The organism is Streptomyces sp. NPDC026500 (genome assembly GCF_055567635.1).
In genome coordinates, this window is record NZ_JBVHQB010000003.1 from 379302 (window position 1) to 494644 (window position 115343).

A 115343-nucleotide genomic window follows, 5' to 3' on the forward strand; every position below is an offset into this window, starting at 1 on the left:
TTTTTTATTTGCTAGCCCCCCCTCATGGTTTTTAATTCTGTGCCCCGCCCCCCCTTAATATCCCGTGGGGGGCTCGCGGGGGCGCGGGGGGGGCCCCCCCCCCCCCGCCCCCCCCCCCCCGCACACTCATGTCATGAACGGCCCCCCAACAGTCCTGCCGCGCGTGCCCAGCGGTACTTCGCGCCGAGGACGGCCACCGGCATCTCGGTCGCGTACGGGTAGGCCACGACCCCCCGCTCGTACAGGTACTGGCAGGCCTCCTCGACCTCGACGTCGCCCGCGAGGGACGCCACCACGGGCTTCTCGATGCCGCGTTCGCGGAATTCGGCCACCACGCGCGCGGTGAGCTCGGCGAAGACCGGGGGAATGGTCACGACGGTGTGCCATTGACGTCCTCCCCCGGCTGAAGGCGGGGGATTTCCTCCCTGGCGTCCGTCAGGGACGGCTCGCCTTGAGTCGGGTTCCTGTTTCATCGGGTGACGCCCTTCGCTCGCGCGGAGGGTCTTACTTACCCTCCGCAGGCGTTTTGGGTCTCCACACGTCCTGCGGCGACCTTGGATCCTTCGGTACGGATGTTGCGGGCGGCGTTCACATCGCGGTCGTGGATGGTGCTGCAGCCAGTGCAGGTCCATTCCCGGACCGCGAGGGGCTTGGGGCCGTCCTTGAAGCCGCAGGCGGAGCACAGTTGTGAGGACGGGAAGAACCGGTCCACGCGGGTGAAGGTGCGCCCATGGCGGGTGGCCTTGTACTCCAGCATGGTCACGAACGTCGACCAGCCGGCGTCGTGCACGGACTTGGCCAGGCTCGTACGGGCGAGGCCTTTCACCGCGAGGTCCTCGACGTGTACCGCTTGGTTCTCGCGGACGACCGTCGTGGACAGTTTGTGGGGAAATCCCTGCGCGCGTCGGCGACCTTGGCGTGAGCCCGCGCGACCTTCACGACGGCCTTGTTGCGGTTGCTGCTCCCCTTCGCCTTACGGCTCAGGTCCTGCTGCGCTTTGCGGAGTTTCTTCTCCGCACGGCGGAAGAACTTCGGGGAGGCGATCTTCCGGCCGTCGGAGAGGACCGCGAAGTGGGTGAGGCCGAGGTCGATGCCTACCTCGCCGGTGGTCCCCGGCAGGACCTCGGAGCCGTCGGTCTCCACCACGAATGACGCGAAGTACCGGCCGGCCGCGTCCTTGACCACGGTCACCGTGGAGGGCGTCGAGGGAAGGGTGCGGGACCACTTGACCTTGACGTCGCCGATCTTCGGCAGGCACAGCTTTCCGCCCGGCGTGAGTGACCGGCGGGCGTTCGCGGTGAAGCGGACGGCCTGCCGGTTGTCCCGCCTGGACTTGAAGCGGGGTGCGCCCATGAGGGGACGCTTGCCCTTCAGGCTGTCGAAGAAGTTCTTGTACGCGGTGTCCAGGTCCCGCAGGGACTGCTGGAGAACTACCGCAGAAACCTCGCTCAGCCAGGCCCGTTCGGGCTTGTGCTTCGCGTCGGTGATGAGCAGTTTCGACAGGTCCCCCGTCTTCGGGAACGGCAGGCCGTGCCTGCGGGCTGTCTCCCGGGCCCGTAGCGCGTCGTTGTAGACCACCCGGGCACACCCGAACGCGCGGCCCAGCGCCATGCGCTGACCGGGGCCCGGCTCGATGCGGAAGGTGTACCGAAGCTGCACACCGGTCACGATACAAAATCGATTTATCGTTACCTATGGGAACATTTGTACAGGTCGCCACCGTGTCTTCCGGCCCCGCGCCCACTCGCTCTTCGCCACCAGGCACCGACCCTTCGTCCTCGCCGACCGGCATCCGACGCGGCGCGATGCGGGGGTTCGTGGGGCCGAGCCGGATCGTCGCCTCGTACGTCGACGGCGGCTCGCCACCCGTGATGTCCACCGGGTTGCCCGCGGCCCAGAAGGGCGGGATGGACTTCCTGAAGGGCGTGTCGAGGTCCGGCGGGATCTTCATCACCACCGGGCCGCCGAAGCGTTCCGCGTGGGCCACCGCCTCGTCCTGGTCACGGGCGATCTCCTCGCCGGGTACGGCGATCCCGTAGGCGTCGGCGACCGGTTTGGCCTCGGGCGCCGTCAGTGCGCTGCGCCCCTCGCGTCGTACGCCGTCGAGCAGCGCCCGCACCCTCGCCACCCGGTCCTGACCCGCCATCTCAGATCACCCCGCCCGACTTGAGCAGCCCCAATTCTTCGTCGCCGAGGCCGAGTTCGCCGATGTAGATCTCCTCGTTGTGCTCACCGAGCAGCGGGGACGCGGTGATGTCGACGGGGGAGTCGGAGAGTTTGAGCGGACTGCCGACCGTGACGTACGAGCCGCGCTCGGGGTGTTCGACCTCGACGACCATGTCGTTGGCGGCGAGCGACGCGTCCTCGATGATCTCCTTGGTGGACAGGATCGGTCCGCACGGGATGCTCTGGGCGTTGAGTTCCTCCAGCACCTGCCATTTGGGCAGCGTGCTGGTCCATTCCTCGATGAGTTGGAACATCTTGGCGAGCTTGGGCAGCCGGGCCTGCGGGGTGGCCCACTCGGCGTCGTCGGCGAGTTCGGGGCGGCCGATCAGCCGCGTGATCGGTTTCCAGCCGGTGGGCTGGACGATGACGTAGACGTAGTCGTTGGGGCCGCCGGGCGCGCACTTGACCGCCCAGCCGGGCTGGCCGCCGCCTGAGGCGTTGCCGGAGCGGGGCACCTCGTCGCCGAAGTCCTCGTTGGGATATTCGGCCAGCGGCCCGTGCGCGAGGCGCTGCTGGTCGCGCAGCTTCACCCGGCAGAGGTTGAGGACGGCGTGCTGCATGGCGACGTTGACGCGCTGACCGCGTCCGGTGCGGGTGCGCTGGAGGAGCGCGGCGAGGATGGCGGCGACGGCGTGGACGCCGGTGCCGGAGTCACCGATCTGGGCGCCGGTGGCCATCGGCGGGCCGTCCTCGAATCCGGTGGTGGCCATGGAGCCGCCCATGGCCTGCGCGACCACCTCGTACGCCTTGAAGTCGGTGTAAGGGCCGTCCCCGAAGCCCTTGATGGACGCGTAGACGATCCGCGGGTTGATCTCGCGGACGCGGTCCCAGGTGAAGCCCATGCGGTCGATCGCGCCGGGGCCGAAGTTCTCCACCATGACGTCGGAGCGGCGGATCAGCTCGGTCAGGAGCTGTTTGCCGCGCTCGGTCTTGGTGTTGAGGGTGATGCTGCGCTTGTTGCTGTTGAGCATGGTGAAGTAGAGGGAGTCGGCGTCCGGGATGTCCCGCAGCTGGGTGCGGGTGATGTCACCGGACGGCGCCTCCAGCTTGACCACGTCGGCGCCGAGCCATGCCATCAACTGGGTCGCCGAGGGACCGGACTGAACGTGCGTCATGTCCAGGACGCGGATGCCTTCGAGAGCCTTGGTCGTCACAGGTCACCTCACTTGTCCGTTGCCTTGAGCCGCCCCGATGCCGCCGGCGGTGGGCCAGGTTCGGCATATTGCATACAGTCGACGAATACTGTATGAAGATTGTTATCCCGCATCCGATGGGTGATGTCCAGGGGTCGTGCACCACTTTCAGGACAGGAGCCGAATCGTGGACCTGTACGAGCACCAGGCGCGGCAACTCTTCGAGGAGCACGGCATCCCGGTGCCGCGCGCCGAGGTCACGGACTCGCCCCGGGAGGCACGCGCGATCGCCCGCGGGCTCGGCGGCCGGGTCGTCGTCAAGGCCCAGGTGAGAACCGGCGGGCGCGGCAAGGCGGGCGGGGTGCGGCTCGCCGAGGACCCCACCGCCGCCGAGCGGACGGCACGCCGGATCCTCGGCATGGACATCAAGGGCCACCCGGTCCGCACGGTGATGCTGGCCCAACCCGTCGACATCGAGAGCGAGTTCTACGTTTCGTACGTCCTCGACCGGGCTGCCGGACGCTTCCTCGCGATCGCCTCCGCCGAGGGCGGCACGGAGATCGAGGAAGTGGCCGCGAGCAGGCCGGAGTCGGTGGCGCGCGTCCCCGTGGATCCGGCGGAGGGCGTCACCTCGGCGAAGGCGGCCGAGATCGCACGGGCGGCCGGACTGCCCCCGCGGAGCGCCGACATCCTGATGCGGCTCTGGCAGGTACTGACGCGCGAGGACGCCCTCCTCGTCGAGGTGAACCCTCTCGTCCGGACCCCCCAGGGACAGATCATGGCCCTCGACGGCAAGGTGACCCTCGACGACAACGCCCGCTTCCGCCAGGCGCGTTGGGGTGAGCAGGAGGCTCCGCACACCGACTCGCTGGAGGCGGCGGCCGCGGCCAAGGGCCTCAACTACGTGAAGCTGGACGGCGAGGTCGGCGTGATCGGCAACGGCGCCGGCCTCGTCATGTCGACCCTCGACGTGGTCGCCGGCTGCGGCGCCCGCCCGGCCAACTTCCTCGACATCGGCGGCGGAGCCTCCGCCCGGATCATGTCCGACGGCCTGTCCGTCGTCCTCTCCGACCCCGACGTCAGGTCCGTCCTCGTCAACGTCTTCGGCGGGATCACCGCCTGCGACACGGTCGCCGACGGGATCGTGCGGGCCCTGGACACCGTACGGCCGACCAAGCCGCTGGTGGTCCGGCTCGACGGCAACAACGCGGCACGGGGCCGCGCCGTCCTCGGCGACCGCGCGCACCCCCTGGTACGGCAGGCCACCACCATGGACGCCGCCGCGGGCCTCGCCGCCCGACTGGCCAACACCACCTGAAGGAGCGGGACATGGCCATCTTTCTCGCCAAGGATTCCAAGGTCCTCGTCCAGGGCATGACCGGCGCCGAGGGCATGAAACACACCCGTCGCATGCTCGCGTCCGGCACGAACGTCGTCGGCGGCGTCAACCCGCGCAAGGCGGGCCGGACCGTCGCGTTCGACGTCCCCCAGCACCCGGAGGGCCTGGGAAGCGCCCCCGGAAGCGTCCCCGTCTTCGGGTCGGTGCGCGAGGGAATCGAGGCGACCGGCGCGGACGTGAGCGTCGTGTTCGTGCCACCCGCATTCGCCCGTACGGCCGTGCTGGAGGCGGTCGACGCCGGGATCGGACTCGCCGTCGTCATCACCGAGGGCATCCCCGTCCACGACTCCGTCGCCTTCTGCGCGCATGCCGCCATACGGGGCACCCGCGTCATCGGACCCAACTGTCCCGGCCTCATCACCCCCGGACAGTCCAACGCGGGCATCATCCCCGCCGACATCACCAAGCCCGGACGCATCGGCCTGGTCTCCAAGTCCGGCACCCTCACCTACCAGCTCATGCACGAACTGCGGGACGTCGGCTTCTCGACCTGTGTGGGCATCGGCGGGGACCCCGTCGTCGGCACCTCCCACATCGACTGCCTGGCGGCTTTCCAGGACGACCCCGACACCGAGCTGATCGTTCTCATCGGGGAGATCGGCGGCGACGCCGAGGAACGGGCCGCCGCGTACATCCGCGATCACATCACCAAGCCGGTCGTCGGATACGTCGCCGGATTCACCGCCCCCGAGGGCCGCACCATGGGACACGCCGGCGCCATCGTCTCCGGCTCCTCGGGTACCGCCCAGGCCAAGAAGAAGGCCCTGGAGGCGACCGGGGTGCAGGTGGGCGGCACCCCGACCGAGACGGCACGGCTGGTCCTGGCCCGGCTGGCGGAGCGGGCGACCCGGAGTGATGTCACTCATAGTTGACGTGAGGTGACTGCCGGAAGCCGTACGACCTCACTACGTTCCCCTTACGTACGCGACGACTGTTCGCGCGGGCCCGTACGACCTGCCGTTCGGCAGAAGCCGGGCCCCCCGCCCCCGACTGTGCACCGAGAGCGGAGACACGCATGACAACCCTCGACACCAACCCTCGGGAACGCGATTCCCTCGATCCCACCCCCCTTGTCCTCAAGTCCGGGACGTCCTGGACCGACGCCTGGCGGCGGTGCCTCGCCGTCGCCCCCGAGGCGTTCCGCGACGACCGGGTCCTCAACCTGTGGAACTCCGGCTGGCAGGCGGACGGCCGGGCACTGCCCGCCACCAGCCCCGTCGACGCCGGTCCCATCGCGGGTCCGCCCCGGCTCGACGGCGCCACCGCCCGGCAGGCCGTCCGCGCCTCGCTCGACCAGCACCGGGCCTGGCGCCATGTGCCCCTGGCGGAACGCCGGGCCCGCGTGGCGGCGACCCTCGACGCCCTCACCGAACACCGCGAACTGCTCGCCCTCCTGCTGGTCTGGGAGATCGGCAAGCCCTGGCGGCTGGCCCAGGCCGACGTGGACCGGGCGATCGACGGCGTGCGCTGGTACGTCGACGGCATCGAGCCCATGGTGGAGGGCCGGGCCCCGCTCGACGGACCCGTCTCCAACATCGCCAGCTGGAACTACCCCATGAGCGTGCTCGTCCACGCGATGCTGGTCCAGGCCCTGGCGGGCAACGCCGTCATCGCCAAGACCCCGACCGACGGCGGCGTCGCGTGCCTCACCCTGGCCTGCGCGCTCGCCGTGCGTGAAGGCATCCCCGTCACCCTCGTCAGCGGCAGCGGGGGCGAACTGTCGGAGGCGCTCGTGCGCGCGCCCGAGATCGGCTGTGTCTCCTTCGTCGGCGGCCGGGACACCGGCGCCGCGGTGGCCACCGCCGTCGCCGACCTCGGCAAGCGGCATGTCCTCGAACAGGAGGGCCTCAACACCTGGGGCATCTGGAACTACACCGACTGGGACGCGCTGACGGCGGTCGTCCCCAAGCTCTTCGACTACGGCAAGCAGCGCTGCACGGCCTACCCGCGCTTCGTCGTCCAGCGCGCCCTGTTCGACGACTTCCTCACCGCGTACCTGCCCGCCGTCCGCACCCTGCGGACCGGCCACCCCCTCGCCGTCGAGCACCCCGACGACCCGTACCCCTCGCTGGACTTCGGCCCGGTCATCAACGCGGCCAAGGCCAAGGAACTGCACGACCAGGTCGCCGAGGCCATCGACCGGGGCGCCGTCCCGCTGCACCGCGGCAGGCTGTCCGACAGCCGCTTCCTGCCCGGCCAGGACACGGCGGCGTACGTCCAGCCCGTCACGCTCCTCAACCCGCCCCCCTCCTCACCGCTGCACCACGCGGAACCCTTCGGCCCGGTCGACACCATCGTCCTGGTCGACACCGAGGCCGAACTGCTCGCCGCGATGAACGCGTCGAACGGCGCACTGGTCGCCACCCTGTCCACCGACGACGAAGCGACGTACACCCGACTGGCCCCGCAGATCCGCGCGTTCAAGGTCGGCCACGGAAAGCCCCGCTCCCGGGGCGACCGCGACGAACTCTTCGGCGGCTTCGGCGCGTCGTGGCGCGGCGCGTTCGTGGGCGGAGAACTGCTGGTACGCGCGGTGACCCAGGGCCTGGCGGGGGAGCGGTTGCCGGGGAACTTCCCGGACTATCACTTGATGCCGTGAGCCTGGCTGGGTGATCCCGGTGATCCCGGTGATCCCGGTGAGCTTCGTGAGGTGAGAGTGGGCGGCGTCCGTCAGTGATCGGGCGCCGCCTGCCGGGCGGGGTATCGCGTCGGCCAGGGTGTCGCGTCGGCCAGTGGCGTCGCGTCGGCTACCCGATTCCCTGCCGGTCCGGCCGCAGTGCGAAGGCGCGGTCCGATGCCTCGGGGACGGTGCGCTCGACGGCCTCGACGAGCAGCGCGCGATGCCGGTGCAGTGGCTCACGCCGGTCGGCGGGAGCGATGGCGGCCAGATCGTCGAGCCCGGCGATGATGCGCCGGGTGACCTGCGGACTGCCCACCGCGCACCCCCGGATCTCGGCGAACCCGAGATCGACCAGCTCCGTCCAGCCCGGTACGGGCTGCACGAGCCGGACGTTCCCGCGCCGGTCGCGATGGAGCGCCGCGTCGAGGGGCCGGCCGGCGACGGCGGCCAGGAACTGCACGATGCGGTCGATCGCCTGCACGGCCGTGGTCGGGTCGTTCACCGCGGCCGACAGCGCCCGCAGCCCGATGTCGGAGAGCTGGCGCAGCCCGAAGGCGAAGTCCTGGTGGAAGGTGCGCTCCACCCCGACGGAGACGGTGTAGCTCAGCGACCGCCCCGCGGGGGCGGGACCTCCGTGCACGGCGAGCAGAGGGGTGCCCGGTACGACGAAGTCCCCCATTCGCGGGATCAGCCGCAGGACGACATCCTGCTGCCGGGCGGCCTTCACCAGCCGGGCGATGTTCACGTCCCGCAGGACCCCGGCCCGCCCATGGTGGACGACCTGGGCGGTCTCGGGCCCGAGCGCGTTCTCCTCGCCGGACGAGCGGGCCACGGGCATGCGCGCGACGACCTTGAACGCCTCGCGGGTGATGCGGTCGATGACATGGCTGATGCGCATGAGACGCAGGGTCTGGTTCACGTACAGCACGAAGAGCAGGAGGCTGAGCCCCAGCATCAGGAGCGTCAGAACCGACTGGACCAGGGGGACCGAGGTCACGTTCCGCGCTTCGGCCTGCCCCTCGTACGAGGTGAGCACCAGCAGCGACAGCAGGAAGGTCGCGAGGAAGACGGCGAACGTGGCCTTGGTGATCCGGCTCCGTACGAAGATCCGCACCACCCGCGGACTGAACTGCCCGCTCGCCATCTGGACGGCGACCAGCGAGATGCTGAAGACCACACCGATGAAGGTCATCATCGCCGAGCTGACCACGGTCACCACGGCCTTCGCGTCGTCGGCCAGACGCAGCAGATCGTCGAGGGTGTCGTAGTCGTGTGCCTTCTGCAGCGATTCGACGATCGCGGTGTCGAGCGCGTTCGCCGCCGCCCACACCACGAAGACCAGCACCATGGCCGCCGTGGGCGCGAACCAGAACGTGTCCCGCAGATGCTCCCGCAACGGCGACAGCGCCCTCGGCCGCCGCCCTTCCCGCAAACCCCCGGTAGTCATCCAGTCACCCATGGTGCGACTGTAAGCGCACCCCCACGCCGCCCCGCGGACCCGCTCCGGAGGCCCGGATATGCAGGTGAAAGGCACTCCGAAACCTTGGTATTGTTGTCCATGTCGCCGCGGGGAACACCCTCGGCCAGGCGGCAGACACCTGGTCCGGGTGGCGGAATGGCAGACGCGCTAGCTTGAGGTGCTAGTGCCCTTTATCGGGCGTGGGGGTTCAAGTCCCCCCTCGGACACTCTTAACACTCGCTGTAGCGATACGCAGATGAGGGCCTCGACCAAATGGTCGCGGCCCTCATCTGCGTATTCGTGACCGATCGTGATCCCGAGAGCTTCGGGGAGCGGGCTCTCCTTCCACGCGCGGTGGCGCTATGTGTACGACCCACTCGGCCGCCGCACAGCCAAGCAGCGCCTCACAGCTGATGGAACCGTGGCCGAGGAAACCCGTTTCACCTGGGACGGCAGCACCCTTACGGAGCAGATCACCCACGTCGTCGGGGCGACCGAGCTCATCACGCTCACCTGGGATCACGACGGGCTGGCACCGCTCGCACAGACGGAGACCAGATCGCCGGCCTCAGCCCCGCAGGAGGTCATCGACCAGCGGTTCTTCGCCATCGTCACCGACCAGATCGGCACCCCTACCGAACTCCTCGATGAGGACGGCAACACAGCCTGGCGCACCCGTGCCACGCTGTGGGGCGCCACCACCTGGAACCGGGATGCCGCCGCGTACACGCCATTGCGTTTCCCTGGCCGTACTACGACCCCGAAACAGGCCTGCACCACAACTACTTCCGCTACTACGACCCGGAAACCGCCCGTTTCCTCACCCTGGACCCTCTCGGCCTCGACTCCGCCCCGAACCCCGTCGCCTACGTCGACAACCCGCATACCCTGTGCGACCCCCTGGGTCTCGCGCCCTGCGACGAGGCCGACGTCACCTGGGGAGGACGAGTCCAGTACGGCGCGCTCGGTCCCCACGACCGTGCCACGAGCATGTATGCCACGATCGTCCGGGACATGCTCGGCGGAAAGACCAAAGCCCTGGTGGACCCGGCCGGATGGGAAGCCGGTAAGGGATACAACCGGGCGCACCTGCTCGCAGCGATGATCGGCGGCTCCGACAAGGACGCTCGGAATTTCGTGACCATGCACAGTTACGCCAACTCACCTGTCATGCGCCAGATCGAGCTGCAGGTGCGCAACGCCGTCCGTGACACCGGCGAAACGATCCAGTACAGCGTGAAACCGATCTACGCGGACGAGCATGCCAAGATTCCCCTTGGGGTGACCATTGAGGCCCATGGCAACAAGGGATTCCAGATGTACCCGCACGGAAGCACCGGGGGCGGAACCAACGTATTCACGATCTGGAACCGCAAGCGCTGAGCAGAAGGCAACGAGAAGGGGAAAGCCGAATGAGTCCGGAACTGAGTCAGCTCGCCGAGCTCCTGCGCGGGCCCGCGGCGCTGGAGCGCTCCTGGGACTGGGAGGTCGTCGAAGCCGAGCTGCGCACAGCGCTCCCCACGGACTACCGGGAGCTCGTCGAAGCCTACGGCGGCGGACTCCTGGACGAGTACCTGCTCCTGCTGGAGCCAGGCTGTCCCAATGACGTCTACGACCTGGTCAAGATCAGCGCCGAACGCGAAGAAGCGAACGATTCCCTGTGGCAGTTCGAGGACAGGCCGGCGGAAATGGAATCCGGGGGCAACCGCCTGATCTGCTGGGCGACCACGGACAACGGCGAGTACCTGTACTGGCTCGTCCAGGCGGCCGACAACCTCGACTCTCGGCCTACCTTGATCAACAGCGAGTCGGGAGAGGACTGGGAGCGCTACGACATGACCGTGACCCAGTTCCTCACCGCAGTGCTCACCGGTGAGATCCGGTCGGAGATTCTGTGGGACCGGTTTCCGCTGCCCGCGCATGAATTCCGCCCTGCGCGGGAGATGTGACGAGCTCCGGCCACGTACGTGCCTGTTCACCTGCACGCTGGGTCGCTCGCGGTCCGACTGCCGGTGGACAGCCACGCCAGAGCACAGATTCGAGGAACCACCATCAAGATCCCGCGCACTCTGCACACCGCCTCCCACCAGCCCGGATGAGGTTTTCGGCAAGGGCAGCGTCAGCCTGAGAATGAAGGAAGTCGGCCCATCTGGTGGCGCCACGATCGGACGCGGGGTCGATCCCCTCGGCTTTGAGGATCTCCCAGACGGTGGAAGCGGCAACTTTGATGCCGAGAGTGGCAAGTTCCCTGTGCACTCTGCGGTAGCCCCACGATGGGTTCTCCCGGACCAGGATCAGGATGCGGATCGAGCGGACGGTGGGCGGCCGCCAGGGCCGCTTGGGCCGGCAGGAGCGGGCATGGCGCCGCTTGATCAGGTCGCGGTGCCATCGCAGCACGGTGTCCGGCTGGACCAACAGTCGCAGTCGGCGCAAGACCTCCCGAGGCAGCGGCGCCAGCAGAGCGGCGAGGAAAACGCGGTCCATCGGGCCGAACTTCACCTTGTTCGCACCGAGTTGCCGCTCGGGGACCATGACTTGGTGGCGCAGAACGAGAATCTCCGCATCCTTGTCCCGGTCGCTCATCGGCAGCAGCCGCACGGCAGCGAAAGCGTTGGTGACAGCCAAGTACGCGAGACGAAGTAACACGAGCGATCATCCTGCCGCACCGTCACACAAGCGCCCTGGCCCGCACGGATGACGTTCTCGGCAGGCGCAGAGCCATTCGAAGCAGCACGGTTGATCATCATGCCGCGGCGACCTCCAGCTGCGCGAGAGCGCCGACTCGAGCAACCGAGGTCGACATAGGCAAACCGGGCACACCCGCTCCCACCAGGGCGGACGAGATATTCGGCAAGCACACCGTCAGATCGCCTGCGCCGATCAGGGCGTTGTAGGTCAGCGAGGTGCGGCGGCGGTGCGGGCCGCGACGAGAGCGGCGACGGGGTCGGCTGTGGCCGGGGCGCAGGGCCACCATGCGGCGGTGCGGCCTTCGCGGGTGTAGGGATGCCATCGGTTGTCGGGGCCGAGGCGGATCTGGATGCCTTCGTCGTCGTCGGTGAGGCGGTTGCGCCAGGCGCGCAGCCGTACGGTGCGGGCGGTGTCATCCGTGCTGTCCGCGTTGTCGGGGTCGGCGAGGGCGGTGCGGGCCGCGGCCATGGCGGCGGGATCGGGGATGAAGGGTGCGCGGGCGACGGCGACGCCGGCGCTTCCGCCGTGGCGCAGGGCGCGGACCAGGAGGGCGAAGTCGAGCGGAGGCAGACCGGCGGCGCGTACGAGCTGGTGGAACCACTCCTCGCCGATGCCGCTCGCGGCGAGGCGTACGGCGTCCTCCAGCGGTGTGCAGGTGAGAGAGGCGGTGTGTCCGGCGGCGAGGTGGCGGGCGCGCTGAGTGGTGTCGCGGGTGAGCGCTTCGAGGTCGTCGAGGGTGAAGGGGACGCCGGGCGGGGGCGCGGTGGTGAGGCGCGAGGGGGCTGTCTCTGGTTCGCCGGGTGCGTTTTCGGCCGGCTCGGGAGCTGGTGCGGTGAAGACGCCGCTGAAGGAGGCGAACGCGTCGCGGGCGGGCACGCTCCGGCCGCGGGGCGCGTCGCCGGTTTCGGGCGCGGCGCCCGTGCGGGCCTGGCGCCGGGTGCGCAGCGCGGTGAGGACGGCGTCCTTGGTACGGCCGCGGAGGGTGAGGAGCCAGAAGGGGTCGTCGTCGAGATGGGCGGCGGTGGCGTAGCACAGGGCGGCGGCGTGCTTGCAGGGGTAGCCCCAGTCGGGGCAGGAGCACTCCGGGTCGAGTTCGGCCGGCTCGGGCAGCAGGGGGATTCCGGCGGCGCGGGCGTCGTCGGCGAGGTCGGCGGGCATCTCGCCGTCGAGGAGGGCCGCGGTGCGGCCGGCCTGGGCGGCGATGGCGTCGAGGAGGGCGTCCCACTGGGCGTCGGTGAGGACGCGCAGGCGTACCGCGGCGTCGTACGGCCAGGGGGCGCTGCCCTCGACCTCGGCGCGCAGCATTCCGGGGGTGGCGGTGACCGGGCCGACCATGCCCTTGCGCGCGTAGGTACGGCCGCGGGAGAGACGGCCGGCGTCGAGGGTGGAGGCCTCAAGGGCGTCCACCCAGGCCCGGCCCCACCAGGTGGCTGCGAAGGCGCGATTGCCGGTGCGGGGTGCCTTGCGGGAGGGGGTCATGCGTCGGCTCCGTTGGACAGTGCGACGAGTTCGGCGAGGTCGGCGTCGGTCAGTTCGGTCAGGGCGGCCTCGCCGGAGGCGATGATCTGGTCCGCGAGGGCGCGCTTGGCGCCGAGCAGGCGGGCGACCTTGTCCTCGACGGTGCCCTGCGTGGTGAGCCGGTGGACCTGGACGGGGCGGTCCTGGCCGATGCGGTAGGCGCGGTCGGTGGCCTGGTCCTCGACGGCGGGGTTCCACCACCGGTCGTAGTGGATGACATGGGTGGCGCGGGTGAGGTTGAGGCCGGTGCCCGCGGCCTTCAGGGAGAGCAGGAAGACGGGGAACTCGCCCTGCTGGAAGGCGGCGACCATCTCCTCGCGCCGGGGGACGGGGGTGGCGCCGTGCAGGTAGCGAGCGCGGATGCCGCGTTCCGTGAAGTGCCGCTCCAGGAGCCGGCCCATCTGCGTGTACTGGGTGAAGACCAGGGCGCCCTCGTCCTCGGCGACCACCGTGTCGAGCAGTTCGTCGAGGAGGTCCAGCTTGCCCGAGCGGCTGGGCAGAGGGCCCGTCTCGCGCAGATAGTGGGCGGGGTGGTTGCAGATCTGCTTGAGCGCGGTGAGAAGTTTGAGCACCAGGCCGCGGCGGGCGATGCCGTCCGCCTTCTCGATGAGAGCCATGGTCTCGCGGACCTGCGCCTCGTACAGGGCGGCCTGCTCGCGCGTGAGGGTGACCGGGTGGTCGGTCTCCGTCTTGGCCGGCAGCTCGGGGGCGATGCCGGGATCGGACTTGCGGCGGCGCAGCAGGAACGGGCGGGTGAGCCGGGTGAGCTGTTCAGCGGCCCGCCTGGCCTGTTCGGTGGTCTCCTCGTCGCCGTCCGCGCCCAGCGCGCCGCGCTCGATGGCCTTCGCGAAGCGGTCGCGGAAGGCGGACAGCGGGCCGAGCAGACCGGGAGTGGTCCAGTCGAGCAGCGCCCACAGCTCCGAGAGGTTGTTCTCCACCGGGGTGCCGGTGAGCGCGACGCGGGCACGGGCGGGCAGGGCGCGCAGCTCGCGGGCGGTGGCGGCGTACGGGTTCTTGACGTGCTGGGCTTCGTCGGCGGCGACCAGCGACCACTTGACGGCGGCCAGCCGCTCCCGGTCCCGGCGCAGCACTCCGTAGGTGACCAGGACGAGTTCGTCTCCGGCGAGGTGGTCGAGGGTGCGCTCGCCGCCGTGGTAGCGGCGCACCGGGAGGGCGGGGGCGAAGCGGGCCGCCTCGCGCTGCCAGTTGCCGAGCAGCGAGGCCGGGCAGGCCACGAGGGCGGGGCCCGCGGTGTCGGGCTGCTCCTGGCGGTGCAGGTGGAGGGCGAGCAGGGTGACGGTCTTGCCGAGGCCCATGTCGTCGGCGAGGATCCCGCCGAGCGTCAGGCGGGTCATGTCCGCCAGCCAGGCCAGCCCGCGCTTCTGGTAGTCGCGCAGGGTGGCCGTCAGTCCCTCCGGTACGCGGACGGGGGCGCGGCCCTCGCCGGCCCGCAGCCGGTCGACCAGCTCGCCGAAGGCGCCAGCCGTCTCCACCGCGACGCGCTCGCCGTCCCATTCCACCTCCCCGGTCAGCGCCGCCTGGAGTGCCTCCAGTGGGGCGAGTTCGCGGCTGCGCTGTCGCTTGAGGCGGGCCACCAGCTTCGGGTCGGCGACCACCCACTGGTCGCGCAGCTTGACCAGCGGGCGGCGGGCCTCGGCGAGCAGGTCGAGTTCGGCCTCGGTGAGCTGCTCGCCGCCGAGCGCGACCTGCCAGGAGAAGTCGAGCAGGGCGTCTCTGCCCAGCAGGGTGTCCACGGTCGTGCCGGGCGCGGTGGCCGCCCCGATCTCCGCCCGCAGGTCGAGGGACTTGACGAGCTCGCGCGGCCAGTGCACGCGGACGCCCGCCGTACGCAGCGCGTCGGTGGCGTCCCCCAGCAGCTCCATGGCCTCCTCGTCGTCGAGCCTCAGCGCGCTGGGCGCGGCTTCGGCGAGCAGACGGGTCAGGGGCTGCCAGGCGCGTGCGGCACGGCGCAGCGCCAGCAGCGCCTCGGCCTCGGCGTGCGGGCCGAGCAGACGCTGCGCGCGGTGCGGGTCGGCCCACAGCTCGGTGGCGTCCAGGACCAGGGACGGGTCGGCCGCGGTCCGCAGCTGCAGCACCGCCTGGAAGACGCGGCGCCGTCCGGCCGGGGGCTCGACCCGCAGCTCCACGCTGACCTGCGCGGCCCGCTCGGCCGCGGCCTCGGCCGCCCATGGGGCCAGGCGCGGGTGCAGGGCGGTTGTGCGGTCGGCGTACGGGTTGCCGGGCACGGCCCAGCCTGCAGCCGGGGTGCGCGGCAGGGTGTCCGCGAGCGCGTCGCAGAACTCCCATACGAGGGCTGCCGGTTCGGCGATCCGTACGGCCCTGTCGTCCGCCGGTGGCGCGGGGAGATTGTGGGCGTACGGGGGCAGAGCGGCGGCCAGCGCGTCCAGGTCCCGCTTGCCCCGTGCGCCGGGTGGCCCGAAACGCCAGGTGGTGTGCGTGTCGGAGGTCAGCGCCGGATACAGTCGCCCCTCGCCCAGCAGCTGAAGGGCGCGGCGGGCGACGGCCGCCCACGCGGCGAGCGACGGATGAACGGCGTCCTCGGGCAGGTCGGGCAGGTCGGGCAGGTCGAGCAGGAGGGCGAGCGCGTCGCCGGGGCCGAGCGCCAGCCCCTCGACGTCGCGGGTGCGCACCCCGGCGCCGTGCGGCAGGACCAGCTCAAGGCGGACCCGCTCCACCGTCTCGGGTACGGCGGCCGAGGCGGGCACGCGGCGGGCGTCGGCGGAGGGCCGATAGTGCACCAGGCGGCCGAGTCGGGCCGGCCGCCCCGACTCGGCCGGCACGAACACCGCAGCCCAACCGCCCGCGGCGAGGTGTTCGCTCGCCCAGGCAGTGGCAGCAGGGTCGGCGAGCGGCGCGGCCTCGGCGGTGATCTCCCGCAAAACTCGACTCACTTGGCGCTCCCCGACTTGAACGCGGCCTTCCGCAGCCGCTTGGCCAGGGCCTTGTCGAGGGGTTTGACGGCGTCGGCAAGCGAGCCGAGCACCTCGCCGGCGTGCGGGTGGCAGGCACGCCACAGGTCGTCGGCACGCTCGACCAGCTGATCGAGCGGACGCTTCCCGTCCCCGGGACCCGCCAGCAGCCTCTCGCGCAGCGCCTGTTCGCCCGCCGCGGCGAACGGCAGCGCGCCGTCCACCAGCATCCACTCCAGGCCCCACGCGGCCTCCCCTTCGGTGGGTTCGTCGATCCGGCGCAGCATGGAAGGCGCCGCGTGCGCGCGGCCGGTGACCTGGGAGACGGCGGCCTTGCGCAGCACCGCCTTCGCCCGCCCGGTGCGGTCCGCCTCCAGCACGGCGGCCAGTACGCGCGGGGCCTCCAGGCGGCGCAGCGCGTCGTCCGGCTCCGTACCGTCGCAGGCGTCCACCACCTGCACCGCCGCGTCCGCAGCGGGTGCCGCCAGCCAGCCCGCCACCTCCGCAGCCGCATCCGCCTCGGAGGAGTACGAGGGGAGCGCGGACAGCAGTTCGCGAGCGTCCGCCCGGTCGAGCGAGCCGATCACCGGCGCCGGGACGCCTGCCGCCACCAGCAGCGCGCGCAGGCCGAAGCGACCCAGCGCCGTGAGCCGGAAGCGGCCGGTGGGCAGCATGCCCTGCCCGTCGCCGTCGAACAGCAGGGTGAGGACAGCATCGTCCGCAGGAGGCTCGTGGCCGTCGTGCTCGGCGGCGCCGAACAGCTCCAACGTCCCGGCGGTGTCGTGGTATTGGTCGGCGAGGAGCGCCGACACCAGCTGCCGGGCCGGGCTCTCGGGCAGTCCTGACAGGCCCTCAGTGAAGAACTCGGCGACGTCCAGCCGCTCCCCGTCGGGCAGCCCGTACGCCGCGAGCAGCATCAGGAACACCAGCGGCGGAGCCGCCTCGGTCAGCTCCCGCAGCGGCGCCGGCTCACCCAACGGCCCGTCCAACGCGGGGAAGGCGAGGGTGAGTTCGGTCGCCGCGCTCGCCACCGCCCCCTGCCAGGTGGCCAGCAGCGCCGCGTCGTCCTCCTCGTCCGGCAGCTCGTCGCCGGCGTGCGCGCGCTTGCCCGTCACCTCGACGAAGCCGCAGTTCAGCGCCCATTCCCAGGGCAGGTCCACCAGCTCCATGTCGGCTGCGCTGCGGATCTTCGCCAGCAACGCGGCCCGCCCCTCGGGATCGCCCCACTCCTCGGGGGCGATGCGCCACAGCTCGGCCTCCTCCACGGCCTGCCGGGCGAGCTTCGGCCGCAGCAGCGCCTTCGGCGTCAGCTCCCGCCCGCCGCCACACCAATGCCCGAGCTGCACCGCCGCCATGAAGGCGGGCACTTCGCGCACCGCGCGGGCCAGCTCCGCCTCGCCGGGCAGCCGCACGGCCGGGAGCCGGACGTCCGCGGCATCGAAGAGGCCGGTCGACGACTCCTCCTCGCCCTCCCCCACGCTCGAATTCGCTCGCGCGGGGGGACCCCCATCGTCGCCGTCGGCGAGCGGGCCCGCGCCGCCGGGGAGAGGGTGAAGCTCGCCACACTCGCACCAGTACAACCCCGGCGGGGCCTGGCGCTCGCCACGCTTGCCCGTCGCGCGTCGCAGTGCCACCTGCGCGAGACCGCGGGTGAGTTCGGCAGGGTCGAAGTCAGCCGGGTCGAAGCCATCCTCGTACCGGCCCGCAAACACCTCGTCGTGCAGGCTCTCGTACTCCACCCACTTCTCACCGCCGTGCCGGACGACAGCGGGGCTTGGGCGCTCCCCGTCCGCGTACCGCTCCTGCAGCTCGGCCAGTCCCCACACGCCGCCGAGGTCCTCGGCGGGCGGCATGGCCCGCCGCCCGCCCGTGCACACCGCGCGCTCCCTCTCGCCCTCTTCGGCGGGGCGTACTCCCTCCACCGTGATCCGGTGCAGCCAGTCGTCGCCGAAGTCGTAGGTGTAGTCCATACGGTCGCCGGTGCGCGGCAGGACGTCCGCGAGGACGGCCTCCTCCTCGTCGAAGACCGGGACGTCGAGATCCTCCGGCGGGGTGTACCGCCCGCCAAGGCGGTCCTCGAAGGCGTGCGGGTGCATGTCCTGCCAGCCGAACGCCTCCTGGATCACGTCGTGCAGCGATCCCAGCGTGATGTCCGGGGGCACCACCAGCCGCCGCCACACCGGCGGTTTCGTCCCCTCGAGACCGACCTTCAGCTGGTGGACGGAAAGCTGGCGCTCGGCGGAGCTGCGCTGGGCGGTCATGGCCTCAGGGCTTCCCACTGGTCGGAGGCATACGCGTCGGGGCACGCCGCGAGCCCGTCGCCGTACGCCGAACGGCTGACCCACCATTCTTGCAGCCAGGAGCCGCCGGCCCGGCCGATCGGCTCAATCCCAGCCGAACTCGGCATCGTCCCGGGTGCGGTCGGCACCACCGACATCCACGACACGGGCGGCCGGGCAAAGCACGAGCTCGACGTCGTTGCCCTCGCCCCCGGCGAGAAACCCCGTACAGCCGGTACCGCTGGGACGCCCGCCCCACCGCCCGCCGCCTCAAATGATCCATTTGCCGGTCGATCTTAGGTGACACAGTTTTCGGCACCCACAGGGTGCTGGACCGCCGCGCCGGGGACGCTCCGGGGCGGCCGCGTGCGAGTCCGGCAGCGCCGGTCAGCTGCGACGGCGCGCCGACTCCTCGAGCCGCTCGACCAGTTCGGCAGCCATGGCCTTGATGGTTTCCAGCCCCTTACGCCCCCACGGCTGCGGGTCCTGGTCGACCACGCAGATCGTGCCCAGCACCACGCCGGTGCTGTCTATCAGCGGTGCGCCCAGGTAGGAGTGGACGCCGATCGCGTCGACTACCGGGTTACCGGCGAACCGCGGGAAGTCCCGGATGTCCTCCAGCACCAGCGCCCGGCGGCGCTTGACCACGTGCGGGCAGATGCCCATGTCGATGTCGCGGGGCATGACGCGGCCGGGCACCGGTTCCTCCAGCAACGGCGGTCCCACGTGGACCGTGGTGTCCTGCGCGGCGCTGTACAACCCTGCGAAGTACTGGCGGTCGGCGTCGAGGAAGAAGTTGACCCCGGCGTAGCAGCCGCCGGTACGGTTTGCCAGCTCCCGTGCGAAGGCGTCGAGTTTCGCATCCGGACGGGCATCGATACCCAGCTCGCGCAGCCGCTCGGAGCGGGCACGCACCTGTGGGTCCTCCGGGGGGAGGAGCAGATGGCGCAGGGCGATCCCGGACTCAGGCCCGGAGGAGGGGTTGGGCGGTGTCGCTGCCATGGGAACTCCTTGTCGTGATCAGATGCTGAATCAGTTCGAGCAGCACGCGGATGCCCGAGCTCTGGACGCGGGCGTCGCACAGCACCACCGGCACCTCCTGCCTGAGGTCGAGCGCGGTTCGCACCTCCTCCGCGCGGTAGCGGTGGGCCCTGTCGAACTCGTTGACGGCGACGACGAAGGGGACGCCGCGCCGCTCGAAGAAGTCCACCGCCGCGAAGGAGTGCTCCAGCCTGCGGGTGTCGGCGAGGACCACCGCCCCGAGCGCTCCCTCGGAGAGTTCGTCCCACATGAACCAGAAGCGCTCCTGTCCGGGCGTGCCGAACAAGTACAGGACATGGGAAGGACTGAGCGTGATCCGGCCGAAGTCCAGGGCCACCGTGGTGGTGGCCTTGTTCTCCACTCCGTCCAGCCGGTCCGTGGCCGCGCTGACGGCGGTCAACATCTCCTCGGTGCTCAGCGGCTCGATCTCGCTGAGCGCGTTGACGAAGGTGGTCTTTCCCACGCCAAACCCGCCGGCGATCAGCACCTTGATTCCCACCGGCAGGACTTCGGCGGGCAGCGGGTCACAGTCGTTTGAGGAGGCCATCGCGTACCGCTTCCAGGAAGTCTCGATCATGTCGTGCGTGGTGGCCCGGGGGCGCCGGGGGCGCGTCACCTGTGACCACCGCGCCTCCTTCGGCCAGATCGGACAGCAGCACCTTGACCACGGCGGCGGGCACCTGCATCCGGGCCGCGACCTCGGCGACGCTCACAGGCCGCTCGCACAGCGCCAGCACCTGCGCATGCTCCAGGCCGAAGGAGCCCTGCGTCTGGGCGCCGGTGGCCCGCACCATGGTCACCAGCGTGAAGTGGGACGTGGCCCTGGTCCGGCCGTCGCTCACGGTGTAGGGACGGACCAGCCGCCCGGCCGCTTCGTCGATCAGCGGTCCGTCTGGGAGGACCCGCGTCATCGGTTACCCCACCGGGTGCCGGGGCGGCGTGGCCAGGTGCGGGCGCACGCCCTTCACCATCATCCCCATCTCGTAGCCCAGCACCGCCGCGTCCGCCTCGCGTCCGGCCAGCACCGCCAGCACCGCGCCGTGCCCGGCGGCCGAGACAAACAGCAGCGAGGTGCTGAGCTCCGTCACTATCTGTCGCACGTCACCGCCGTCGTCGAAGTGCCGGCCCGCGCTGCGCGCCAATGAGTACAGCCCACTGGCGAGCGCGGCCAACTGGTCCGCGGCGTCCTTGTCGAGCCCCTCCGCTGCCTTCACCAGCCCGTCCGAGGACAGCAACAAGGCGCTTCGGGTGTGCGGCACCCGGTTCACCAGCCCGGTCAACAGCCAGGAAAGGTCTTCGCTCGCCACGATCGTGTACTCCTCTTCGACAGAAGGAAACGGCTTGCTGGACGGGGCCCCGGGCCTTCAGGGCGGCCTCGGCTATCTGGGCGTCTCCGCTTCCTCGGCCCTGCGTAGTCCGGTCTGGAACGCGGCCATCAGGCCCGGGTCGTGTGCGATGTCCTCGGAAGCACCGGCGCTGCGGACCGGGTGCGGCCGTTCGGCGGCGTGATCCCGGCGGCGGCGCTGAGGCAACTGCGGACGGTCGCCCTCGCCGTCGGAGGGCACCGGGGCGGGCTGGGGTTCGGAATCGGACACGCGCGAATCCGCAACGACGGTCATCACTGTCGTCCGGGGGTCCGCCGCCTCGGGCTCCACTGGGTCTTGCGGCACCGCGTCAGGGGTCGGGACGGTGTGGCGCGCGGGAGCTGCCGACTGCGGGCCGAGCAGTGCCCTGGGCAGCACCATGACGGCCTGAGTACCGCCGTAGACGTTGCTCTGCAACTGCACGGCGATGTCGTGCCGCTGGGCCAGGACGGAGACCACGTACAGGCCAATCCGGCCGTCCTGCAGCAGCTCGCCGAGCGCGACCTTGTCGGGTGCACCCAAAACGGTGTTCATCTGGTTGCGCTCGGCCGGGGACATGCCCAGGCCCCGGTCCTCGACCTCGATCGCCACCCCCGAGGTGACGGGCTCCACCCGCACGTGCACGGTGGTCTGGGGCGCTGAGAAGACCGTCGCGTTCTCCAGCAGCTCGGCCAGCAAATGGACGACGTCGACCACGGCGTGGCCGCTGACCGTTCCATCGATGGGCGGGACCAGCTTGACCCGGGCGTACTGGTCGATCTCGGCGACGGCGGAACGCAGCACGTCGGTCAGGCCGACAGGGCGGGTCCACTGGCGGTGGGTGTTCGCGCCGCCAAGCACGGCCAAGTTCTCGGCGTAGCGGCGGATCCGGGTGGACAGGTGGTCCACCCGGAACAGCCCCTTGAGCAGGTCGGGGTCCTCGACCTCGTTCTCCAGGCTGTCCAGCAGGCCGATCTCGCGGTGCACCAGGGACTCCAGCCGGCGCGCCAGGTTGGCGAACACCTCGAACTGCTCCAGCCGGAAACCGTGTTCCGCACCGACCGCACAGGCGGCGGTCTCCAGCAGGGCTGCCTCCGCCTCGTGCCGGGCCGCAGCGATCTCGAATCCGAGGCGGGAGAATTCGTCCGGGCCGGTCTGCGGCGGCAGTTCTGGCCGGCGCCGCACAGGGGGCTCCCCGGCCCGCAACCGACGGCACAGCGACTCCAGTTCGGCCCTGCCCTCGGCTGTGGTACGGGTCAGCTCGGCCAACTCGGCACGGTTTCGGTCAGCCGCACGGGACAGCTCCGCCCAGTGCTTGGTGACTGCTCGTGCCTCGGCCGAAGTCCGTATACCCGCGATCCCGGCCGCCATGGTGCCGATGAGGACCACGCCGCCGAACACCGCGCTTTGGTCCGCCCGGTCCAGGTGGCCATCGCGGACCAGCACGGCGGCCACCGCACCGGCCACGGCGACCGCGCCCGCCGGCAACACGGACCACAGCACCAGACGCCGCCTCAAGGACGCGGCTCGCGACTCGGCCGTCACACGGGAGGGCACAGGCGACGCCAGCCGGTCGTCCGGTGGCATGGAAGGATCACGCATAACAGTCCCCGGACAGTGCGAAGATCGGGCCGAGCGCGCACGCTACCGCGCATCAGGACCCCGGCGTCAGCCCCTGGCGCGCACAGAAATCGAACCGTTGTCCTTAACTTCGCCTCGAAACACCCGTCCCAGGCGTGCGAGTGGGGGCAGGGCCACCAGCACTGGGGACAGCATCATGCCTGCGGCCGTCCCCAGAAGGATGTCCTCCGGTGGCCCGGGGCCTGGGGTGGTGTCACCGTCAGGTTAATCGTCGATCACGATGACCCCGCCGTCGTGCGGAGCCGTCGCCGACTCCTCACGCAGCAGCTCAAGCCGCCGGTCGTTGACCTGCTCGACCTCCCAAGGAGACTCGGACAGAAAGAACTGCAACCGCTGCACCCCCGGCATCCCCGCACCCGCCACCGGCTCCGCCCCTGCCAGGCAGGTGATCGTCTTGTTCCGCTCCCGCGGCGCCAGCAACCCGGTCAGATACTCGCGAAAACCCCGCCGCTGGGCCAGGCTGAAAAAGAGATCGTCGAACCGGGCCGCGTACTCTTCCAACGGCCCCGGCCCCGGCCCCGGCCCCGGCCCCGGCCCCGGCCCCGGCGCAGGCGGACACGGACGGCGAGCGGCCATCTTCAGCCCCCAGCAAGGCAGTTGACTCCTACCACCGGCCTACGACCAACCCGACCTGCCGTCAACTCACGCCACCGCCGGATTTAACGAACTACCGGTAGGTGGCGCATCGGCCAGCTACCGGCATTGCGGGTGCCGATTAACCATCCGCCCTGCTCACGCGGCATGTTGGTACTCGTGGAGGGTTTCGCCGAGTCGGTCTCGTCGGCGGATTTCAAGGTGGTTGATCTGCTCTGTCAGGCTGATGGAGTGGCGCGGCGTGGCCCAGGGTTCGGTGCGGGCGATGACGTTGTCGAAGGTCTCGAACTCGCTGAGCGCGCGGGATCCGGTGACTCTGGTTTCAGATCAAAGTGCCTCCAGGGGTCACGCCCGCAGGTATGTATCCAGCGCTCCATGGTGGAGTTCATCCGAGGTACCTGGATGGCGGTGGTTGCGAGCTTCGGGCCGGTGTCGGCCAGGGCGTCGAAGGCGGCCGTGAACCTTCGAGTTGCGATCCCGAATCAGGAATCTGGCCCTGTTGTCTGCATGCTCAAGATCCGTGTGAGGGTGGTGAACCTGGGTTTGGTCTCCTGGCGCTGCGGGATCGGCTGATCTTGCAGCTCGGGCCGTCCTTGTGCGATCACGGCCGTATCGTCAGCGGTCAACTCGCCCCTCGGACACTCTTTGTAGCGATACACGAACGAGGACCTCGACCTGACGGTCGGGGTCCTTTGCGTTTTCGTGGCTGAAGGACTCCCCGGGGCGAGGGCCGTCCGAGCGTCCCTGGCGCCCGTCAGGCGGCGGCCGGCGGTGTGTCGGCCGCCGCCTGACGGAAGGGATTCAGGTTCACATGGGTGAGCGGCGTGGCGTCAGTTGGATGCGCTGCCGGAGACCCACTCGCTCCACGGCATGTTCCAGTCGCTGAGGCCGTTGTCCGGGGCCACCGTGCTCTTGTCCATGGAATTCTTGACGATCACGACGTCACCGATCATCGAGTTGTCGAAGAACCACGCGGCGGGCTGCTTGCCGTTGCCGGCGTTCCTGACGTCCTTCAGGCCCACGCAGCCGTGGCTGGTGTTGACCTTGCCGAAGACCGAGTCGGCACCCCAGTAGTTGCCGTGGATGAACGTGCCCGAGGCGGTCAGGCGCATGGCATGCGGTACGGCCTTGATGTCGTACGAGGGCTTGCCGTCCTTCTCCGTGAGACCGACGGTCGCGGCGTTCATGTGGATGTGCCGGTACTTCTCGGAGATGACCATCCGACCGTTGTACGTCGGGTGCTCGGGGCTGCCGGACGAGATCGGGATGGTCTTGATCGTCTTGCCGTCCCGTACGACGGACATCTGCTTCGTCGCGGCGTCGACGGTGCTGATCTGGCTCCGGCCGATCTTGAACGTGACCGTCTTCTGGACGCCGTCGAGGCTCATCGTGACGGTGACGGTGGAGCCGGGCTTCCAGTAGTGCTCGGGGCGGAAGTCCAGGCGGCTGCTGTTGAGCCAGTGACCGACGACCTGCTCGCCGCTGCTGGAGCTGACCTGGATCTTCGACTCCACGGCGGCCCTGTCGGCGATCGCCTTGTTGAAGTTGAAGGTCACCGGCATGCCCACACCGACGGTCGAGCCGTTCTCGGGGGAGAGGTGCCCGAGGAAGTCGTTGGCCGGGGAGACCGTGGAGATCGCGGCGTTCTCCGTGGCGGAGCGGCCCTTCGCGTCCTCGGCCTCCGCGGCGACCTGATATCGGGTGGCCTGCTTCAGTGGGCCGTTCGGCTTCCAGGACGTTCCGTCCGCGGACAATGTGCCCGGAACCTCGGTGCCGGTCGCGACGGCGGTCATGGTCACCTTGGTGAGCCTGCCGTCGCTGACGGTGACGTTCACGGGGTCGTTGATCCCGACGCCGTGAACCTGCCCGGGCGTGATCCTTATTCGGGCGTCGGAAGCGTCTTGGGTGCTCGCCTGAGATGGCTGCGCCTGTGCCTGTGCCTGCGTTTCCGGGTGAGCCCCGGTGTCGTTGGTGGCCGCGTAGCTGGTACCGCCCAGCGCCGTGAGTGCGAGCGCGCCGGCCGTAGCCATCAGCCCGGTGCGTCGCTTGCGTGCGGTGATCAAACGCTTCTCCCATGCCGCTGGTCGTTGAATCCCCCGAGCTGGTTTCCGAGGGGGCAATCAGCTCCAAAGAAGCATTTTTACGCATTGGTCCGCTTTGATGGGGTGGATTGTGGCGGGTTTCACGCCTTGCGCGTGGGTCGCCGAGGCTCCGCTCGACGGCCGGATGGTGCGTGACCGATCCGCTCTCGCCGATCGGTGCGGGCCCTGCGGCGATACGGAGGCGAGGGGTCCGGCGTGACCGGCGCCCGCCCCGCTGCCCGGCCGCCTCGACGTCGGAGCGGACCCGAACCGAGGTCGTGGCGCAGGCTTCGGGCCCGGCTGGTGGTGATCTCTGCCTTTTCGCCGCAGCCGGCCGTGGCCTCACCTGTCGGAGATCTCGGAGAGCCATGCCGTGTCCTCCGGGCCGGGCGCTTCGGGGCCCGGTGCGGGGAGCCGGCGGACCTCGCCCGTGCTCAGGGCGATCGTGGCGCGTGGCTGCATCGGCCCGTGACCCCTGCGTGAGAGCAGGACGAGTTCCCAGACTGTCGCCGTCATGGCGTCGAGCCGGGTGGCGCAGTCGGCGCTGACGCGCCGCGGATCCCGGGTCCGGCCCAGGGATAGATGCGGAGTGAAGTTCTTGGCCCGCCCACGGCAGAGTGGAAACCGCTGCTGCAACACGTGGTGCAGGTCCTCCCACGGTGCCTTGCCGGCTGCCGCCGGATCGAGCCACACGGTGGCGTATGCCCTGTGCCGGAAGGTCCGCACCCCGTCCAGCAGGGCGGCGAAGGCCGGCGTCTCGGCCGTCGCCGCGGCGAGCAGTGAGGCGGCCCGCTCGAAGTCGGACTCGGGCACGAAGGGGAAGAGCAGATTGACGTGCGGCGGCCAGCGGTGGATCTGCGGATCGTAGTCCCGGCGGATGTCCTGGATCGGCGGCCACAGCTCTGCGGGCGGGATCCACGCCACCGCCGTGCGGGCCGTGGGGGGCGGGCCGAGGATGCCGACGCCTTCTCCCCGGCCGAAGTCCGGGTCCGCTCGCGGGTTCCGCATCCGGCCGGCGGGCGATGTGTCGATGTGGTCCACCCCTGCCGCCCGGTCCCGCGGGTCCCGGCCGCCCGGGTGACCGATCTCGTCGCTGGTTCGCATCACGCGTCCTCTCCCGCCGTCACACCTCCTCCTCCAGGGTGCCGTTGGTCCTGTCCTTGACGGTTGTCCCTCACGCACCGCGATGGTTCAGATGTTTTGCGTGACGGATCTGCCGGCTCGCCGGGGGGTGGGCGATTGTGTCGACTCACGACAGCCGTACCCGAACGAGGGCCACGACGGTGCGGTCGCGGTGCTCGTTTCGCCTAGCGCCTCTCCCTCGACCCGGCGTCCGTGCGTGTTTCCGTGACGTTAAACGTGATGTTGAATACGGAAACAGTCTTGACATGAACACTTCCGTCAAGTGGTTGTCCGCTGTACCAAATGAGGGCCAGCTTTTCCCGCTCAGGGAGGTCCTGTGAGACGCGTCAAATTGCGATCCACCGTTGTCGCCTTCGGGCTCGCGATGATGTTCGGCCTGGTGCTGACAGGTCCGGCGCACGCCGCCGGACCGGCCTATGTCGCGCTGGGAGACTCGTACTCGGCCGGCAACGGCGCAGGGAACTACGACAGTTCGAGCGGAAGCTGCCACCGCAGCCTCAGCGCCTACCCCTACCTGTGGAAAAACGCCCACGCACCGTCCTCGTTCGCCGACACTTCCTGCTCCGGCGCGATCACCACGGACGTGACGAACAGTCAGCTCGCCCCGCTGAACTCCTCCACCGGCCTCGTCTCTCTCACCATCGGCGGCAACGACGCCGGCTTCGCGGACGTCATGACCACCTGCGCGACCGGCTCGGACACCGACTGTGTCAACCGGGTGAACACGGCCGAGAGCTACGCTCAGAACACCCTCCCCGCCCGCCTGGACGCCACCTACAACGCCATCCGCGCCAAGGCGCCCAACGCCAAGGTGGTCGTTCTGGGCTACCCGCACATGTATACGCTCAACGTCTTCTGCGTCGGCCTCAGCGCCACCAAGCACAGCAAGATCGACGAGGCTTCGGACGTCATCGACAGCGTCATCGCCGGCCGTTCCGCCGCCCACGGCTTCGTCTTCGGGGACGTCCGCACCACGTTCGGCGGCCATGAGCTGTGCTCCAGCGACGGCTGGCTGCACTCCCTGGTGGTCTCGCCGAGCTGGGAGTCGTACCACCCCACCGCCACCGGCCACGCCAGTGGCTACTACCCCGTCCTCAACGCCAACAGCTGACCTCCCCGTGGGGCGAGTCGGCCTGGCTCGCCCCCTCGGGCCTCCGCCGTCGAACGGCGGGCCGGACCCGGTCGGCCGTTTCGGCGGTCGGCCTCCGCGGAAGAGGCACGAATCGGCACTCGGACGAGTGCAGGCGGGGCGCGATCGAGATCGTACGGTCGTCGGGCCCGGACGGTGACGACGCCGCCCGGGAACCCGGGATCAACCCCGTCCTGAGCCGCGCCCGCCGGGCCGGTCACTGATACTGGGAAAATGGGCAAACTCGGGCGATTCGTCCCAGCGAGCCGACGGGGCGACCGCGTGCCACCGAAGGCCGGGCCGCCGGAAGCCGGCCCGAAGGCCCGTCACCATTCGGCCGGCCGACGTGTGCTGTGGTTGCGGAAACCGCGCAGCGTCGCCGGTCAGGTCTTCCTGCTGCAACTGGTGGTCGTCCTGCTGCTCATCGCCACGGCCGTGGCGGTGCTCGTGATCCAGGACCGCAACCGCGCGATCCAGGAAGCCGGCGACCGGTCACTGGTGGCGGCCGAGTCGTTCGCGAACGCCCCGGGCACCGCGGAGGCGATGAAGAGCGACGACCCGACGGCGGCGCTCCAGCCACATGCCGAGGCGGTGCGCAAGAAGACCGGCGTCGACTACGTCGTGGCGCTGAGTCCCTACGGCTTCCGGTGGACCCACCCCGACCCGGACCAGATCGGGAAGCACGTCTCCACCTCCTACGGCCAGGCGCTCCAGGGCGAGCCCCACCAGACCACGTTCGACAGCAGCCTGGGGAAGGCGGTCGACTCGACGGTGGCCGTCTTCGACGAGAAGGGGACCGCGGTCGGCCTCGTCACCGTGGGGGTCACGGTGGACAAGGTGAGCAGTGTGGTGCAGCGCCAACTGCCGGTGATCTTCGCCTCCGGCGGTGTCGCACTGCTGCTGGCCGCGGGTGGGTCGGCACTGGTCAGCGGGCGTTTGCGGCGCCAGACCGGGGGCCTGGGGCCGGTGGAGATGACCCGCATGTACGAGCACCACGACGCGGTGCTGCACGCGGTCCGCGAAGGCGTGATCATTCTGGACGGCGACGGAAGGTTGCTGCTGGCCAACGACGAGGCCCGCCGGCTGCTCGCACTGCCACCGGATGCCGAGGGCAGCCCGGTCACCGGACTCGGGCTGAGCCCGGCCCTGGCCGGACTACTGGGATCGGGCCGGGCGGCCACGGACAAGGTCTTCCTGGCTGGAGACATCCTGCTCGCGGTCAGCGTGCGGCCGGTGGGCCTGCAGGGGGGCAGCGTGGCCACCCTGCGGGACACCACGGAGCTGCGCGCCCTCGCGGGCCGGGCGGACGTGGCGGGCGGGCGCCTGCAACTGCTCTACGAGGCCAGCATGCGGATCGGTACCACCCTCGACATGACGCGCACCGCCGAGGAACTGACCGAGGTGGCGGTCCCGCGCTTCGCCGACTTCGCCACCGTCGAGCTGTTGGAGCCCGTGCTGCAAGGGGGTGAACCGACCGGGGCGAGTATGGAAATGCGCCGTATCGCAGCCGGGGGCATCCGGGACGACGCGCCCCTTCACCCTGTCGGGACGCTCAAGCGCTACGTGCCCGGCAACCCCGTGGCCATCGGTTTGACCACCGGCCGGCCGGTCCTGGTGGCGCAGCTCGCCGTGGCCGACGGATGGCGGGCCCAGGACCCGGAGCGGGCCCAGAAGGTCATCGAATTCGGTGTCCACTCCATGATCTCGGTGCCGCTCCGGGCCCGAGGCCAATTGCTGGGGGTCGTGGAGTTCTGGCGTTCGGAGCAGGACCCCTTCGAGCCGGACGACCTTTCTCCCGCCGAGGAACTCGCCGCCCGGGCGGCCGTGTGCATCGACAACGCGCGCCGATACACCCGCGAGCACACCACAGCCGTCACCCTCCAGCGCAGCCTGCTGCCCGGCGTATTCCCCGAGCTGTCCGCACTGGAGGTCGGGCACCGGTACCTGCCCGCCCAGGCGGGGGTGGGCGGCGACTGGTACGACGTCATCCCGCTGCCGGGGGCCCGGGTGGCCCTGGTGGTCGGCGACGTCGTCGGGCACGGTCTGCACGCCGCCGCGACGATGGGTCGCCTGAGGACCGCGGTGCACAACTTCGCCGCCCTGGACCTGCCTCCGGACGAGCTTCTCGCGCACCTGGACGACCTGATCACCCGGATCGACCAGGACGCGGCAGCCGAGGGCAACACCGACGGCGTCACCGGTGCCACCTGCCTGTACGCGGTCTACGATCCGGTCTCCGGGCGGTGTGTCCTCGCCCGGGCCGGTCATCCCGGTCCGGCGCTGGTCTCGCCCGACGGCTCCGTGACCTTCCCCGACATCCCCGTCGCCCCGCCACTCGGCGTGGGAGGAGGTCTGCCGGTCGAGACGGCCGTACTCCGGCTGGCCGCCGACAGCCGGCTGGTCCTCTACACCGACGGCCTGGTCGAGGCCCGCGGCCGTGACATCGACATCGGGCTCGGCATGCTGAAGGAGGCGCTCGCCCATACGAACGGCGCAACCCCGGACGACACCTGCCGGGCGGTGCTCGACGCGATGCTGCGTACCAGGTCGAGTGACGATGTCGCCCTGCTCGTCGCACGCACCCGGCTGCTCGACCCGGAGCAGGTCGCGGAGTGGGAGGTGCCCGACGACCCCGCGGCCGTCCCCCGGGTCCGCGCCGAGGCCACCCGCAGGCTGGAATCCTGGGGGGTCGGCGAGGCCGCCTTCACGACCGAGCTGATCCTCAGCGAACTCGTGACGAACGCCATCCGGTACGGAGGCAGCCCCATCAGTCTGCGGCTGCTGCGCGACCGCGACAGCCTGATCTGCGAGGTCGCCGACGGCACCAGCACCTCCCCGCACCTGCGCCGCGCAACCCTCACCGACGAGGGGGGCCGTGGGCTGTTCCTCGTCGCGCAAATGTCCCGCCGCTGGGGGACCCGTTACACCGACCGAGGCAAGATCATCTGGGCTGAGCAGTCGCTCGACGCCGGAGCCACCGGGGACCTGAGCGGTCTCCTGATGGCGGACCTGTGAAGCGGGACGGAAACCGGACCGCAGCCCCGGCGGGTGCGCACGCCGAGTGCGTTCAGGAGGCGTTGTCGACCGTGAGGTACGGGATCTTGGCCGGGTCCTGGCCGAAAGCGGCCCCGAGATAGACGGCCGACAGTTTGGTGAGCGTTCCGTCGTCGATCAGCTGCCTGATGACCCGGTCCAGCTCGTTCCTGTTCCGTGACCCCTTCGGGTACAGGGCGCCGTAACCCTGGTCGGTCCTGTACTGGCCCACGAGGCGCACCCTGCCCTCCCGCTTCTGGGGATACGCCAGCAGAATCGTCGTGTCGTGGACGACCGCGTCGATCCGTCCCTCCTCCAGGGCCGTGACCATGTCCGGGTCGTTGGGGAAGGCCGTGACGGGCTTGGTCGGCTTGAGGCGCTTCTTGACGAACTCCTCGCCCGTGGTGCCCTCGGCCACTCCGATGCGGACGTCACGGATGTTGTCTCCGTTGATCTTCTCACCGTCCCTGATCAGCACTCCCAGGGTCGAGGAGAGGTAGGGCGGGGAGAACTCGGCGACCTTGCTCCGCTCCGGGGTGATCGTGATCTGCGCCAGGGCCAGGTCGAAGTCCGTGGTCCGGCCGGACACGACCTCCGGGAAGGGGGCGTTCTCCACCTTCACCCGGTCGAGTCCGGACCGGTAGGCGATGTTGGCGGCCATGCAGTACTCGTAGCCGCTCGTGATGGAGGCCGGCGTGTTGCCGCCGTTCCACCAGCCGGGCGCGGGCAGGGTCGTCTTGACCGTGAGGGCGCCCGCTGTCCGGGGCGACAGATGAAACTCACCGTGATGTCCCGAGAGCGGGCATTCGCCGTAGTGGGCTTTCGACGACTCCGACCCGCCCTGGCCACAAGCCGATGTCGCGACGATGAGCGCCACGCTGACAGCCAGAGAGGCGATCGCTGCCGCGGCGCGCATCATTGCACCTCCGGTAGGGGCATACTCCTTGAGTCACCATAAATCACCCCGAACCTTACGACTGCCGGAGCCACGTGGGAGGACCCCGGGGCGCGGGTCGGGTCACCCGTCTTCCGGCGGTGCCGCAGCGGCGGGTCGGAGGCGCGTGCCGTGTCCCGGTCGTGACGTGTCCCGGTCTTGCGGTTTTCCGGCCTTTCCGTGTCCCGGCCTTGCCGGACCTCGGTCGTGCGGGACCCCCGTGTGATCAGCCGGGCAGCTGTCGGAAGAGGTCACGCGGGTGCCCACGGAACGTGACTCCTCGGCGCTCCCGCAACGCGGTCGCCGCAGACGCCCTGCGCGCGCACCCTTCGAGGACGGGCGCCGACCGCGCTCCCTGTGCGCGGGGCCGCAGCGGCGCACGGCGCACGGTGTGCGCCGTCGGATCCGGTGCCGGTGGCGGCACCGGTCCCGGACCCAGCGGATCGCCGCTGAGGTGCCGGGCGGTCTCTCGGAGTTGACCGAGAAGTTCAACGTCCTTCCGATGTTCGCAGAAGGTGCGACGGAAGCCCAGGCGAGGAGGCTGCGGAGCCGCCGACGGAGCAGAGCGTGGAGGACCGGACCTGGCCGACGCGGTCGGACTGACCACAGAACCCACGTGGACGACGACGATCGGGCGGAGTCGCGCGGCGCCTCGTGAACCGCTCGGCTGATCGATCAGGGTGACAGCTCTCCGAGGTCGTCTCACCGACCTCGAGAATGCCTGTGTCTCTGGCCGCGAGGGGGTGGATGCCCGTGGGTTCTGTCCATGGATTCATCGACATGACGATTTGGTTGCCGGGACACGCCTCAGGTGAGGGTGAGGCGCCGCCACCCGGGGCGATCTGAGATCCATTGCAAAGTGGTCGGTGGGTGAAGGGAGTTCACGGCCGGCCATCGAGCGGGAGACCGCATGCTCGCACGTGTGCCCGAGTCCGGCCCAACTCGCGCCGTCGGCTGATAACTTCGTGCAATCGGTCGGACACGTTCTGGCGCGGGATGTCGCCGGGACCGGATGGACAGGCTCAACGACGGTGCAGATTTCGCAGGTCCTGGACAAGGTGGACGCGGGAGACATCGCGCTTCCCGAGTTCCAGCGTGGCTACGTCTGGACGCGCGACCAGGTGCGCGGGTTCTTCCAGTCCCTCTACCGCGGATACCCCATCGGCGGTTTTCTGACCTGGAGCACCAAGGCTGAAGGTGTTCAGACGCGGGGCGGGGGCTCGGGCCGGGACGGCTCGATCCATCTGCTGCTCGACGGTCAGCAGCGCGTCACCACTCTCTACGGAATCACCCGCGGCAGAGCTCCGGGCTTCTTCGAGGGCAACGCCTCGGCGCTGACAGGACTGCACTTCAACCTCCAGACGGAGGTCTTCGAGTTCTACGCCCCGGCGAAGATGAAGGACAATCCGCTCTGGGTGGATGTCACCGCGCTCTTCCGGAGCGGACTGGCCAGCCAGCTCCTCGCCGTGAACCAGTTGGCGAACGGGGACGCCGACCTGCAGGTCGTCTACATCGAGCGCCTGAACCGCATCACCCAGATAAAGGATCGCAGTGTCCACATCGACGAGGTGACCGGCGAGGACAAGACCATCGACGTGGTCGTGGAGATCTTCAACCGTGTGAACTCGGGCGGTACCAAACTCTCCAAAGGCGACCTCGCCCTGGCTGCCATCTGCGCGGCCTGGCCGGCTGCCCGGCCGACCATGAACCAGGCTCTACAGGAATGGTCGACCGCAGGTTTCGGGTTCAAGCTCGACTGGCTGCTGCGCAACGTCAATGCCGTCATCACCGGTGAGGCGCAGTTCTCCAAGCTTGCCGACGTGGATGTTCCGGCGTTCCGGTCGGGACTCGCCGAGACCATCGACTCCGTGTCGTATCTGCTCAACTCGCTCGGCGGACGGCTGGGGCTCGACCACGGTGCAGTCCTGAGCGGCCGCGGTGCCTTTCCGGTGATGAGCCGACTGCTGCACCGCTACGGAGGCGCGTTCCCCGATGCCATGACGCGCGACCGCCTCTTCTACTGGTATGTGCACAGTTTCCTCTGGGGCCGTCACACGGGAGCCACCGAGACCGTCCTCAACCAGGATCTGCAGGCGCTCGATGACGGCGGGGTCGACCAGTTGATCAGCGTGCTGCGGCGCAGCCGCGGCGGCCACCTCGGGATCGGTTCGGACGACTTCGTCGGTTCCAGTATGGGTTCGCGGTTCTACCCGCTGCTCTACATGCTGACGCGGGTGTACGGCGCCCAGGACTTCGTCAGCGGAGTCCCGCTGCGGGACGGGATGTTGGGACGGCTCAGCTCACTCCAGGTACACCACATTTTCCCCAAGGCGCTGCTCTACAAGCACGATTACGGCCGGGGAGAGGTGAACGCGGTCGCCAACTTCTGCCTCCTCACCCAGGACACGAACCTGAAGATCGGGGCGAGGGAGCCTGCTGAATACCTGGAGGAGATCGAGGCACGTATGCCAGGGGCGCTGGCGACCCAGTGGATCCCGATGGACCGCGACCTCTGGAAGGTGTCCAACTACCCCGACTTCCTGGCCGCCCGGCGCGTTCTCCTTGCCCATGCCGCGAACGAGTTCCTCCAGGGTCTGCACGACGGCCCGTCTCCGGTGGCGCTGGAGGACGTACGGGCGTCGCTGGCTACGACCTCGCTCGCGGACCCGTCCGGCATGGCCAAGACCGACCCGGCCGACGAAGTTCCTGGCCTCCGCATACTGCTGGCCGAACTGCACGAAGCCGACCTGGCCGTACCGGAACTGGACAGTGAGGTCAGCGACGTGCACACCGGCGCCGCAATCACCGTGGCAGCAGCCTTCTGGCCGCAGGGGTTGCGGGCGGAGGGCGGTGTGCCCGTCGTTCTGGTCCCGGACACGACCGAGGAGGAGCAGGCGGCACTCGAAGCCGGCGACTACCGCATCTTCCACAGCACGGAGGCGCTGCGCGCGTACGTTCGGAATCTATGCGCCGAGCAGTGAGTTCAGGGCCGACAAGCTGAGAGTGGGCAGGCGTGGGCCGGCGGCTGACAGCCCGTCGGCCGGAAGTTCTTCAGTTCCATGCGGCAGAGTCGAACGAGGGTGGCACCCGCGACGAGGGTGCCACCCTCGTTCGACTTGCCATGTGGTCGTGCGGTCCGGCAGAACTCCAGCTCCGCGTCCGCGCCGGCGCCTACGAGCAGCGCGTCCGGCACGCCCTCGACGGACCCGTCCACCTCCGCGGACCCGAGCTCGTCGGCCACGGACGCGCCGACGCCCACGGACGCGCCGACGGGCACCCCGCCGTCCGGCGGTCCCGGTGGCCCCGGCGGTGGAGGTGGCGCGTTCGGCTACGGCAGCGGTGTCGACTTCATGGCGTTCCTGGGCACCCCCTCGGCGGACGGCGCCTGGCAGCTGTACTTCGGCGGCCACCACCTCGCCGTGAACCTCACCTACCGGGACGGCAAGCCGGTGAGCGGCAGCCCGTTCTTCATCGGGGTCGAACCGAGCACGTGGACGGCGGACGACGGCACCACGTACACGCCGCTGGCGAAGCAGCGAAACGGCCTGCTCGCGGTGACCGGCAGCCTGAAAACGGAGCAGTTGACGAAGGCCAAGCTGTCCGAGTCCTTCAGCGACGTGCACCTCGGTCCGGGCAAGGACGGCCAGTTCCCGGAGACCAAGGAAGGCATCCCGGTCAGCTCGCTCACACCCAAGCAGAAGCAGCTGGTCCTGCGGGCGATCCACCCCTGGGTCGCCAACGTGGACGACGCCACCGCGAAGCGGCTCATGAAGACGTACGAGCATGAGCTGAACCAGACCTATGTCGGCTACTCCGGCGGCACCGGCCTGGACACCCAGGGCGACTACGTGCGCATCGACGGCCCCGGCGTGTGGATCGAGTTCGTCTGCCAGGGCGGCGTCGTCTTCCGGGGCCAGATCCACTACCACACCGTGTACCGGGACCATACCCGTGACTACGGAAGCGAGTTCACCTTCTCATGACCCGATCGCGGAACTGGCTGACCACAGCACTACGCCTGGTGGCCGGCGGCGCTCCTGCTCGGGGCGTCGCCGGCCGCCGCGCACCCGATGCCGCACTCGGTGGTCCAGCTCGACGTGTACAAGGCATCGGTCACCGCGCGGCTGGAACTGCCGGTCGACGACTTCTTCCGGGCGAGCGGGATCGATCTGAACAGCATCGGACCGGCCGCCCTGCCCGCCAGGGCGGCGGCCATCCGCAGCTACCTCGGCCGCCACATCCGTCCGACCACCCTCCAGGGGAAGGCATGGCAGGTCGGCATCGGCGCGCTGAGCCTCAGCCGCATCGAGCGGACCTCCACCGGCCCCTACCGTGAGCTGGTCGCCAAGGTTGTGTTCACCCGTCGGTACGATCCGCCTCGACATCCGGCACATGAAGGTGCCGCCCCTGACCGTCGACCTCGGCAACGGCAGTACCTGGCGCGGCTTCCTCGCCATGACCGAACTCGGCGGCGAGCACATCCTCACCGGTACCGACCACCTGTTGTTCCTGCTCATCCTGCTCCTGCCCGCACCGCTGCGGGCCACCGGGCGACGCTGGCACGGCCTGGTCGGCGCCCGCGCCGCGCTCGGGCGCATCGGCCGCATCACGATCGCCTTCACCGCCGGCCACTCCGTCGCCCTGGCCGCCACCGCCCTCGGCCGCCTGGAGATCCCCGGCCGGCCGGTCGAGGCCTTCATCGCCGCCAGCATCCTCGTCGGCGCCGTACACGCGATCCGCCCCCTGTTCCCAGCGGTGGTCGCGGGCGTCTTCGGCCTCGGCCACGGCATGGCCTTCTCCTTCGTGCTCGCCGAGATGCATCTGTCCACCGGACAGCTCGTGTTCAGCCTCTTCGGCTTCAACCTGGGCATCGAACTGGTCCAGCTCCTGCTGGTCTGCCTGGCCCTGCCGGTGCTGCTGGTGATGGCACGGCTGCGGGTGCAGCCCGCGCTACGGGTGGCCGGCGCGCTGCTCACCGCCACGGCGGCCGTCGGCTGGCTGGCCGACCGGCTCGGCATGCCCAACCCGGTCGCCCGGACGGCCGACAGCGCCGGATCCCACACCACCCTGATATTGGCCGCCCTCGCGCTGTCGGCGGTCGCCGCCACCGGCTGGGCGCTGTCCAGCCGGCGGCGCGCCCTGGGCGAACCGAGCGGCGGTGGCCGCCTCGTGCCACGGCCGCGCACTGCTCTGCGCGGTCCGAGGCCGAGCCGTGCGCCGTCTCGCGGAGGAAGGTGAGGGCGAGGGTCGGTCCTGCGGCCCTGGACAAGGAGCGGTGCCCGGTTCGAGAATACTGACCACTCCATACCGTATGCACAATGCGGATGCGGAATGCGCGTTCGTTTCGCGGTTGCCCAGGCCTTCCTGTGCCCCGACCTGCGGCGCGTGCCTGATGAGGCGCCCCGTGGGAATGCTCACCGATGCGGTCGTGTCCACGGCGTTCCTCCTGTGGGCGCGACCGTGTGTCCGCGATCATGTGTTCGCGACGTGATGAGTGGTCTTTTCGATATCGACCGGAGTGAGGTAGCCCACCATGTCGACTCCAGCACCCCGACTCGCCCAGTCCGCCAACCGTATTCCGGGCGGCGGGACGGTCATCGACCGGCTCGTGACAGCCAACCGTGCATACGCCGCCGGGTTCGTGGACCCCGGGATGGGTGCCCGCCCGGTCCAGCGGGTTGCCGTCGTGGCCTGTATGGACGCCCGGATCGACCTTCATGCCGCGCTCGGTCTCGAACTGGGCGACTGTCACACCATCCGCAACGCGGGCGGCGTCGTCACCGACGACACGATCCGCTCCCTGACGATCAGCCAACGGGCGCTCGGCACCCGCAGCGTCATACTGATCCACCACACCGGCTGCGGTCTGCAGAGCCTCACCGAGGACTTCCGGCACGAGCTGGAGATGGAGGTCGGGCAGCGGCCGGCCTGGGCGGTGGAGGCCTTCCGTGACGTCGATCAGGACGTACGGCAGTCGATGCAGCGAGTGCGTACGTCACCGTTCCTGCCGCACACCGACGACGTCCGCGGCTTCGTCTTCGACGTCACGACGGGGTTGCTGCGGGAGATCGACCCACGAGCCTGAGCTGTCCCTGCCCTCTTGCCGCCGGGCAGGCGTCCGCGGCAAGGGGGTTCCAGCTCCGGTCATTCGCACATCTCGAACTCCGTCCTCGGGCTTCCTCCTTGAGCTCCCGCTTTGAACTCCCTCCTTGAACTTCCTCCTTGAACCGCTCTCTTGGGATTCGCTCCGCGCCCCCTCTGGCGCACCCCGAGGAGTGACGGCATACTGTATGCAATTCCCGTGGGAGGTCGTTCCCGAGGAGGGGGTCACCCCGTGTCCTACCGCTCTTCTCTCTCGGCCGTACTGGCCCGAGTTGTCGCGCCCGCCGCCGAACCGACCGTCCGGGAAGGCAGGTTCCCCCGCGCCGCGGTCACGGCTCTCGGCCGCGCCGGGCTGCTCGGTCGCACCGTCTCCCCGGAGTTCGGCGGCGGCGGGCTCGGGCTGTCGGAGGCCGCCGACGTGGTCACGCGGACCGCGCGCGTCTGCCCTGCGACCGCTGCCGCGCTCGCGTCCCACTTCGCCGCGGTCGCCGCCATGGAGTCCTGCGGTGGTTCCTGGGTGCGCGGAGAGATCGTCGCCGGACGGCACCTCGCCGGCCTCGCCCTGGACGAGGGTGGCCCCAGGGAGCAGGGGGCGGAGGTCCCGTACGGGAGGTCGTGCTCGGTCGCGGCCCGGTTCGCCGATGTGGTCGCTCTGCGGGGTCGTAAGTGTCAGGTGGTGGCGGCGGGCGAGGCCGACAGCTATCTCTGGTCCTCCCGGCCGCTCGCCGGGCCGGACGGCTTGACGCTGTGGGCCGTTCCGGCGCAGGCGTCGGACCTGTTCGTCCCGGCCAGGCCCTGCGGGGGAGGGCCCAGAGGCAGCGCGACCTCCACCCTGTGCGCGGATCCGGTGCTGGTTCCCGCCGACGTGATGATCGGACGGGACGGCGGAGGGCTCGACGTCCTGCTGCGCACCGTGCGACCGTGGCTGCTTGAGCTGAGGGCCGCCATGGGTGACGACCTCCTCGGGGCCGGTGACGACCTCCTCGGAGCCGGCGATGGCGTCCTCGGGCCCGGTGCCGACTCCGTCCGGCCCGGAGTCGAGGGTCTCGCCCTCGGCTCCGGCCGTCGTCCCGCCGACTCCCTCGCCTCGACGTGAACCCCGGTTCGGCCGACGACGTGGCCCGGCGGGCAGGGCGATGAGCCTTGTGCGAGGGCCCGTTCGGTCAGTCCTGGTTCACTCCGGCGGCGATCTGCTTGCGGTAGAAGCCGGTGGTGCGCTCCGTGTGCTTGCGCATGACCTCGCCGGCACGGTCCGCGTCGCCCTTGGCGATGGCCCTGATGAGCTGGGCGTGTTCGTTCCAGGCCTCCTTGCCGCGAGGCCGGGCGATCGGCGTGTAGTACCAGCGCACCTTCTGGCTGACACCGGCGATCAGTTCGGCCAGTACGGCGTTGTCGGCGATGGAAGTGATGACGGCGTGCAGGGCGGTGTTGGCCGCGACCAGTCGCTCGACATCGTTCGCGGTGAGGGCGTCGACGCCTTCCTGGTGCAACTCCCAGAGTCTTTCGACGTCCTCGGGCTTGGCCTGCTGGGCGGCGAGTTGGGCCGAGTAGGTCTCGAGGACCGCGCGGACACCGAGGAGTTGGGCGGCCTCCTCCTCGGTGGGGGAGTGGACGAAGGCGCCCTGGGCCGGGCGCAGATCGACCCAGCCGTCGGTCTGGAGTCGTTGCAGCGCCTCGCGTACGGGCTGGCGGCTGACCCCGAGGTGTTCCGCGAGCTCTGCCTCGACGAGGTGCTGGCCGGGCTTGAGGGAGCCGTTGACGATCAGCTCGGTCAGGGCGTCGTACACGGCCTGCCGCAGCGGCGCCGGGCGGGTGACGCGCCGGGACGCGGCGGCGGTGAGTGCCTCACGCATGGGAGCCCCGTTCTGCCACCGGGCCCGCGGGGCCGACGGCTCTGCCAAGAGGTGGCCGCCGAGAGGGTTGCCGACGGCTGCGTCAGCATACAGGTTTTGGTATGCAGGATGGAGGGCGGTTTCGGGAGTGATCCCAGGCCGGCCGGGGTGCCGCCCGAGCTGCCGCCGCCCGCCCTCGGGCAGGTCGCAGGCGCGTCGCGACCGTACGGGGACGCCCGCCCTCCGTCCTCCCGTCGGCCAAGTCCCGCCCCCGCGAAGGGGGTTGACCTTGATTGAGTTCTGTATACAGAAGCCTGTATGGGGTAGTGTCTCAGTCTCCCGCAAGCATCGCCGGGGACCCGCGTGACGGAAGGCGGAGCGATCATGACGACCAGCGCGAGTGACGTGACGGTCGAGAGCGTGGTCCGGAGGGCGGCGGCCGGTCATCGGGGTCAGCGCGGTGCGCTGTTGCCCGTACTGCACGCCGTACAGGCCGAGTTGGGTCATGTGCCGCAAGAGGCGATTCCGGTGCTCGCCGACGAGTTCAACCTCTCCCGGGCGGACGTCCACGGAGTGGTGACCTTCTATCACGACTTCCGCCGCGAGCCCGCCGGACGCACCACCGTTCGCATCTGCCGGGCCGAGGCCTGCCAGGCGCTCGGCGCCGAAGACCTGGTGACCTACGCCCGCGAGGCCGGACTGACGGTGGGGGAGACGACCGCGGACGGTGCCGTGACCGTCGAGCAGGTCTTCTGCTTCGGCAACTGCGCCCTCGGCCCCTCGGCGGAGGTGAACGGCCGACTGTACGGACGGGTCGGCCCGGCCCGGCTGGGCTCGATTCTCGACGGGACGGTCTCCTCATGAACAACACCGGAAACAACACCGGACACTCCGCGGCGACGGTCTACGTCCCCCGTGACTCGGCGGCCCGGTCCGTCGGCGCGGACGATGTCGTGGTCGCACTGCAACAGGCCGCCGGGCGCGCTGACTTCGCCCTCGACGTCGTACGCAACGGATCACGCGGCATGCTCTGGCTGGAACCCCTCGTCGAGGTGGTGACCCCGCACGGCCGTGTCGGATACGGCCCCGTGGCCCCGTCCGACGTCGAGGAGCTCCTCGCCGCGGGCATGCTCGACGGTGCCGACCATCCCCTGCGGCTCGGCGTCGTGGACGAACTCCCCTGGCTGGCCCGGCAGAACCGGGTCACCTTCGCCCGGGTCGGCGTCACCGACCCGCTGTCGACGGACGACTACGTGGCGCACGGCGGCCTCGCGGGGCTGCGCGCCGCGCTGGAACGATCGCCCGCGGACGTGGTCGCCGAGGTCACCGCGTCCGGACTGCGCGGTCGGGGCGGCGCGGGATTCCCGGCGGGCATCAAGTGGAAGACGGTCCTGGACTGTACGGACGAGCTGAAGTTCGTCTGCTGCAACGCGGACGAGGGCGACAGCGGCACCTTCGCCGACCGGATGGTCATGGAGGGCGACCCGTTCATGCTCATCGAGGGCATGACGATCGCCGCGCACGCGGTCGGCGCGAGAGAGGGCTACCTCTACATCCGCTCGGAGTACCCGGACGCGGTGGCCACCATGCGGGCCGCGATCGGCGTGGCCCGCGAGCACGGCTGGCTCGGCAAGGGCATTCTCGGCTCCGCCCTCGACTTCGATCTGCACGTCCGCGTCGGCGCCGGAGCGTACATCTGCGGCGAGGAGACCTCCATGCTGGAGAGTCTGGAGGGCAAGCGCGGCACGGTACGCGCCAAGCCGCCGATCCCCGCGATCGAGGGCCTGTTCGGCCGACCGACCGTGGTGAACAACGTCCTCACGCTCGCGACCGTCCCCGTCGTGCTCGCGTCCGGCGCGCGGGCGTACGAGGAACTCGGCGTCGAACGCTCGCGCGGCACCCAGGTCTTCCAGCTCGGCGGCAACATCGCGCACGGCGGCATCGTCGAGACCGCGTTCGGCGTCACGCTGCGCGAACTGGTCGAGGACTACGGCGGCGGCACGTTCTCCGGGCGCCCGGTGCGCTCGGTGCAGGTCGGCGGCCCGCTCGGCGCCTATCTTCCGACGACGATGTTCGACCTGCCGATGGACTACGAGGCCTTCGCGGCGGCCGGGGCGATGGTCGGTCACGGCGGCGTCGTCGTCTTCGACGACACCGTCGACATGGCCGCCCAGGCACGCTTCGCGATGGAGTTCTGCGCCGCGGAGTCCTGCGGCAAGTGCACGCCGTGCAGGGTCGGTTCGGTACGCGGCGTCGAGGTCATCGACAGGATCGTGGCCGGCCGGCACCGGGACGAGAACCTGGCGCTCCTCGACGATCTGTGCGACCTGATGACGGACGGTTCCCTGTGCGCGATGGGCGGGCTGACGCCGATGCCCGTACGGAGCGCCCTCACCCACTTTCCCGACGACTTCCTCGCCCGCGAACCGGGCCGGGGGGCCAACTCCCGGCAGCCGAGCGGCGCGAGGACGGAGGGCACGGCATGACACTGCTCAAGGAACCCGACTTCGGAACCCCCGAACGGCCCGGCGAGGCCGTGGTCTCGGTGGAGGTCGACGGGCTGCCGGTGACCGTCCCCGAGGGCACGTCGGTGATGCGCGCCGCCGCGCTCGCAGGCATCGACATCCCCAAACTGTGCGCCACCGACAGCCTGGAGCCGTTCGGCTCCTGCCGGTTGTGCGTGGTGGAGATCGACGGCAGGCGGGGCACCCCGGCCTCCTGCACCACCCCGGTGGCGGACGGGATGAAGGTGCGTACCCAGACGCCGAAGGTGGAGAAGCTCCGTCAGGGAGTCATGGAGCTGTACATCTCCGACCACCCGCTCGACTGTCTGACCTGCCCGGCCAACGGCGACTGCGAACTGCAGGACATGGCGGGCGTGGTGGGCCTGCGGCAGGTGCGCTACGGCTACGAGGGCGAGAACCACCTCGACGCCGAGAAGGACACGTCCAACCCGTACTTCGACTTCGACCCCTCCAAGTGCATCGCCTGCTCCCGCTGCGTGCGGGCCTGCGGCGAGGTGCAGGGAACGTTCGCGCTCACCATCGAGGGGCGCGGCTTCGACTCCAAGGTCTCGCCCGGCGCCGCCGAGACGTTCATGGACTCCGAGTGCGTCTCCTGCGGGGCCTGTGTCCAGGCCTGTCCGACGTCCACCCTCCAGGAGAAGTCGGTCGTCGAACTCGGCATGCCGACCCGGTCGGTGGTCACCACCTGCGCCTACTGCGGTGTCGGCTGCTCCTTCAAGGCCGAGCTGCGGGGCGACGAACTCGTCCGGATGGTGCCGTACAAGGACGGCGGCGCGAACGAGGGCCACTCCTGTGTGAAGGGCCGCTTCGCCTTCGGCTACGCCACCCACCCCGACCGGGTGCTGCGGCCCATGGTCCGCGACAGGATCACCGATCCCTGGCGCGAGGTCGAGTGGGACGAGGCGATCGGCACCGTCGCCCGGCGGATGCGGGACATCCAGAGCCGGTACGGGCGGAGTTCGATCGGCGCGATCTCCTCGTCGCGGTGCACCAACGAAGAGGTCTACGTCGTCCAGAAGATGGTGCGCGCCGCCTTCGGCAACAACAACGTGGACACCTGCGCCCGCGTCTGTCACTCCCCGACGGGATACGGGCTCAAGCAGACCTTCGGCGAGTCGGCCGGCACCCAGGACTTCCGCTCAGTGGCGGAGGCCGACGTCATCATGGTGATCGGGGCCAACCCCACCGACGGACACCCGGTGTTCGCCTCCCGGATGAAGCGACGCCTGCGTGAGGGCGCGGAGTTGATCGTCGTCGACCCGCGCCGCATCGACCTGGTGCGCTCCCCGCACATCGAGGCCGCCCATCATCTCCAGCTCAGGCCCAGCACCAACGTCGCCGTCGTCAATGCCATGGCCCACGTGGTCGTCACCGAGGGCCTGGTCGACCGTTCCTTCGTGGACCGCAGGTGCGAAGGGTTCGACGAGTGGGCCCAGTTCGTCGCCCGGCCGGAGAACAGCCCGGAGGCCACCGAGGAGATCAGTGGTGTCCCCGCCGCTCAACTGCGGTCCGCCGCACGGCTGTACGCGAAAGCGCCGAACGGGGCGATCTACTACGGTCTCGGCGTCACCGAGCACAGCCAGGGCTCGACCATGGTCATGGGAATGGCCAACCTCGCGATGGCGTGCGGCAACATCGGCCGCGACGGCGTCGGGGTCAACCCGCTGCGCGGGCAGAACAACGTGCAGGGCTCCTGCGACATGGGCTCCTTCCCACACGAACTGCCCGGCTACCGCCATGTCTCCGACGACGCCGTGCGCGAGGTGTTCGAGAAGCTGTGGGGCGGCACACTCCTCGCCGAACCGGGGCTGCGCATCCCCAACATGTTCGACGCCGCGATCGACGGAACCTTCCGGGGACTGTTCGTGCACGGCGAGGACATCGCCCAGTCCGACCCCAACCTCCAGCACGTCACCGCCGCCCTCGAAGCGATGGAACTCGTCGTCGTACAAGACCTGTTCCTCAACGAGACCGCCAAGTTCGCCCATGTCTTCCTGCCCGGCGCGTCCTTCCTGGAGAAGGACGGCACGTTCACCAACGCCGAGCGCCGGATCAACCGGGTGCGCGCCGTGATGAAGCCGAAGACGGGCAAGCACGAGTGGCAGATCGTGTGCGAGATCGCCACCGCCATGGGCTACCCGATGGCGTACGACCGTCCGAGCCGGATCATGGACGAGATCGCCTCGGTCACCCCGACGTTCACCGGCGTCTCCTTCGAGCTGCTCGACAAACTGGGCAGCGTGCAGTGGCCGTGCAACGCCTCGGCGCCGGAGGGGACTCCGGTGATGCACGTGGACGAATTCGTGCGCGGCAAGGGCAAGTTCGTCGTCACCGCGTACGTGCCGACCAACGAGCGCAGCACCCGGCGCTTCCCGCTGGTGCTCACCACCGGGCGCATCCTCAGCCAGTACAACGTCGGCGCGCAGACCCGGCGTACAGGAAATGTCGCCTGGCACCCCGAGGACATCCTGGAGCTGCACCCGCACGACGCCGAGGTACGCGGCATCACCGACGGCGTGCTCGTGACGCTGGCCAGCCGGGTCGGGCGGACGACCCTGCGGGCGGAGATATCCGACCGGATGCCGGCCGGCGTCGTCTACACCACCTTCCACCACCCCGTGACCGGCGCCAACGTGGTGACCACCGAGAACTCGGACTGGGCGACCAACTGCCCCGAGTACAAGGTGACCGCCGTACAGGTCGGGCTCGCCCATCCGCTCGGGCACGGTGACGAGACGCAGGAACAGGACGGGAGCGAGAGGCCGGAACGGGACGGGAGCGAGAGGCCGGAACGGGACGGGAGCGAGACACCGGTGCGGGCCGAGGAGCAGGATCCGGTGCGGGCCGCGGACGACGTCCTTACGGCGGTGGACTGAGATGACGGCGACCGTGCCACCGGAACGCCGCATGGCGAACGACATCGCGGTGAACCTCGGCCATCTGCCGGGAGAGTCGGCCGCCGAGGCGATCGCGGGTCACATCGGCCGCTTCTGGGACCCACGGATGCGTTCCCGGCTTCTGGCGTACGTCGACGCCGGAGCCGACGGGCTGCATCCGCTGGTGATCGCGGCGGTGCGGCTCCTTCGCTGAGCGAGGCCGTGCACGGAGGGAGGCGGGACACGGTCGGCTCGGTAGGCTCGGGATGATCACGGGGCAGCGGGCCGGTCCGTTCCGCGGTGCTGGTGCTGGTGCTGGTGCTGGCTGGTGCGCGGCGCGGGCGAGAGGGGAGTCCTTCATGCTGTTCCGGCAGCTCGAGTACTTCGTGGCGGTGGCCAGGGAGCGGCACTTCGCGCGAGCCGCGGAATCCTGTTACGTCTCGCAGCCGGCGCTCTCGGCGGCGATCGCCAAGCTGGAGCGGGAGTTGAACGTCACGCTCATCAACCGCGGCCACAACTACCAGGGCCTCACCCCCGAAGGGGAACGTCTCGTCGTATGGGCCAAGCGGATCCTCGCCGAACAGGACGCGTTCAAGGCCGAGGTGGCCGCCGTGCAGTCGGGCATCACCGGGACGCTCCGCCTCGGGACGGACCCCACGGCCTCGACCACTCTGGCGATGCCGGTGGCCGCGTTCTGCGCGGCCCATCCGCTCGCCAAGGTGCAGGTCCGCTCCCGCCTGTCGACGAAGGAACTCCACCGCCAGCTGCGCGACTTCGAGCTGGATGTGGCGATCGCCCATTTCGATCCGGGCGATCAGGAGGGCCTTCAGGTGGTCCCCCTGTACCAGGAGAGATACATGCTGCTGGTCTCCGACGACCAGCTCATGTCCCAGACCTCCACCATGACATGGGCGGACGCGGCCCAACTGCCGCTCGCACTGCTGACCCCCGACATGCGCATCCGCCAGATCATCGACGGCGTCTTCGCGGACAAGGGCTTCGTGGTGACGCCTCAGGTGGAGACCGACTCCATCGCCGCGCTGTACGCGCATGTCGGCGGCGGAGACTGGGCCAGCATCGTTCCGCACACCTGGCTGCGCGCAATGCCGGTGGTCGGCAGGACGCGCGCGCTGCCGCTGGTCGACCCGGCGGCGGGCGCCCAGGTATCGGTGGCCATCCATGCGGCGACCCCCGGTTCGGTCGCCGCGCGGGCCTTCGTGAACGCGGCGACGGGTCTGGCGCTGGACGACTTCTTCGGGCAGCCGCTGCCCCACGAGCGTCGCGTGCGGTGAACGGCGCAGCCGGCCGGGCGGGCGCTGCCACGGCCGAGCCGGCGTCGCGGGCGCCGGCCCGGCGGACGGCGCGGACGGCCGCCGCCGTCAGGGAACGTACCGGGCCGCCACCGCGCGCCGGTCGAGACCGCCCTTGGCGGTGTGCGGCAGCGCGGCGACGAGCTCCAGCCGCTCGGGCACCTCGAAAGCCGCCAGCCGGTCGCGGCAGTACCGCAGGATCTCCTCCGGTCCGACGGCCTCGCCCTCGCGGACGGTCACGACGGCGCCGACCCGTTGTCCGTACACGGAATCGGGGAGGGCGAACACGGCGGCCTCGGCGACCCCGGGACATCCGGCGAGGACGTCCTCGACATGCTCCGGGGAGATCTTCTCGCCGCCGCGGTCGATGATGTTGTCGAGCCGTCCCGTGAGGGAGAGACAGCCGTCCGCGTCCAGGGACCCCAGGTCGCCGGTGCGCAGCCAGCCGCCCGCGAAACTGCGTGCCGTCCGCGCCGGTTCGGCGAGATAGCAGCGGGCGACCGTGGGCCCGCGCAGCCACACCTCGCCCTGTGCACCGGCCGGGCACGGCCGCCCGTTCCGGTCGGCGACCCGTACGTCCACCCCCGTCGGCCTGCCCACCGACCCGTACTTGAGGGCACCATGCTGCGGAAGCGGTTCGCTTGTCGCCTGGTGCGTGGATTCGGTCATGCCGTACGCGGAGAGCAGTGGCGCTCCGAAGGTGCGCTCCAGGGCCCGCTGCGTGGCCGGGTTCAGCGGGGCGCTGCAACTGCGCACGAAACGCGGAGGCGGGCGCTGCGGCAGCGCGTCCTCGAACTCCGCCCGGTCGAGCAGGACTTCGTGAACGGTCGGGACCGCGGTGAACCAGGTGGCGCCCGCGGCCCGCATGTCGCCCCAGAACGTCCGCGCGGAGAACCGCCCGCGCGCGGGCAGCAGGACGCATCCCCCGCCGGCCAGCGACGCCAGCAGCGCCGAGAACAGCCCGTGGCCGTGGAAGAACGGCATCACCGCCACCGTCGCGTCGTCGGGCCCCAGCGCGTACGTGGCGCAGATGCCCCGTACGGACGCGGCGACGTTGGCGTTGGTCAGCGGGACCATCCTGGCCCGGCCGGTGGTCCCGGCGGTGTGCAGGACCAGTGCATCGTCCGGCAGCAATTCCCGTGCCGCACCCCGTACTTGATGTACCGGCGCGCCGGTGTCGAGGACGACCGACGCCGTCCCCGCCCGGGAGGCGTCCACCCGCAGGGGCCAGCTGGAAACCCGTGGCGCCGCGACCGGCGGCCCGTCGGCCACCGGCGGACCGACCAGAACCGCAGATGTGCCGAGCGCGTCGAGCCGGGCGGACAACTCCGGTCCCGGCAGTGCGGGGTCCAGCGGCGCGACCACCAGCCCGGCCCGCGCCGCACCCAGCAACGCCACCACGAACTCAGCGGTGTTGGCGCCGATCAGGCCGATCGCCTCGCCCCGGCGCAGACCGGTGGCGCCGAGCCGCGCGGCCACGCCGTCCGCCAGAGCGTCGAGGGCGCGGTACGAGAGATGCACCCGGTCCCCGCCGACGATCAGGGCACGGGCGTACGGGCGTTCGCGCACCTGCCGGTCCAGAAGACCGGCGAGTCCCGTGACCGCCGGGGGCCGGTACCCGTCCGCGTCGCGCACCGATGCCGCGGCCGGAACGGCCATGACCGCACCCCCTCACGCCAGGTTCGATGAAGCGTCGTCCGCCCGTCGCGGCGGTCCACCGCTTCGGCGAAGCGGCCCTCTGCGAGCCTGCGGCGGCGCCCGGCACACGTCCAATACGTACTGACGAACAGCCGATAGCAGCTGTCTATCAAGGGAGTTGCAGGGCCCGGACCTGCCGTCGATAGACGCTGTTTATCGGCTGGTCGCCGATGGGTCTTGGACGCGGGCGAGCGGGCTGCGGAAGGTGAGAGGAGCAGCCGCAGAGGCAGGACCTGCCCAAGGAGGACCTCGGACCATGACCGCCCCCTCGACACCGGAGACCGCGGCGAACGCCGACGTGACGACCGAGCTCACCGACGGGTACCACCTGGTCGTCGACGCGCTGAGGATGAACGACGTCGACACCGTCTACGGGGTCGTCGGCATCCCGATCACCGACCTGGCCCGCCTCGCGCAGGCGCGGGGCATCCGCTACATCGGCTTCCGGCACGAGAGCAACGCGGGCCACGCGGCCGCGGCGGCCGGCTACCTCACCAAGAAGCCCGGCATCTGCCTGACCGTGTCCGCACCGGGTTTCCTCAACGGTCTGGTCGCGCTGGCCAACGCCACCACCAACTGCTTCCCCATGGTCCAGATCTCCGGCTCCAGCGAGCGGCACCTGGTCGACCTCAGGCAGGGCGACTACGAGGAGATGGACCAGCTCGCGGCGGCGCAGCCGTTCTGCAAGGCCGCCTACCGGGTGGGCCGCGTGGAGGACATCGGCCGGGGCATCGCCCGCGCGCTGCGCACCGCGGTCTCCGGGCGCCCCGGCGGTGTGTATCTCGACATCCCCGCCGCGGTGCTCGGCTCCATCATGGACGCGGAGGCCGGCGCGAGGACGCTGAGCCGCCTCGTCGACCCCGCGCCGCGCCAGCTGCCGGGGCCCGAGGCGGTGGACCGCGCGATCGAGCTTCTCGCGGGCGCCGAAAGGCCGTTGGTGGTGCTCGGCAAGGGCGCCGCGTACGCGCAGGCGGACGAGCGCATCCGCGAGTTCGTCGAGTCCACCGGCATTCCCTACATCCCGATGTCGATGGCCAAGGGCCTGCTGCCCGACGACCACCCGCAGTCGGCGGCCACCGCCCGTTCGCTGGCCCTGAAGAAGGCCGACGTCGTGATGCTCGTCGGCGCCCGCCTCAACTGGCTGCTGAACCACGGCGAGGCACCGCAGTGGAACCCCGACGCCCGGTTCATCCAAGTGGACATCGAGGCGAGGGAGATGGACAGCAATCAGCCCATCGCGGCCCCGCTCGTCGGAGACATCGAGTCGGTGCTCGAAGCGATCGCCGAGCGGGCCAAGCCCGGCCGGATCGCGGCGCCCGCCGCCTGGCGCGCGGAACTGGCCGCGCGGTCGGCGCAGAACGTCGCGAAGATGGCGGAGCGACTGAAGGCGGATCCGCACCCCATGCAGTTCATGGGCGCTCTGAAGGCCGTACGTGACGTCGTGCGCCGGCGCCCGGAGACGTACATCGTCAACGAGGGCGCGAACGCGCTGGACATCGCGCGCAACGTCATCGACATGCATGTGCCGAGGCACCGCCTCGACAGCGGCACCTGGGGTGTCATGGGCATCGGCATGGGCTACGCGATCGCCGCCGCCGTCGAGAGCGGCGCCCCGGTGGTGGCCGTCGAGGGCGACAGCGCGTTCGGGTTCAGCGGCATGGAGCTGGAGACGATCTGCCGCTACAAGCTGCCCGTCGTCACGGTCGTCATGAACAACGGCGGTGTCTATCGGGGTGACGACGTCAATCCCGTCGACGACGCCCCCTCGCCGACCACCCTCATGCTCGCGGCCCGCCACGACCGGATGATCGAGGCGTTCGGCGGCAAGGGCTACCGCGCCACCACACCCGCCGAGGTCAGCGCCGCGCTCACCGAGGCGCTGGCCTCCGGCGGCCCCGCGCTCATCGACTGCGTGATCGACCCCTCCGCCGGGACCGAGAGCGGCCACATCGCGCACCTGAACCCGAAGGGCATCACCGTCGGCAACATCACGCCTGCCAGGAAGTGATCCCCGAACTCCCTTCCCGTACAGCCGACTTCGGACCGAGATCATTCACGAGAAGGAATCCACCATGAGTGAAAAGCCGCTCGCCGGAATCAAGGTGATCGACTTCACCGGCGTCCAGGCCGGTCCCGCGTGCACGCAGATGCTCGCCTGGTTCGGCGCCGACGTCATCAAGGTCGAGCGCGTCGGCGGAGGTGACGTGACGCGCCGTCAACTCCGTGACATCCCCGACCTCGACGCCCTCTACTTCACCATGCTGAACAGCAACAAGCGGTCCCTGGCCATCGACACCAAGTCCCCCGAGGGCAAGGAGGTCATGGAGAAGCTGATCCGTGAGGCCGACCTGCTGGTGGAGAACTTCGCGCCGGGTGCCATGGACCGGATGGGCCTCGGCTGGGACCACATCCACGCGCTCAACCCACGCCTGATCTTCGGCTCCGTCAAGGGCTTCAACGACGACTCCAAGTGGAACGACCTCAAGGTCTACGAGAACGTCGCCCAGGCCGCCGGTGGCGCCGCGTCCACCACCGGGTTCTGGGACGGACCGCCCACCATCAGCGGCTCGGCGCTCGGCGACAGCAACAGCGGAATGCACCTGATGATCGGTCTGCTGACGGCGATCATCCAGCGCAACGCGACCGGGCTCGGCCAGAAGGTCTCGGTGTCCATGCAGGACGCCGTGCTCAACCTCACCCGGGTCAAGCTGCGCGACCAGCAGCGCCTGGAGCGCGTCGGCTACCTGGAGGAGTATCCGCAGTACCCGAACGGCGAGTTCGGCGACGCGGTGCCGCGCGGGGGCAACGCGGGCGGCGGTGGACAGCCGGGCTGGGTCCTGAAATGCAAGGGCTGGGAGACCGACCCCAACGCCTACATCTACTTCACCGTCCAGGAACAGAACTGGGTCCGCACCTGCGAGGCCATCGGCCGGCCGGAGTGGGCCGAGGACCCGGAGTACGACACCGCCCTGGCGCGCCAGCCGCACATCATGGACATCTTCGGCGAGATCGAGAAGTGGCTGGCGGACAAGACCAAGTACGAGGCGGTGGACATCCTGCGCACCTTCGAGGTGCCGTGCGCGCCCGTGCTCAGCATGAAGGAGCTCGCCGAGGACCCCGACATGCGCAGGAGCGGCACGATCGTCGAGGTCGAGCAGAAGGAGCGCGGCACCTATCTGACGGTGGGCAGCCCGATCAAGTTCTCCGGATTCAAGCCCGAGATCACCGGCGCGCCACTGCTCGGCGAGCACACCGACGAGGTGCTCGCGGACCTCGGATACGACGCGGACGCCATCCGCAAGCTGCACGAGGGGAAGGTCGTCGCCTGACGCCGACGCCCGACTGCCTCGCACTCCCAAGTGCCCTGCACGCCCAAGTGCCCCGCGAACGGCATCCGTTCGCGGGGCACTAGGGCGTTGAGGTTGAGGGAGTCACGCGTCCGCCGCCTGGCGGCGCGGCAACCGTCGGTCACACGGTCACGAGCCCGAGTGTCAGACGGTCACACGCCCCGAGCCGACGCGTTCAGACGGTGGCGCGGTCTGCGCCGGCCTCGGACCGCCGCCGCATCATCTCCCGCTCCCGGGCCCGCCGCGCGGTGACGTCCCGGATGACGGCCCCCACGTACGGGGAGCCGTCGGGCCCGGCCAGCAGTACGACGCTGAACTCGATGGACAGCGTCCTGCCGTCCGCCGCCAGCGCGGGAACCGTCAGGAGGTCGGCCTCGCCGTACTTGGTGGCGCCGTTCTCCATGGCCGTGCGGAAGCCGTCCCAATGACGACGGCGGTGCTTCTCCGGGATGATGACGTCCAGGCTGCGGCCGTCCGCCTCGGCCGCCGAGAACCCGAAGATGCGCTCGGCGCCCCCGTTCCAGTAGCGGATCAGGTTGTCACGGTCGACGATCACTACTCCGTCGGGTGCCTGGTCGGCCATGCCCAGGATCACTGCGGGATCGAGCTTGTCCATGTCGCCTCCGAACCGGGGCCATTGGTGGCGACAGTATACAGAATCCAGTTGTCGGTGATCCATGTCGGGACGCGGCGAAGTCCGGTCCCTATGTGGCGTGTTGGGGTCGGCGCACACCCCGGAACCGTCCGGAATCGAGCAGGGTGAGGGGTACGTCCGGTGTCAGCGGGGGGTGTGGACCCCGTCCAGCGCCACCGACAGGACGCGGTCGCGCTGGGCGTCGTCCAGGAAGTTCGTCGCCGTGATTCCGGCGACCATGCGCAGCAGGTCGTCGAAGTCCATGTCGGCCCGCGCCTCGCCCGTCTTCTGTGCGCGCTCGAAGAGGGGGCCGCCGGCCGCGTACATCGATTCCCGGCAGGCCAGGAAGATCTCCGACTCGTCGTTGAGGGCCTCGCGGATGGCCCGCTTCGTGACCGTGTAGTCCACGAAGCGGCGCAGCCATGACGTCAGGGCCGCCCATGGCTCCTGGTCGGCGACCTCCTCGGCGACCCGGCACAGATTGTCGACCTCGCCCGCGTAGACGCTCTCGAAGAGATGGCGGCGGGTCGGGAAGTTCCGGTACAGCGTGCCGATGCCGACGCCCGCGCGACGGGCGACGTCCTCCAGGGATGCCTCCGCGCCGCTCTCCGCGAACGCCTCGCGGGCGGCCGCCAGCAGCGCGTCGTAGTTGCGGGCCGCGTCCTTACGGTGCGGGCGCCGGGACGCGACGATCTCGCTGACGGGGAACGGCTGTGCCGTCACTGCTGCCTCCCGGCTGGATCCAGGTTGAAGCGGAGGTGTGCCTCCGCTACAGTGGAGGGGTACCTCCACTTTACCAGTCGGGGTGCGTTCGGCGTGGACGCGTGCGGCCGCACGCGCAGCCGACGCGTTCGTACCCCCGTCAGTCAGTCAGTCAGTCAGCCAGCCAGTCAGCCCGTCAGGCCGTCCTCGACTACGGCGGGCCGTGCGTCGACGGCACAGCGCAGCCCCGCCCCCGACCGTTCACTCGGCGACGTCCATTCAGCGAACGCCCACTCGGTGACCGTCCATTCAGCGACCGTCCATTCCGCGACCGCCCATTCCGCGACCGCCCTCGCGACCGTCGGCGTGCCCGGCGCTGCGCGCGATCCAGCCAGCCCGCCCCATCCCGCCCATCCCGTACGACCGTGGCCCGACGACCTCGGCCGCATCCTGTCCGGAGAGGCTTTTCATGCCCCGCACGTCCACCCGCCTCACCTTCGCGGTCCTCGCGACCGGTGCCGGTGTGTTCGCCATGCTGCAGTCGCTGATCGCGCCGGCCCTGCCGACCGTCCAGCACGCGATGCACACCTCTCAGTCCACCGCGACCTGGGTGATGACCGCCTATCTGCTGTCCGCCTCGATCTTCACGCCCATCCTCGGCCGGGTCGGCGACCTGATCGGCAAGAAGCGCACCCTCGTCGCCGTTCTCCTGACCGTCCTGGCCGGCTGTCTGCTCGCCGCGCTCGCGCCCACCATCGGCGTACTGATCGTCGCCCGGGTCGTGCAGGGCGTCGGCGGAGCCCTGTTCCCGCTGTCCTTCGGCATCATCCGGGACGAGTTCACCGCGTCCCAGGTGAGCGGCAGCATCAGCAACCTGTCCGCGGTGATCGCCGCCGGCGGGGGAGTCGGCATGGTGGCGGCCGGTCCGATCGTGACCGCGCTCGACTACCGCTGGTTGTTCTGGATCCCCGTCGGCGTCGTCGCGGTCACCGCGCTGATCGCCCTGCGCTACGTCCCAGAGTCGCCCAACCGCGCCCAGGGTCAGGTCAATTGGCTCGGCGCCGCGCTGCTGTCGGGCTGGCTGGTTGCCCTTCTGCTGCCGCTCAGCCAGGCGAGTCACTGGGGCTGGGGATCGGGCAAGGTGATCGGCCTGTTCGCCGCGGCCGTGCTGCTCTTCGCGCTCTGGCTGCGCTCCGAGGCCCGCTCCCGCAGCCCGCTCATCGACCTGCGCATCATGCGGCTGCCCGCCGTGTGGACCACCAACGCCGCCGCGCTGCTGTTCGGCGCGGGCATGTACGCGATCTGGTCCTTCCTCCCCGGGTTCGTCCAGACCCCGAGTGCGGCCGGCTACGGCTTCGGCGCGAGCGTGACCGCTGCCGGGCTGCTCATGCTGCCGATGCTGATCGCGATGTTCTGCTCGGGCGTGCTGAGCGGTCGGCTGGAGCCCGTCCTCGGCGCCAAGAAACTGCTGGTCGCCGGTGCGGCGCTCGGCGCGGTCGCCTGCGGGTTCCTCGCTCTCTGGCACGACCGGCCGTGGCAGGTCGCGTTCGCGGCGGGTGTCTTCGGCCTCGGTATCGGACTCGCGTTCGCCGCGATGGCCAACCTCATCGTCGGCAGCGTCCCGGCCGAACAGACCGGCGCCGCGACCGGGATGAACGCCAACATCCGCACCATCGGCGGGTCCATCGGCGCCGCGGTGACGAGCGTCCTGGTGACCGGCCGGCTCCAGTCCTCCGGCCTGCCGTACGAGTCCGGGTACACCCACGGGTTCACCCTGCTCGCCCTGCTCTGCCTGGCCGCCGCACTGGCCGCACTCCTCGTCCCCGCCCGGCGCGCGGTACGACTCTCCGGCGCGCCGCGGGCTTCGGGACGCACCACGAGCGGCGATGCCGATGCCGACGCCAATGTCGATGGCGCTTCCGGTTCCGTTGCGACGACCGACGCCGAGGCCGTCGCGCCGGGCGCCCGGAGCTGACGGGGCCGACGGGAACGACGGGGGCACGGGGCGGCCCAGGGACGGGGGCGGCACCGGCTCTGTTTCGGTGCCGCCCCCGTCCCTGGGCGGTCCTGAAGTCCGGCGCTGCTCCCGGCCGGACTGGCTTCGCCGACCGAAGTCGCTAGCCGTCGCCGGTGAGTTCCGTGAACTCGTCGAGCAGCGCCGCCGCCTCCGTCACATCGTCCGTGAGGGGGCGGTCCCGCATGTCGGGGTCCAGCGCCGCCGCCGCGCGGACGTAGGCGCGGCCGGCCGGGGTGTCCGGATCGGGCGGCGTGCCGCGCAGCCGCAACGCCCGTACGGCGGCCACGAGTTCGCAGGCCAGGACCAGCCGGTACGCCTGCGCCAGCCGCAACGACTTGCGGGCCGCCTGGGTCGCGAACGTCGCCGCCTCCTCCATGCCCTGGGACAGCACCACGTGCCCGAGCGCGGCCGGAGCGGCGCACGCCTGTATCTCGGCGAGGGCGGAGGCGGCGCTGTATTCAAGGATCATCATTCCTGACCCGGCCGAGGACTCGTCGGCCAAGTAGGAGCGCAGACCCGTGAGTTCGGGTCGGCCGAGGGCGGACAGCCGGGCCGCCGACAGGCGGGCGGTGCCGAGCACGGCGAGGCCCAGTTGGTCGAGCGCGAGAGTGAGCGGCGCCGTGAAGAAGCCGCCGTGGTGCCGTGCGACGGGAGCGCCCGTGGTCTCGTCCCAGCCGATGAGAGGGTTCTCGGTGGCGGAGTTGAGATCGATCGACAGCACCCGCTCCAGGCCGGACCAGGCTTCGATCGCGGGGCCGTGAGCCTGTGGGAAGCAGCGGAAGCCGAAGGGGTCCTGCACCCGCGCCGGCACTCCGCTCGGCGGACCGGGTACGGCCGTTCCGCTCCCGGCCGTCACGCCGAGCAGTTCCCGGACGTGGGCCGCCACCTGTGCGATCGCCGGGTGCGGATGGGCCGCGTGGACCTCGGGCGCGTACGACTCGAGGGAGCCACCCACCGCGTGCAGGGAGAGCGCGGCCACCTGATGCGCGGCGCGGAGCGGGATGCGGAGGTCGTGACAGGCGAGCGCGGACTGTCCGAGGGTGAGGGCGTTGCTGCTCAACAGGGCCAGTGCATCCCCGCGGTGCAGGGGCAGGCTCTCGGGGAACGGGCCGTTGGCGAGCGGTCCCTCGGGGAGGGAACTCGCGGAGCCCGCGCGGTCCCGTACCCAGCTGCCGTGTCCGAAGAGGGCGAGCCCCAGCTGGGCCAGCGCCGTCAGATCGCCGGTGCCCACGGACCCGTACTCGGGAACCCGGGGATGCACTCCCGCCCGGAGCGCGCCCGTGACGGCCACCGCGATCTCCGGGCCCAACCCCGATCCCCCGGCGAGGAGTTGGTTGGCGCGCACCACCATCATCGCGCGGACGTGGCGTGCCGGCAGGGGTTCGCCCACGCCGCCCGCGTGACTCAGCAGCAGCCGCAGGTCATGGCCGACGCCGTCGTGTTCCTCGACGACGAGCCCCCGGTGCGCTCCGACGCCGGTACTGCGCCCGTAGACCCGAGCACCCTCGGCGGCCAGCCGGTGCGCGGCGCGCCGGGTGCGCTCCATCGCCTCAAGTGCCGCCGGATGCGGGAAGGGCGGCATCGCTCCGTCGGCGATCCGGGCCACCGTCGCGGCATCGAGACCCCGGCCGTGGAGGGCGGCGCCGGGCTGTGCGGTGCCGCCGGCCGGGCCGCCGGTGGACACGTCCGCGTCGGCCGTGCGCTTGAGCATGACGGACGTTCACTCCTTGGCCGTTCGCCGTCGGAAGGCCGGGCCGGGGGATGGACCCCCGGCCCGCAGGCACCCGTCAACCGGCTGCCGGCATCGACGTCAGCCGAGTTTCGCCGAGGCCAGCCAGTTCTTCGCCACGTCCAGCGGGTCCTTGTTGCCGTTTTGCACCTCGCTGTTGAGCTTCACGAGGGCTTCGGTGTCGAGTTTCGCCGAGAGGTCATTGAGGACGGAAACTCCGGCCGCCGGCAGATCGCTCTTGTATGTCAGCGGAGTTACGTTCTCGAATCCGAAAAGATTCTTGGGATCCTGCAGCACGACAAACTTGTTCTTGCTGATTCCGGGGTCCGTCGTGAAGATGTCCGCGGCCTGGATGTTGTTACCCTTCAGGGCCGCCACCGTGAGCGGACCGCCCGCGTCCAGTGCCTTGAAGCTCTTGAAATCGAGACCGTAGACGGACTTCAGGCCCTTGAGACCCTGCTGCCGGGTCTGGAACTCGGGGGACCCTCCGATGACCAGGTCCTTCGCCGCCTCGGTGAGGTCGGTGATGGTCGACTTGGCCGTGAGGTTGTACTTCTTCGCCGTGGCCTCGTTGAGGGCGATCGCGTCCTTGTCCTGGGCCTTCGACGGAATCAACAGGGAGAGCTTCGGGTCGAGTTTGGCCGATATGGCCTGGCTGGTCTCGTCGACGGACGTCGGAGCGGCCTTGGCGTCCAGGTACGCGAGCAGTGCGCCGTTGTACTCCGGCAGGACCGTGATCGTTCCGTTCTTGATCAGGCCGTACGTGGTCTCGCGACTGCCGATGTTCAGCTTGTAACTGACCTTGATGCCCTTGGCCTTGAGGGCCTCGCCGTAGATGTCGGCGAGCAGGATGCTCTCGGGGAAGTTGTTGGAACCGACAACGACCGTACCGCCCTTGGCGGCATCACCCGCCAAGGGGTCTTTGTTGGCCGAGTCGTTGGAGGAACCGCAGCCCGTCAGCGCGGCCGCGGCTACAACCAGCAGGGAAACAGCGTAGGTTGCGGAGGTTCGAGTGCTTCTGGCGATGGTCACGTTGTTCATCCAGACTTGGCAATCGGTGGGGCGGTGGTGGCCGGTGGGCACGGGTGGTGACGGTCCTGACGATCCAATCGAGCCGCCTCAACTACCGTCAAGACACGAATAGATCACCGATGGGGACCGTACAGCTTCAGTCCGTAGGCGCAACGTGACCGAAATCCGAGCGAACCAGGCGTCTGTGCGTGGCACTTTTCGGTTGATCATGGCCGTACTCTTACGGCAGCCGCTAGTGTTGGCCGCGTCGAGGGCCCCCTTCCACTTGTCGGCCCGATCGCGCTGTTCGTGACCTTTGATCCACGCAGGCCTGTCTATGGGCTTCCAACGGGGAATGAAGTCAAGGAGGTTGGGTGCCCGCGCACAGAAAAGCCGACTCGGGGCAGCCGTCCATGGCTCTTCGGACCGGCCGGACACCATCTCCGCTGGACCGTTGGCCTTTCCGCCGGAAACTCAATGTTCTGGTGATCGTGCCGCTCGCCGTCATCTCCGCGATGCTCGCCTACGTCGTCTCCGGTGAAATGGACCGGGCCCGGTCCGCCGCCGATACCGCCCAACTCGTGCGGGACAGCGCGCAGGTGACCAAGCTCATCGACGCCGTGCAGACCGAGCACCGGCAGGCACTCCTGGTCTCCCTGCGCTACGAGGCGGCCCGCTCGGGGGAGAGCCCGCCCGACACCGCCGCCTATCTGGCCGCGCAGGAGAAGGTCGGTACCCGCATCGAAGCCGTCCGGTCCGCCTACAGCGACCGGCTGCCCGAGGGCGAGGCCCAGGCTCTGAAGGAGCTGGAGGGCCTGGACAGCCTCCGCAAGACGGTCGAGCAGGGGCCGATCCCCGCCGACAACATCGACCCGGCGTACGGATCGGTGATCGAAGGCCTCATCGACGGTCTCGGTCTCGGCCGGTCGGGCAGTGAGTCCTCCGCGTCCGCGGGCAATCTGCTCGACGCCCTGCTGCGCGCCGACACCGCCCACGCCTCCTTCGAGACCAGCGTCTTCGCCGCCCGCACCCGCGACGCGAACGCGCTCATCGAGTTCACCGGCGCCGTCGGCGACTACGACCAGTACACCTACCAGGCCGAGCGGTTCACCCGGTTCGCCGGCTCGGAACAGGGCACCGACCTCGCCGAGATCGAGCACAGCCCGTACCAGAGCGTCATCACCCAGCACTGGGCCGCGCTCCAGGTCGACACCGGCGCGCTGGTCGCCGAGGACGCGACGGAGCTGCGTACCGCGCTCGACGACGCGCTGCGCGCCGGTCCCACCTATGAGCGGCAGGCCGACAACCGGCTGAAGATCGTCCAGTCGCTGATCGGCCGGATCGCCGCGGACGCCCAGTCCGCGTCGAACGTCGCCTGGTGGCGGGTGGTCTGGCTGATCGCCGGCAGCCTGCTCGCCTTCGCCGCCTGGCTGCTGTTCTCCGTGCTGACCCGCCGGTCCGTGGTACGGACCGTACGCACCCTCACGGCGGCGGCCCAGCATGTGGCCGGCGCCGCGGAGAGTGAGCTTGCCCGGGTCGCGGACGACGACGCCGACGACGCGAGCCCGCCGCGGCTGGAAGCCGTTCCGGTGCCGGTGCGCGACGAGATCGGTGAACTGGCCGAAGCGTTCAACCAGGTTCAGGTCACCGCGAGCGCGCTGCTGGCACGCCAGGTCGTCAGCCGGCGCAACATCGCCGAGATGTTCGGCAACGTCGGCCGCCGGGTCAGTAACCTGACGGCACGTCAACTCGCCCTGATCGACTCGGTGGAGCGCGGCGAGACCGACCCGGAAGTGCTGGACCGGCTGTACCGCATCGACCACATCGCCGTCCGTCTCCAGCGCAACGCCGACAGCCTCATGCTGCTCGCCGGGATCAGTGAGACCGGCCTCAACACCGAACCGATGCGGCTCAGCAACCTCGTCCGCGCCGCGCTCGGCCAGATCGAGGGCTACCAGCGCGTCACCCCGCACGCCGAGGGCGATGTCACCGTCGTCCCCGACATCGTGGGCGACCTGACACTGATGCTCGCCGAACTCCTCGAGAACGCCGTGATGTTCTCCCCGGCGACCAGTGGCGTCGAAGTCGTCCTGCGGCCCCGGCACGGAGAGGGCGGAGCCCTCGTCGAGATCATCGACCACGGCCTCGGCATGAGCCCCGAGCGGCTGGAACAGGAGAACGCCCGGCTGATCCGGCGCGAACGCCTCGACCTGGCGCCGACGGAGGTCCTCGGCCTGTTCGTGGTCGGCGGCCTGTCCCGGCGCTGGGGCATCGAGGTCGTCCTGTCCCGCACCCCGGGCGGCGGCGTCACCGCCACCGTCGCGGTGCCCATGTCCCACCTCGTGCTCGGCGACCCGGGCCCCTCGGTGGCGCGGGCCGCGAGCATCCAGCCGCCCGCGCGCCGCTCCGGCCCGAGCGAGCCGCGCCCGGCGCGGGTCGAGGCGCCGCCCGGAGCGGCGGGCCTGCCCCGCAGGGTGCCCGCGTGGTCCCAGAGCGCCGAGTCCCCCGGCCACGCCCGCCGTTCGGAAGCGGCGACGGACACCGGCGCCGAGCGCGCGACGACGCACGGCGGCCCCCGGCCCGGCACCGGAGCCGATTCGGCACCCACGGGCCCGGCGCGGTCCGGCGACGCCGGTCCGCTGCGCCGCCGGGTGCGCGGGGCGACCCTGTCGGCCGGCACGGCGTCGAGCCGGCTGCCGAGGCCCAAGGAGCCCCCGACCCACCGTAGACCGCCCTCCTGGCAGCCCACTGACGCCGAGGCGGCGCGCTCCGAGCTCGACGAGTTCGAGGCCGCTGTCCTGCGGGCCGATCGCGAGAGCGCGGCCGAGAACCATCCGACCGTGGCGACCCGGCAGGGCGGCAGGCCCGACGGCCGGACCGAACCCGACACCCAGTACAGAAGACCCTCTTCCCCGGAAGGCATGAGCACGTGACCATGTGGACAGGCGAGCCGGAGTCCCGGACAGCGGAACCCGCGGCGGACGTGAAGACCGCCGCCGCCGACTTCAACTGGCTGCTCAATCGATTCGCCACCGAGACAGCCGGGGTCGTCGACGTGATCGGTGTCTCCTCCGACGGACTGCTCATCGCGGTCTCCCAACTGCGCGGCCAGGCCGACTCCGAGCGGCTCGCGGCGATCGTCTCCGGAATCACCAGCCTCGCCATGGGCGCCTCCGGCAACTACGGCCTCGGCAGCCTCAACAAGGTCATCATCGACCTCGAGGAAGGGCACGTCCTGGTGTCCGCCCTCGGCGCGGGAGCGGTGCTCGGGGTGGTCGCCTCGAAGGAGGCGAAGCTCGGCAACATCGCGTACGAGATGACGCTCTTCGCCAACCGGGCCGGCGCGGTGCTGAGCCCGCAGTTGGTGATGGAGCTGAAGAACACCGTGGGCATCGCACCGACCGGTTGACGTCCGACGGTGCGTCACATGACCGGTGACGCCCGGCGAGGTGAAGGGGGAGGACGTGATGACGTCCGGCGAGCCATTGGCCGGCGGCGACGCCGAATGGGGAGTGGAGCGCCCAGCCTCGGTCGTCCGGCCGTTCCTGCTGACCGCGGGGCGGATCGCCGGGGGAGACAGTCTCGTACCGCCGATCCCGATCGAGACACAGGTGGTGGCCACCGATGTGGGGCTGGCGGCGCTGGACGCCTTCGTCTTCGACCAGCACCGCGACATCATCACGGTCTGCCGTGAGCCGCAGTCGCTCGCGGAGATCGCGGCGAAACTCCGGATGCACTTGAATGTGATCCGGGTACTCGCCGACGATCTGCGCGCCGACGGTCAACTGGCCCTGTACGCACCGCAGGTCCACTCCAACCGCGATGTCACCGTTCTGCGAAGGGTTATCGATGGTCTCCGAGCTATCCCCGACTCCAGGGGCGCGATACGTGAGGGCTGACGACGAGCGGCCCCGGCCGCCGCTGCCGGTGAAGATGGTGATCGCGGGCGGCTTCGGCGTGGGCAAGACCACGACGGTGGGGGCCATTTCCGAGATCGAGCCGCTGACCACCGAGGCGTCCATCACCTCGGTCGCCGCCGGCGTCGACGACCTCACCCACACCCCGGAGAAGGTGACGACGACCGTCGCCATGGACTTCGGCTGTGTCACCCTCGACCCGACCCTGAAGCTCTACCTGTTCGGCACGCCCGGCCAGGAGAGGTTCGGCTTCATGTGGGACGACCTCGTCGAGGGCGCGCTCGGCGGGCTCGTCATCGTCGACACCCGACGCCTCGACGACTGCTACGCGGCCGTCGACTACTTCGAGCACCGCGAGATCCCCTTCGCGGTGGCGGTCAACGCCTTCGACGGCAAACTCGAACACGATCTGGACGAAGTACGGTGGGCCCTCGACGTCGCCGACCATGTCCCGCTGACCGTGTTCGACGCCCGCGACCGGGGTTCCGTACGAGACGCGCTGCTCGTGGTCCTCGAACACGCCCTGGCGAGGGCCGAACGCTGAGGCCGGCCGAAGGCACCCTCGGTGCCCGGTTGATCGGCGTCGTTCGAGGGCCGCTGGGGTAGCGCTCTTCGGGCGGCTCGACTCCCGGAGTCCTAAAGGCGATCACCCATGAAGCTCCGCCCCGCGACCGCTCGTTCCGATGCCGCCAGGCAGAGGGTCTGGCGGCTTCCGGTCGCCGATGCCGTACGGGGGTACCGGGCCCTTTCGTGGAGTGTCGGGCCCGCCGGTGAGCTCGAACACTCACGGCCGGGCGATCTGGGCTCCCGCGGGACGGCTACCCGACCACCCGCTGGAAGGCTGCACCGCCGCGACCGAGGACGAACAGGTATGGCTCGTCCGGTACCCCGGCAGCAGCAGAGGCGGCACCTACCTGACGCGGATCACTCCGTCCACCGGCGATGTGGCCAACTACCTCAGCCCCGTCCCCCGACCGGACGGATTCGCGGTCCGCGGCAACCGGGCGGTACTCACCCGCCGGAACCACAACAAGCGGTCCGTCGAGCTCGTACACGCCGAGTTGGACGGCACGACCTGCGCAGTGACCAGTCGTCGCCGGCTTCGCGTGCCCGGCCGAGTCGTCCTGCGCTGCGGCCAGGGCCGCGACGGCTCCCTCTGGCTCCGCACCGGTGACACCTGGCTGCGCATCGAGGCGTGAACACCCGAATACGTCCCAGCCCGCACACCACAAGAACGACACCGAGGGAGAACGTGTGAACAGACCGGCCCCGCGCCACGCCCCCGTCCTGTACGCGATGTCCGCGACCTGCGCGGCCATAGGCGCCCTGCTGTGGGTGCGCGGCCGGAGCAGCTCGCCCCCAGGGTCTACGCGGCCTTCCTGGCTGCCGACAGTTACACCCCGTCGACCTGGCGGGTGTGGTCCCGGGCAGTGCCCGACGAACGTCTTGGCCTGTACCTCGTCGCGGCCGGGCTGGTGCTGGCCGTGGCGGCGCGTCTGATCTCCGTCCGGCGGGGCTGAGCGGCGCAGGGTTCTGCCGAGTGGGGCGTGTTCCGGAAGCGGGGACGGCCCGAGGCCGTCCCCGCAGCGGGCCTGGGCGGCCGGGCGCTACGCGGCCCGGCGTCTGCGTACGCCGGGGGAGACCGCCAGCTTGCCGAGGGCCCAGAACAGCACCAGGAAGAGCAGCGCGAGGAGGGCCGTGAGGGCCGCTCCGCCGACCACCTTCTCGTAGTTGTGCTGGTACAGACCGTCCAGGATGTACCGGCCGACCCCGCCGAGGGACACATAGGCGGCGATCGTCGCCGTCGAGACGATCTGGATCGTCGCCGAGCGCAGCCCGCTGAGGATCAGCGGCAGCGCCGCCGGGACCTCGACCTGGAACAGGATCTGCGGCTCCGGCATGCCCATGCCGCGGGCGGCGTCGACGGGGGAGGGGTCCACGGTGCGGATCGCCTCGTAGGTGGTGATGAGGATCGGCGGGATCGCCAGCACCACGAGCGGGATCATCACGGGCACGATGCCGAGACCCAGCCAGACGAACATCAGGACCAGCAGACCGAAGGTCGGCAGCGCGCGGGCGCCGGTGGCCAGAAAGGCCAGCGCGTTGCCGCCCCGCCCGGTGTGTCCGGTGATCAGACCGACCGGCAGACCGATGGCCGCGGCGATCGCGAGGGCCGCGGCCGTGTACTGGATGTGCTCCCACACGCGCTGCGGGATGCCGTCGTAGCCGTGCCAGTGGGAGCCGTCGCTGAAGAAGGACTGCATGAAGTGGAGTACGTTCACGACACGCCCTCCGGGGTGCGGGCGGCGGCGTCCGCGGGAGTGGCCCCGGAGCGCTCGGCCGCGCGGCCGGACGGCGGCTCCCAGGGAGTGAGGACCCGCCGCAGCAGGACCAGCAGGGCGTCGATCACGACCGCGAGGACGGCGGTGGTGACCACCGCGGTCACGGCGAGCCGGGGGAGGCCGTACAACTGCGCGTAGGTCAGCAGATTTCCGAACGCCCCTTGGTTGCCGATCAGCGCGCCGACGCTCACCAGGCTGATGCTGGAGGCGACGGCCACCCGCAGTCCGGCCATGATCGCCGGTACGGCGATGGGCAGTTGGACCTGGAAGTAGCGGCGCGCGAGGCCGATGCCCATGGCCGAGGCGGCTGCGTTCGTCTCCTCGGGCACCGAGCTGATGCCGTCGACGACCGCCGGTACGAGCACGACCAGGCTGTACACGCACAGCGGGATCATCACGGTCAGCTGGCTCAGCCCGGTGTAGTCGATGAGCACCACGAAGAAGGCGATGGAGGGGATCGCGTAGAGCACCGTCGAGGTCCACAGCACCGGCCCGTAGAGCCACTCGTAGTGGACGCACAGCAGTCCGATCGGCAGGGCCAGCAGCAACCCGGCCAGCACGGGGACGAGCGCCTCCTGAAGATGGAGGACGATCAGGCTGACATAGCTGTGCTGGATGGCGCTCGGTATGTCGAAGAACCCGTTCATCGCCCGGCCTTCGCCGGCGACGTCTCCTGCGGGGCGTCCGTCGCCCGTCGCTGCCGGGCCAGCCGGATCGCCGCGGCGACCGTCTCCTGCCCGGCGACCCCGAGCACCTGCCCGGAGGCGTCGACGGCGACCGCCCGACCCGTCGGCGACAGCACGGCCCGGTCCAGGGCGACCCGCAGCGAGTCGCGTCCCACCTCGAAACTCGGGCCGTACGGTTCGAGGTCCTTGATGTCTCCGTCCCAGGTGCCGGGGTCGGCCCAGCCGAGCGGCGTGCCGTCGGCGTCGGTCACCAGGACGGGCGTCCCTTCGGGATCGCGTCCGGCGATCTCCCGCCAGTCGGAGCCGACGGGGAAGACCCGGGAGCGGTCGAGTTCGAGATCGCGGGTGGAGAGGAACGACAGCCCGCGGATGCCCCGGTCGGCGCCGAGGAACTGCTCGACGAACGGATCGGCCGGCGACGAGAGGATCTCGTCGGGGGTGGCGAACTGGGCGAGCTTGCCGCCGGTGCGCAGCACGGCGATGCGGTCGCCGATGGTGATCGCCTCGTCCATGTCGTGGGTGACGAACACGATGGCCTTGCCCAGTTCGCCCTGGATGCGCAGCAACTCCTCCTGCAGGCCCCGCCGGACGACCGGGTCGACCGCGGAGAACGGCTCGTCCATGAGCAGGACGGGCGGGTCCGCCGCCAACGCGCGGGCGACGCCGACCCGTTGCTGCTGACCGCCGGAGAGCTGGTACGGATAGCGGCGGGCCATGGCCGGATCGAGGCCGACCCGTTCCATCAGTTCCGCCGCGCGGTCCCGGGCGCGCTGCTTGGACCAGCCGAGCAGCCGGGGAACGGTGGCGATGTTGTCGAGGATCGTCCGGTGCTGGAAGAGACCGGCGTTCTGGATGACGTAACCCATGGAGCGGCGCAGGGCGTTGACCGGGCGGCTCCGGATGTCCTCGCCGTCGACCCGGATCGTGCCGCTGCTCGGCTCGATCATGCGGTTGATCATGCGGAGCGTGGTGGTCTTGCCGCAGCCCGAAGGTCCGACGAGAACGGTGATGGAGTGGTTCGGTATCTGGAGGGACAGGCGATCGACGGCCACCGTGCCGTCGGCGTATCGCTTGCTGACATCTTCGATGGCTATCAAGCGTCGAAACCCTTCGGAACGGCCTTGCTCGCGCGTGGCGCGATCACGTGCACGAGGGTGCGTAGTCTAGCCAGTTGATGTTCGTTCCCGGTCATGACAGGTCGTGAATGTCGGGCAGATGTCCGATTTCCCTCGGCGCGCCGGGGTGGGGAACGTCCGTCATCCCGTGGGTGTCCGGCTCGTACGGATCCTTTCGGCGCCGAGGCGTTCGCCGCGCAGGACCCGCAGATGGAGCGCGGCCCAGGTGCGGTACGGCCGCCAGTTCTCCGAGATCTCGGTCGGTTCGCGCTCCGGCCCGTACTGCTCGGTGATCTCCGCCGCGAGCCTGCGTTCCTGGGTCGGCAGGACATCGGGGTGGTTCGCGCCGCGGACGACGACCAGTTCGGCGGCGAAGGCGCCCAGTCCCTTGACCTGTTGGACCTGTCGCATCGCGTCCCGCGGCTCCAGGGAGCGCAGTTGGGTGCCGTCGAGCACTCCGTCGAGAGCGGCCCGGGCGACGGCGTGCAGGTATTCGGTCTTGCGCCAGGGCAGTTCGACGTTCAGCCGGAGCAGGGCCTCGGGCGCCGGGAACGCGCCGCCGGTGCCGTAGCCGGAGACGAGGTCGCCGCGCAGGCCGCGGGCCGCGTTCATCCCGGTGCGCTGGGTCAGCACCGCCCAGGCGGCGGCCTCGTACGGGGAATGGAAGCCGCACGGGCGAAGTCCCGGCCGGCGGGCCTGGATCCGGCCGATCACCGGGTCGCGGTCGCCGACTCCGGGCCAGCCGCGGGCGTCGACGTCCAGGGACAGGAAGCGGCGCACCTGCTCGGCGGCGGCGTCCAGATCGCCGTCCCCCGTGATCGCGACCCGAGCGGTCGACCCGCTCTGTGTCACCTCCGCCGCGACCCGGTGCCAGTCGGCGTCGGCGTGGAAGACGGTACGCAGCGCCGCGCCCGCACCTCCGGTCTCGGCAGGTGGCACGGGTGCCATCTCCTCCCAGAACTCCCGGCTGTTCTCCAGGGACCAGGGACCTGCCACCTCGAACTCGACCACGTGCCGCGCCATGTCCGACCTCCCGCTCGGGACACATTCACCGTGTCTGTGAGCACCACTGTGGAGGCGATACCTGACAATTTCCGTCAACTATTCAGACGGTTCTGTATCCGGGGTGACCTGCGAGCAAGGGGAAAACGGGACGACCGCACGACGCGTGGCGTCGAGGCCGGCTATTGCATGTCATCCGTCGAGGCGAGGCGAGGCGAGGCGAGGCACTCGCACGGGCGGGTGATTCAGCCCTCGGAGCGCGCCGGGGCCGAAGCCGCGCCGACCAGCTCCCGCGGCCGCTCGTGCGACACGGTCCGCTCCACGGGCCCACGGCCGCCCTGCCGCCACAGCCACCCGATGTCGCGGCCGAACGACCACACGAGCAGCGCGAGGGCCGTCAGCACGGCCGTCATGTTCACGTCGTACGGCAGGACGTCGGCACCCGCGACCAGCAGGATGACGCCCTGCAGGGCCGCCACCGTCTTGCGCGCCATGCTCGGCGGCAGCTCGCCGTTCAGCCACGGCATCATCCGGGCCGCCGCGACGAACGCGTACCGCATCGTGCCGATCAGCAGCACCCACGGACCGAGCGACGTCCCGACGTACACGCTCAGCACGAGGATCAGGAACGCGTCCACCTCCATGTCGAAGCGCGCGCCCAGGGCGGAGGACGTGCCGGTGCGCCGGGCGACCTTGCCGTCGACGCCGTCGAGGATCAGGGCGACCGCCGTCAGACCGACCAGCAGACTCACCGGCGGCGAGCTCTGGAAGGAGTCCGCCACCAGCGCGGTGACGCCGCCCACCAGGATCGCGCGGCCGAGTGTCACCCGATTGGCGGGTCCGAAGGAGCGGGGCTGTGAGCGCCGCAGGGCGCGGGTGAGTACCGCCCAAGTGGCGATCGCGAAGGCCAGACCGGTCAGCCAGCCCGCGGGCCCCATCCCGATCGCCGTACCCAGCAGGGCCAGCAGCAGGAGCTGCACGCCGGCTCCCACCATGGTCTCCTGCTGGGGGAGCCTCGCGCCGTACATGTTGTTCAGGGCCACCGCAGATCCTCCGGCCGAATGACAGATTCGATCAACGCCGCGTACCGTGTCCGCGACTTGTCACTGCTCCGTACGTGAAGATCTGCTGAATCGTTCAGGGGGACGCTCATGGAACTCACAGCTCGCGCCTTCTGGCTCGCATCGCCGGGCCACGGTGAGATCCGGGACGTCACCCTGTCCGCGCCCACGGAGGGGGAGGTGCTGGTCCGCACGCTCTACTCCGGAGTCAGCAGGGGCACCGAGACCCTCGTGTTCCGCGGGGGAGTCCCGGAGAACCAGCACGCCTCGATGCGCGCGCCGTTCCAGGACGGGGATTTCCCCGCGCCCGTGAAATACGGCTATCTGAGTGTCGGCCGGGTGGAGGAAGGACCCGGGCATCTGCTCGGACGCACCGTCTTCTGCCTCTACCCCCACCAGACGCGGTACGTGGTCCCGGTGAGCGCCGTGACGGTCGTACCCGAGTCCGTGCCCGCCTCCCGTGCCATCCTCGCCGGCACCGTCGAGACCGCCGTGAACGCCCTGTGGGACGCCGCTCCGCTGATCGGCGACCGAATCGCGGTGGTCGGCGGCGGCATGGTCGGCTGCTCGGTCGCCGCGCTGTTTGCCCGCTTCCCCGGAGTACGGGTCCAGCTCGTCGACGCCGACCCGGCACGCGGTGCCGTCGCCCGCGCGCTCGGCATCGACTTCGCGCTCCCCGAGGACGCCGAAGGCGAACTCGACCTCGTCGTGCACGCCAGTGCCACCGAGGCCGGACTCGTCCGCTCCCTCGACCTGCTCGCCCGGGAGGGGACCGTCGTCGAGCTGAGCTGGTACGGCGACCGCCGGGTCTCTCTGCCGCTCGGCGAGGCCTTCCACTCCCGCCGGTTGACCCTGCGCAGCAGCCAGGTGGGTTCCGTTTCCCCCTCAGGCCGGGCCGGACGGACGTACGCCGACCGTCTGGCGCTCGCCCTGGACCTCCTCGCCGAACCGGCCTTCGACGCGCTGATCACCGGCGAGTGCGCCTTCGGGGAACTCCCCGACGTGATGGGGAAATTGGCGTCCGGATCGATACCCGCCCTGTGTCACCGTGTCGCCTACGAAGACGTTTGAGCCGACGAGAACCGGCCTGACCTCTACGGACTCCGAAGAAAGGGCGACAGGCGGCTGAACAAGGTGAACAGGACAGCCGTACTACACGACGTGATCCCGGCAGAGGATCAGACGCACCGCACCTGGAGGGTCGTCCGTTGTTCAGCATCACCGTCCGCGATCACCTGATGATCGCCCACAGCTTCCGTGGCGAGGTCTTCGGACCCGCGCAGCGCCTGCACGGGGCGACGTTCCTGGTGGACGCCACCTTCCGCCGCGCCGAGCTGGACGACGACAACATCGTCGTCGACATCGGACTGGCCACGCAGGAGCTCGGCGCCGTCGTGAGCGAGTTGAACTATCGCAATCTCGACAGCGAGCCGGACTTCAAGGACACCAACACCTCGACCGAGTTCCTGGCGAAGGTCATCGCCGACCGGCTCGCCGACCGCGTGCACGCCGGAGCCCTCGGCGCAGGTGCCCACGGCCTCGCCGGCATCACCGTCACCCTGCACGAGTCGCACATCGCCTGGGCGAGTTACGAGCGTGCGCTGTGACCGATGTGACCCTCGACAAGGCGTCCCCACCGTCCGGCCGTGCCGCCACGACCGCCGGACCGGGTGCCCTGAACTACGTGCCCGTGCAGAACGCGGCCATCAAGAACGCCGAGATCATTCCCATGTCCCTGCGCTCCGTGCACTTCGTCATGCCGGGCGGCGTCGACGACCCGGCCGCGCCGAGCGGCGGCAACGCCTACGACCGCCGGCTCTGCCTCGACCTGCCCGGCTTCGGCTGGCAGGTCCACCGGCACATCGTCCCCGGAGAGTGGCCCCGCCCCGGAGCCGCCGCCCGTACGGAACTCGCCCGGACCCTGGCCGACCTGCCCGACGGCACGGTCGTCCTGCTCGACGGGATCGTCGCCTGCGGAGTCCCCGAGATCGTCGCCCCCGAGGCCGACCGGCTGCGTCTCGTCGTCCTCGTCCATCTGCCGCTCGGCGACGAGACCGGACTCGAGCCCGCCGTGGCCGCCGAGCTGGACGCCCTGGAACGTACGACCCTGCGGGCCGTGTCGGCCGTCGTCGCCACGAGCGAATGGGCCGTCCGCCGGCTCGTCGCCCACCACGGTCTCGCCCCCGACCGTGTCCATGTCGCCGCGCCCGGCGCCGACATCGCACCCCTCGCCTCCGGCACCGACGGCGTCTCGCGGCTGCTGTGCGTCGCCGCGGTGACCCCGCGCAAGGGCCAGCACCGGCTCGTCGAAGCCCTCGCGACCGTCGCCGACCTGCCCTGGAGCTGTGTCTGCGTCGGCGGCCTCGGCCAGGACCCGGCCTACGTCGACCACCTGCGCTCCCTGATCGCGAAGCACGGCCTCGACGACCGGCTGCACCTCGCCGGACCGCAGGCCGGCGCCGAACTCGACGCCAGCTACGCCGCCGCCGACCTCATGGTCCTCACCTCGTACGCGGAGACCTACGGCATGGCCGTCACCGAGGCCCTCGCACGGGGCATCCCCGTGCTCGCCACGGACGTCGGCGGTCTGCCCGAGGCGGTCGGACGCGCCCCCGACGGCGGCGTGCCCGGCATCCTCGTCCCCCCGGAGGACCCGGCGGCGCTCGCCGCCGAGCTGCGCGGCTGGTTCGGCGAGGCCGACGTGCGCCGCCGGCTGAAGGCCGCCGCCCGCGGACGGCGTGCCGCGCTCGACGGCTGGGCGACCACGGCGCGCAGCCTGGCCTGCGTGCTCGGCCGGCTGCCCCAGGAACCCCGGAGGGCGGCGTGAGTACCGCGACGACTCCCGCGGGCGGGCCGGACTCCGGCATCCCCGAGGAGAAGGTGAGGACGGGCGTGCCCGGTCAGCGAGTCGGGGATCCGGACGCCGACGAGGTGCGCTACGCGCCTCAGTGGCTCCAACTGCGTGAACCCGCCGACGCCGCCGCGCGGGCGGCCGACCTGCTCGACCCGCTGCGCATCCGGCTGGCCAACCGGCCGGTACGCGGCGGCGACCTGGTCATCCACGACCTCGGGTGCGGCACCGGCTCCATGGGCCGCTGGCTGGCGCCCCGGCTCGACGGCCCCCAGCACTGGATCCTGCACGACCGGGACCCGTACCTCCTGCACTTCGCCACCGTCGGGGCGCCCAAGGTGGCGGCCGACGGCAGCCACGTCGGCATCACCACCCAGCGCGGTGACATCGGCCGGCTGACCGCGGACGCCCTGGCCGGCGCCTCCCTGGTGACCGCGTCGGCGCTGCTCGACGTGCTCACCGCCGAGGAGATCGACCGGCTCGCGTCGGCCTGCGCAGCCGCCGGGGTACCGGCCCTGCTGACGCTGTCCGTCGCCGGCCGGGTCGAACTCACCCCGGCCGACCCGCTGGACGCCGAGATCGCCGAGGCGTTCAACACCCACCAGCGGCGCGGCGAACTGCTCGGCCCGGACGCCGTCACGGCCGCCTGCGAGGCGTTCGCCCGCTACGGCGCGACCGTACGGGTGAACCCGAGCCCCTGGCGGCTCGGCGCAGACGAGGCCGCCCTCACCGCGGAGTGGCTGCGCGGTTGGGTCGGCGCGGCGGTGGAACAGCGCCCCGAGCTGGCGGAACGAGCGGAGTCGTATCTCGACTCCCGCCTGGCGGCGTGCGCCGCGGGCGAGTTGCGGGTGGTCGTCCACCACAGCGATGTGCTGGCCCTGCCCCACCCGGCCGGGGGTGCGGTGTGAGCGCGGGCCTGGAGACGCTGGGCGCGGCCGCCGTCCCGACGGCCGACACCCCGGACCTCGACGGCCCGCCCCTGAACACCCCGGCGGAGTCCGGTGTACCTGCCTCGCGGGCACCGGGCCCCGCGGGCGCCGAGCCGGAGTCCCCGGCCGGGGACTCCGGGAGCACCGCCGACGGTGAGACCTCCATGGGCTCCCGGGCCCGGCTCGCGTTCGGTCGTGTCAGCAAGCACCTCGGCACCGTCGCCGGCGTCCTCATCCTCGGAGTGCTGTTCTGGCGGCTGGGTACCGGGGTGTTCGTGGACGGGCTGCGGCGGATCGACGGGACCACACTGGCGGCGGCCATCGGGATCGGGCTGCTCACCACGGTGTTCAGCGCCTGGCGCTGGTGCCTGGTCGCCCGCGAGCTGCGCATCCGGCTCCCGCTGGGCGAGGCCGTCGCGGACTACTACCGCGCGCTGTTCCTGAACGCCGCCCTGCCCGGCGGAGTCCTCGGCGATGTGCACCGGGCCGTGCGGCACGGGCAGAGCGCCGGTGACATCGGCCGGGGCGTGCGTGCGGTGGTGCTCGAACGAACCGCGGGACAAGCCGTGTTGGTGGCCGTCGGCGCGGTGGTACTGCTCACCCAGCCGTCACCGGCGCTCCAGCAGTCCCGCGAGGTCGCGCTGGTCCTCGCGATCGTCCTGGTGGCCGGCGCGGTGACCTTCGGCGTCGTCCGTAGGCGCCGCACCCCCTCCGGCGCCGACCGGTACGGCGCCGTCCGCGGCGCGCTCGTCGAGGCGCGGGGTGCTCTGCTGGCCCGGCGCAGCTGGCCCGGTGTGACGCTCGCGTCGGTCATGGTGCTCGCCGGTCACCTGGCGATGTTCGTGCTCGCCGCACGGGCCGCCGGATCGACCGCGTCCGTCGTCCGGTTGATGCCGCTGGCCCTGCTCGCCCTGCTCGCCATGGGGCTGCCGCTGAACGTCGGCGGCTGGGGCCCCCGCGAGGGCGCCACCGCCTGGGCGTTCGGCGCCGCCGGCCTCGGCGCGGGCATGGGCCTCACCGTCGCGGTGATCTACGGAGTGCTCAGCTTCGCGGCGAGCCTGCCCGGCGCCGTGGTCCTTTTCGTCCGGTGGGGTGCCGCGCTCCGGCGCCCCCGCGAGGAGAGCGCGGGAGGGCCCGATCAGTGCAGCGTCTCGGACGTCACCAGGGAGAAATACGCTCCGAAGGCCTCGGTCAGCCCGGCGAGGAGTTCCTTCCCCTTCTCGGCGCCGGCCATCGAGGGACGGCCGATGACCCCGGACTCGGTATAGGCCGACATGCCGAGGGTGAGCAGATGCCGACGGTCGTCGGCGACGAAATCGGAGGTCTCATAACCGTCTTTGACGTATTCCGGATGGGCATGCAGGAGAATGGACGTCTCGATTTCTCCCGCGTGCATATCAGTGAGCAACGACGTCTGCACACCGGCCCGTTCACACGCGCCTTCCCAGTCCTCCATGGCCGGGAAAAGCGCCATGCGCGTACCGGTGCCCGCGGATTCCTGGACTACATTGCCCAGTACGTAATTCCCTCCGTGACCGTTGACCACCACCAGGGTGTCGACGCCCGATCGCCGCAACGAGGCGGCGATGTCCCAGACCACGGCGTACAGGGTCACGGAGGAAATGCTGACGGTGCCCGGCCAGGCGGCGTGCTCGTGCGAGCAGGAGATCGTCACCGGAGGAAGAAGATGCACCGGATAGGCGTCCGCGATCTCTCGCGCGATGGCGCACGCCACGAGTGTGTCGGTCGTCAGGGGCAGGTAGGCACCGTGCTGTTCGAGGCTGCCGACGGGAAGGACGGCGACCTGGCGGGCGACACCGGCCCCCCGCTCGCGGACATCCTCCGTGGTGTCCAGTGACAGCACCCTGGACACCGTCGCGCGCGTTCCCGAACTACTCATGTTTTCACGGCCCTTTCGACTCTGCTTAGGAACCAGATCATGACAGATAACTTTGGCGTACTCGGCGGGAATGCCCACCTCACAGGTGTCGAACGAGTCGTGATTGCCCCACTGCCCACCGAGTACGGCGATTTCCATGCCGTGGGCTACCTCGACCACGACCGCGGCGAGGAACAAGTCGTCCTCGTCTACGGCGACTTGGACACCCTCAGGGAAGGGGACGTGCTCACCCGGCTGCATTCCGAATGCCTCACCGGCGACGCTTTCGGATCGCAGCACTGCGAGTGCGGCCCCCAGCTCACGGCCTCGCTGCGCGCCATCGTGGCAGAGGGCCGCGGCGTCCTCGTCTACCTCCGGGGCCACGAGGGCCGGGGCATCGGCCTGCTCGCCAAGCTGAAGGCGATGAAGCTCCAGGCGGAGGGGCTCGACACCGTCGAGGCGAACCTCGCCCTCGGACTGCCGGTGGACGCCCGCGACTACCGGGTGGCGGCGGAGATGCTGCACGACCTCGGCGTACGGTCCGTTCGGCTGCTGTCGAACAACCCGCGCAAGCGTGAGTCGCTGCTGCGCCACGGCATCAAGGTCGCCGAGCAGGTGCCGCTGCTGATACCGCCGTGCGAGGACAACCTCAGCTATCTGCTGACCAAGCGGGAGCGCCTCGACCACTACCTGCCCCACCTGGACAGCGAGGAGTGGGCCAAAGCGATCTTTTGCGAATCGGCGAAGACGGTTGTCACTGAGGAATGACGGAAGACGATCTCGCCCCGCTGTTCCTCTCACGCGAGCAGGTGACACGGCTGCTGGACACCGACGCGGCGATCGCCTCGCAACGCGCGGCCTTCACCGCGCTCGGTGACGGCACCGCGGAACTGCCCGGCAAGATCATGCACGCCGGCCGCTTCGATGACAGCGTCGTGTTCGCGTACCTGGCACGCCTGTCCGCGGACACCGGGGCGGTCGCCAAGTTCGGCAGCGTCAATCCCGGCAACGCGGCGGCCGGGCTGCCGTCCGTCCACGCGGTGATCAACGCGCTCGACCCGGTCACCGGGCGGCTCGTCGCCGTCATGGACGGCACCGCCGTCACGACCCTGCGCACGGCCGCCGCGAGCGCGGTCGCCTTCGACGTGCTGGCCGGCGCCGACAGCGCGGAACTGGGCCTGCTCGGTTCCGGCACCCAGGCACTCGCCCACGCGCGGGCCGTCGCCCGGGTGCGCGAGCTGCGGTCCGTACGGCTGTGGAGCCCACACCCCGGCCGACGGGCAGGGGCGGCGCAGCGCCTCGCGGCCGAGCTCGGTGTCGCCGTCGAGGCCGTCGACTCGGCGGAGGAGGCCGTGGCCGGGCTGCCGATGGTCGCCGTCTGCACCCTCAGCACCACGCCGGTCGTCCGGGGCGCCTGGCTGGCCCCGGGCTGCACGGTCGTCAGCGTCGGATCCTTCGAGCCCACCCGCAGCGAGGTCGACGCCGAGGTGCTCCGGCGGGCCGCCGCGGTGGTCGTCGACGATCCACGGACGGCGGCCGAACACGCCGGACCGGTGGTGGACGCGCTGCGGGAGGGCCGGCTCGCCCGGGGGGACCTGATCGCACTCGGCGATGTCCTCACCGGCCGGCGGCGGGCCCGCACGCGGCCCGAGGACATCGTCTTCTACAACAGCGTCGGGCTCGGCGTCCAGGACGCCGCCGCGGCGTGGGCCGTCCTCCATGCGGCCCAGGCGCCAGGACCCACATCATGACCTCCGCGCGCATGGCCGGACGCGGTGTCAGGGGTACGAGCATCGCCTGCCACCGGGCCGGACGGGTAGCGCCGGAATCCTCGCGCCCCGAGCTCAACCCCATATGATCGCGGCGCACTTGGGGTCGCCCGACGGGGCCGGACGGGTCCCTCCTCCAAGTGGCGGGGGAGGACCATGAAGACGGCGGCGCAGATGCCGACGGCCCGCACGGCACCCTGGCGCAGCGCCGCATTCCGGCGGTTCGTGCTGGCCAATCTGATCTCGGCGACGGGATCGGCGATGGCGCCGCTCGCGCTCGCCTACGCGGTGATCGGAGAGGGCGGCGGAGCCGGATCGCTCGGCCTGGTGCTGGCCGTGAACACCGTTCCGACGGTCGCCTTCCTGCTGGTGGGCGGGGTGCTCGCGGACCGGATGTCCCGCAGCCGCATTCTGCTGGTGGGCAACCTGATCGCGGCGGCGGCACAAGGGGCGCTCGCCGTCATCGTGCTGAGCGGCACGGCCTCGACCGGCTCCATCGCCGCCTGCGGCTTCCTCTCGGGAGTCGCCGTGGCGTTCACCGTGCCCGCCGGTCAGGGCGTGCTGAACCAGCTGGTGGCGCCGGAGCACCTGCAACAGGCCAACGCGCTGGTCAGGCTGCCGACCAATGCCGTACGGGTGCTCGGGCCCGTGGTGGGCGGTCTTGTCGTCGCGCTCTGCGGACCGGGATGGGCGCTGACCTGGGACGCCCTCACGTTCCTGATCGCGGCCCTGCTGCTGAACGGGCTGCGCCTGGACGCCCCCGTCACAGCCAACAGCCCCCTGAGCGATCTGCGCACGGGCTGGGCCGGCTTCCGTTCCCGCACCTGGCTGTGGACGTACACGGTGTCCGGGATGGTCGTGGTCGCCGCCTGGCTGGCCGGGTTCCAGATGCTCGGACCGGTCCTCGCCGCGCGGCTGTACTCCGGCGCGAGCTCCTGGGGCCTGGTGCAGGGAGCGTTCGCGCTCGGGTTGCTGGCGGGCGCGCTGCTGTGCCTGTGGTGGAAGCCGTACCGGCTGCTCGTCGTCGCCGTGAGCACCGCCTCCCTGCTCTTTCTGCCGCTGACGGCGATGGGGCTCGGACTGCCCCTGCCCGCCGTCCTGTTCGCCGCACTTCTCGCGGGTATCGGCCTGGACGTCGCGATCGTCGCGTGGACCACCGCCTTCCAACTACACATACCCGAGAACGAGTTGGGGCGGGCGGCCTCCTTCAACAATGTCGGGGAGCGGCTCGCGATCCCGCTCGGCTACCTGCTCGCCGCCCTGGCCGCGGGCGCCTGGTCCGACCGCGACGTGCTCCTGGTCTGCGCGGGCGTGATCGTGGCCGCCACGGTGCTCAACCTGTGCGTACGGGACGTTTACCGCATCAACCGGTCACCCGAGCAGCCGAGTTGAGCCGCCCCCCGCCGCTCAGGAGGCCGTCACCGCTTCGTGCACAAGCCGCTTGAGCTCCGGGAAGACCGAGTGGGAAGCCGTCGGGCGGAGCTGGCTCAGGAACTGCACGGTCAGGTCGCGCCGGGGGTCGACCCAGAAGGTCGTGGTGGCCACTCCGCTCCAGCCGAACGCGCCCTGGCTGGAAGGGGCCCGGGTGAGCGCCGAGTCGACCACGACGGAGACGCCCAGGCCGAAACCGAGGCCCGCGTTGCCGGGTTCCTGGTGGACGGGGCTGCCGAAGGAGCGGCGGTCGGCGTTGCCGGGCAGGTGGTTGGCCGCCATCAGGTCCACGGTCTCCGGGCGGAGCAGACGGGTGCCGTCGAGTTCACCGCGTCGGCGGAGCATCTCCATGAAGCGGTGGTAGTCGTGGGCGGTGGCGACCATCCCGCCGCTCCCGGACAGGAAGCGGGGCCGGCCGTGCAGCGGGAGCCCGGCGATCGGGGTGAGTTCCCCTTCGTCGTCCTCCCCGTACAACTCGGCCAGCCTGAGAGCCTGTTCGTCCGTGACCTGGAAACCGGCGTCCGTCATCCCGAGCGGGCCGAGGATCCGCTCGTGGAGGAAGTCGTCGAGATCCCGGCCCGACACCACCTCGATGACGCGGCCGAGGACATTGGTGGCGACCGAGTAGTTCCACTGGGTGCCCGGCTCGAACTGGAGCGGCAGCTGGGCGTACACCTCACAGGTCTCGGCCAGGTCGGCGCCCGGTGCCACCGAGGACTCCAGACCGGCGTCCCGGTAGAGCTCGTCGACGGGATGCGTGTGGTAGAAACCGAAGGTCAGGCCCGCTGTGTGGGTCAGCAAGTGGCGGATCAGAATGGGCTGCTCGGCCGGCCGCGTCGTCGTGCCGGCCCCCGCCCCGCCGACGTACACCCGCGGCTCGGCGAAGGCCGGAAGGAAGTCGGCGACGCGGTCGTCGAGTTCGAGGCGGCCCTCTTCGAGGAGCATCAGCGCGGCGACCGACGTGACCGGCTTGGTCATGGAGTAGATCCTCCACAACGTGTCGCTCTCCACCGGGAGTCCGGCGGCCCGGTCGCGTCGGCCGTACGTGGTGAGGTGGGCGACCTGTCCGTGCCGGGAGACGGCGACCAGGTAGCCGGGCAGCCGGCCGTCGTCGACCAGACGGGCGAAGTGCCGGTCGAGGCGCTCCAGCGCCTCGGCGTCGAGGCCGACGGCTCCCGGCTCGACTTCCTGTCGCAGATGTCCCATGGCTCTCCTCCGGGCTGCGGCTCGTGTCCTTCATCGTCCCAAACGGGCTGGTGAGGCGTCGTCCGGACTCCCCTGGGCGGTGCTCACGGTGTTCTTGTGCCCCGGAAGCCTCACGGCGAGCAGCATTCCCGCCGCGGAGAATGCCGCGAGCGCGGTCAGCGGGGGACCGACTGCGGCGCCGGGCGTCACCGCCATCAGCGTGGCCGCCACCGCGATCCCCAGCGTGGGTCCGACGTTCATCGCCGCCTGCTGCAACCCGCCCGCCACACCGGCCGACGCCGCGGACACGTGCCGTACGACGACCGCCGTCGCGGTCACCATCACCGTCGCGAAGCCGGCTCCCAGCAGCAGGAAGCCCGTTGCGACGGGCACGGCCGTGGACGTCTCGTCGAGCCGCGCCAGGAGCAGGACACCGAGCGTGAGGACGAGCGTTCCGGCCATGGTCGTCCGCCGCGGGCCGAGCCTGCGCAGCAGGACGGCGGCGACGGGAGCGCCGAGCACCATCATCACGCCGCCCGGCAGGGCCCGCAGGCTGGTCTCCAGCGGGTCGAGATTCAGGGTCCGCTGGAGGAAGTAGCTCGCGACGAACAGCGTGCCGAGCATGGCGGCGGAAGCGGCCACCAGAATGCCGAGCGCCGCGCCGACGGTCGCCGAACCGAGGACCTCGGCCGGCACCAGGGGGCTCGCGGTACGGCGTTCCCGGCGCACGAACGCGGCGCCCGAGGCGGCCGCCACGGCCAGTCCGGCCACGGTCGCCGCCGGCCGGCCGGTGTCCGGTACGGCGACCAGTGTGTGCACCAGGGCGACCAGGGCCACCGTGAGCAGACAGGCGCCCGGCACATCGAGGCCGTCGGCCGCTGCGGGGCGGACGGGCCCGGTCTCCGGGTCGGCCGGCGCCCGGACGGTGAGCGCCGCAACGCCCATCAGCAGCGCGGGCAGCACGTTGAGGAAGAAGACGGACCGCCATCCGAAGTGGCTGACCAGCGCGCCGCCGACCAGCGGACCGGCGGCCGCGGCGAGACCGATGGCGCTCGTCCGCAGCGCGATGGGCATTCCGAGCCGGTCGGGCGGGTACGCGGCGCGCAGCATGCCGAGCGTGGCCGGTTGCAGCAGCGCACCGAACACGCCCTGAGCGACCCGCAGCGCGATCACCCAGCCGATCCCGGGTGCGACGCCGATCCCCGCCGACGCGGCCCCGAAGCCCAGGATGCCGAGGGCGAAGATCCGTCGGTGCCCGTAGCGGTCCCCGAGGCGTCCGGCGAAGACCAACAGGCCCGCCACAGCGATGAGATAGCTGGTGCTGGTCCACTGGACCTCCGCGAACGAGGCGTCCAGGTCGCGTTGCAGCGTGGGCTGCGCGACGGTGAGGACCGTGCCGTCTAGGGCGACGATCACGGCACCTACGACGCTGCTCGCGAGGGTGATCCGGCGGTGCGCGATCGCGGGTGCGGGATGCTGCGCGGCCCTCGTGGCGGGACGGCGGGCGGTGCTGCCCGTGCCGGGTGTGTTCACCGTTCCTCCGGTCCGAGGTGCGCGTCGAGCGCCGCGCGCAGCAGCGGTACGTGGTCGGCGGCGCCCGTAGTGAGCTTCAGGCTCCCCCAGCCCCACAGTTGGGCGATGCCGTGCAGGTTCGCCCACAGGGCACCCGCGAGGATCCGGGCGTCGGCCTCCGGGCGCACCCGGCCGACGAGGTCCACCAGCACCCCGAACATCGGCAGACTGGTCTCGCGGAGCCCCAACCGGTTGCTCTCCAACAGGTCGTGACGGAACATCAGCTCGTACATGCCGCGCTGGGTCAGCGCGAAGTCCAGGTAGACCTCCGCCAAGCCGGTGAGCTGGGCGCGCGGGTCGGTCCCGCTGTCGGCGGCAGCCTTCGCCGCCCGGTCCCGGAGGTCGGTGAAGCCGCGGCGCGCGATGGCGGACAGCAGCTCCAGATGGGTCGGGAAGTAGCGGCGCGGGGCACCGTGCGAGACCCCGGCGCGGCGGGCGATCTCCCGCAATGTCAGTGCCTGCGCGCCCTCCCGCGTCACGAGATCGACTCCGACGTCGATCAGGCGCGTCCTCAGGTCGGTGGTCTCCGGCTCGCTCATAGACACTGTCTACCAGGTGGACGTAGACACTGTCTACGGACCCGCGGGGAGGTGGCTGGAGCCACGGAGGCCGTCGGCGCGGAATGACGTACCGGATCCGGGGCGTTGATACTCATATGACTGAGGAAGCGACCCAGGACGCTGCGCAGGACGCACTGCTCAAGCTGCTCTCCGAGTACAAGGGCGGGGTGCTCGTCACCCTCAAGAAGGACGGCCGGCCCCAGCTGTCGAACGTCAGCCACGTCTACTACCCCGACGAGGGGGTCATCCGCGTGTCGCTCACCGACGACCGCGCCAAGACCCGCAACCTGCGCCGGGACCCGCGGGCCTCGTACCACGTGACCAGCGCGGACCGGTGGGCGTACACGGTCGTCGAGGGGACGGCCGAGCTGACCCCCGTCGCCGGGGATCCGCACGACGAGACGGTCGAGGAGCTGATCCGGGTCTACCGGGACGTCCTCGGCGAACACCCCGACTGGGACGAATACCGTGCCGCCATGGTCCGCGACGGCCGGTTGGTCCTGCGGCTGCACGTGGAACGGGCGTACGGGATTCCCGGACGCTGAGACGCACGCTCGCCGCCGCCGATCCGCGGTCTCCGGGCTGCTGCGACGGCATCCGACGAGGGCTCCGCGCACACCGGCCGTCCCTGAATCCGGCCGGGGTGCGCGGAGTCTCACCCCCAAGGGTGCCGCAGAAGCGAGCGTTTCGGGGAAGGTGATCGTCGGGCCCGGTGCGTGGTGTACCAAATGCCCTACAGGGCGCGGATGTTCCGGGGGGCCGGTGCCATGACAGCACGCGTCACCACAACCGACCTGACCAACTCCTACTGGTGTGAGGTGACCTTGTAGCTGCCGTGCTGCTTCACCTTCAGGTAGACGTAGCCGGCTTCAAAGTGGCCACCGGTAACTCCAGCCACAGCAGTGAAGGCCCCGTGGCGCCACACCACCCTGCCGTTGACGGCGACGGTGTCGGCCTGGCCGGAGACCGGGATCGCGATGGTGCCACTGGTGGCCTTGGGGGCATGGACGGTGAGACTGAACCGATCGGCGCCAGTCCTGGCGGTCCAGCGGACGTCGATGTCGCCGTGCGGGGTAGGAACACTTCCTCGTGTCCAGGTGAGGTCTCCGGGGTGGGGCTGGACTGTCCAGCCGGCGTATCCCGCTGTGTCCGGACGAACGCCCAGGACGTAGCTCGACAACGCGGATGTCGGGGCCGTGGACCATCCGTGGGACAGGCTCGTCCCCGACCCCAGGCCAGGTGTCCCGTCGCTGCCGGAGATGTTCTCCCACATGGTCCCGGTATCGTTCGGGCCTGGAGCGATCATGTGACCCCACACATTGTGCAAGAGCTCCTGCGCGTTCGCGGTGTCGCCGGCCGCCAGGCGTGCCTGGAGTTCGAACCCGCTGATGAAGGGGCTGACCAGGTCTCTGTTGCCTGCGTCGGAGGAGAAGGGAAGCGGTCCGTAGGGGGAGCTCCACAGGGCCGACTTGAGCTTGGCCAGGATCTCCTCATGCTTCGAGGACGGCGCGACTCCGTACAGGACGGCCAGGGCGTTGGCGTCCTGCGCGACTCCTGACTGGGTGTCACTGATTTTGTAGAGGCCGCTCTTCGAGTCGTAGAGACGCTCATTGATCCGCGTTTTCAGCGTCTCGGCATCCGCCCTGTAGGCGGTGGCTTGTGAGGCCTCTCCTGCGGCAGTCGCCAGTGCCGCACCGTCGAGCAGTGTCTTGTAGTAAAGGATGTTGTAAGCGGAGACCTCGCCGCCCTTGTCGCCGTCGTAGAAGTCCCAGTCCGCGCCGTCGACTCCGGCTCTCGTCGAGAACAAGCCGTTCCCGTCGAGCCGCGTCGCGTTCCAGGCGAGCTCACGCTTGACGGCGGGCCATTGCCCGGCGATGAAATCCTTGTCGCCGGTGTGGAGGTAGTAGCTTGCCAGGCCCGCGACGAAGTACATGGAGTACGTGGCCGAGTAGGTGGTCGTGTCGCCCGGGATGAGCGGTCCGAGGTGCGGCACGGTCGCCGGGTGAAGGGCGCCGGGAACGAACCCGCTGGAGAGCTGCCGGCTGCCCAGCAGGTTCAGGGACTGCTTGATGTACTCCGGGTTGTTCACGGAGTAGTAGTCGGTGAGGCCCTCGACCAGGATGTCGCCGCTCCAGATCGCGCGGTCGCGCCTGGCTCCGTCGAGAACCGACGCCAGCGCGTTGGACCCCGGTGGAGTGAAGTCGGCGAGGGCGGCGGGAGTGGTCAGAGGGGTGCTGTAGAGCGCCTTGCCTGTACTGCTGACGACAGTGAGGTCCTTGAAGGCCGCCTTCTCGTCGCCGAACTCACGAAACCCTATGGTCCCAGCGGGATTGGCAAGGGTGCTGGAGGGCAGAGCCGACGTGTCGAGGCGGTCGATCCGCCCGCCGTCCAGCGAGATCGTCATGCTGGTTCCGGACACCGTGGTAACCACTGTGTGCCAGGTCCCCTCGTCCACGGAGGACGGCAGAGCTACGGAGCCGAGGCTGGTGTAGGCCCCGTCACGGACGTTGAACTCCTGCAGCGTGTTCGGGGCACCGCCGGTGTCGGTGCTGTCATCGAGAATGAACAAGTAGCCGTTCTGAGAGTTCTGCGCGCGGACCATCCACCCGGCCTGGTTGTGGAGAATCTTCGTCCGGAAGGTCGTCGTGTAGTCGCTCCAGGAGGCTCCACGATTCAGGACCCCAGCGCCGTCATTGATCTTCGAACCGCCGGCATTCAACGCGCCGTCCTGGACGGACCAGGACCCGGGAAGGGAGTTGGCCGGAACGAGATCGGTCTGCAGGGTGTAAGCCCCGGCGTACCAGATCTTGTTCAACTCGTCCGAACTCGAGAGGAAGTGGCCCCCGTACCCGTCCGCCTGGGTGCGGTCGGCGATGTAGTTGATTCCAACCTTGCTCAGTGTCAGGCGGCCAGGCGTGGAGAGCGTGATCTGCTGGTACCGCTCGCCTCCCTGCGCGGAGCGGTTGGTGATCGTGCCCGGCCCGGAGACCTGGTAGGTGTCGGTTCGAGAACTGTCCCCGTCGGCCCATGGGGGCGACCCGTCACCGGAGGGGGTCATGTACTGCTGGCCCTCGCTGTACGCGGCCTTCAGGGTCGGGGACCCGGACTTGGCGGTGACGTTGAAGTAGGGCAGGCCGCCTACCTCTTGGGCGTAGTCGAGAAGGATGGTCGGTGCTTCTCCGCCGTCGACGTAGGTCAGCGTTGCTCCGCCCGACCCGCCGCACAGCAGGTTCCGGGCGCCTTCGACGGCGCCTGACGTGCTGACCACGGAAACTGGGCACACATCGGAACGCTTCGGAGTCCGGACGTACTCCCGCCAGTCACTGGGGACCCGGGGCGCCTTGGAGTCGGGTGCATGCTCCGCGGAGACGAGAGCCGGCGTCGCTGCTGTGGCGGACGGTGCCATCGGCTGCGCGAGCATGGCGAGGACGAGGGCGAGGCCCAGCGAGATGGCTGCGCCGGCCGAGCTCCGTCTGCGGGGTAGATGCCTTCTGCCGTAAATGATCATGCGTACTCCGAGGTTGCGGGTGCTTCCCTTGATGGTCCGGACGCGACGATGCTCCGCCGAGGAATGCGCAGGCCAGGGCGGGTGGATGACGGCTCGAATTGCTTTGAAACGATTCAATTCGATTCTGCAAGACGCAAGCTATGCAGGAGCTGTAAGTACGTCAACCCATGGCGCAGGTCTTGTCGTGTCAACCGGGCACGCCGGCAGGCCCAGGAGGCTCTCGGGACCGGTGGGCGCTGCTGGACCAGGCCGATGCCCCTCGAGCGTTCGGCCTCGATGATCCGTCGTTTGCGGCGCTGCCCGCCCCTTCCGGCCCGTCCAGGCCCGGGCGGAGGGCGTGCGACTCCGGACGAGCTTGCTGGGGCGCGTGGTGAGCTGGAGACTTTCGCGACGGAGGTGTTCGAGCCGTTTGGGCGCACGGACCAGCGCCGGTGGGGGCAAATGGGTCCCACCGAAAGCTCTTCCCGTGCTCAGTTTGCCGCGCGGTCCGCCGTCAGATAGGCGATGACCATGTCGCCGAGCATCGCCCGATAGTGCTCCCGCTGGTCCGGTGCGATCAGATCGCGGCCGAACAGGGCGCCGAACGTATGGCGGTTGGAGACCCGGAAGAAGCAGAACGCGCTGATCATCGCGTGCAGGTCCACGGCGTCGACGTCGGCGGTGAACAGGCCTGACTTCCGGCCGGTCGCCAGGATCCGGCCGATCACGTCGAGCGCGGGCGAGCCGATGCTGTCCAGCTCCTCGGAGGTGACGATGTGTTCGGCCTCGTGGATGTTCTCGATGGTCACCAGGCGGATGAAGTCGGGGTGCGCCTCATGGTGGTCGAACGTCAGCTCGGCGAGCCGGCGGATGGCCGCGACCGGGTCCAGGTGCTCGACGTCCAACTCCTGCTCGGCCTGCCGGATCGCCGAGTAGGCGCGTTCCAGGACCGCTGTGAAGAGCCGCTCCTTGCCGCCGAAGTAGTAGTAGATCATCCGCTTGGTGGTGCTGGTGCGGGCGGCGATCTCGTCGACCCGGGCGCCCGCGAATCCGGCGCGGGAGAACTCCTGGGTCGCCACGTCGAGAATCTCGGCCTTGGTGCGGGCGGCGTCGCGGATGCGCCCCCCAGGTCGTGCCGGTTCTTCGACGCTGGTCATCGGGTTCCTTCGGGCGAGACGGTCGGTGCCCGCGATTCTAGAAGCAGGGCGCGGCGACGTGGGGTCGCCCAGGCTCCCTCTCCGTACGTCGCCCTCGCCACCGACGACGTGACCGACGCCGCCAGGCGCTTTCGCGCGGCGGGCGGCCGTCCGCCGGCGATGCCCGCGAACTACTACGACGACCTGGCGTCCTCGGACGCGCCGGAGCCCCGGCCACCGGGCCGGCCCGCCCGCCTCACCGGAGGTGTCGAGCGGGTCGGAGACCTGGTGCGCCGGGGCCCGGCCAGCGGGAGGACCCGGAGTCGCAGCCCTACAGGTCGAACTCGTGCGGCGACAGCTCGAGCGTGAAGCACGCCTCCCGCACGACGGCCTGCTCGGTCTTGTCGAAGTCGCCGTCGGCGCCGCCGATGACGATGCCGATCTGGATGACGGCGCGCGCTTCGGCGGGCTTCTTCTTCGCCTTGGCGATCTCCTGGAGGACACTGACCTTGCCGAAGGCGAAGTCGACGGTCAGCTTGTTCAGGTTCTCGTCGAAGCGGCGCTGGAGGTCAATGGCGTCGAAGTTCTGCAGCACCTCGTTCGTGGCGATGAGCTGGGCCACCCGCTGCCGCTCGGACGGGTCGATCGAGCCGTCCGCCGCGGCGACGAGCGCGCACATCGCCATGCTCGCGTCACGGAACGCGCCGCTCTTCAGATCGTTCTTCTTCGCCACGAGCTGGGTCTGCATCGTCGACGCGGACTCCTTGATGCGGTCCCACAGAGCCATCCCTTGTTCTTCGCAGGGAATCCCGGCTTTCAGGCCGGGCGGGAATGCGATCCTCGGCCGGAGGCGCGAAGCGCCGGAGATCACTGCGCTTGTGCGGTGACGGTCATGCCGGGCGCTTCTGGTTCTCGATGTAGTCCTTGACAATGCTCAGCGGTGCGCCGCCGCAGGACCCCGCGAAGTAGGACGGGGACCAGAACACCGAGCCGGTCCCGATCCGGTTGATCCGGCCGGTGTACTCCGCGCGCAGGTAGCGGGAGCTGACGCCTTTGAGGCCGTTGACGAGCTTGGACAGGGCGATCTTCGGCGGGTAGCGCACGAGCAGGTGGACGTGATCGCCTTCGTCGTTGAACTCCCGCAGTTCCGCGCCGAAGCTCTCGCACACATCGCGCATGATCTCCTCGCAGCGCGTCAGCATCTCGCCGTTGAAGATCTCCCGCCGGTACTTCGTGACGAGCACCAAGTGGGCGTGCAGGTGGCGGATTGCGTAATTTCCTCATTTCATATGAGGATCTGGTTCTTGATGGAGTGAGATACACCAAGATAGTAGGATCGAGCGAACTCGACCAGAGGGGGTGGGCTGGATGATCCGTGCGTACAAATTCCTCCTGCGGCCCACCGTCCGCCAGGGTCAGGCGCTGGGCGAGATGCTGCGGGACCACTGCTCCCTCTACAACGGGGCCTTGCAGGAACGCCGTGACGCCTACCGGCACGCCTCGAAGAGCACCGTCAGGTACGGGATGCAGTCCGCGCAGCTCAAGGAGATCCGGGCGTTCGACCCTGAGCGCCAGGGCCGCTGGTCGTTCTCCTCGCAGCAGACCACCTTGCGCCGCCTGGACAAGGCGATGCAGGCGTTCTTCCGCCGCGTCAAGGCTGGGCAGACGCCCGGTTACCCTCGCTTTCGTGGGGTGAACTGGTTCGACACGGTGGAGTTCCCGAAGGACGGGGACGGCTGCCGCTGGGACTCCACCCCGCACGACCCGGTCACCCGGGTCCGCTTCCAGGGCGTCGGCCATGTCAAGGTCAACCAGCACCGCCCGGTGGCCGGCAGGGTCAAGACGGTGGCGGTCAAGCGCGAGGGCCGTAAGTGGTTCGTCGTGCTCACCGCCGAACAGGACCAGCCGCAGCCGCTGCCCACGACCGGCAGCGTGCTCGGGATCGACCTGGGCATCGCGAACTTCCTCGCCGACTCCAACGGCGCCTTCGTGCCCAACCCGCGCCACGGCCGCCGTGCAACTGCGAAGCTCCAAGCCGCACAGCAGGCCCTGTCCAGGTTCCCCCGCTGCAAGGCCAAGGACCGCACCGGCAACCACCGGCGCGCGGTGGACAAGGTTGCCCAACTCCACGGCAAGGTACGCCGCCAGCGCCTCGACCACGCACACAAGAGCGCCCTCGACCTGGTCCGCGCACACGACTTCATCGCGCACGAAGACCTCAAGATCCGCAACATGAACAGGGCCCCCGCATCCAGGCCCGACCCCGGCCGGCCGGGCACCTTCCTGCCCAACGGGGCTGCCGCCAAGGCTGGGCTCAACAAGTCGATCGCCGATGCCGGTTGGGGGGTGTTCCTGACGATCCTGCACGCCAAGGCTGAGAGCGCCGGACGAGAAGTGATCGCCGTGGACCCCCGCAACACCTCCCGCACCTGCCCCGAATGCGGGCACACCGCCAAGGAGAACCGGCCCACCCGAGAAAAGTTCCACTGCGTCGCCTGCGGACATATTGCGCACGCCGACACCGTGGCAGCCACCAACGTTCTACGGGCCGGGCTGGTCCGTCGCGACGCCGACCCGGCGTAACGAGAAGCCCCCGGCTTCAGCCGGAGGAGGAGTCACACGTAGTCAAGAGTCCGGTCCGCCCGAGCGGGCGGACCGGAAACCTCTTCGGTTTCCACGGACCGGAAACCTCTTCGGCTTCTACAGCACGGTAGAAACTAGCGGACCGCGGCGGAAGTTCCCGATTCGTTCCACGTGGCGATCACCGGATCGCCGTGCTCGGTGGAGAGCCGACTGACGGTCCCGGTCGAGAGCTGGAACAGTCGCCCCGACTCGGCCGGCAGGCCCAGCCGGCGGGCCGTGAGGACACGCAGGAAGTGCGCGTGCGCCACCAGCACCACATCGCCGGGGTGGTTGCAGAGCGCGGCGTCCACCCGGGAGAGCACCCGGTCGGCGCGCACCCCCACTTCGCGAGGCGACTCTCCGGGGTGGCCGTCCGGGCCGGGCGGCACTCCGTCGTTCCACAGCACCCAGTCGGGCCGGGCCCGGTGGATGGCGATGGTGGTGATTCCCTCGTAGCCGCCGTAGTCCCACTCGTGCAGATCGGGATCGATCCGCGCGCCGGACAGCCCCGCGAGCTCGGCGGTCCGTACCGCACGGTCGAGGGGACTGGTGAGGACCTGGGCGAAGGAGTGCCCGGCGAAGAACGGCGCAAGGGACTTGGCCTGCTCCTCGCCGTGCCCGGTGAGCGGAAGATCGGTCCAGCTGGTGTGCTGTCCCGTCAGGGTCCACTCGGTCTCTCCGTGGCGGACCAGGATGAGATCGCCCATGTCCGTCCTACTTCGCCGACTCGACGGCGTGGCCGCCGAACTGGTTGCGCAGCGCCGCGATCATCTTCATCTGCGGCGAGTCGTCCTGGCGGGACGCGAAGCGCGCGAAGAGGGACGCGGTGATGGCGGGCAGCGGAACGGCGTTGTCGATGGCCGCCTCGACGGTCCAGCGGCCCTCGCCGGAGTCCTCCGCGTAGCCGCGCAGCTTGTCCAGGTGTTCGTCGCCGTCCAGGGCGTTGACCGCGAGGTCGAGCAGCCAGGAGCGGATGACGGTGCCCTCCTGCCAGGAGCGGAACACCTCACGCACGTCGGTGACCGAGTCGACCTTCTCCAGGAGCTCCCAGCCCTCGGCGTAGGCCTGCATCATGGCGTACTCGATGCCGTTGTGGACCATCTTGGAGAAGTGGCCCGCGCCCACCTTGCCGGCGTGCACGAAGCCGAAGTCGCCCTCCGGCTTGAGCGCGTCGAAGACCGGCCGCACCTTCTCGATGTTCTCGGCGTCGCCGCCGACCATCAGCGCGTAGCCGTTCTCCAGGCCCCACACGCCGCCCGAGACGCCGGCGTCGACGAAGCCGATGCCCTTGGCCGCCAGCTCCTCGGCGTGCTTCTCGTCGTCGGTCCAGCGGGAGTTGCCGCCGTCCACGACCGTGTCGCCGGCCTCCAGCAGGTCGCCGAGTTCGTCGATGACGGACTGGGTGGGGGCGCCGGCCGGCACCATCACCCAGACCACGCGCGGGCCTTCGAGCTTGCCCACGAGTTCGGCGAGGCTGTGCACGTCGGCGACGTCCGGATTGCGGTCGTAGCCTATGACGGTGTGCCCCGCGCGGCGTATCCGCTCGCGCATGTTGCCACCCATCTTGCCGAGACCGATGAGTCCGAGCTGCATGTTGTTCACTTTGTGGGGCTCCAGAGTGTGATGTAGATTACGTGCCTCGACATGCGAGAACCGGGCATGTTGCCGGGCAGGTTTCGACCCGGCTGGCGTTGATCGTTTAAGACCCGGCGGAATGTTGTTCCGCCGGGCTGTGTGAGCCACGAATCACCCTTGTTCGCAAGGGTGAGGATTCAATTCTTTCGGAGAGTGCGATACGCGGCCACGAGGGCGGCGGTGGAGGGGTCGAGGCCTCTCACGTCGGCGCCCTCGGTCAGCGCTGGTTCCACACGCTTGGCGAGCACCTTGCCGAGTTCGACGCCCCACTGGTCGAAGGAGTCGATGTTCCAGATCGCGCCCTGGACGAACACCTTGTGTTCGTAGAGGGCGATCAGCTGGCCGAGGACCGAGGGGGTCAACTCGCCCGCGAGGATGGTGGTCGTGGGGTGGTTGCCCTCGAACGTCTTGTGCGGCACCAGCTCCTCGGGCACCCCCTCGGCGCGTACCTCGTCGGGGGTCTTGCCGAAGGCCAGCGCCTGCGTCTGGGCGAAGAAGTTCGCCATCAACAGGTCGTGCTGCGCCGCCAGTTCGTCGCTCAGCTCATCCACCGGGTTGACGAAGCCGATGAAGTCGGCGGGGATCAGCTTCGTGCCCTGGTGGATCAACTGGTAGTAGGCGTGCTGGCCGTTGGTGCCGGGCGTGCCCCACACCACCGGGCCGGTCTGCCACTCGACCGGACGGCCGTCACGGTCCACGGACTTGCCGTTGGACTCCATGTCGAGCTGCTGGAGATAGGCGGTGAACTTGGACAGGTAGTGCGAGTACGGCAGCACGGCGTGCGACTGCGCGTCATGGAAGTTGCCGTACCAGACACCCAACAGACCGAGCAGCAAAGGCGCGTTCGCCTCCGCCGGAGCGGTACGGAAGTGCTCGTCGACCAGGTGGAAACCGTCGAGCATCTCGCGGAACCTGTCCGGGCCGATCGCGATCATCAGCGAGAGGCCGATCGCCGAGTCGTAGGAGTAGCGTCCGCCGACCCAGTCCCAGAACTCGAACATGTTGGCCGTGTCGATCCCGAAGTCGGAGACCTTCTCGGCGTTCGTCGACAGCGCCACGAAGTGCCGCGCCACCGCCTTCTCCTCACCGAGCCCCGCCAGCAGCCAGGCGCGCGCGGAGGTGGCGTTGCTGATCGTCTCGATCGTGGTGAACGTCTTGGATGCGACGATGAACAGCGTCTCCGCCGGGTCCAGGTCCCGCACGGCCTCGTGCAGATCCGCGCCGTCCACGTTCGACACGAACCGCACGGTCAGCGAGCGGTCCGTGAACGAGCGCAGCACCTCGTACGCCATCGCCGGACCGAGGTCCGAGCCGCCGATGCCGATGTTGACGACGTTCTTGATGCGCTTGCCGGTGTGCCCGGTCCACTCGCCCGAGCGGATCCGCTCCGCGAAGCCCGCCATCCTGTCGAGGACCGCGAGCACGGCCGGCACCACGTTCTCCCCGTCGACCTCGACGACCGCGTCCCGCGGCGCCCGCAGCGCGGTGTGCAGCACCGCCCGGTCCTCGGTCACATTGATCTTCTCGCCCCGGAACATCGCGTCCCGCAGCCCGAACACATCGGTGGCGGTGGCCAGTTCCTGGAGCAGAGCCAGCGTCTCGTCGGTGATCAGATGCTTGGAGTAGTCGATCCGCAGGTCGCCGACCTGCACGACATAGCGCTCGGCGCGGGCCGGGTCGGCGGCGAACAGCTCACGCAGCCGCGGGTGGAGCAGCGCGGTCGCGCGGTGGTCCTCCAGGGCCACCCACTCGGGACGCCGGGTGGGCTTGGGGTAGTCAGACATGACGGGGGGTCTCCTTGGGGGCCTCGCCGCGCAGGGCGATGGCGTACATCTCGTCCGCGTCGAGGCGCCGCAGTTCCTCGGCGATCAGTTCGGAGGTGGAGCGCACCTTCAGCGCGAGGGTGCGGGAGGGCTGACCGGGCAGGGACAGCGTCGCCAGCGGGCCTTCGGGGCGGTCGATCACGATCTCGCCGTTGTCCGTGCCGAGCCGGACGGCGGTCACCACGGGGCCCGCGGTGACGACGCGTTCGGTCTTGACCTGGAGGCGGGCCTCCAGCCAGCGGGCCAGCAGTTCGGCGCTCGGGTTCTGCGCCTCGCTCTCGACGGTCGCCGAGATCACCTTCGTACGGGCCTGGTCGAGGGCCGCCGCCAGCATCGAGCGCCACGGCGTCAACCGGGTCCACGCCAGGTCGGTGTCGCCCGGCGCGTAGGACGCGGCGCGGGCGTCGAGCGCCTCGAGCGGGGCCTCGACGGCGTACATGTCGGTGATCCGGCGCTGCGCGAGGGCGCCCAGCGGGTCCTTGACCGGGGTGTCGGGCGCGTCCACCGGCCACCAGACGACGACCGGGGCGTCCGGCAGCAGCAGTGGCAGGACCACCGAGTCGGCGTGGTCGGTGACATCGCCGTACGTGCGCAGGACGACCGTCTCGCCGGTGCCCGCGTCGGAGCCGACGCGCACCTCGGCGTCCAGGCGGGAGTTGGTGCGGTCGCGCGGGGTGCGGACGACACGCCTGATGACCACCAGGGTGCGCGAGGGGTGTTCGCGGGAGGCCTCCTCGGCCGCCTTGAGCGCGTCGTACGCGTTCTCCTCGTCGGTGACGATGACCATCGTCAGGACCATGCCCACGGCGGGGGTGCCGATGGCACGGCGCCCCCGTACGAGTGCCTTGTTGATCTTGCTTGCCGTGGTGTCGGTCAGGTCGATCTTCATGGCCTGCGCCAGCTCCGTTCGTCTCGTGCGAGCATCTCGTCGGCTTCCTTCGGGCCCCAACCGCCCGAGGGGTACTGCGCGGGCTTGCCGTGCGCGTCCCAGTACCCCTCGATCGGGTCGAGGATCTTCCAGGACTCTTCCACCTCCTGGTGACGGGGGAAGAGATTGGCGTCGCCGAGCAGGACATCCAGGATCAGCCGCTCGTACGCCTCCGGGCTGGACTCGGTGAACGACTCGCCGTACGCGAAGTCCATGGTGACGTCCCGGATCTCCATCGAGGTACCCGGCACCTTGGATCCGAAGCGCACCGTCATGCCCTCGTCGGGCTGGACGCGGATGACGATCGCGTTGGCGCCGAGTTCCTCGGTGGCCGTGGAGTCGAACGGGGAGTGCGGGGCGCGCTGGAAGACCACCGCGATCTCCGTGACCCGTCGGCCGAGGCGCTTGCCCGTCCTGAGGTAGAACGGGACGCCCGCCCAACGGCGGTTGTCCACCTGGAGTTTGACGGCCGCGTAGGTGTCGGTCGTCGACCGGGGGTCGATGCCGTCCTCCTGGAGGTAGCCGCGCACCCTCTCGCCGCCCTGCCAGCTCGCCGCGTACTGGCCGCGCACGGTGTGCTCGCCCAGGTTCTCCGGCAGCTTGACCGCCTTGAGGACCTTGAGCTTCTCGGCGAGCAGCGACTCGGCGTCGAAGGCGGCCGGCTCCTCCATGGCGGTCAGCGCCATCAGCTGGAGGAGGTGATTCTGGATCACGTCCCGGGCGGAGCCGATGCCGTCGTAGTAACCGGCCCGGCCGCCGATACCGATGTCCTCGGCCATCGTGATCTGGACGTGGTCGACGTACGACCGGTTCCAGACGGGCTCGTACATCTGATTGGCGAAGCGGAGCGCCAGGATGTTCTGGACGGTCTCCTTGCCGAGGTAGTGGTCGATACGGAACACCTGGTCCGGGTCGAACACGTCGTGCACGATTCTGTTCAGCTCGCGCGCGCTCGCCAGGTCGTGGCCGAACGGCTTCTCGATGACGGCGCGCCGCCAGGAACCCTGCGGAGCGTCGGCCAGCCCGTGCTTCTTGAGCTGCTGGACGACCTTCGGGAAGAACTTCGGCGGTACGGAGAGGTAGAAGGCGTAGTTGCCGCTGGTGCCCCGGGAGGCATCCAGCTCCTCGACGGACGCGCGCAGTTGCTTGAACGCCGCGTCGTCGTCGAAGTCGCCCGGGATGAACCGCATGCCTTCGGCGAGCTGCTGCCAGACCTCCTCGCGGAACTCGGTCCGCGCGTGCTCGCGCACCGAGTCGTGCACCACCTGCGCGAAGTCCTGGTCCTCCCACTCACGACGGGCGAACCCGAGGAGCGAGAAGCCCGGCGGCAGCAGACCGCGGTTGGCGAGGTCGTACACGGCCGGCATCAGCTTCTTGCGGGACAGGTCGCCGGTGACACCGAAGATGACCAGACCGGAGGGGCCCGCGATCCGGGGGAGCCGGCGGTCGCGCGGGTCGCGCAGCGGGTTGTCCCAGTCGGGTGCCGGGACGCCGAGCGCCCCGGCGAGGGCCTCGGGCGTCAGACCGCCCGGTTCCACGGCCGCGTCACCCGATCCCTGCGGCGCGGTGGCCGCACCCTGCGGGTTGCCGTCGGAAAGCGCCTCACCCTTGGTCATTCCCCCTCAACTCCCTTGCCGCGCAGCGAGGTCGCCACCGCGTCGAGAAGATCTTCCCAGGCCGCCTCGAACTTCGAGACGCCCTCGTCCTCCAGCTGCCCGACGACCTCGTCGTAGGAGATCCCGAGCGCTTCGACCGCGGCCAGATCGGTACGGGCCCGGTCGTAGCCGCCGGTCACCGCATCGCCGTGGATGTCGCCGTGGTCGGCGGTGGCGTTCAGCGTCCCCTCGGGCATGGTGTTGACCGTGCCCGGTGCGACCAGTTCGTCGACGTACAGGGTGTCCTTGTACGCGGGGTCCTTGACGCCTGTGGAGGCCCACAGGGGACGCTGCTTCTGGGCTCCGGAGGACGCGAGGGCCGTCCAGCGGGCGCCGCCTTCCGCCGAGCCGTCGGCGGAGCCGAACACGCCCTCGTACGCCTCGTAGGCGAGTCGCGCGTTGGCGAGGGCCGCCCTGCCCTTGAGCGCGAGGGCCTCGTCCGTGCCGATCTTCGCGAGCCGCTTGTCGATCTCGCTGTCGACCCGGGAGACGAAGAAGGAGGCGACGGAGTGGATGCCGGCGAGGTCGATGCCTGCGGCCTGCGCCCGCTCCAGGCCCGCAAGATAGGCGTCCATGACCGCGCGGTAGCGCTCCAGGGAGAAGATCAGCGTGACGTTGACGCTGATGCCGAGGCCGATGACCTCGGTGATCGCCGGGAGGCCGGCCTTCGTCGCCGGGATCTTGATCATCACGTTCGGGCGGTCGACCAGCCAGGAGAGCTGCCTGGCCTCGGCGATCGTCGCGGCCGTGCGGTGGGCCAGCCGGGGGTCGACCTCGATGGAGACGCGGCCGTCGCGGCCGCCGGTCGCCTCGAACACCGGGCGCAGGATGTCGGCGGCGGCGCGCACGTCCGCGGTCGTCATCATGCGGACGGCCTCGTCGACCGTCACCCCGCGCACGGCGAGGTCGGCCAGCTGCTGCTCGTATCCCTCGCCGGAGCCGATGGCGGCCTGGAAGATGGACGGGTTGGTGGTCACGCCCACCACATGGCGGGTGGCGACGAGTTCGGCCAGATTGCCGGACGCGATCCGCTTGCGGGAGAGGTCGTCGAGCCAGATGGAGACGCCTTCGTCGGAGAGGCGCTTCAGGGTTGCCGCGGTCGCGGTCGCTTCGGTCACAGTGATCATCTTCCTTCGTGCGAACGGATCAACCGCGCAGGGCGGCAATGGATTCCCGCGCGGCGGCGGCGACGTTCTCGGCGGTGAAGCCGAACTCGGCGAACAGTGTCCCGGCGTCGGCGGAGGCGCCGAAGTGCTCCAGCGAAACGATGCGTCCCGCGTCGCCGACGTACCGGTACCAGGTCAGACCGATCCCGGCCTCGACCGCCACGCGGGCCTTCACGGACGGCGGAAGGACGCTCGCCCGGTACTCCGCGGACTGCTCCTCGAACCACTCGACGGACGGCATCGACACCACGCGGGTACCCACACCTTCGGCTTCGAGCTGCTCGCGCGCAGCGACGGCGAGCTGCACCTCCGAGCCGGTCGCGATCAGGACGACGTCCGGGGTTCCGGTGGAGGATTCCAGCAGCACGTAACCGCCGCGCGCCGCCTCGGAGTTGGCCGCGTAGGTCGGGACGCCCTGACGGGTGAGCGCGAGACCGTGCGGGGCCGGGTTCGTGGCGTGCCGCCTGAGGATCTCGGCCCAGGCGATCGCCGTCTCGTTGGCGTCGGCCGGGCGGACGATGTTCAGGCCGGGGATGGCGCGCAGCGAGGCGAGGTGCTCGACCGGCTGGTGCGTCGGGCCGTCCTCGCCGAGGCCGATCGAGTCGTGCGTCCAGACGTACGTCACCGGGAGCTGCATCAGCGCGGACAGCCGGACGGCGTTGCGCATGTAGTCGGAGAACACCAGGAAGGTGCCGCCGTAGATACGGGTGTTGCCGTGCAGCGCGATGCCGTTCATCTCCGCGGCCATCGAGTGCTCGCGGATACCGAAGTGCACGGTGCGGCCGTACGGGTCGGCCTCCGGCAGCGGGTTGCCCTCGGGGAGGAAGGAGGACGTCCTGTCGATCGTGGTGTTGTTCGAGCCGGCCAGGTCGGCCGAGCCGCCCCACAGTTCGGGGAGTACGGCGCCGAGCGCCTGGAGGACCTTGCCGGAGGCGGCGCGGGTGGCGACGGACGTGCCCTCCTCGAACACCGGCAGCGCGGTCTCCCAGCCCTCGGGCAGCTGGCCGGCGACGATCCGGTCGAAGAGCTTCGCGTTCTCGGGCCGCTCGGCGCGCCACGCGCCGATCTGCTTGTCCCAGGCGGCGTGCGCCTCGGCGCCCCGGTCGAGGGCCTGGCGGGCGTGGGCCAGCACCTCGGCGTCGACCTGGAACGTCTGCTCCGGGTCGAAGCCCAGGATCCGCTTGGTGGCGGCGATCTCCTCGGCGCCCAGCGCCGAGCCGTGCGAGGCCTCGGTGTTCTGCGCGTTCGGGGCGGGCCAGGCGATGATCGTGCGCATCGCGATGATGGAGGGGCGCCCGGTCTCGGCCCGCGCCGCCTCGAGCGCCGCGTGCAGCGCGTGGACGTCGATGTCGCCGCCGAGCGCGGGCTCGATCCGCTGCACGTGCCAGCCGTACGCCTCGTAGCGCTTGAGCACGTCCTCGGAGAAGGCGGTCGCCGTGTCGCCCTCGATGGAGATGTGGTTGTCGTCGTAGAGGAAGACGAGGTTGCCGAGCTTCTGGTGGCCCGCGAGCGAGGAGGCCTCGGCGGAGATGCCCTCCTCCAGGTCGCCGTCGGAGACGATCGCCCAGATGGTGTGGTCGAAGGGGGACTCGCCCGCGGGGGCCTCGGGGTCGAAGAGGCCGCGTTCGTAGCGGGCGGCCATCGCCATGCCCACCGCGTTGGCGGCACCCTGGCCGAGCGGCCCTGTCGTCGTCTCCACGCCCGCGGTGTGCCCGTACTCGGGGTGACCGGGCGTCTTGGACCCGTGGGTGCGGAACGCCTTCAGATCGTCGAGTCCGAGTTCATAGCCTGACAGGAAGAGCTGCGTGTAGAGGGTCAGCGAGGTGTGGCCGGGGGAGAGGACGAAGCGGTCGCGGCCGGTCCACTCCGGATCGGCAGGGTCGTGACGCATCACCTTCTGAAAGAGCGTGTACGCCGCCGGGGCCAGACTCATCGCGGTTCCGGGGTGACCGTTGCCGACCTTCTGCACGGCGTCGGCGGCCAGAATGCGGGCGGTGTCGACGGCGCGGCGGTCGAGCTCGGTCCAGGTGACTCCGTCGGAGCTCTGCGTACTCATCTTCAAGAAGTCCTCACGGGATGGGCGCTGACTGGGTCTCTGCGTTCAAACCTAAAAGTCAGACTTTTGCTGGGGAAGGTGCCCGTGTGTCAGCCTTCGGTGAAAGTGGGACACGCAGGGTCGTGGCGAGCCGACGCGAGAAGGACATGGCAGACAGAACCACCCAAGGCGGCACCGGGAGCGATGGCGGCCAGGACGGGATCAGGACGTTTCCGTTCCCGGCCGATCTGAGCCTGTCCGGCGTGGGCATGCAGGTCGGTGCGATGGGGACCGGGCGCACCTGGCACGCGGACGCTCCACTGGAACGCGTGCACCGCATCGACTTCCACGTCGTGATGCTCTTCCACGAGGGCCCCGTCCGGCACATGATCGACTTCGCCGAGTACGAGGCCCGCGCGGGCGACATCCTGTGGATCCGGCCCGGCCAGGTGCACCGCTTCTCCAGCACCGACCGCTACCGCGGCACCGTGCTGACCATGCAGCCCGGCTTCCTTCCCCGCGCGACCGTCGAGGCGACCGGCCTCTACCGCTACGACCTGCCTCCGCTGCTGCGCCCGGATGCGGGCCGGCTGGCCGCCCTGGAGTACTCGCTCGCCCAGCTGGAGCGCGAGTACGTCGACACGACCACGCTGCCGCTCAGCCTGCACACCTCGGTGCTGCGGCACTCGCTCACGGCGTTCCTGCTGCGCCTAGCGCATCTCGCGGCGAGCTCCGCCGAGGCGGCCCGCGAGCACACGGACACCACCTTCACCCGCTTCCGGGACGCGGTCGAGAAGGACTTCGCCGTCAACCACAGCGTCAGCGCATACGCCGACACCCTCGGATACTCGCGCCGCACCCTGGTCCGCGCGGTGCGCGCCGCCACCGGTGAGACACCGAAGGGGTTCATCGACAAGCGGGTGGTCCTGGAGGCCAAGCGGCTCCTCGCCCACACGGACATGCCGATCGGACGCATCGGGGTCGCCGTCGGCTTCCCGGACGCGGCCAACTTCTCGAAGTTCTTCCACCAGCACACGGGGGCGACCCCGGTGGCCTTCCGGGCCGAACTGCGCTGAGAGGGGCGGACCTCGTGGGTCCGCCCCTCGATCAGCTGTCCGGCCGGCCGGACGGCCGTGGATCACCGCCGTCCGGTGCCGGGTGGCTGCCCGGTCGGGCCTGGGGTGATCATCCGTCGGTTCGCCTGTCGGCGGCCGAAGGCGCGGCCGTCGAGGTCCCGGCCGCCGGAATCCCGGCGGCCCGGGGCTCAGTGCCCGAAGTCGAACCAGTTGACGTTCACGAAGTCCGCGGGCTGGCCGCTGGTGAAGGTCAGATAGACGTCGTGGGTTCCGGTGACGGAGCTCATGTTCGCGGGCACGGTCCTCCAGGACTGCCAGCCACCGGTGTTGCCGAGCGCGAAGCTGCCGACCGGAGTGCTCGTACGGCTGTCGAGGCGCACCTCGACCAGGCCGCTGACCCCGCTCGCCGCGCCGCTCGCGACCCGGCCGTAGAACTGGGTGGCCGCCGCGGAGCCGAAGTTGACGCCCTTGTAGAGCGCGTAGTCGCCGTTCGCGAGCGAGGCGATGTTCTGGCCGCCACCGGTGTCCGTGGTGGTCTCGGTGCCGACGCCCGCCTGCCCGTCGTACGACTCCGCCTGAATGGCGCTGTACGCGTCACGGTTGCCGGTGGGCGGCGGAGTGGTGCCGCCACCGCCACCGCCGGCGGACTGGAGCACCTGCACGTAGTCGACGACGAGCGGGTGGCCGGGCACCGTGCCGCTGTCCGGACCGCCGCCGAAGGCGCCCGGGAAACCGCCGCCCATCGCGACGTTCAGGATCATGAAGTAGCCGTGGTTGGTGGCGTTCGCCCAGGTGGTCGCGTCGACCTGGTTCGCCTTCACCGTGTGGAAGTTGACGCCGTCGAGGTAGAAGCGGATCTCCTCGGGGCTCGTCGACTTGTCCCACTCCATCGCGTACGTGTGGAAGCCGGCCTGGCACGTCGTCCCGGTGCAGGGGGTGTTGTTGCCGATGCCGCTGGTCTCGTTGCACGGGCCACCCGGGTTGGTGCCGCAGTGCATCGTGGCCCACTCGGTGTTGAGGCCCTGGACGTTCTCCATGATGTCCAGTTCGCCGACGCCCGGCCAGTTCTGGTAGTTGCCGCGGTAGGGCGCGCCCAGCGCCCAGAAGGCGGGCCAGTAGCCCTTGGCGGCGGCGCCGGTCACGTTCGGCATCTGCAGCCGCGACTCGATGCGGAGCTTGCCCCCGGCGGGCGGCTGGAAGTCGGTGCGCGTTGTCTCGATGCGACCCGAGGTCCAGTTGCCCGAGGCGTCGCGGCGCGGGGTGATCAGCAGATTGCCGCTGCCGTCCAGGGCGACGTTGTTGGTGCTGGAGGTCATCGTCTCGACCTCGCCGGTACCGAAGTTGGCGGGCCCGCCGGGGTAGCTGGTGCCCGTCGTGTACTGCCAGTTGGCGGTGTTGACGCCACTTCCGGCGGCCCCGTTGAAGTCGTCGAGGAAGACCTGGGACCAGCCGGTGGGGGGTGTGGGGGCGGACGCGTTCGCGGGCAGGGTGGCCGCGGTGGCGGCGACGGCCGCCAGGCTCAGCGTGCTGAACACGGCGATGAGCACGCGCCGGACGGAGCCGCGTCTGGGTGTGCCGGAAGTTTCACTCATGGGTGCCTCTTCGCGTACGGAGTGTGGGGTGCGCGGGTGGGGGTGTGAGAGCGCTCCCATGGCCAGTTGAGAGCGCTCTCACAGCAGCTGCGCGGCCAATGTGCTCTCTGTCACTCCGGTCGTCAAGAGGTGAAGCCGAGAAAGTCCTTTCGCTGCAGGGGAGTTCACGCCGTGAAAGAAGGGGCCACTTCGAACGAGCCTGCCCGTGTGGCCAGTTGGAGCCCGTCTTCGGGTGCGGCCGTCAAAGGGCGCTCCCGGCCGTCCAGTCGGCCCACGACAGGTTCCAGCCGTTCAGGCCGTTCGACGCGCCGACGGTCCGCTCGCCCGAGTTCTGGACGACCACCACGTCACCGAGCATCGAGCTCTCGTAGAACTTGTAGCCCGGCACGGAGCTGTCGTTCGCGCCCTTCGTGTCGTGCAGGCCGATGCAGCCGTGGCTGGTGTTGCTGCTGCCGAAGACCGAGGCCGAGGCCCAGTAGTTGCCGTGGATGAAGGTGCCGGAGGTGGTCAGGCGCTGAGCGTGCGGCACGTCCGCGATGTCGTATTCGTCGCCGAGCCCGACCGTCGAGGACTCCATCCGGGTCTCCTTGAACCGCTCGCTGATCACCATGATCCCGGACCAGGTGGTGTGGTCCGCGGCGCCGCCGCTGACCGGGTAACTCGCGAGGCTCGCCCCGTCCCGCTCGACCGTCATGGTCTTCTTCGCGAGGTCGATGGTGCTCACCTGGCGGCGGCCGATGTGGAAGGTGACGTCCTTGGACTGGACGCCGTAGACGCCGTCCGTTCCCTCGACGTCCTTGAGGCGCAGGCTCAGCGTGATCTTCGTGCCCGCCGCCCAGTACTGCGCGGGACGGAAGTCGAGCCGGGTGTTCCCGAACCAGTGACCGACCACCTCGACCGCCGGCTCCGCCGTCACCGTGATGGCCTTTTCGACGGCCGCCCGGTCCGTCACGGCCTTCGTGAAGTTGATCGACACGGGCATGCCCACGCCGGAGGTCGAATTCGCCTCGGGCGTGAAATAGCCCGCGAACGTCTCGCCGGGGGACTTCGTGACGAAGGTCGCGGTGTGCTCCGCGGCGCCCTCCGCTTTTGCCGTGACCGTGTATTTGGTGCCCGAGTACGGATTCCTGGCGGACGTCCACCGCGTACGGTCGTCGTTGAAGGATCCGGCCAGAGTGGAACCGTCATTGCCGGACACCTCGACCGTGGACAGCGTGCCGTCCGCCACGGAAACCTCGACGGGGCCGGTGAAGTCGGCCTTCTTCGTGCCGTCGGCGGGGGAGACCGTGACGGTCGGCGTCCTCACCTGGGACTTTGCCTTCGTCTCGGCCACGGTGCCGCCGCTCGCCGTCGAGGCCTTCCCCTCGGCGGCGTCCGCCGGGTCGCCGCATCCGCTCAGCGCGAGAGCCGGTACGGCGGCGCCGAAGGACGCGAGGATTCCCCGCCGCGACCAGGCAGGACGCCCCGGACGAGGCCCCGGCCGTCCCGGGGCCCCTGGCGCGTACTCGGGCCGATTCGATATCTCAGGGACGCCCACGGAACGCCTTTCCTCGGTTCTTCGCTCACCACCACTGCGGGTGCATCCTGCGCGACTTCCATGGGTTGATTCTTTGAATCCGGCTGCTCCAACCTGAGATTCCGGTGAAGACGCCCGGAGAGACGGCCTGAATCCACGGTTGCCGGGCCGCCTCGGATTGTGAACAGAGTATGAAGCGCCTTACCGGATCCCTGAGTTTTTCCGTGAGATCCCCTTCCGCGAGCCCTTTTCGGCCCTTTCGGTCGCACGAGTGAAGGAGTAGTTCCGCTTGCCGCTTCCGCCACAAACCACGCCGGAGGTATCCGTGAATCCAGCCCGTGAGCGGCACACCGTGGCCATCGTCGGAGCGGGCGCCGCCGGCACGCTCACCGCCGTGCAGCTGTGCGAGACGGCGGCCCGCCGCCGCACCCCCCTCGATCTCGTCCTTGTCGACCCCGCCCCCGAGGCCGGACGCGGCACCGCCTACGCCACCACCGATCCCCGGCACCGGCTGAACGTGCCCGCCGGCGGAATGAGTTGCTACCCCGACGACCCCGGCCACTTCACCCGCTGGCTGTGCCGGCACGGCGAACCCACCGTCAGAGGAACCGACTTCGCCACCCGCTACCGCTACGGCGCCTACCTCGCCGACACTCTGGCCCAGGCGATCGTCCACGCCCACGGCACCGTCGCCGTACACCGGCTGCGGACCAGGGCGGACGGCTGCGCCCCTGCCCCGGACGGCAGGCTCGAGCTCCGACTCGCCGACGGGGAAAGCCTGTTCGCCGACAGCGCGGTCCTCGCCACCGGACCGGCGGCCACTACCGGCGACTGGGCCCCGTCCGGACTCCGCACCTCCGAACGGTTCATCGGGTCGCCCTGGGCGCCGGGAGCCCTCGACGGGCCGCTCACCGAACCGGCCGCAGCTCTCGCGGAGGGCGGCCCGGGGGATGGCGTGAGGGACGGCGTGCGTGCCGATGTCCTGCTGGTGGGCACGGGGCTCACCGCCGTCGACCTCGCACTCAGCCTCGACCGTCCCGGGCGCACCGTGCACGCGCTCTCCCGCACGGGACTGCTGCCGCAGCCGCACGCGCTGAGCCCCGCCCCGGCGATGGCCGCACCCGAAGGGCTCGACGCGCCGACCCTGTCCACGCTGCGCCGGGCCGTCTACCGCCACATCGGCCGCGCCGTGCGCGCCCATGGCGACTGGCGCCCCGCGCTCGACAGCCTGCGCCCCCACACCGCGCGCCTGTGGCGCAGCCTCACACCCGAGGAACGTGCCGCGTTCCTGCGGCGGGAGGGCGCGCTGTGGAACACCCACCGGCACCGGATGGCACCGACGACGGCCGAGTCGGTGGCCCGCGCCCGCACGGCCCGGCGTCTGCGCGTCCACACCGGCAGGATCACCGACGCCGTCGCCCGGCCCGACGGCTGCGTGCTGCTCACGCTCTCCAACGGCGCGCGCATCACGGTCGGTTGGGTGATCGACTGCACCGGACCGGGGCCGCGCCCCGAAGACCCCCTGTGGCGCTCGCTGTTCGACACGGGCGCCGCCGTGCCCGGCCCGCTCGGCCTGGGCGTCGCCACCCGCGACGGCCGGCTCCTCGACGCCGAGGGCCGGGCCCCACTGCCGGTGTTCACCCTCGGCGCCCCGCGCCGCGGGGAACTCTGGGAGACGACGGCCGTCCCCGAGATCCGCGTCCAAGCCGCCGACCTGGCAGCGGAGTTGCTCGCACCACTGACTCCGCGGCCACGCCCCGCGCGCCGTCGGCCCGTCGACGCGCACGGGCTCCCGCTGTCCACCCACGCCGAGGCGGCGGCCGCCCACCGCACCGGCCTCGAACGGGTCCTCAAGGTCAGGGCCGGCGCCGAGGACGCCTTCACGCGCGCCGTCGCCCTCGACCCCGGCTTCGCGCTCGGGCACGCGGCCCTCGCCCTGCTCGGCCATGAGTGCGGCGCGGACGTCGACGTACCGCGGGCGCTGGCCGACGCGCAGCGCTGCGCGCGGGAACGGGCCGACGAACGCGAGCGCTCCTTCGTCGACGTGGTGACCCGCCGCGTGCACGGCGACTCCCCGGACGGAGGCGCCGGTGCTCTGCTCGGGCACCTCGCCGCGCACCCCGCCGACGCGCTGGCGCTCGCCGCCGCCGTGCCCACCATCGCCTTCTCCGGCATCAACGACCTCGACTCGGCCTACGCGTTGAGCCTGGTCGAGCGCACCTCGCCCGCTTACGACGGCCACTGGTTCCCCGCCTCGCTCCTCGCCTTCCTCCGCCAGGAACAGGGCCGCTACGACGAGTCCGCCGAGTTGGCCGGAGGCGCACTTGCCGCGGAACCGGCCTCCGGACACGCCGTGCACGCACTCGCGCACGTCCACTACGAGTCCGGGGCCCACGAGACGGGCCGCGACTGGCTGGACGTCTGGCTGTCGGGGCACGGACGCGGCGCGGTCCACCGGGCGCATTTCTCCTGGCACATCGCCCTGCACGAACTGGCCCTGGACGATCCCGCCGCCGTCCGCAGACGCTGGTTCGCCCAGCTCGCCCCGGGGCGGGTGACGGGCGTACGGGCCCTGGTCGACTCGGGATCGCTGCTGTGGCGGGCCCGGCTCAGCGACAGCTGGCAGGGGCGGGTACCGGCGGCGGACGTCCTCGACCATGTCGCCCGCGAGATCGTGGAACGGCCCGCGACCGCCTTCACCGCGCTGCACGCGGCGGTCGCCCTCACCGGCGCCGGTGACCTCGCGGCGCTGCGTCGGCTGCGCGACCACGCCGCCGGGGCCGACCCCGTGCAGCGCGAGGTCGTCGTCCCCCTCTGCGAGGCCTTCGCCGCCCTCGTCGAGGAACGCTTCCACGAAGCCGCCCGGGGACTGGACGCGCTCCTCCCCGTTCTCGGCAGGGTCGGCGGCAGCGCGGCCCAGCGCGAGGTCGTCGAGGAGACGCTGCTGTACGCCCTGGTCGCGGCGGGCCGCTGCGAGGCGGCCCGGCGCCTCCTGGACACCCGCCTCGACCGGAGCCATTCCCCCCGGGACCGCCGGTTGCTGGCCGCGCTGACCGATTGAGGGGTGACGCGTGACCGGCCGGCGGGGTTGCGTCGCCCGGTCGCGGGACGGCAACGGCGCCGGGCCGGCTGAAGCGGGCCGGTACCCGCCATCGGTGACGGGCGCCGGCCGCCTCGGTTGCTTCTGCTGCTGGGGTGGAGTGGTGGGGGTGGGGCGGGTGTTCTTGCCCGCGCTCGGGTGAGGCGTGTGGGCCCGTGTCCGCCATCGGTGATGGGCGCCGGATCGCCTCGGTTCGCTCCCGCCACCGGAATGGAGTGGTTGGGGGCAGGCCCACGCTTTGCCCGCGGTCCGCGTCAGGCGTGTGGCTCCGTCCGGGCCGTCGGGCGCCAGCCGAGGGCCCGGGAGATTCCGCGGGCCGCCAGTCGTATCGCCGGGATCAACGCCGGTACCTGCGCGCCGGCCTGGGGCACGACGAGCGACACGGCCGCGACGACGTTTCCGTCAGTGCCGCGCACCGGCGCGGCCACCGACAGGGCGTCGTCGGTCACCTGACGGGTGCTCACCGCGACTCCTGTACGCCGGACTTCGGCCAGAGCGCGCCGCAGGCGGGCGGGATCGGTGATGGTGTACGGCGTGTAGGCGACCAACGGCCCGGCGCAGTAGGCGTCCTGGAACGCCGGCTGCGCGTGTGCGAGCAGCGCGAGCCCGACGCCCGTCGCGTGCAGCGGCCAGCGGGCACCCACCTGAATGCGTACGCCGACGGACGAACGCCCGGCGATCCACTCGATGTAGACGACCTCGGCGCCGTCGCGGACCGCCAACTGGACGTTCTCGTGCGTCGCTTCGTACAGGTCCTCCAGGTACGGCAGGGCGACCTGGCGCAGCGCGAGCCCGCGCGGGGCGAGCGCCGCGACCTCCCACAGGCGCAGACCGACGTGGTAGACGCCGTCCGCGTCCCGCTCCAGCGCGCCCCACTCGGTGAGCGCGGCCACCAGCCGGTGGGCGGTCGTGAGGCTGAGGCCGGCCCGGCGGCTGATGTCCGTCAGGGACAGCGCCGTGTGCTCGTGGTCGAAGGCGGCGAGCACGGCGAGGAGGCGGCCGGGAGCGGACAGGGCGGTCATGAGTTCAGTTCGGTGTCCGCGATCCGTTGCAGCAGCGCGTGCAGGGTCTCCCGCTCGGCGGGATCCAGGGGCTGGAGCAGGTCGTTCGTCACGCGCAGCCCGGCCTCGTCCGTGTCGCGCAGGAAGGCGCGGCCGTCCGAGGTGAGAACGACGATCCGGCTGCGGCGGTCGTCGGGAGAGGGCCTGCGCTCCGCGAAGCCGAGCTTCTCCAGGTCGTCGACGAGCCCGACGATCGCGCTCGGGTCGTAGCCGAGCCGTGAACTCAGCTCCCGCTGCAACGCGCCCTTCGAGGTGGCGAGGAACCGCAGCAGCGCGTAGTGGCGCAGCCGCAGTCCGGACTCCTGGAGGAAGACGTTGAACAACTGGCCCGAGCGCAGGCCCAGCCGGTACAGCAGATAGCCGGTGTCCGCGTGCAGGCCGCGCATCCACGGCTCCTCGGCGTCGATGGGGACGGGGCCCCGGGGGTGTTCTGCGGCGCGCCGCTGACCTGCGATGACGGGCTCCCTGGGGCCTGGCCCCGGGCGGGGGCGGTTCGGACGTACGAACTCAGCATGTTGTATGGGTCGGACGACAACAACTATTGACGTCGACAATCATTGCTCCTGGCTTCGATCTCGTCGCAGCACCGCTTCCGTCTCGTAGCCACCCGCTGCGGCGTCACAGCCGTACCCGCTGCGCGTCCGCAGTCGTGGCCGCTGTAGACGCGAGGCCGACTCCGGCGGGCAGCCGCGCTCCGGGCGGGCTCCCGCACCACGTGATCGCGGCCCGTTCTCGCCTCGGTCGAGGACGTGCCGGGCGGAGCGCAGATCGCCGTCGGCGGCACGGTGGAGATCGACGGCGGCGGGAAGCCCGCCGCCGTCCTGCAGAGCCTGTCGCGGTTCTACGTCCGAGGCTCGGGGGTTCCGGCGCCCCTCCGGGCCCCCTCCCCACCAGCCTCCTACTTGAGCCGGTACGCATACACGGAAGTCGCGACGCCGCACACGCCGGGCTGGACCACCTCGGCGCGCAGGGTCCCGCTCGCCGTGTCGTAGTCGACGCCCTCCGCCTCGTACGTCCCGTCCGTGCACAGGCTGCGCTGCGGCAGGGCGAAGAGGCTGGTGACGTGTCCCGTGACCGGCCGGCCGTCCACCTTCCGCTCCAGGTCGACCTGGAGCAGCGGCCGGTCCTCGGGGAAGAGGGCGCGTGAGCTGTCGTCCGAGGCGCAGAGCAGCCGGGTGTCCTCGACGAAGTCGCAGCCCTGGATGTCGCGGACGGGTCTGTCGAGAGTGATCTGCCCGGCCTGCGGCAGGGCGCCGCCGGTGGGCGGGGTCGACGGGTTGAGCAGCGGGGCGGGGAAGACCTGGAGCCGGTTCTGGTCGCCCCACTCCCCGGACACCAGCCACTGCCCGTCGGGCGACACGGTCGCGAAGGAGTTGTTCAGTTTCTCGCCCGGGTCGAGCTGGTGGACGTACTCGAAGCGCCTGCCCGCGGGTGTGGTGACGGCGAACATCTTCGAGGTCGCCGTGTCCGGCCCCTGGTAGGCGTCGAACACGGAGCCCCGGGCGATGTCCGGGTCGCCCACATGGTTCCAGCCCTTGATGCGCAGGACGAGCGGAATGGAGGCGAGTCCGCGGTGCAGCAGCGAGCCGTCCGCGCGGCTCGCCAGCCCCTGTCCACCGCTCAGCGAGTCGACGTACGACGTGCCGGTCTCCGTCCACACGGGTTCGCCGGCCACCGCGGACGACGTACTCATGCCGACCGTCAGGGCACCCAACAGGCATGCGAGGGACAGTAAGTGACGTTCCATCAGCAACCTTCCACATCGACGAACACCGGGTTGGAATAGAACCATGTGTCGACCCACGGGTCACCGTTTCCGGGCACGTGCGGAATCGGACCGTGCGGGTCGATCGCCGCACCGAGGTACCCGGCGCCGTTCCTGTTGCCGTCGCTGCCGCGCAGCCTCACGTAGAAGCGGGCCACCGTCGCCGCTGCCCGTCGCGTGCGAGGCGACGAGAGCCAGGGCCCGCGCGCCGAGGGACTCGACGTGGTGGTGACGGACGAGGGTGTGGACGCGGTGGCACGCTGCTTCCTGGAAGATGTGGGTGAAACAGGTGGTCGTGGCGTGCTTCCTCGCCGCGCGGCCCGCGTCCCCGCACGAACTGCGAAGGTGGTACTTGCGTGAGGCTGACCATTCTGGGCGGCGGCGGATTCCGCGTCCCGCTCGTGTACGGGGCGCTCCTCGGGGACCGCGCCGAGGGCCGCGTCACCCGGGTCGTACTGCACGACCTGGACGCGGGACGGCTCTCCGCCGTGGCCCGCGTCCTCGCCGAGCAGGCGGCCGGGAACCCGGACGCTCCGGAGGTGACCGTCACCACCGACCTCGACGAGGCCCTGCGCGGTGCCGACTTCGTCTTCTCCGCGATCCGGGTGGGCGGCCTGGAGGGGCGGGCGGCGGACGAGCGCGTCGCCCTCGGCCAGGACGTCCTCGGCCAGGAGACGGTCGGCGCGGGCGGTATCGCGTACGGCCTGCGGACGGTGCCGGTCGCCGTGGACATCGCGCGGCGGGTGGCCCGGCTCGCGCCCGACGCCTGGGTCATCAATTTCACCAATCCGGCCGGACTGGTCACCGAGGCCATGTCCCGCCACCTCGGCGACCGCGTGATCGGCATCTGCGACTCGCCGGTCGGCCTCGGGCGCCGGATCGCCAAGGTGCTCGGCGCGAACCCGCGCGAGGCGTGGATCGACTACGTCGGCCTCAACCACCTCGGCTGGGTACGGGGGCTGCGCGTCGCGGGCCGCGACGAACTCCCGCGACTGCTGGCCGACCCCGGGCTGCTCGGCTCCTTCGAGGAGGGCAGGCTCTTCGGCCCGGAGTGGCTCCAGTCGCTGGGCGCCGTCCCCAACGAGTACCTGCACTACTACTACTTCAACCGCGAGACCGTCCGCGCCTACCAGCGGGCCGAGAAGACACGCGGCGCGTTCCTGCGCGACCAACAGGCCCGGTTCTACGACGAGATGAAGCAGTCCGACACCGCGGCCCTTGCCGCCTGGGACCGTACCCGCGCCGAGCGCGAGGCCACCTACATGGCGGAGAACCGGGACGCGGCCGGTGCCGGAGAACGCGACGACGACGACCTCTCCGGCGGCTACGAGAAGGTGGCGCTCGCCCTGATGCGGGCCATCGCCCGTGACGAACGCACCACCCTGATCCTCAACGTCCGCAACCGCGGCACGCTGAGCGTCGTCGACGCGGAGGCCGTCATCGAGGTGCCCTGCCTGGTCGACGCCAACGGCGCGCACCCCGTCGCCGTCGAACCGTTGCCCGGCCACGCCACCGGACTGGTGTGCGCGGTCAAGGCGGTGGAGCGGGAGGTGCTCTCCGCAGCCGGGTCGGGGTCCCGTACGACAGCGGTGAAGGCCTTCGCCCTGCACCCGCTCGTCGACTCCGTGAACGTGGCACGCGCACTGGTCGACGGCTACACGGCCGTACATCCGGGCCTGGCCTACCTGAAGTAGAGCCCTGTCAAGGCGGGATACGGCCGGGAGGTGGAAGGACAGGAAGAGGAGACGACCGCGGAGTCGAGGAGCACTTCCACGGCGCCCGGGTTCCGCACGGACTCGGCGCCCGCGGGTGTTGCCCGAGTCCGTCTCGATGACGCCCGCTTTGTGCACCGGACTTGCCGACGCCTTGACGATCCGTTTCCGCCGTGTTCAACCGGACGTCTGTGCCCGCGTTGTGTGTTGTGCCTAAGGTCCCTGAGTGCTTCAAGTGCCTCGAAGAAAGGGACTCGTGACTCCTCCCCCTCGTAAATGAGGGGGCTTCTCACTCGACTCCAAGGAGTTTCATGACGGCCAAGCCCTGACCGCTGCCAGAGGCAGATGCAAAGCATATACGCCGCTTCGAGGCTCCGGTACTCAGGACGCGTTTCCGGCCCGTCCTGAAGGCCGGGATTCCCACGCAAGGAGAAGGATGGACAGACCTCTCGCCGTCCGGGCTCGCGGGATCACCAAGTGCTTCGGCGACGTCGTCGCACTCGACGGCGTCGATCTGGATGTGGCGCGAGGTCAGATCCACGGGCTGGTCGGACCGAACGGCGCCGGCAAGACGACCCTGCTCGGTCTCCTGCTGGGCCTGGCCCTCGCCGACGAAGGCCGCCTGGAGATCCTCGGCACCCCGCTCAGACGGGCGCTCGCCGCCCCCGACGGTGTCGCCGGTTTCGTGGACGGGCCCGGCCTCTACCCCTCGCTCACCGCCCGTCAGAACCTCGCCGCCCTGGCCGCACTCCGCGGCCAGGGCGCGCGTTCGGCCGGGGTCGACGACGTGCTCGACCAGGTCGGGCTCACCGATGTCGCCGACGACCCGGCCCGCGGCTACTCCCTCGGTATGCGTCAGCGGCTCGGCCTCGCCGCCGCCCTGCTCATCAAGCCCCGGCTGCTGGTGCTCGACGAACCGTCCAACGGCCTCGACCCGGCCGGCAAACGACATGTGCACGGTGTCCTCAACCGGCTCGCGGCGAACGGAACCGCTGTCGTCCTCTCCAGCCACCGCATGGACGACCTCCAGGCGCTGTGCTCCGAGGTCACCATCCTCGCGACCGGACGGGTCGTCTTCTCCGGCCCGCTGAGCAAGCTCGCCGCCGAGAACCGTGAACTCGACTTCCGGGTACTCACCTCCGACCCCGGAGCCGCCCGCCTGCTGGCCCTCGACACGGCCGGGATCCGGGTCCTCGACGACGCGCCACGGCACGACGCCGACGTGCTCGTCGTACGCGCACTGGTGCCCGCCGTCGACGAACTGGTCGTGCGGCTCGTGCGCGCCGGCATCGCGCTGCGCGAACTCGCCCCCGTGGTGTCGCCTCTCGAAGCCGCGTTCCTCGCCCTCACCGAACAGAAGGAGACCGGCGGATGACCGCGACCGTCGCCGAGGACGGTGACCTCGGAGCGCAGGGTCTGGAGGAAGCCGTCGCCGCCGCGCCTCGTGTCTCGGTCGCGTGCGCCTACCGCTTCGAGGTGGTCAAACTCGTCTCGCAGTGGCGGATCCGCCTGCTGGTCCTCGCCTGCTGGATCGTGCCGGCGCTCTTCGTCGCCGCTGTGAGCCGGCAGGGCACACTGCCCGTCGACACGCTCTTCGGCCGCTGGATGCACGCCACCGGGTGGGCCGGGGCGCTGGTGACGCTCGGATTCGCGGGCACCTGGGCGCTCCCGCTGCTGACCTCGGTCGTCGCCGGCGACGTGTTCGCCGCCGAGGACCGGCTCGGCACCTGGCGCCATCTGCTCGTGGCGGTCCGCTCGCCGCGCCGGATCTTCGCGGCGAAGGCACTGGCCGGCCTCACCGTCATCCTGCTGCTCGTGGCCGGACTGGTCGCCTCCAGCTCCGCCGGAGGGGCCGTGGCGGTCGGCGACCAGCCGCTGGTCGGGCTCGACGGCCACCTCCTGACACCGGCGGACGCCGCCGGCAAGGTCCTGCTCGCCTGGGTCTGCGTCCTCGCCCCGACCCTGGCCCTCGCCGCGGTCGGACTGCTCGGGTCCATCACTCTGGGACGGTCCCCGATGGGACTGCTGCTGCCCGCTCTCGTCGCGCTCGCGATGCAGCTCGCCCAGATGATGCCGCTCCCCGTCGCCGTGCGCCTCGCCCTGCCCAGCTACGCCTTCATCTCCTGGAGCGGTCTGTTCACCAGCCCCGCCCAGCTCGGCCCGCTCCTGATCGGCATCGGGGTCAGCCTGCTGTGGGCGGTGACCGCGACCGCGCTGGCCTATGTGCTCTTCATGCGGCGCGACTTCACCGACGCGGCGCACGACGGCTCGGGCCGCAGCGCGGTCACCGCCGGAGTCCTGCCGCTCGTCGGACTGGCCGCCGTGACCGTCGCTGTCGTCGGCGCCGCTACGGGGGCCACGGGCTCCGGGATCGAACAGGACAAGGTGCAGCGGTCGGCCGCCACGGCGTTCGCCCACCTCTACCGGCTCCAGACCAGGCAGCTCAACCGCCCCGCCGTCACGGAGGCGCAGCTGAAGGTCACGGCGGCCTGCGACAAGGGCAGCGTCAAGGTCGCGGCCGAGGGGCCGGGCAACGACTGGCGCTGTGTCGTCTCCTGGCATCTCCCCGGCGTCGACGCGGTGGGGACGGCCGTCTACCAGCTCGATGTCACTCCGGACGGCCGATTCATGGCCGACGGCGACGGACCGAAGGAAGTGAACGGCTATTTCCTGGTCCGGACGCCGACCGGGGACGCACCGAACCCGCTGTGGCAGTTCGACGGCAACGTCGACCTGCTCGCCACCTCGAAGGGATGACTCCATGCAGGTAACGCGCCGCCGCCGGAGTGACGAGAAGGGGCGTTCGGGCTCTCTCGGCAGACACGCCGGCAGACGGATACCCCTGGTGACGGCGGGCATCACCGTCCTCGCACTCGTCGCCGCCGGGGCCGCATTCGCCCAGACGCACCAGTTCGGCACCGACCAGGTCGGCCAGATCACCGACCGGGGTCAGGTCGTCTCCAGCGACCAGTACATCGCCCCGTACGGCGACCGGCTCGTCGTCGACAACGGGAAGATCATGTCGTCCTCGGCCAGCCCGGACGGCATGCACCTCGCGGCCTCGGTCACCGACGGCGGGAGCGCGCTCGCCGTAGTCGACCTGAAGAACTGGAAGGTGCAGCAACTCGTCAGCGCCGCCGCGTCCTCGAACCCGCGCCTCAGTGGCAACAGCGTTGGGCAGGAAGGCCCCACGTACTCGCCCGACGGTTCGCAGCTCTGGCTCGGCCAGACCGACGGATACACCAGGCTGACCGTGAACCCGGACGGCAGTGTCAGCAGTCCGACGTTCGTCCCGATCCCGGCGGACGGGCCCAAGCACGCGCTGGTGGGCGAGGCGGTGTTCTCGCCCGACGGCTCCACCGTCTACTCCGCGGTCAACGGACAGAACCGGGTGGTCGCCATCGACGCGGCGACCGGGACCGTCCGGCAGAGCTGGAGCGTGGGCAACGCCCCGCGCGACATGGTCCAGGTGGGCACCAAGCTCTACGTGAGCAACGAGGGCGGGCGTCCGGCGCAGGCCGGCGACACCACGATCAACTCCTACAACACCCAGGTGCCGGCCGACCCGGTCACCGCTGCCACCACCACCGGCACCGTCAGCGTCATCGACCTGGCCGACCCGGCCGCCGCCGTCGCGAGCATCCCCGTCGGCCTGCACCCCACAGCCCTGTACGCCAAGAACAAGGCGCTGTTCGTCACCAACACCGCCACCAACGACGTGTCGGTCATCGACACCGTCAAGGACCAGGTCGTACAGACCATCGCGACCCAGCCGTGGCCGGAGGCGTCGGTGGGGTACGAGCCCGACGGGGTGACGCTCACCGACGACGGTCGTCTGCTGGTGACGCTCGGCCGCGCCAACGCGGTGGCCGTCTACCGGTACCGGGCCCCGCAGGATCCGGTCCGTTACATCGGCCTGCTCCCGACGGACTACTTCCCCGCGGAGATCACCACCGTCGGCAAGGAGGTGGTGGTCTCCAACACCCGTGGCATAGACGCCCGTCGGACCATCAGCGGCACCGGGCACGGCACCCACGACACGACGTCGAGCGTGCAGCGGTTCACGCTCCCGGACGACAGCGTCATCAGGGCACAGACGGCCAAGGTCTTCCGGCAGAACGGCTGGACCCACGGTTCGGTCACCCAGTCCAAGGGCAGGGGCCACGCGAAGCCGGTGCCCGTCCCGCTGCGGCTCGGCGAGTCCTCGACGATCAAGCACGTCTTCCTGCTCGTCAAGGAGAACCGCACCTACGACCAGGTCCTCGGGGATGTCCCGGAAGGCAACGGCGACCCGTCGCTGGCGCAGTTCGGCGAGAACGTCACGCCGAACCAGCACGCGATGGCCGAGCAGTTCGGGCTGTACGACAACACGTACGACATCGGCACGAACTCCGCCGAGGGTCACAACTGGCTGATGCAGGCGGACGATCCGGAGTACACCGAGTCCTCCGCCGGTGAGTACGCGCGCAGTTACGACACCGAGGACGACGCCCTCGGCCACCAGCGCACCGGCTTCCTCTGGACCGGCGCGCAGGCGAAGGGGAACTCGGCGCGGGACTTCGGTGAGTTCCAGCAGTTCCTGACCAAGCCGGCGGACGCGAGCTGGCAGAACCTGTACTGCGACTCCAAGAACATGGCGTCGACGGGGCAGGACACCGCGTACACGCTGAACTCGTCCTCGCCGATTCCGTCGCTCAACGACGTGTCCGTGCACGGCTTCGCGAAGTTCGACACCAGCGTCCCGGACGTCTACCGGGAGGAGATCTGGAAGCGTGACTTCGAGAAGAACGGGCCGGCGAACCTGAACATGTTCTGGCTCTCCAGCGACCACACCGGCGGTCCGGCGAACGCGGCCGCCCAGGTCGCGGACAACGACCTCGCGACCGGCCGGATCGTCGACGAGATCTCGCACAGCAAGTACTGGAAGGACTCGGCGATCTTCGTCGTCGAGGACGACTCCCAGGCCGGTCTCGACCACGTCGACGGCCACCGTGCCCCGATCCAGATCATCAGCCCCTGGGCCCGGCGGGGCATCGTCGACAGCCACTACTACTCGCAGATCACGCTGATCCGGACCATCGAGCAGATCCTCGGGATCCACCCGATGAACCAGAAGGACAGCGCGGCCAGCCCGATGCGTGCGGTGTTCACCCAGCACCCGGACTACACGCCGTTCACCGCGCTGCCCAACCGGACCTCGCTGACCGACGGCCTCAAGACCCCGCCCTCCTGCGGCCTGGACACTCCCGCGCCGCAGGACCCCGCCGCGGCTCCCGTGCCGTCGGCGAAGGTGCCGGCGGACAAGCAGGCACTCGCGGCGAAGTGGGACACCTGGAAGTCGCACCAGCGGCTGACCGGGCCGAACGCCATTCCCGACTTCGCGAACCCCGCGCAGATGAACCACTTCACGTGGTACCAGACGCACGGGTGGACCAAGCCGTACCCCGGAGAGCACCAGATCTTCGCGCCGCAGGACGTGCCGGGCGCCTACCTCCCGGCGCCGGAGTCCGACGGCTGACGGCTGACAGCCGACATACGACAGCTGACGTAATGGCGTGACGCGATGGGCCGCCCGGATTCTCCGGACGGCCCATCGTGTTGTCCCACGCGTTGTCCTGCTGTCGTCTACCTCAGCCCGTGAAGCCGGCCGTGATCGACGTGAACTGCCACGTGTTCTGGCTGATACCGGAGCAGTTGCTCACCACGCCGCCGCCGGGGCAGGACCGGTCGCGGTTGACCGCCCAGTAGGCGAGCCGGGCGATGTGGTGGGAGTTCGACCAGTCACGGATCGAGGTCCAGATCGCCGGGGTGGTGTTCTCCTGCTGGTCGGACAGACCGTTCATGCCGGAGATACCGATGTGGGAGTAGGCCGTGGCGTCGTCCCAGCCGAAGGTCGACTTCAGCTTGGTCTTCAGCCCCTCGGCGGCGTTGACCGTGTTGCCGTACATGTCGGAGCCGCCGCCGAAGTCGAACGGCATGATGGTGAAGACGTCGATGTTGGCGTTCAGGGACTGCGCCTGCTCGATGAGCCGGTTGCCGTAGTAGGTCGGGCCGGTCGTCGAGGTGCCGAAGGTGACGATCGTCCTCAGGCCGGGGTTGTTGGCCTTGACGGTCTTCAGCGCGGTGAGGATCTTCGCCTGGACGGCTTCGTTCTCGAACTCGTCGGTGTTCTCGATGTCCATGTCGATCGCCTTGAGGCCGTAGGCGTCGATCACCTTCTGCAGAGCACCGGCGAGCGCGCTCGCCGAGGAGCAGTTGGCGCCGAGCTTGCTGCCCTGCCAGCCGCCGAACGACGGGACGATGTCACCGCCCGCGGAACGGATCTGGTTGATGGCCGTCTGGTCGACGCCGCCGGTCAGCGCACGGCTGCCGTCCCAGGCCGGGGTGCAGCCGCCGGAGTCCAGCACGAACGCCATCGTGAACCACTTGATGCCGGTCGCGCTCATCACCGTGGTCGGGTTCGGGGGATCGCCCCAGCCCTCGTACAGATAGGGAGCGGCCTGCTTGAAGCCGGTGCCGCCGCCCCCGCCGCCCGCGTCCGTCGTGACGTTCACGGAGTTGGAGGCCGCGGAGGTGTTCCCGGCCGCGTCCCGCGCCTTGACGGTGAACGAGTAGGCCGTGCTCGCGGACAGCCCGCTGACCGTGGCACTCGTGCCCGACACGCTGAGCAGCTGGTTGGAACCGCTGTAGATGTCGTACGCGGTGACGCCGACGTTGTCGCTCGACGCGCCCCACGACAGTGACACGCTGGAGGAGCTCTTGCCGGTGGAGGTCAGGTTGGTGGGCGCGGTCGGAGCCTGGGTGTCGGAACCGCCACCGCCGCCGCCGGGACCGTCCAGGCTGATGTCGTCCGCGTAGTAGGTGCCCTGCGCGTACCAGCCGTGGACGTAGATCTTGACGCTGGTCTGCGAGGCGCCGGTGGTGAAGGGCACGGTGAGCTGGCTGTACGCCGACGTGGACGTCGTCCAGTTCGAGGCACCGCCGTCCACACCGAGGTAGACGTAGCTGCCGCGGACCCAGCCCGAGAGGTTGTACGTCGTGTTCGGCTGGACCGAGACGGTCTGGGTGCACTGTGCGTTGTCGCTTGAACTCGCCGCCCCCGCAAGGGCTTTGGAGCCGCCGTGCACGGGGCTTGAGACGATCGAACCCAGGTTGCCGGAGCAGGACCAGGGGGAGAGGCTGCCCGTCTCGAAGCCGGGGTTGGACAGGATGTTGGCCGCCTGGGCCGTACCCGGCAGGGCGACCGCGCCGGCGAGGGCCAGCGCGGCCGTGCCCAGCAGGGCGAGGAAGCGATGTCTGGAACGTCTGAGCATGGTGATACGCACGCGGTCTCCCTGGAGAAATGGGGGTGTTCGGGAGTGCAGAGAGGTGCGCAACCAAGTTGGTATGGACCAATCCCGCTGTCAAGACGCTGAGCGAGAATTGGTCCAGACCGGTAAATGCGTAGGGACGGCCTAGGCGGGTGCGATGGCCGCGGTCGCGGCCGCGGTGGCCTGGGCGGAAACGACGGAGGCGGCCGCCTCGACAGGGGCGGACGACAACGCGGAAGCGGACTCCGTGATCGGCGCGGGTACCGCGGACAAGGTCGGCACGGGCGCGTCGGTCCGCTGCGGCGGCAGCGACACCGGGCGCACCGGACGCGGCCCCGAGACCACCGTGTAGTCCTGTCCGAGGAACGGCGGGACCACCTCGCCCGTCTCCTCGCCGAGCGCCAACTGCACAGCGGCCCAAGGGGCGTTGATCCCGCACTGGGAGAGCTGG

The 115343-nt window shown here is 70.4% G+C and carries 89 protein-coding genes, 1 tRNA gene and 9 pseudogenes (1 of these 99 only partly in view); 45 read left to right on the top strand and 54 right to left on the bottom strand.

Going from position 1 to position 115343, the window contains the following annotated elements:
* Nucleotides 1–131 precede the first annotated feature (131 nt).
* From ACZ4N5_RS07490 to frc (ACZ4N5_RS07510), 5 genes and pseudogenes are all read right to left on the bottom strand, one after another.
* A pseudogene (locus ACZ4N5_RS07490) lies at nt 132–386 on the bottom strand (acetate--CoA ligase family protein); the annotation flags it as partial.
* Nucleotides 387–508: 122 nt separating this feature from the next.
* Nucleotides 509–1659 (bottom strand): annotated as a pseudogene (locus tag ACZ4N5_RS07495) (RNA-guided endonuclease InsQ/TnpB family protein).
* 202 nt (nt 1660–1861) lie between these two features.
* Nucleotides 1862–1951, bottom strand: a pseudogene (locus tag ACZ4N5_RS07500) (hypothetical protein); the annotation flags it as partial.
* Nucleotides 1931–2146, bottom strand: a pseudogene (locus tag ACZ4N5_RS07505) (acetate--CoA ligase family protein); the annotation flags it as partial. The pseudogenes ACZ4N5_RS07505 and ACZ4N5_RS07500, both read right to left, overlap by 21 nt.
* A 1-nt stretch (nt 2147) precedes the next feature.
* On the bottom strand, nt 2148–3380 hold the full coding sequence (gene frc, locus ACZ4N5_RS07510; protein ID WP_467756156.1) for a formyl-CoA transferase: 1233 nt from the start codon (nt 3378–3380) through the stop codon (nt 2148–2150).
* A 166-nt stretch (nt 3381–3546) separates the two neighbouring features.
* Between frc (ACZ4N5_RS07510) and sucC the strand changes: the two genes are divergently transcribed.
* From sucC to ACZ4N5_RS07525, 3 genes are all read left to right on the top strand, one after another.
* Nucleotides 3547–4677 (top strand): ADP-forming succinate--CoA ligase subunit beta, encoded by a 1131-nt coding sequence (sucC, locus tag ACZ4N5_RS07515; protein WP_467756157.1) that lies wholly within the window; start codon nt 3547–3549, stop codon nt 4675–4677.
* 11 nt (nt 4678–4688) lie between these two features.
* On the top strand, nt 4689–5630 hold the full coding sequence (sucD, locus tag ACZ4N5_RS07520; protein ID WP_467756158.1) for a succinate--CoA ligase subunit alpha: 942 nt from the start codon (nt 4689–4691) through the stop codon (nt 5628–5630).
* A gap of 143 nt (nt 5631–5773) precedes the next feature.
* Nucleotides 5774–7357 carry an aldehyde dehydrogenase family protein gene (locus ACZ4N5_RS07525; protein WP_467756159.1) on the top strand — a complete coding sequence of 528 codons (1584 nt, stop codon included), beginning with the start codon at nt 5774–5776 and terminating at the stop codon, nt 7355–7357.
* 148 nt (nt 7358–7505) lie between these two features.
* On the opposite strand, the gene ACZ4N5_RS07530 is transcribed toward ACZ4N5_RS07525, so the two are convergent.
* Nucleotides 7506–8837: a DUF2254 domain-containing protein gene (locus ACZ4N5_RS07530; protein ID WP_467756160.1), complete on the bottom strand. Its 1332-nt coding sequence runs from the start codon at nt 8835–8837 to the stop codon at nt 7506–7508.
* A gap of 142 nt (nt 8838–8979) precedes the next feature.
* Here ACZ4N5_RS07530 and ACZ4N5_RS07535 point away from each other — a divergent pair.
* The 3 genes and pseudogenes from ACZ4N5_RS07535 to ACZ4N5_RS07545 all read left to right on the top strand — a co-directional run bounded on the left by ACZ4N5_RS07535 (nt 8980) and on the right by ACZ4N5_RS07545 (nt 10786).
* Nucleotides 8980–9064: transfer RNA gene (locus ACZ4N5_RS07535), tRNA-Leu, on the top strand.
* 125 nt (nt 9065–9189) lie between these two features.
* Nucleotides 9190–10220 (top strand): annotated as a pseudogene (locus tag ACZ4N5_RS07540) (RHS repeat-associated core domain-containing protein); the annotation flags it as partial.
* 29 nt (nt 10221–10249) lie between these two features.
* Nucleotides 10250–10786: an SMI1/KNR4 family protein gene (locus ACZ4N5_RS07545; protein ID WP_467756161.1), complete on the top strand. Its 537-nt coding sequence runs from the start codon at nt 10250–10252 to the stop codon at nt 10784–10786.
* Nucleotides 10787–10934: 148 nt separating this feature from the next.
* Here the strand turns inward: ACZ4N5_RS07545 and ACZ4N5_RS07550 are convergent.
* The 10 genes and pseudogenes from ACZ4N5_RS07550 to ACZ4N5_RS07595 form a co-directional block, all read right to left on the bottom strand.
* Nucleotides 10935–11483: pseudogene (locus tag ACZ4N5_RS07550) on the bottom strand (hypothetical protein); the annotation flags it as partial.
* A gap of 249 nt (nt 11484–11732) precedes the next feature.
* Nucleotides 11733–13004, bottom strand: a complete 1272-nt coding sequence (locus tag ACZ4N5_RS07555; RefSeq protein ID WP_467756162.1) for an SWIM zinc finger family protein — start codon at nt 13002–13004, stop codon at nt 11733–11735.
* Nucleotides 13001–15850 (bottom strand): DEAD/DEAH box helicase, encoded by a 2850-nt coding sequence (locus tag ACZ4N5_RS07560; protein ID WP_467756315.1) that lies wholly within the window; start codon nt 15848–15850, stop codon nt 13001–13003. The genes ACZ4N5_RS07555 and ACZ4N5_RS07560 overlap by 4 nt, the downstream gene beginning before the upstream one ends.
* 101 nt (nt 15851–15951) lie before the next feature.
* Nucleotides 15952–18234, bottom strand: a complete 2283-nt coding sequence (locus ACZ4N5_RS07565) for an IS1096 element passenger TnpR family protein (RefSeq protein WP_467756163.1) — start codon at nt 18232–18234, stop codon at nt 15952–15954.
* A gap of 405 nt (nt 18235–18639) precedes the next feature.
* Entirely contained in the window at nt 18640–19254 is a 615-nt protein-coding gene (locus ACZ4N5_RS07570; RefSeq protein WP_467756164.1) for a GAF domain-containing protein, read from the bottom strand.
* Nucleotides 19217–19840, bottom strand: a complete 624-nt coding sequence (locus tag ACZ4N5_RS07575; protein ID WP_467756316.1) for a GTP-binding protein — start codon at nt 19838–19840, stop codon at nt 19217–19219. Before ACZ4N5_RS07575 ends, ACZ4N5_RS07570 begins: the two co-directional genes overlap by 38 nt.
* Nucleotides 19818–20204, bottom strand: coding sequence for a DUF742 domain-containing protein (locus ACZ4N5_RS07580; RefSeq protein ID WP_467756165.1), 387 nt, complete (start codon nt 20202–20204; stop codon nt 19818–19820). Before ACZ4N5_RS07580 ends, ACZ4N5_RS07575 begins: the two co-directional genes overlap by 23 nt.
* Before the next feature lie 3 nt (nt 20205–20207).
* On the bottom strand, nt 20208–20600 hold the full coding sequence (locus ACZ4N5_RS07585; RefSeq protein ID WP_467756166.1) for a roadblock/LC7 domain-containing protein: 393 nt from the start codon (nt 20598–20600) through the stop codon (nt 20208–20210).
* A 72-nt stretch (nt 20601–20672) separates the two neighbouring features.
* Nucleotides 20673–22139, bottom strand: a complete 1467-nt coding sequence (locus tag ACZ4N5_RS07590) for a sensor histidine kinase (RefSeq protein ID WP_467756167.1) — start codon at nt 22137–22139, stop codon at nt 20673–20675.
* Between the two features lie 345 nt (nt 22140–22484).
* A pseudogene (locus ACZ4N5_RS07595) lies at nt 22485–22853 on the bottom strand (transposase); the annotation flags it as partial.
* Between the two features lie 393 nt (nt 22854–23246).
* On the opposite strand from ACZ4N5_RS07595, the gene ACZ4N5_RS07600 reads away from it, so the two are divergent.
* Nucleotides 23247–23444: a hypothetical protein gene (locus tag ACZ4N5_RS07600; protein ID WP_467756168.1), complete on the top strand. Its 198-nt coding sequence runs from the start codon at nt 23247–23249 to the stop codon at nt 23442–23444.
* Between the two features lie 257 nt (nt 23445–23701).
* On the opposite strand, the gene ACZ4N5_RS07605 is transcribed toward ACZ4N5_RS07600, so the two are convergent.
* Together ACZ4N5_RS07605 and ACZ4N5_RS07610 are read right to left on the bottom strand one after the other, a co-directional pair.
* Nucleotides 23702–24934, bottom strand: coding sequence for a L,D-transpeptidase (locus ACZ4N5_RS07605; protein ID WP_467756169.1), 1233 nt, complete (start codon nt 24932–24934; stop codon nt 23702–23704).
* A gap of 360 nt (nt 24935–25294) precedes the next feature.
* Nucleotides 25295–26056 (bottom strand): 2'-5' RNA ligase family protein, encoded by a 762-nt coding sequence (locus ACZ4N5_RS07610; protein ID WP_467756170.1) that lies wholly within the window; start codon nt 26054–26056, stop codon nt 25295–25297.
* Between the two features lie 355 nt (nt 26057–26411).
* Here ACZ4N5_RS07610 and ACZ4N5_RS07615 point away from each other — a divergent pair, with 355 nt between their 5' ends.
* Both ACZ4N5_RS07615 and ACZ4N5_RS07620 read left to right on the top strand, forming a co-directional pair.
* Nucleotides 26412–27206 carry an SGNH/GDSL hydrolase family protein gene (locus ACZ4N5_RS07615; RefSeq protein WP_467756171.1) on the top strand — a complete coding sequence of 265 codons (795 nt, stop codon included), beginning with the start codon at nt 26412–26414 and terminating at the stop codon, nt 27204–27206.
* 252 nt (nt 27207–27458) lie between these two features.
* Nucleotides 27459–30239: a SpoIIE family protein phosphatase gene (locus ACZ4N5_RS07620; protein WP_467756172.1), complete on the top strand. Its 2781-nt coding sequence runs from the start codon at nt 27459–27461 to the stop codon at nt 30237–30239.
* Nucleotides 30240–30291: 52 nt separating this feature from the next.
* Here ACZ4N5_RS07620 and ACZ4N5_RS07625 read toward each other — a convergent pair whose 3' ends face one another.
* A complete protein-coding gene (locus ACZ4N5_RS07625) occupies nt 30292–31173 on the bottom strand; it encodes an ABC transporter substrate-binding protein (RefSeq protein WP_467756173.1) in 882 nt (293 codons plus the stop codon).
* Between the two features lie 1049 nt (nt 31174–32222).
* On the opposite strand from ACZ4N5_RS07625, the gene ACZ4N5_RS07630 reads away from it, so the two are divergent.
* Entirely contained in the window at nt 32223–34172 is a 1950-nt protein-coding gene (locus ACZ4N5_RS07630; protein WP_467756174.1) for a GmrSD restriction endonuclease domain-containing protein, read from the top strand.
* Between the two features lie 135 nt (nt 34173–34307).
* A complete protein-coding gene (locus ACZ4N5_RS07635) occupies nt 34308–35174 on the top strand; it encodes a DUF3500 domain-containing protein (RefSeq protein WP_467756175.1) in 867 nt (288 codons plus the stop codon).
* A gap of 29 nt (nt 35175–35203) precedes the next feature.
* Here ACZ4N5_RS07635 and ACZ4N5_RS07640 read toward each other — a convergent pair whose 3' ends face one another.
* Nucleotides 35204–35407 carry a hypothetical protein gene (locus ACZ4N5_RS07640; RefSeq protein ID WP_467756176.1) on the bottom strand — a complete coding sequence of 68 codons (204 nt, stop codon included), beginning with the start codon at nt 35405–35407 and terminating at the stop codon, nt 35204–35206.
* A gap of 176 nt (nt 35408–35583) precedes the next feature.
* On the opposite strand from ACZ4N5_RS07640, the gene ACZ4N5_RS07645 reads away from it, so the two are divergent.
* The 3 genes from ACZ4N5_RS07645 (at nt 35584) to ACZ4N5_RS07655 (ending at nt 38389) form a co-directional block, all read left to right on the top strand.
* The gene (locus ACZ4N5_RS07645) at nt 35584–36429 is read left to right on the top strand and encodes a HupE/UreJ family protein (protein ID WP_467756177.1); all 846 of its coding nucleotides are present in this window, start codon (nt 35584–35586) and stop codon (nt 36427–36429) included.
* 295 nt (nt 36430–36724) lie between these two features.
* Nucleotides 36725–37276: a beta-class carbonic anhydrase gene (locus tag ACZ4N5_RS07650; RefSeq protein ID WP_467756178.1), complete on the top strand. Its 552-nt coding sequence runs from the start codon at nt 36725–36727 to the stop codon at nt 37274–37276.
* 249 nt (nt 37277–37525) lie between these two features.
* On the top strand, nt 37526–38389 hold the full coding sequence (locus ACZ4N5_RS07655; RefSeq protein ID WP_467756179.1) for an acyl-CoA dehydrogenase family protein: 864 nt from the start codon (nt 37526–37528) through the stop codon (nt 38387–38389).
* Nucleotides 38390–38456: 67 nt separating this feature from the next.
* On the opposite strand, the gene ACZ4N5_RS07660 is transcribed toward ACZ4N5_RS07655, so the two are convergent.
* Nucleotides 38457–39146, bottom strand: coding sequence for a GntR family transcriptional regulator (locus tag ACZ4N5_RS07660; protein ID WP_467756180.1), 690 nt, complete (start codon nt 39144–39146; stop codon nt 38457–38459).
* 363 nt (nt 39147–39509) lie between these two features.
* Between ACZ4N5_RS07660 and ACZ4N5_RS07665 the strand changes: the two genes are divergently transcribed.
* The 5 genes from ACZ4N5_RS07665 (at nt 39510) to ACZ4N5_RS07685 (ending at nt 45818) form a co-directional block, all read left to right on the top strand.
* Nucleotides 39510–39989: an NAD(P)H-dependent oxidoreductase subunit E gene (locus tag ACZ4N5_RS07665; protein WP_467756181.1), complete on the top strand. Its 480-nt coding sequence runs from the start codon at nt 39510–39512 to the stop codon at nt 39987–39989.
* Nucleotides 39986–41611 (top strand): formate dehydrogenase beta subunit, encoded by a 1626-nt coding sequence (locus tag ACZ4N5_RS07670; protein WP_467756182.1) that lies wholly within the window; start codon nt 39986–39988, stop codon nt 41609–41611. The genes ACZ4N5_RS07665 and ACZ4N5_RS07670 overlap by 4 nt, the downstream gene beginning before the upstream one ends.
* A complete protein-coding gene (fdhF, locus tag ACZ4N5_RS07675; RefSeq protein ID WP_467756183.1) occupies nt 41608–44526 on the top strand; it encodes a formate dehydrogenase subunit alpha in 2919 nt (972 codons plus the stop codon). Before ACZ4N5_RS07670 ends, fdhF begins: the two co-directional genes overlap by 4 nt.
* A 1-nt stretch (nt 44527) precedes the next feature.
* Complete coding sequence (locus ACZ4N5_RS07680; protein ID WP_467756184.1) at nt 44528–44740, top strand: formate dehydrogenase subunit delta; 213 nt, start codon at nt 44528–44530, stop codon at nt 44738–44740.
* Nucleotides 44741–44885: 145 nt separating this feature from the next.
* Nucleotides 44886–45818, top strand: coding sequence for a LysR family transcriptional regulator (locus ACZ4N5_RS07685; protein WP_467756185.1), 933 nt, complete (start codon nt 44886–44888; stop codon nt 45816–45818).
* Nucleotides 45819–45905: 87 nt separating this feature from the next.
* Here ACZ4N5_RS07685 and ACZ4N5_RS07690 read toward each other — a convergent pair whose 3' ends face one another.
* On the bottom strand, nt 45906–47495 hold the full coding sequence (locus tag ACZ4N5_RS07690; protein ID WP_467756186.1) for a FadD7 family fatty acid--CoA ligase: 1590 nt from the start codon (nt 47493–47495) through the stop codon (nt 45906–45908).
* A gap of 295 nt (nt 47496–47790) precedes the next feature.
* Between ACZ4N5_RS07690 and oxc the strand changes: the two genes are divergently transcribed.
* Together oxc and frc (ACZ4N5_RS07700) are read left to right on the top strand one after the other, a co-directional pair.
* Nucleotides 47791–49542, top strand: coding sequence for an oxalyl-CoA decarboxylase (oxc, locus tag ACZ4N5_RS07695; RefSeq protein WP_467756187.1), 1752 nt, complete (start codon nt 47791–47793; stop codon nt 49540–49542).
* Nucleotides 49543–49606: 64 nt separating this feature from the next.
* On the top strand, nt 49607–50863 hold the full coding sequence (gene frc / locus ACZ4N5_RS07700) for a formyl-CoA transferase (protein WP_467756188.1): 1257 nt from the start codon (nt 49607–49609) through the stop codon (nt 50861–50863).
* Between the two features lie 193 nt (nt 50864–51056).
* Here the strand turns inward: frc (ACZ4N5_RS07700) and ACZ4N5_RS07705 are convergent, their stop codons facing one another.
* Together ACZ4N5_RS07705 and ACZ4N5_RS07710 are read right to left on the bottom strand one after the other, a co-directional pair.
* Nucleotides 51057–51497, bottom strand: a complete 441-nt coding sequence (locus ACZ4N5_RS07705; protein ID WP_467756189.1) for a PAS domain S-box protein — start codon at nt 51495–51497, stop codon at nt 51057–51059.
* A gap of 162 nt (nt 51498–51659) precedes the next feature.
* On the bottom strand, nt 51660–52238 hold the full coding sequence (locus ACZ4N5_RS07710) for a TetR/AcrR family transcriptional regulator (RefSeq protein ID WP_467756190.1): 579 nt from the start codon (nt 52236–52238) through the stop codon (nt 51660–51662).
* A gap of 448 nt (nt 52239–52686) precedes the next feature.
* Between ACZ4N5_RS07710 and ACZ4N5_RS07715 the strand changes: the two genes are divergently transcribed.
* Nucleotides 52687–54192, top strand: coding sequence for an MFS transporter (locus tag ACZ4N5_RS07715; RefSeq protein ID WP_467756191.1), 1506 nt, complete (start codon nt 52687–52689; stop codon nt 54190–54192).
* 142 nt (nt 54193–54334) lie between these two features.
* Here the strand turns inward: ACZ4N5_RS07715 and ACZ4N5_RS07720 are convergent, their stop codons facing one another.
* On the bottom strand, nt 54335–55945 hold the full coding sequence (locus ACZ4N5_RS07720) for an aromatic amino acid ammonia-lyase (RefSeq protein ID WP_467756192.1): 1611 nt from the start codon (nt 55943–55945) through the stop codon (nt 54335–54337).
* 99 nt (nt 55946–56044) lie between these two features.
* Nucleotides 56045–57004 (bottom strand): ABC transporter substrate-binding protein, encoded by a 960-nt coding sequence (locus ACZ4N5_RS07725; RefSeq protein WP_467756193.1) that lies wholly within the window; start codon nt 57002–57004, stop codon nt 56045–56047.
* 455 nt (nt 57005–57459) lie between these two features.
* On the opposite strand from ACZ4N5_RS07725, the gene ACZ4N5_RS07730 reads away from it, so the two are divergent.
* The 6 genes from ACZ4N5_RS07730 to ACZ4N5_RS07755 all read left to right on the top strand — a co-directional run bounded on the left by ACZ4N5_RS07730 (nt 57460) and on the right by ACZ4N5_RS07755 (nt 62411).
* Nucleotides 57460–59907: an ATP-binding protein gene (locus ACZ4N5_RS07730; RefSeq protein ID WP_467756194.1), complete on the top strand. Its 2448-nt coding sequence runs from the start codon at nt 57460–57462 to the stop codon at nt 59905–59907.
* A gap of 2 nt (nt 59908–59909) precedes the next feature.
* Nucleotides 59910–60383 carry a roadblock/LC7 domain-containing protein gene (locus tag ACZ4N5_RS07735; RefSeq protein WP_355850068.1) on the top strand — a complete coding sequence of 158 codons (474 nt, stop codon included), beginning with the start codon at nt 59910–59912 and terminating at the stop codon, nt 60381–60383.
* Between the two features lie 58 nt (nt 60384–60441).
* A complete protein-coding gene (locus ACZ4N5_RS07740; protein ID WP_467756195.1) occupies nt 60442–60873 on the top strand; it encodes a DUF742 domain-containing protein in 432 nt (143 codons plus the stop codon).
* Nucleotides 60824–61435 carry a GTP-binding protein gene (locus ACZ4N5_RS07745; RefSeq protein WP_467756196.1) on the top strand — a complete coding sequence of 204 codons (612 nt, stop codon included), beginning with the start codon at nt 60824–60826 and terminating at the stop codon, nt 61433–61435. The genes ACZ4N5_RS07740 and ACZ4N5_RS07745 overlap by 50 nt, the downstream gene beginning before the upstream one ends.
* Before the next feature lie 226 nt (nt 61436–61661).
* Complete coding sequence (locus ACZ4N5_RS07750) at nt 61662–62090, top strand: hypothetical protein (RefSeq protein WP_467756197.1); 429 nt, start codon at nt 61662–61664, stop codon at nt 62088–62090.
* A gap of 132 nt (nt 62091–62222) precedes the next feature.
* Nucleotides 62223–62411, top strand: a complete 189-nt coding sequence (locus ACZ4N5_RS07755) for a hypothetical protein (RefSeq protein ID WP_467756198.1) — start codon at nt 62223–62225, stop codon at nt 62409–62411.
* Nucleotides 62412–62498: 87 nt separating this feature from the next.
* Here the strand turns inward: ACZ4N5_RS07755 and ACZ4N5_RS07760 are convergent, their stop codons facing one another.
* The 5 genes from ACZ4N5_RS07760 to ACZ4N5_RS07780 all read right to left on the bottom strand — a co-directional run bounded on the left by ACZ4N5_RS07760 (nt 62499) and on the right by ACZ4N5_RS07780 (nt 67079).
* Entirely contained in the window at nt 62499–63173 is a 675-nt protein-coding gene (locus ACZ4N5_RS07760; RefSeq protein WP_467756199.1) for an ABC transporter permease, read from the bottom strand.
* The gene (locus ACZ4N5_RS07765; RefSeq protein WP_467756200.1) at nt 63170–63880 is read right to left on the bottom strand and encodes an ABC transporter permease; all 711 of its coding nucleotides are present in this window, start codon (nt 63878–63880) and stop codon (nt 63170–63172) included. The genes ACZ4N5_RS07760 and ACZ4N5_RS07765 overlap by 4 nt, the downstream gene beginning before the upstream one ends.
* A complete protein-coding gene (locus ACZ4N5_RS07770) occupies nt 63877–65016 on the bottom strand; it encodes an ABC transporter ATP-binding protein (protein WP_467756201.1) in 1140 nt (379 codons plus the stop codon). Before ACZ4N5_RS07770 ends, ACZ4N5_RS07765 begins: the two co-directional genes overlap by 4 nt.
* Nucleotides 65017–65175: 159 nt before the next feature.
* The gene (locus tag ACZ4N5_RS07775) at nt 65176–66057 is read right to left on the bottom strand and encodes a DNA-3-methyladenine glycosylase 2 (protein WP_467756202.1); all 882 of its coding nucleotides are present in this window, start codon (nt 66055–66057) and stop codon (nt 65176–65178) included.
* Between the two features lie 224 nt (nt 66058–66281).
* A complete protein-coding gene (locus ACZ4N5_RS07780) occupies nt 66282–67079 on the bottom strand; it encodes a CDP-alcohol phosphatidyltransferase family protein (RefSeq protein WP_467756203.1) in 798 nt (265 codons plus the stop codon).
* Nucleotides 67080–67187: 108 nt separating this feature from the next.
* Here ACZ4N5_RS07780 and ACZ4N5_RS07785 point away from each other — a divergent pair, with 108 nt between their 5' ends.
* The 5 genes and pseudogenes from ACZ4N5_RS07785 to ACZ4N5_RS07805 all read left to right on the top strand — a co-directional run.
* Nucleotides 67188–68168: a zinc-dependent alcohol dehydrogenase gene (locus ACZ4N5_RS07785; RefSeq protein ID WP_467756204.1), complete on the top strand. Its 981-nt coding sequence runs from the start codon at nt 67188–67190 to the stop codon at nt 68166–68168.
* Between the two features lie 137 nt (nt 68169–68305).
* Nucleotides 68306–68704, top strand: a complete 399-nt coding sequence (locus ACZ4N5_RS07790; protein ID WP_326784542.1) for a 6-pyruvoyl trahydropterin synthase family protein — start codon at nt 68306–68308, stop codon at nt 68702–68704.
* Nucleotides 68701–69924, top strand: a complete 1224-nt coding sequence (locus ACZ4N5_RS07795; protein WP_467756205.1) for a glycosyltransferase family 4 protein — start codon at nt 68701–68703, stop codon at nt 69922–69924. Before ACZ4N5_RS07790 ends, ACZ4N5_RS07795 begins: the two co-directional genes overlap by 4 nt.
* On the top strand, nt 69921–70856 hold the full coding sequence (locus tag ACZ4N5_RS07800; RefSeq protein ID WP_467756206.1) for a class I SAM-dependent methyltransferase: 936 nt from the start codon (nt 69921–69923) through the stop codon (nt 70854–70856). The genes ACZ4N5_RS07795 and ACZ4N5_RS07800 overlap by 4 nt, the downstream gene beginning before the upstream one ends.
* Before the next feature lie 185 nt (nt 70857–71041).
* Nucleotides 71042–71875, top strand: a pseudogene (locus ACZ4N5_RS07805) (lysylphosphatidylglycerol synthase transmembrane domain-containing protein); the annotation flags it as partial.
* 140 nt (nt 71876–72015) lie between these two features.
* On the opposite strand, the gene ACZ4N5_RS07810 reads toward ACZ4N5_RS07805, so the two are convergent.
* A complete protein-coding gene (locus ACZ4N5_RS07810; RefSeq protein WP_467756317.1) occupies nt 72016–72777 on the bottom strand; it encodes a creatininase family protein in 762 nt (253 codons plus the stop codon).
* Nucleotides 72778–72816: 39 nt separating this feature from the next.
* Here ACZ4N5_RS07810 and ribA point away from each other — a divergent pair, with 39 nt between their 5' ends.
* The 3 genes from ribA to ACZ4N5_RS07825 all read left to right on the top strand — a co-directional run bounded on the left by ribA (nt 72817) and on the right by ACZ4N5_RS07825 (nt 75917).
* On the top strand, nt 72817–73524 hold the full coding sequence (gene ribA, locus ACZ4N5_RS07815) for a GTP cyclohydrolase II (protein WP_467756207.1): 708 nt from the start codon (nt 72817–72819) through the stop codon (nt 73522–73524).
* Complete coding sequence (locus ACZ4N5_RS07820) at nt 73521–74507, top strand: ornithine cyclodeaminase family protein (protein WP_467756208.1); 987 nt, start codon at nt 73521–73523, stop codon at nt 74505–74507. The genes ribA and ACZ4N5_RS07820 overlap by 4 nt, the downstream gene beginning before the upstream one ends.
* A gap of 174 nt (nt 74508–74681) precedes the next feature.
* Nucleotides 74682–75917 (top strand): MFS transporter, encoded by a 1236-nt coding sequence (locus tag ACZ4N5_RS07825; RefSeq protein ID WP_467756209.1) that lies wholly within the window; start codon nt 74682–74684, stop codon nt 75915–75917.
* Between the two features lie 15 nt (nt 75918–75932).
* Here the strand turns inward: ACZ4N5_RS07825 and ACZ4N5_RS07830 are convergent, their stop codons facing one another.
* From ACZ4N5_RS07830 to ACZ4N5_RS07840, 3 genes are all read right to left on the bottom strand, one after another.
* The gene (locus ACZ4N5_RS07830) at nt 75933–77162 is read right to left on the bottom strand and encodes a serine hydrolase domain-containing protein (protein ID WP_467756210.1); all 1230 of its coding nucleotides are present in this window, start codon (nt 77160–77162) and stop codon (nt 75933–75935) included.
* Nucleotides 77163–77192: 30 nt separating this feature from the next.
* The gene (locus ACZ4N5_RS07835) at nt 77193–78602 is read right to left on the bottom strand and encodes an MFS transporter (RefSeq protein ID WP_467756318.1); all 1410 of its coding nucleotides are present in this window, start codon (nt 78600–78602) and stop codon (nt 77193–77195) included.
* Between the two features lie 68 nt (nt 78603–78670).
* Nucleotides 78671–79252, bottom strand: coding sequence for a TetR/AcrR family transcriptional regulator (locus ACZ4N5_RS07840; protein WP_467756211.1), 582 nt, complete (start codon nt 79250–79252; stop codon nt 78671–78673).
* A 116-nt stretch (nt 79253–79368) separates the two neighbouring features.
* On the opposite strand from ACZ4N5_RS07840, the gene ACZ4N5_RS07845 reads away from it, so the two are divergent.
* Complete coding sequence (locus ACZ4N5_RS07845) at nt 79369–79818, top strand: PPOX class F420-dependent oxidoreductase (RefSeq protein ID WP_467756212.1); 450 nt, start codon at nt 79369–79371, stop codon at nt 79816–79818.
* 260 nt (nt 79819–80078) lie between these two features.
* Here the strand turns inward: ACZ4N5_RS07845 and ACZ4N5_RS07850 are convergent, their stop codons facing one another.
* The 4 genes from ACZ4N5_RS07850 to tnpA form a co-directional block, all read right to left on the bottom strand.
* On the bottom strand, nt 80079–82781 hold the full coding sequence (locus tag ACZ4N5_RS07850; protein ID WP_467756213.1) for an alpha-L-rhamnosidase-related protein: 2703 nt from the start codon (nt 82779–82781) through the stop codon (nt 80079–80081).
* Between the two features lie 470 nt (nt 82782–83251).
* Complete coding sequence (locus tag ACZ4N5_RS07855; protein WP_467756214.1) at nt 83252–83917, bottom strand: TetR/AcrR family transcriptional regulator; 666 nt, start codon at nt 83915–83917, stop codon at nt 83252–83254.
* A gap of 310 nt (nt 83918–84227) precedes the next feature.
* Entirely contained in the window at nt 84228–84683 is a 456-nt protein-coding gene (locus tag ACZ4N5_RS07860; RefSeq protein WP_467756215.1) for a tellurite resistance TerB family protein, read from the bottom strand.
* Nucleotides 84684–84786: 103 nt separating this feature from the next.
* Nucleotides 84787–85164 (bottom strand): IS200/IS605 family transposase, encoded by a 378-nt coding sequence (tnpA, locus tag ACZ4N5_RS07865; protein WP_467756319.1) that lies wholly within the window; start codon nt 85162–85164, stop codon nt 84787–84789.
* Between the two features lie 100 nt (nt 85165–85264).
* On the opposite strand from tnpA, the gene ACZ4N5_RS07870 reads away from it, so the two are divergent.
* Nucleotides 85265–86479 (top strand): RNA-guided endonuclease InsQ/TnpB family protein, encoded by a 1215-nt coding sequence (locus ACZ4N5_RS07870; RefSeq protein WP_467756216.1) that lies wholly within the window; start codon nt 85265–85267, stop codon nt 86477–86479.
* A gap of 134 nt (nt 86480–86613) precedes the next feature.
* On the opposite strand, the gene ACZ4N5_RS07875 is transcribed toward ACZ4N5_RS07870, so the two are convergent.
* From ACZ4N5_RS07875 to tkt, 7 genes are all read right to left on the bottom strand, one after another.
* Entirely contained in the window at nt 86614–87225 is a 612-nt protein-coding gene (locus tag ACZ4N5_RS07875; RefSeq protein WP_467756217.1) for a histidine phosphatase family protein, read from the bottom strand.
* Between the two features lie 7 nt (nt 87226–87232).
* Nucleotides 87233–88135, bottom strand: coding sequence for a phosphogluconate dehydrogenase (NAD(+)-dependent, decarboxylating) (gene gnd, locus ACZ4N5_RS07880; protein ID WP_467756320.1), 903 nt, complete (start codon nt 88133–88135; stop codon nt 87233–87235).
* 155 nt (nt 88136–88290) lie between these two features.
* Nucleotides 88291–89937 (bottom strand): glucose-6-phosphate isomerase, encoded by a 1647-nt coding sequence (gene pgi, locus ACZ4N5_RS07885; protein WP_467756218.1) that lies wholly within the window; start codon nt 89935–89937, stop codon nt 88291–88293.
* On the bottom strand, nt 89930–90865 hold the full coding sequence (opcA, locus tag ACZ4N5_RS07890; RefSeq protein WP_467756219.1) for a glucose-6-phosphate dehydrogenase assembly protein OpcA: 936 nt from the start codon (nt 90863–90865) through the stop codon (nt 89930–89932). The genes pgi and opcA overlap by 8 nt, the downstream gene beginning before the upstream one ends.
* Nucleotides 90862–92520 (bottom strand): glucose-6-phosphate dehydrogenase, encoded by a 1659-nt coding sequence (gene zwf, locus ACZ4N5_RS07895; protein ID WP_467756220.1) that lies wholly within the window; start codon nt 92518–92520, stop codon nt 90862–90864. Before zwf ends, opcA begins: the two co-directional genes overlap by 4 nt.
* Nucleotides 92517–93686, bottom strand: a complete 1170-nt coding sequence (gene tal / locus ACZ4N5_RS07900) for a transaldolase (RefSeq protein ID WP_467756221.1) — start codon at nt 93684–93686, stop codon at nt 92517–92519. Before tal ends, zwf begins: the two co-directional genes overlap by 4 nt.
* Nucleotides 93687–93705: 19 nt before the next feature.
* Nucleotides 93706–95781, bottom strand: coding sequence for a transketolase (gene tkt / locus ACZ4N5_RS07905; protein ID WP_467756222.1), 2076 nt, complete (start codon nt 95779–95781; stop codon nt 93706–93708).
* A 146-nt stretch (nt 95782–95927) separates the two neighbouring features.
* On the opposite strand from tkt, the gene ACZ4N5_RS07910 reads away from it, so the two are divergent.
* Nucleotides 95928–96836: a helix-turn-helix domain-containing protein gene (locus ACZ4N5_RS07910; RefSeq protein ID WP_467756223.1), complete on the top strand. Its 909-nt coding sequence runs from the start codon at nt 95928–95930 to the stop codon at nt 96834–96836.
* 188 nt (nt 96837–97024) lie between these two features.
* On the opposite strand, the gene ACZ4N5_RS07915 is transcribed toward ACZ4N5_RS07910, so the two are convergent.
* Complete coding sequence (locus ACZ4N5_RS07915; protein ID WP_467756224.1) at nt 97025–98428, bottom strand: glycoside hydrolase family 16 protein; 1404 nt, start codon at nt 98426–98428, stop codon at nt 97025–97027.
* Between the two features lie 241 nt (nt 98429–98669).
* Nucleotides 98670–99965, bottom strand: coding sequence for a L,D-transpeptidase (locus tag ACZ4N5_RS07920; protein ID WP_467756225.1), 1296 nt, complete (start codon nt 99963–99965; stop codon nt 98670–98672).
* A gap of 304 nt (nt 99966–100269) precedes the next feature.
* Here ACZ4N5_RS07920 and ACZ4N5_RS07925 point away from each other — a divergent pair, with 304 nt between their 5' ends.
* Complete coding sequence (locus tag ACZ4N5_RS07925) at nt 100270–103005, top strand: FAD/NAD(P)-binding protein (RefSeq protein WP_467756226.1); 2736 nt, start codon at nt 100270–100272, stop codon at nt 103003–103005.
* Between the two features lie 293 nt (nt 103006–103298).
* Here ACZ4N5_RS07925 and ACZ4N5_RS07930 read toward each other — a convergent pair whose 3' ends face one another.
* The gene (locus tag ACZ4N5_RS07930) at nt 103299–104066 is read right to left on the bottom strand and encodes an IclR family transcriptional regulator (RefSeq protein ID WP_467756227.1); all 768 of its coding nucleotides are present in this window, start codon (nt 104064–104066) and stop codon (nt 103299–103301) included.
* Nucleotides 104063–104491, bottom strand: a complete 429-nt coding sequence (locus ACZ4N5_RS07935) for a MarR family winged helix-turn-helix transcriptional regulator (RefSeq protein ID WP_467756228.1) — start codon at nt 104489–104491, stop codon at nt 104063–104065. The genes ACZ4N5_RS07930 and ACZ4N5_RS07935 overlap by 4 nt, the downstream gene beginning before the upstream one ends.
* A 345-nt stretch (nt 104492–104836) precedes the next feature.
* Here ACZ4N5_RS07935 and ACZ4N5_RS07940 point away from each other — a divergent pair.
* A pseudogene (locus ACZ4N5_RS07940) lies at nt 104837–104950 on the top strand (MaoC family dehydratase); the annotation flags it as partial.
* Nucleotides 104951–105003: 53 nt separating this feature from the next.
* Here ACZ4N5_RS07940 and ACZ4N5_RS07945 read toward each other — a convergent pair.
* Both ACZ4N5_RS07945 and ACZ4N5_RS07950 read right to left on the bottom strand, forming a co-directional pair.
* Complete coding sequence (locus ACZ4N5_RS07945; protein ID WP_467756229.1) at nt 105004–105852, bottom strand: hypothetical protein; 849 nt, start codon at nt 105850–105852, stop codon at nt 105004–105006.
* The gene (locus tag ACZ4N5_RS07950; RefSeq protein WP_467756327.1) at nt 105852–106028 is read right to left on the bottom strand and encodes a hypothetical protein; all 177 of its coding nucleotides are present in this window, start codon (nt 106026–106028) and stop codon (nt 105852–105854) included. The genes ACZ4N5_RS07945 and ACZ4N5_RS07950 overlap by 1 nt, the downstream gene beginning before the upstream one ends.
* A 198-nt stretch (nt 106029–106226) precedes the next feature.
* On the opposite strand from ACZ4N5_RS07950, the gene ACZ4N5_RS07955 reads away from it, so the two are divergent.
* The 4 genes from ACZ4N5_RS07955 (at nt 106227) to ACZ4N5_RS07970 (ending at nt 113100) form a co-directional block, all read left to right on the top strand.
* Nucleotides 106227–107564, top strand: a complete 1338-nt coding sequence (locus ACZ4N5_RS07955) for a 6-phospho-beta-glucosidase (protein ID WP_467756230.1) — start codon at nt 106227–106229, stop codon at nt 107562–107564.
* Between the two features lie 454 nt (nt 107565–108018).
* Entirely contained in the window at nt 108019–108957 is a 939-nt protein-coding gene (locus ACZ4N5_RS07960; protein ID WP_467756231.1) for an ABC transporter ATP-binding protein, read from the top strand.
* The gene (locus ACZ4N5_RS07965) at nt 108954–110339 is read left to right on the top strand and encodes an ABC transporter permease (RefSeq protein WP_467756232.1); all 1386 of its coding nucleotides are present in this window, start codon (nt 108954–108956) and stop codon (nt 110337–110339) included. Before ACZ4N5_RS07960 ends, ACZ4N5_RS07965 begins: the two co-directional genes overlap by 4 nt.
* Before the next feature lie 4 nt (nt 110340–110343).
* Complete coding sequence (locus ACZ4N5_RS07970) at nt 110344–113100, top strand: bifunctional YncE family protein/alkaline phosphatase family protein (protein WP_467756233.1); 2757 nt, start codon at nt 110344–110346, stop codon at nt 113098–113100.
* 112 nt (nt 113101–113212) lie between these two features.
* Here ACZ4N5_RS07970 and ACZ4N5_RS07975 read toward each other — a convergent pair whose 3' ends face one another.
* Together ACZ4N5_RS07975 and ACZ4N5_RS07980 are read right to left on the bottom strand one after the other, a co-directional pair.
* Entirely contained in the window at nt 113213–114895 is a 1683-nt protein-coding gene (locus ACZ4N5_RS07975; protein ID WP_467756321.1) for a carbohydrate binding domain-containing protein, read from the bottom strand.
* A gap of 141 nt (nt 114896–115036) precedes the next feature.
* On the bottom strand, nt 115037–115343 hold the end of the coding sequence (locus ACZ4N5_RS07980; RefSeq protein WP_467756234.1) for an ATP-grasp domain-containing protein. It continues 884 nt past the right edge of the window; only the last 307 of its 1191 coding nucleotides appear in the window; its start codon lies off the right edge, out of view — the gene reads right to left on this strand; the stop codon is at nt 115037–115039.

Excerpts from the sequence above, each read along its gene's own strand:
- ACZ4N5_RS07785 (WP_467756204.1), top strand. The coding sequence starts at position 67,188 with ATGGAACTCACAGCTCGCGCCTTCTGGCTCGCATCGCCGGGCCACGGT.
- ACZ4N5_RS07575 (WP_467756316.1), bottom strand. The coding sequence starts at position 19,840 with ATGGCCTCCTCAAACGACTGTGACCCGCTGCCCGCCGAAGTCCTGCCG.
- ACZ4N5_RS07935 (WP_467756228.1), bottom strand. The coding sequence starts at position 104,491 with ATGCGCGGCCTGCACGCGGACACCGGCTATCTGCTGTACCGGCTGGGC.
- ACZ4N5_RS07870 (WP_467756216.1), top strand. The coding sequence starts at position 85,265 with ATGATCCGTGCGTACAAATTCCTCCTGCGGCCCACCGTCCGCCAGGGT.
- ACZ4N5_RS07875 (WP_467756217.1), bottom strand. The coding sequence starts at position 87,225 with ATGGGCGATCTCATCCTGGTCCGCCACGGAGAGACCGAGTGGACCCTG.
- ACZ4N5_RS07975 (WP_467756321.1), bottom strand. The coding sequence starts at position 114,895 with ATGCTCAGACGTTCCAGACATCGCTTCCTCGCCCTGCTGGGCACGGCC.
- ACZ4N5_RS07960 (WP_467756231.1), top strand. The coding sequence starts at position 108,019 with ATGGACAGACCTCTCGCCGTCCGGGCTCGCGGGATCACCAAGTGCTTC.
- ACZ4N5_RS07580 (WP_467756165.1), bottom strand. The coding sequence starts at position 20,204 with ATGACGCGGGTCCTCCCAGACGGACCGCTGATCGACGAAGCGGCCGGG.
- ACZ4N5_RS07810 (WP_467756317.1), bottom strand. The coding sequence starts at position 72,777 with ATGAGTAGTTCGGGAACGCGCGCGACGGTGTCCAGGGTGCTGTCACTG.
- ACZ4N5_RS07660 (WP_467756180.1), bottom strand. The coding sequence starts at position 39,146 with ATGCGTGAGGCACTCACCGCCGCCGCGTCCCGGCGCGTCACCCGCCCG.
- ACZ4N5_RS07910 (WP_467756223.1), top strand. The coding sequence starts at position 95,928 with ATGGCAGACAGAACCACCCAAGGCGGCACCGGGAGCGATGGCGGCCAG.
- ACZ4N5_RS07665 (WP_467756181.1), top strand. The coding sequence starts at position 39,510 with ATGACGACCAGCGCGAGTGACGTGACGGTCGAGAGCGTGGTCCGGAGG.
- ACZ4N5_RS07830 (WP_467756210.1), bottom strand. The coding sequence starts at position 77,162 with ATGGGACATCTGCGACAGGAAGTCGAGCCGGGAGCCGTCGGCCTCGAC.
- ACZ4N5_RS07545 (WP_467756161.1), top strand. The coding sequence starts at position 10,250 with ATGAGTCCGGAACTGAGTCAGCTCGCCGAGCTCCTGCGCGGGCCCGCG.
- ribA (WP_467756207.1), top strand. The coding sequence starts at position 72,817 with ATGACAGATAACTTTGGCGTACTCGGCGGGAATGCCCACCTCACAGGT.
- ACZ4N5_RS07705 (WP_467756189.1), bottom strand. The coding sequence starts at position 51,497 with ATGGACAAGCTCGATCCCGCAGTGATCCTGGGCATGGCCGACCAGGCA.
- ACZ4N5_RS07530 (WP_467756160.1), bottom strand. The coding sequence starts at position 8,837 with ATGGGTGACTGGATGACTACCGGGGGTTTGCGGGAAGGGCGGCGGCCG.
- opcA (WP_467756219.1), bottom strand. The coding sequence starts at position 90,865 with ATGAAGATCGACCTGACCGACACCACGGCAAGCAAGATCAACAAGGCA.
- ACZ4N5_RS07745 (WP_467756196.1), top strand. The coding sequence starts at position 60,824 with ATGGTCTCCGAGCTATCCCCGACTCCAGGGGCGCGATACGTGAGGGCT.
- ACZ4N5_RS07720 (WP_467756192.1), bottom strand. The coding sequence starts at position 55,945 with ATGCTCAAGCGCACGGCCGACGCGGACGTGTCCACCGGCGGCCCGGCC.
- ACZ4N5_RS07820 (WP_467756208.1), top strand. The coding sequence starts at position 73,521 with ATGACGGAAGACGATCTCGCCCCGCTGTTCCTCTCACGCGAGCAGGTG.
- ACZ4N5_RS07845 (WP_467756212.1), top strand. The coding sequence starts at position 79,369 with ATGACTGAGGAAGCGACCCAGGACGCTGCGCAGGACGCACTGCTCAAG.
- ACZ4N5_RS07525 (WP_467756159.1), top strand. The coding sequence starts at position 5,774 with ATGACAACCCTCGACACCAACCCTCGGGAACGCGATTCCCTCGATCCC.
- ACZ4N5_RS07840 (WP_467756211.1), bottom strand. The coding sequence starts at position 79,252 with ATGAGCGAGCCGGAGACCACCGACCTGAGGACGCGCCTGATCGACGTC.
- ACZ4N5_RS07570 (WP_467756164.1), bottom strand. The coding sequence starts at position 19,254 with ATGGCAGCGACACCGCCCAACCCCTCCTCCGGGCCTGAGTCCGGGATC.
- ACZ4N5_RS07555 (WP_467756162.1), bottom strand. The coding sequence starts at position 13,004 with ATGACCCCCTCCCGCAAGGCACCCCGCACCGGCAATCGCGCCTTCGCA.
- ACZ4N5_RS07765 (WP_467756200.1), bottom strand. The coding sequence starts at position 63,880 with ATGAACGGGTTCTTCGACATACCGAGCGCCATCCAGCACAGCTATGTC.
- tkt (WP_467756222.1), bottom strand. The coding sequence starts at position 95,781 with ATGAGTACGCAGAGCTCCGACGGAGTCACCTGGACCGAGCTCGACCGC.
- ACZ4N5_RS07620 (WP_467756172.1), top strand. The coding sequence starts at position 27,459 with ATGGGCAAACTCGGGCGATTCGTCCCAGCGAGCCGACGGGGCGACCGC.
- oxc (WP_467756187.1), top strand. The coding sequence starts at position 47,791 with ATGACCGCCCCCTCGACACCGGAGACCGCGGCGAACGCCGACGTGACG.
- sucD (WP_467756158.1), top strand. The coding sequence starts at position 4,689 with ATGGCCATCTTTCTCGCCAAGGATTCCAAGGTCCTCGTCCAGGGCATG.
- fdhF (WP_467756183.1), top strand. The coding sequence starts at position 41,608 with ATGACACTGCTCAAGGAACCCGACTTCGGAACCCCCGAACGGCCCGGC.
- ACZ4N5_RS07735 (WP_355850068.1), top strand. The coding sequence starts at position 59,910 with ATGTGGACAGGCGAGCCGGAGTCCCGGACAGCGGAACCCGCGGCGGAC.
- ACZ4N5_RS07640 (WP_467756176.1), bottom strand. The coding sequence starts at position 35,407 with ATGGCCGCCGCCCTGGCGGGCAGGGCGGCCGGTCCGATGCTGTTCAGA.
- ACZ4N5_RS07945 (WP_467756229.1), bottom strand. The coding sequence starts at position 105,852 with ATGGAACGTCACTTACTGTCCCTCGCATGCCTGTTGGGTGCCCTGACG.
- ACZ4N5_RS07680 (WP_467756184.1), top strand. The coding sequence starts at position 44,528 with ATGACGGCGACCGTGCCACCGGAACGCCGCATGGCGAACGACATCGCG.
- ACZ4N5_RS07855 (WP_467756214.1), bottom strand. The coding sequence starts at position 83,917 with ATGACCAGCGTCGAAGAACCGGCACGACCTGGGGGGCGCATCCGCGAC.
- ACZ4N5_RS07690 (WP_467756186.1), bottom strand. The coding sequence starts at position 47,495 with ATGGCCGTTCCGGCCGCGGCATCGGTGCGCGACGCGGACGGGTACCGG.
- ACZ4N5_RS07915 (WP_467756224.1), bottom strand. The coding sequence starts at position 98,428 with ATGAGTGAAACTTCCGGCACACCCAGACGCGGCTCCGTCCGGCGCGTG.
- ACZ4N5_RS07565 (WP_467756163.1), bottom strand. The coding sequence starts at position 18,234 with ATGACCGCCCAGCGCAGCTCCGCCGAGCGCCAGCTTTCCGTCCACCAG.
- ACZ4N5_RS07625 (WP_467756173.1), bottom strand. The coding sequence starts at position 31,173 with ATGCGCGCCGCGGCAGCGATCGCCTCTCTGGCTGTCAGCGTGGCGCTC.
- ACZ4N5_RS07645 (WP_467756177.1), top strand. The coding sequence starts at position 35,584 with ATGAAGGTGCCGCCCCTGACCGTCGACCTCGGCAACGGCAGTACCTGG.
- ACZ4N5_RS07600 (WP_467756168.1), top strand. The coding sequence starts at position 23,247 with ATGGTGGAGTTCATCCGAGGTACCTGGATGGCGGTGGTTGCGAGCTTC.
- ACZ4N5_RS07965 (WP_467756232.1), top strand. The coding sequence starts at position 108,954 with ATGACCGCGACCGTCGCCGAGGACGGTGACCTCGGAGCGCAGGGTCTG.
- frc (WP_467756188.1), top strand. The coding sequence starts at position 49,607 with ATGAGTGAAAAGCCGCTCGCCGGAATCAAGGTGATCGACTTCACCGGC.
- zwf (WP_467756220.1), bottom strand. The coding sequence starts at position 92,520 with ATGACCAAGGGTGAGGCGCTTTCCGACGGCAACCCGCAGGGTGCGGCC.
- ACZ4N5_RS07740 (WP_467756195.1), top strand. The coding sequence starts at position 60,442 with ATGACGTCCGGCGAGCCATTGGCCGGCGGCGACGCCGAATGGGGAGTG.
- ACZ4N5_RS07825 (WP_467756209.1), top strand. The coding sequence starts at position 74,682 with ATGAAGACGGCGGCGCAGATGCCGACGGCCCGCACGGCACCCTGGCGC.
- pgi (WP_467756218.1), bottom strand. The coding sequence starts at position 89,937 with ATGTCTGACTACCCCAAGCCCACCCGGCGTCCCGAGTGGGTGGCCCTG.
- ACZ4N5_RS07860 (WP_467756215.1), bottom strand. The coding sequence starts at position 84,683 with ATGGCTCTGTGGGACCGCATCAAGGAGTCCGCGTCGACGATGCAGACC.
- ACZ4N5_RS07610 (WP_467756170.1), bottom strand. The coding sequence starts at position 26,056 with ATGCGAACCAGCGACGAGATCGGTCACCCGGGCGGCCGGGACCCGCGG.
- tal (WP_467756221.1), bottom strand. The coding sequence starts at position 93,686 with ATGATCACTGTGACCGAAGCGACCGCGACCGCGGCAACCCTGAAGCGC.
- ACZ4N5_RS07670 (WP_467756182.1), top strand. The coding sequence starts at position 39,986 with ATGAACAACACCGGAAACAACACCGGACACTCCGCGGCGACGGTCTAC.
- ACZ4N5_RS07970 (WP_467756233.1), top strand. The coding sequence starts at position 110,344 with ATGCAGGTAACGCGCCGCCGCCGGAGTGACGAGAAGGGGCGTTCGGGC.
- ACZ4N5_RS07930 (WP_467756227.1), bottom strand. The coding sequence starts at position 104,066 with ATGACCGCCCTGTCCGCTCCCGGCCGCCTCCTCGCCGTGCTCGCCGCC.
- ACZ4N5_RS07715 (WP_467756191.1), top strand. The coding sequence starts at position 52,687 with ATGCCCCGCACGTCCACCCGCCTCACCTTCGCGGTCCTCGCGACCGGT.
- ACZ4N5_RS07650 (WP_467756178.1), top strand. The coding sequence starts at position 36,725 with ATGTCGACTCCAGCACCCCGACTCGCCCAGTCCGCCAACCGTATTCCG.
- ACZ4N5_RS07850 (WP_467756213.1), bottom strand. The coding sequence starts at position 82,781 with ATGATCATTTACGGCAGAAGGCATCTACCCCGCAGACGGAGCTCGGCC.
- ACZ4N5_RS07775 (WP_467756202.1), bottom strand. The coding sequence starts at position 66,057 with ATGGCGCGGCACGTGGTCGAGTTCGAGGTGGCAGGTCCCTGGTCCCTG.
- ACZ4N5_RS07725 (WP_467756193.1), bottom strand. The coding sequence starts at position 57,004 with ATGAACAACGTGACCATCGCCAGAAGCACTCGAACCTCCGCAACCTAC.
- ACZ4N5_RS07685 (WP_467756185.1), top strand. The coding sequence starts at position 44,886 with ATGCTGTTCCGGCAGCTCGAGTACTTCGTGGCGGTGGCCAGGGAGCGG.